This window comes from Winogradskya consettensis (assembly GCF_018332715.1).
In the GTDB taxonomy this organism is placed as follows: Bacteria; Actinomycetota; Actinomycetes; order Mycobacteriales; family Micromonosporaceae; genus Actinoplanes; species Actinoplanes consettensis.
Genome location: NZ_BOQP01000053.1, coordinates 1 through 88,258, shown reverse-complemented (window position 1 = coordinate 88,258; position 88,258 = coordinate 1). Strand labels below are relative to the sequence as shown.

Sequence of the window (88,258 nt, the reverse complement as noted above, 5' to 3'; positions counted from 1 at the left end):
GGCAGCGGGCAGCGGGCAGCGCTAGGCGGCGACGCGGTGGCCGGCGGCGGTGAGGGTGGCGATGGCTTCGCTGAGGCGGACCTGGGGGACCAGGATGTAGTCCGTGTCGTACGTCGAGAAGGCGACGATGTTGACTCGGGCGTTGGCCAGTGGGACGGCCAGCGAGGCGAGCACCCCGGTGAGGGCGAGGTCGAGCGGCCCGACCACCCGGAGGCACCGCCATGCTGCCTCGGCGATCGCGCCAGGGGGCACCCGATCGGTGGGGCAGATGATGGAGAGCTCGTCGGGGGCCCACGTTACCGAGATGACGGTTTTGTTGTTCGGCCCGCTGCTGAGGGAGGCGGGCAGGGCGGATCCGGCGGGTAGCCGGGACACCGCGTACTCCTCGGGTAGCAGATCTAGGTCGAGCATGATGGTGACACTACGGTCCGGACCCTCTTAACCCCAATGGGTGACCGGTGCGTTCATCGCCACATGGAGACATACGGAGACACCCGGAGGCAAACGAAAACACACGGAGGGCACGCGGAGGGCACGCAGAGAGGCCATGCGGAGGCCACACAAGGCCACCCGAAGGTCAGTAGCGGATCGCCGAGAAGAATGTGAGCGTGGCGATCACGCGCCCGTTCTCGAGGAGCGGGGTGGCGATCGCGTCCACGGTGACGTGACGCTCGTCTCCCAGGGGCTGGATGCGCATGAGGCCACGCGCCAGCCGCTCGGAGGAGAGGGCCAGTAAAGGCGGGATCTTCTCCCGCTCCTGGTCGCTCAGGTCGCCGCCGCCGGCGGTGAAGTCGATGAGCTGCAGTGCGCCCTCGCCGCCCAGTAGCGGCTTGCCCACGACCTCCGCGCCCTTGCCCAGCCCGAGCAGTTCGCTGCCCGAGGGGGAAACGGCCACGATGGTGGCGCCGACGTCAATGACCAGGCACGGCTCGACCGCCTGCCAGACCGTGGACGCCCACCGGTCGATGTTCGAGACGAACTCGGACTCGATCGGCGTACGCGCCTGGGGCACGAACGCTCCCGACAGCGAGAGCTCGACGTGCGCCACCCGCACCTCCCTGATCCCTGTTTGCCGCTGGACCGCACGAGACTCCGCGCCGGACCGATGGGCCGAGACGTGCAGTCTCGACCCTTCGAGTGTCCGGTCGGCGTCGCTCGCGTCGGCAAGCGGTGCACTGGGAGGAACGTTACCGGCGGGTCGCCCGCTTGTCAGCGGCCGTTTGGCCCCCTGGGTACCAGCGGTAGTCGCCCGCGGGTCGGTAGGGGGCATTTGCCCAGGTAGTGGGGTGTTGTGCCACGGCAGAAAGTTTGCTCGCCGTAGCGGGCGAGATTTTCGCCCCACCGGCGATCAGGAGCCGGTCGAGCTCCTTGTGGGTGGCGACGAGACAGTCCTTGGGCAGACCGTGGACGCTGATGACCCCGGAACCCACGAAGGCGAGCACGGGGGTGACGGGCACGGTGAGTCCGACGGCGGCGCTCATTGCCCGTCCGGCGCGCTTGGCGTCGCGGCGGGCCTCGGCTACGTACGCCGGGCGCTTCCCGTTGATCTGGACGACGTCTCCGGCGATGAGGACCCGGGCGCGGCCATGATCGGCAACGGTGACGGCGTACACGCCGCCGGGGCCGATCGCGAGGAAGCCTGCACGGTCGTCGCTCGGGTCGTGGTCGTACCCGAGTGAGTCGGTGCGGGGCCAGTCGACGATGTGCCAGGCGGGTCCGAGGCGGTCGAGACGGGTCAGCGCGCGGGTGCCCGCTGCCTCGAGTCGACGGGCGTCTCGTTCGGCGCGACGTCGGCGCGCCCACTCGACGGGGCTGGGTCGAACCGGCTCGAGTTCCGCGCCTGGGGCGCCTCGATGTGGTTCGAGTGTGGTTGACGGTGCGGAGCGGTGCGGGGCGGGCAGGGCTGGGCCTGCGGGGTAGACAGTCACTGCGACCTCCGGCAAAAGGTCCATCGGGCTCTCTTGTCACTACGGTACGTGTTTAACCCGGTACCCAAGCAAGACATTGGGCGGGAAAGAAAGCGGAATGACTGGGGATGAATGCCGCATTCACGCACAAGGTGTTTTTCCGTATGGTGCATCACGCGACCTAGGGCTCCCCTGGAATCCAAAACGTCCTCCGCCAAGTTGGCGTGCCCTTAGCGGTTACGCAGCCGTGTCTCGGATCTTGGCGCTACGTCACAGGACCGATGCGGACAGTAGGTGACAAAAGCCGGGAGCGCCAGGGCAGACCGCTGCCCAGACACGCTGAAAACACTCGATCGAGGCCTTAGGCTCGGCCACGTGCCTCCTTTTGTAGACAGTGAAGTGGGCCGCCTGGCCACGGTCATGCTGCACCGCCCGGGCGCCGAGCTGGCGCGTCTGACGCCGAGGAACAACGACTCGCTTCTGTTCGACGCCATCCCATGGGTTGGGAGGGCGCAGGAGGAGCACGACGCTTTCGCCCAGGCGTTGCGCGATCGCGGGGTCGAGGTTCTCTATCTGGGCGAGCTGCTCAAGGAGACGCTGGAGAAGCCCGCGGCCCGGGCGGCACTCACCGAGAGCGTCCTCGAGGATCCGCGGCTCGGCGACAACCTGCGGGGCCGGGTCAGTGCGCACCTGGCCGACCTCGACCCGCGTGACCTGGCCCAGGTGCTGATGGCCGGGCTGGCGCACGAGGAGCTCAAACCGGGGCCGGGCAAGCCGGGCGGTCTGGTCTACGAGCTGATGGACCGGCACGACTTCGTCATCGATCCGCTGCCCAACCTGCTCTTCACCCGAGATTCATCAGCATGGGTACGGAACCAGGTCGCCGTCACCAGCCTCGCGATGCCCGCCCGCAACCGCGAGACGACGCTGACCAAGGCCATCTACAAGCACCACCCCCGATTCGCCGGCACCGAGCTGCTCTACAACCCGGGACTGGAGAATGTGGAGGGTGGCGACATCCTGCTGCTCGCCCCGAACGTCCTGGCGATCGGCGTGGGCGAGCGCACCACCGCCGCGGGCGCCGAGCGGCTGGCGCGGCGGGTCTTCGCGGCCGGTCTCGCGCACACGATCCTGGTGGTGCCGATCGCGCAGGAACGCGCCACGATGCATCTCGACACCGTCTGCACGATGGTCGACGTGGATGCGGTGGTGATGTATCCGAACATCGCTGACGCGCTCCGGGCGTACCCGGTGACTGCGGGTTTTGATGGTGAACCGCAGGTGGGGGCGGCGCGGCCGTTCCTGGACGCGGCCGCCGAGGCGATGGGCATCGACCGGCTGCGCATCATCGACACCGGGCTCGACCCCGTGACGGCCGAGCGGGAGCAGTGGGACGACGGCAACAACACGCTGGCGATCGCGCCCCGCGTCTGTGTCGCGTACGAACGCAATGTCGAGACCAACGCCCAGCTCGAGCGGGCCGGCATCGAGGTCATCGCGATCAGCGGATCGGAGCTCGGCTCCGGACGCGGCGGCCCGCGCTGCATGTCCTGCCCGATCGAACGCACCCCGGGCTGACAGGGCCCGGCTGACGGAGCCGGCCTGACAGGGCCGGGCTGACGGAGCCGGGCTGACGGAACCGGGGACGCGCCCACTGTGGAGCGTCCCCGGCTGAAGTCAGCGCAGCGTCAGCTGTCGTCCCACGAGACCCTGCTTGGCACGCCGCGCGGCACCGTCGAGCGGGCCGGTCTCGGCGAGGGTGTCGGCGTAGCGCTTCGCGAAGTCCGCGAGGGCGGCCTCCCACTCGCCGGCCTCCGGCTCGCCCGGCACGTCCCAGACCGGGACCAGCAGGCCGTGCGCGCGGAACATGCCGGCGAACTTGGTGCCCTCGCCGAGCAGCAGATCACCCGCGGCGGAGAGGCGGGCCAGCGCGTCCAGCGCGGCGTCCTCCTGCTCCGGCAGGACCCAGCGCACGTGTGCCTTGTCGGGCACCCGGGTCCAGTACGCCGCATGCGCTGCGGCCATCCGCACGGTCGGATAGATCGAGGCGTTGGCTCGTTCGAGCGACGCCTTCACGTTCGGGTCCTCGGCCTGCTGCGCGTCGAGCCAGTATTCGAAGCCCTCGTGCATGGTGATGTCGAGCGGGCCGTCCGCGAGGATGTCCTGCAGGCGCACACCCGCGCCCGGCAGCGACGGCACGGAGACGGTCTCACCGGGCTCGGTCTGCAACGCGCGCAGGATCGCCACGGCGATGTCCCGGGACACGTCGCCGGACTGGACGTGACGCTGGAGGCCGACGAAGACGCGGCCGTCGGCGCGGGTCATCGCGGGCCACGCCATGGGCAGGACGGTGGAGAGGGTGACCTCGCGGTCGCCGTACTCCTCGATCACTTCGGGTTTGAGGGTCAGCGGCGCCGAGGCGGCCGGGACCAGCTCACGCATCGCGATCCACTCGGTCTCGTCGGCCAGGCCCTCGAACGGCCGGGCCACGAAGATGTCGCGGACCTTCTCGCGCTTGGGTGCCGCGTCGGCTGCGGCTCGGGGGTTCTTTCGACGCTTGCTCACGACGAACCACCCTATCGGTTCCGCCCCTACGCGCGGGGGAACCTCACTTCTGCGACGGTGCCGCCGCCCTCGCGGGGGCGCAGCGAGACCCAGCCGTGCTGGCGCTCCACGATGCGGCGGACGAGGTAGAGGCCGAGCCCGGCGCCGGGGTTGCGGCCGGTGCTGTCCGGGTCGCCCTGCCAGTAGCGCTCGAAGGCCAGCTCGACGTGCTCCGGCTCGACCCCGATGCCCCGGTCGGCGACCCGGAACGTCACGGTGGCGTCGTCGGCCTCGGCGGTGACGGTCACCTCGGTCTCGGCCGCGGAGTATTTGTCGGCGTTGGTGGAGAGCTCGGTGAGGATCGTGGAGAGCGACTCCCGGTCGCCGAACGCCTTGGGCAGCTCGGCGGGCAGGTCGTCCAGCACGAGCCGGCCGCGCAGGTTGCCGGGGAGCTCCGCGGCCCCCGCCCGGATGGCTTCCACCAGGTCGAACGGGCCGGGCGGTGAACCCGCCGCCTCGCCGTCGTCGCTGGTCGCGGCGAGCAGCCGGTCGACCAGGCGGGCCAGCTCCCCGGCCCGCGCGCCGATCACGCGGACCGCCTCGTGGCGCCCGTCCTCACCGAGGGAATCCCAGTGGTTGGTGAGCGTGTCCGCATAACCCTTGATGACCGTGACCGGGGTACGCAGCTCATGGCTGGTCACCGCGACGAAGAGGTCGCGGTCCTCCTGCCGGCGCTGGTTGGCGGCCGCGTCGCGGTGCAGCACCGCCGCTTTCGGGTCGTCGCCGCCGCGCGCGCCGTAGAGGTGGCCGACGTTCGCGGCGAGCATCTCCAGCACGGCGTGGAATTCCGGTCCGGGGCGGGGATCGTCGGCGGCGTAGTAGACGTGCAGGGAGCCGACGACGAGCCCGACCGTCTCGCAGCGGGCGCCCAGGACGTCGTGCAGGCCCGGCTCGTCGACGTTGCGGGAGAACTCGTCGTGCACGGAGTCGAGGGTGACGTGCCGGGCCCGGCGGTCGGGCAGCAGACCCGCGTCCTCGCGGTCCACCCGGCGGCCCAGGGCGCTCTCGCAGGCACCGCTCGCGGCGATGACACGGCCGTGGCCGGGCCGGTATTCGGCGAAGCCCGCACCGCGTGCGCGCAGGACCTGCTGGGCGAGCCGGACGATCTGATTGAGCACGGCCAGGCCGGTCTCGCCCGCGCTGATCCGATCGAGGAGCGTGATCTGCCCCCGCGTCAGAGCGGTGTAGTCGGGTCGATCCGGCATGTCTGCGAGTCTGCCTCGTATCCGGCCTTTTGGGCAGGGCGACACCTGTGGATCTTGACGATAATTCCGGTGGAAGTGGCGGTTGTCACACTGGCGGTGCGCTATTCAGCCGATCGATCACGAAGCGTGGTCGATCGCTGATGATCCCGTCGATGCCCTGGCTGAGCACAAGATCGAGATCCGGCTCTTCGTTCACCGTCCAGACATAGGTCTGATGGCCCGCCGCCTGAAAGTTCCGGATCAATGTGGGCCTCGAGCGGACCAGGGAGATCCCCGGGCCGGCGATCCGGGCGCCGAAGGGAAGCCGCCCACGGCTCACCCCGGGAGGCGGGATCTCGAGCAGATAGACGGTCGGCAGGGCCGGTGCCAGCGCGCGGATGCGGCGCAGAGCGAGGGCGGCGAACGACATCACCGTCACGTGCAGCGGGTCGCCCGTCACGGGCTCCGCGAGATCGAACTTGCGGAGCATCTCCACGAGCCGGCGCTCGACCTCGGCGCCGTACCGTGACGGATGTTTGGTCTCGATGAGTAACCGGACAGGACGGCCGTAATCGCGCAGAACGGTGAGTAACCGGTCGAGCGTCAACAGCCTGAGGTGATCCGGCGGCAGCTCCCCGGCCCCGGCGTGCCACGAGCCGAAGTCGAGCTCCTCCAGCTCGGCCAGGGTCTTCGTGCTGACTAGGCCGGTGCCGTTGGAGGTGCGGTTGAGCCGGCGGTCGTGCACGCAGACGAGATGCCCGTCGCGGGTCAGCCGCACGTCGCATTCCACACCGTCGGCACCGTCGTCGAGCGCGCGCAGGTATGCCGCGAGCGTGTGCTCCGGCAATGCGTCAGCCCCGCCACGGTGGGCGAAGACGAAAGGGCGCCCGGTGGTCACAGCACGCGGGCCGGCTGACCGTTCTCGCTGACCACGTCGCGCCCGGCGGCGGACCACGCCTGCATGCCGCCGTCGAGGTTGCGAACGTTGTCCCAGCCGTTGCCCATGAGATAGGAGACGACCTGACCGGAGCGCCCGCCGGAGCGGCACACCACCACGACCTCGGCGTCGGTCGGGATCTCGGCGATCCGGGCCGGCACCTCCATCATCGGCAGGTGGTGGGCGTCGGGCGCGTGACCCGCCGCCCATTCGTCGGGCTCGCGCACGTCGAGCAGATAGGCCGAGGACTCGACCTGAGCGGGTGTCACGCTGGGTACCTGAGGTCCGAACACGATTCCAGCCTAGAGCTACTTCTCGTTCGCCACGACGTCCGGGTTCGCCAGGATGAACTGGGAGAGTTTGTCCTGCTTGACGGCCTTGTACATTTCCATGCTCTTCGGCGTGATCGATTCACGCTGGTTCTCGTTGCCCGCGAACGTGCCGTTGTTGGTGCGCAGCAGCACCATGTCGTTGGCCGCGACGCCCTTGAGCCCGAACATGAAGTCGGTGACCTTGACGTCGCCGGTGTCGAGGACGAACGCGTCGCCCGCCGCCTTGATCAGGTTGTTGACCTTGACCGGGTTGGTGAGCACGCCGCTGTTCGCGGCCTTCTTGGCGATGGCCTTGATGAGCTGCTGCTGGTGCCGCTGCCGGTCGTAGTCGCCGTTCTTCAGGCCGTAACGCTGCCGGGCGTAGTCGAGCGCCTGCCAGCCCTCGAGGTCCTGGCAGCCCTTCTCGTACCAGATGTCCTTGTGCGTGCCGGCCGTCTTACGGGCGTCGGCGAGGTAGAGCGGCTTGCCGTCGACCAGCTGGATGTGGTGCGACTTGACCCGCTGGTCGACACACATGCGTACGCCGTCCAGCGCGTCGATGATGCTCTTGAACCCGTTGAAGTCGATGATCGCGGCGCCGTCGAACGTCATCCCGGTGTTGGCCTTGATGGTCTGCGCCATCAGCTGGGCGCCACCGGCCCACCCGCCGCCGTTCTGGGCGCCGTGGAAGAACACCTCGGTCGCCTTGGCGACGCCGCCGGCATATTTGGCCTTGGGGAACGCCGGAACCTGCATCTCGGTGTCCCGCGGGATCGACACGAGGTACGCCTGGTCGTGGCTGGCCGGGATGTGCAGCGCGATGATCGTGTCGGAGCGCAGGTCGTCGACGGCCCACCGCTTACGGGCGTCGACACCCATAAGCAGGATGTCGACCGCGCCCTTGATGTCGCCGCCGCCCTCGGCCCCGGTCTTCTGGTTGCCGCCGAGCAGGTTCTCCTGGGTGACGGCGTTGGTCGCGCTGCTGACGAGCCATTTCGTGCCAACGACGCCGGCGCCGCTGCTGACCATGAGGACCGCACCGAACATGACGGTCAGCTTGGCCCAGAGCGGATCCTTGCGCTTGCGGCCCTTCTTCGGCGACTTGGGCATCGGACCCGAAGGGTGATCGCGAGTGGGGTTCCCGTCCTTGTCCAACGCCGGTCGACGGCCGGTGGTGTGGACGGACATGCGCGCTCCAAGCTCTTCGGGGCAATGGCGGGTGTCACTGTACGTTCAACTGTCATCTCTGGCGAGGTCTTGCCGGTTTCAAGTCAATGACACGCATTGTTAATGCAAGGGTGCGGGTGGCGTTATCTGCCGACCCGCACCCTTTGGCTGTTTCTGGGACGTCAGCTCTTGTTCGCTGTCATCCATTCGGTCATCTTGTCGGAAGCGACCGCCTTGTAGAGGACGAGTGCCTTGTCCCGGTCCGCGACGACGACGCTCTGACCCGAGATCGTCTCGCTGCCCTTGTTGGGGCTCGTGATGAAGGTGAGGTTCTCGCCGCGCAGGCTGCGGAACTGCACCGCCATGTCGGTGAGCGAGAAGTCCTGGTCCGCCGTGACGGCCTTGGTGACCGACTTGAGGAAGTCGTTGAGCTTGCTGGGGTTGCTCAGCGTGCCGCCGCTGGCAGCCTTGTCCATCAGCGCCTTCAGGAACTCCTGCTGGTGACGCATCCGGTCGAAGTCGCCGCGGGGGAACTGCTTACGCTGACGGATCCAGTCCAGCGCCTGCTCGCCGTTCATGTGCATGGTGCCCTTGACGAACTTGCGGTGCGGCTTGTGGATCGACGTGATGCTCTGGTCCACCTTGAGGTCCACGCCGCCGAGCGCGTCGGTGACCTCCTTGAAGCCACCGAAGTCGATCGCCAGCACGTGGTCCAGGTGCACGTCGGTCATGCACTCGACCGTCCGCACCGCCCGGGGCAGCCCGCCGAAGGCGAACGCCGCGTTGATCTTGGCCCGGCTGCCGCTGTCACACGCCGCGTCGTTGGCCGACGGGATGTTGACCCACAGGTCGCGCGGGATCGAGATCAGCTGCGCGGACTTATGGTCCGCGGGGATGTGCATGAGGATCAGCGTGTCCGCGCGCCAGGCGTTCGTCGTGTCCTTGGCGGCGTCCGGGTCCCGCGAGTCGCTGCCGACCAGCAGGACGTTCAGCGCGCCGTCCACCGTCTTGGCCGGGCGGCCGTTGGTGATCTCGGAGAACGCGTCCGTGCGCTTGAGGTCGTCGTTGAGGCCGTTTGCGTACCCGTAGAGCGAAATGCCCGCGATGATGCCGGCCACGATCAGGACGGCGCCGACGACCAGGGCGATGCGGCCCCACTTCGGCTTGCGCTTGCCCTTGTAGGGCCGGCCTGCGGGAGGCGGGCCGCCAGGACCCCCGGGGCCACCGCCGCGCGGCGGCCAGTCCCCGTCACCGGAAGACCGGCTGGAAGGCGCGCCGTAAGAAGGACCACCGCTCGAAGAGCGACCGCTGCCGTACGCCGGCGCGGCTGAGCCGACCCGACCGGAGGAGCCGGGCACCGCGGAACGATCCATGGCGCCCGGAATACCCACCGAGCCCGGCACCGAAGCCCGGCCGGCCGGGCCACCCCAAGGGGACGAATTCGCAGACATGAGAACAGATTACGAGTACGGGACCAGCTGAACCCTTTATCGGCGCGGGGTGGCACGAAGGTGGGAGACAATTACTGTTCGTGCAACGTTCACTACCGTGCTGAATTACTCAGCAGCCGAAGATCCCGCGAAGAAGTCGATCGTGCGGCGCAGACCGTCCTCGGGACCGACCTGCGGCTCGTATCCGAGCAGGGTGCGCGCCAGCGTGAGATCGGGGCGGCGCTTCTCCGGGTCGTCGGAGGTGCGCTCGACCAGCTCGATCCGCGAGTCGCTGCCGGCGAGCTTCACGATCAGCTCGGCGAGCTCCAGCATCGTCAGCTCGTGCTCGGTACCGCAGTTGATCGGACCGGTCTCGCCCGAGTCGAGCAGCAGCAGGATGCCGCGGACCAGATCATCGACGTACGTGATCGACCGCGTCTGCGAGCCGGTGCCGTGCACGGTCAGCGGGGTGCCCCGCAGCGCCTGGCTGATGAACGTCGGGATGGCCCGCCCGTCATCCGGGCGCATCCGCGGACCGTACGTGTTGAAGATCCGCACGATGGCGGTATCGAGACCGTGGAACCGGTGGAACGCCATGGTTGCCGCCTCCGAGAACCGCTTCGCCTCGTCGTAGACGGCCCGCACGCCGATCGGGTTGACGTTGCCCCAGTAGCTCTCCGGCTGCGGGTGCACCGCCGGGTCGCCATACGCCTCGGAGGTCGACGCCATCAGGAACCGCGCCGAGTCGGCGACGGCCCGCTCGAGCAGCGCCAGCGTCCCGGCCGAACCCACCTTGAGGATCTCGACGGGCAGCTTCGCGAAGTCGGTGGGGCTGGCGGGCGACGCCATGTGCAGAATCGCGTCGAACCGCTCGGTCAGCGCCGGGTCGGCGGGCAGCCCCTCGGCGAGGTCCCCCTCGACGAGCGTGAATCGCGGCTCGGCGGCGAGGTGGGCGACGTTGTCGCGGCTGCCCGTGACGAAATTGTCGACGGCGACAACCGTGCAACCCCGCGCCAGCAGCGCATCGACGACGTGTGACGGCACGAAGCCGGCCCCGCCGCTGACCAGAATCCGATGTCCCTCGCCGAACCGCTGCTGCACTGACATGAGAGCAACCTTAGCGAGCGGGGCCGACGGGCGAGGTGCCCGTCGGCCCCTGCGCGAATTAGTGCGCTCCGTGTCCGGTCAGTGACCGAACTTCCAGCTCGGCGTACTTCTCCGGGTCGGTCTCCTTGGAGATGACCGTGCCGATCCAGCCGCAGAGGAAGCCGATCGGGATGGAGATGATGCCCGGGTTGTTGAGCGGGAAGAAGTGCCAGTCGCTGTCCGGGAACATCGCCGTGGGCGAGCCGGAGACGACGGGCGAGAAGAAGACCAGCACCACCGCGGCGATGAGACCGCCGTAGATCGACCACAGCGCCCCGGAGGTGTTGAACCGCCGCCAGAACAGGCTGTAGATGATCGCCGGGAGGTTCGCCGAGGCTGCCACCGCGAACGCGAGCGCCACCAGGAACGCGACGTTCAGGCTCTGGGCGAAGATCGACAGGACGATCGCGACCGCGCCGATGACGAATGCCGAGATCCGGGCGACCCGCACCTCGTCGCGTTCGCCGGCGTTGCCCCGCTTGATCACGCTGGCGTAGAAGTCGTGCGCCACGCTCGACGACGAGGCCAGGGTGAGCCCGGCCACCACCGCGAGGATCGTGGCGAACGCGACCGCTGCGATGATCGCCAGCAGCACCGCGCCGCCGGTGGCGCCGCCCAGGTAGTCGATGCCCAGGGCCTGGGCCAGCTGCGGCGCCGCCGTGTTGCCGGCCTTGTCCTGCGCCGTGATCGCCTTGCCGCCCACCAGGGCCGCCGCGCCGAAGCCCAGGGCCAGGGTGAACAGGTAGAACGTGCCGATGATGCCGATGGCCCAGAGCACGCTCTTGCGGGCGACCCGAGCCGTCGGGACGGTGTAGAAGCGGGTCAGGATGTGCGGCAGACCGGCCGTGCCCAGGACCAGCGCGATGCCCAGCGAGAGCAGGTCCATCTTGCTGTAGAAGGTGGCGGACCCGCTGGCTGACTCGACGCCGTACCGGAGCCCCGGTTCCAGGAACGCCTCCCCCTTGCCGGACTGCGCCGCGGCGTCGCCGAGCAGGGTGGAGAGGTTGAACTTGTAGTGCGCCAGCACCAGGATCGTCATCACCAGCGCGCCGGTCATCAGCAGGAACGCCTTGACGATCTGCACGTAGGTGGTGCCCTTCATGCCACCGACGACCACGTAGACGATCATCAGCGCGCCGACCAGGATGATCGTGGCGACCTTGGCGGTGTCGGCGTCCATGCCCAGGAACGTCGCACCGGGCTTGATACCGAGCAGCAGGGACACGAGCGCGCCGGCGCCGACCATCTGCGCGATCAGGTAGAAGATCGAAACCACGATCGTCGAGACCGAGGCAGCCGTACGCACCGGGCGCTGACGCATCCGGAACGCCAGCACGTCGGCCATCGTGTAACGGCCCGAGTTGCGCAGGAACTCCGCGACCAGCAGCAGCGCGACGAGCCACGCCACCAGGAAGCCGATCGAGTAGAGGAAGCCGTCGTACCCGTAGAGGGCGATGAGCCCGGCGATGCCCAGGAACGAGGCGGCCGACATGTAGTCGCCGCCGATCGCGAGGCCGTTCTGGAACCCGGTGAACTGGCGGCCGCCTGCGTAGAAGTCGGTGGCCGTCTTCGTCTGCCGGCTGGCCCAGATGGTGATCGCCAGCGTGATCGCGACGAAGATCAGGAAGAGCGTGATCGTGAGCGGACGGCTGGATGCGGATTCGGCCGCGACGATGTTCAGCATCAGTGGGCCGCCTCGTCGAGCTCAGCCTTGATCTTGTCGGCGGTCGGGTCCAGCTCCTTGGCGGCGTACCGCGAGTAGTACCAGGCGATCAGGAACGTCGTCACGAACTGCAGCAGGCCGAACAGCAGCGCGATGTTGATGTGGCCGACGATCTTGACCGACATGAACCCGCGGGCATATGCCGAGAGCAGGACGTAGAGCGCGTACCAGAGGAAGAACGCGATCGTCATCGGGAAGACGAAGTTGCGCAGTTTGCGGCGCAGGCCTGCGAATTCCGCGGAACGTTGTACCTCGAGATATTTCTCGCTGGATGTCGCTTCGGTTGTCACGTCGTCACCACCTTCGTGGGGCCAGATAAGGGGTATCACCGGCACCGTACGAAGGTGAGGAGGCCGTCACGGACCGTTGGTCAACGGCTGCGCCGAGCGGCGGACGGCTTGCGCTTACCGGTCGAGCGAGCGGTAACGCCCACGAAAGTGCAGAAGTGGTACGCCGGCCACGTCCCCGATCTCGACCCGCTCAACGGTCGCCTCGACGAGCAGCGCCCACCCGTACTCCCGCTCGGCATCGAGCCGGCACCCCGCCCAGCTCCCGGCATCGCGCGGCACCGGCCCGTACTCCGTCTCCACCCACTCCCCGGCTGCGAACAATCCGCCCGGCGCGGGCATCAACCCGGCAAATTTGTCGGCCAGTTGCTGGTCATCGGGCCCGAGCGGGGTCACCGCGAAACGCCGCGCGACCGAAACGGCGTCCCAGAAGTCGCTCTCCTCATCGACCAGCCCCAGCACCCGCCCCGGATCCCCGTCAGCGACGAGCATGGACGACACGGTGAGCCCGGCCGGCCCGGGCGCGGTCCACAGGGTGACGGGCGCGGCCAGCCGTCCCCGGAGCCGCCGCACGGCCGACTTGTCCTGCTCCGGAGTGGCGAACGGGTCAGTGGAGTGGATGTGCCCGCCGTTTTCAGGTTTCACGGGAAACATTCTGCCGCCGCAGCAGCACGAATGCGGCGGCGAGGGCGATCCACGCCGGTGCGATCGCCAGATCGACGGACCGCGCCGCCGATCGTGGCAAAGATCCAGCCGGGCCATTCGCCCTCGGCAAGCTCGTTCACGCCACTACCGATGATCCAGGAGCCCCAGACGGCGGCCAGAGAGATCCGGCCGATGCGGTCGTACTGCTCGGACCCGTCCGTCGCCATTGGACTCGGTTAACCGCCGGTCATGCCTGCCAAACCCGGGTAAGCTGGCCGACATGAGCGCGTGTGTGCAGAGCTGGCGTCCGTCCTAGGGACGGATACCAACCCGCGCGCTCGGGCCGTCCCATCGGACGGCCTTTTTCGTTTCTTCAGGGCCGTCCCCGGCCCTGGTTTCCCCAGGGCTGTCCACAACCCTGAAGGAGACACGATGAACTCGCTCGAAGACCGGATCGAAGCCGCACCGCAGGACTTCCGGGTGCTCACCGGGGACCGCCCGACCGGCCCGCTGCACCTCGGCCACTACTTCGGGACCCTGCGCAATCGGGTACGCCTGCAGCGCCGCGGCGTCGACATGTTCGTGATCGTGGCGGACTACCAGGTGCTGACCGACCGCGACGTGGCCGAGCGCCTCGGCGAAACCGTCGACGGGCTGCTGCTCGACTATCTCGCCGCGGGGCTGGATCCCGACGCGACGACCGTTTTCACGCACAGCGCCGTGCCTGCGCTCAACCAGCTGCTGCTGCCGTTCCTGAGCCTGGTCAGCGTCCCCGAGCTGCAGCGCAACCCGACGGTGAAGGACGAGATCCAGCACTCGCGGCAGAGCTCGGTGAGCGGGCTGATGTTCACCTACCCGGTGCATCAGGCAGCGGACATCCTGTTCTGCAAGGGCAACCTCGTGCCGGTCGGGCAGGACCAGATGCCGCACATCGAGGTGACGCGGACGGTGGCCCGGCGCTTCAACGAGCGTTACGGCCCGGTCTTCCCCGTGCCGGAAGGCCTGCTCAGCATCGCGCCGGTGCTGCCCGGCACGGACGGCAGGAAGATGAGCAAGAGCCGCGGCAACGCGATCGCGCTCTCCTCGACCCCCGACGAGACCGCCCGGCTGATCAAGAGCGCGACCACGGATGCCGACCGGACGATCAGCTACGACCCGGAACGCCGGCCGGGGGTGTCCGGGCTCGTGCAGCTTGCCGCGTTGTGCCTGGACAGGGAGCCGGACGACGTGGCGGCGGAGATCGGGGACGCGGGGTCGGCGGCGCTGAAGCGGACCGTGACCGAGGCGGTGAACGAGTTCCTGGCGCCGATGCGGGAGCGGCGGGCGGCGTACGCGCAGGATCTGGGTTTTGTCCGGGATTTGTTGCGTCGTGGGAACGCTCGCGCGAACGAGTTCGCGGATCAGACGCTGCAGGAGGTGCGCGTGGCGATGGGGACCGTTTACTGACTGCCCGCGCTGACCGTTGCCAGAAGCTCGGGCATGCGGTCGTCGAGCATCGGGGCGGCAATTCGCAGACCGAGGACAAAGGCGCCGGCACCGTACGCGATCCCGACCGGCAGCCCGATCCACAGCCACACGTCGCCGAGCAGCCACGCGCCGATCTGCAGCGGTGCGGTGGCGATCGTCGCGCCGATCAGGGCGGCAAAGCTGAGCAGGCCCTTCGCCGTGCCGCCGCCCGAGGACATGGCGAACGGGCTGGTGGAGTCGGGCAGGGCGTAGGCGGCGCGGACGGAGATCGGCATGGCTACCGCGAGGGCTACGCCGTACGCCGCGAGCACCGTCCCGATCAGGGCGGGAGCCGCCGCGCCCCGGCCCGGCACGACGCTCGCGACCACCGAGATCACCAGTAGGGGCGGGAGGACGTACACGGACAGGCCTGTTGCGCGGGCAGCCAGCTCGACCCGCCCCGGAACCCCGGCCACGACGTTGGCCGCGTAGGCGCTGCCCTCGAAGCCGAACTGGTTGGTCAGGCTGACCGCGGCGAGGGCGGCGACGAACACCAGCACCGCCCCGGAGGCGCCGGCGGGGCCACCGCTGACCGCGACCAGGACGGGCAGGAAGAGGGCGACGGCGACGAACGAGATGAGGGTCGCGCGCCGCCGGGTCTCACGCCACCAGTAGCGCATCTCGCGGCCCGCCAGGGCACCGAACCGGTTGCGTGGCAGCCAGCGCGGCACGAGCTGGTCGACGGGCGTGCGCTGGGACGCCGCCCGTTCCCGGGAGCCGCTCTTCGCCCCGAGCATCGCTTTCTCCAGCGAGCCCGACCACCACCACAGCAGCAGAGCGATGGTCGCGCCAACAACCACAATCTTGATGGGTACGGCCCACAGCCGGCCGGCCGCGACATCGAGGCCCATGCTGTACGGGGCACCGAGCGGCGTCCACGCGAGCACATCGACCACGTGCCCGATGCCCTGCCAGTCTGCCCGTTCGATCGCCGAACGCAGCCCGAGCTGCAGCGGGCCGAGCAGGGCAGCGCTGCCCGCGAGCGCGACGGTCGCCAGATCCCGGGACCGCCGGCTGCGCAACGCGGTTGCGAAGGCGCTGGTCACGGCGCGGCTCAGCGCGGCACAGAGCAGGATTCCCCCGGTCAGGCCGACGAGCTCGACCGTTGCCGCGAAGAATCCGCCCAGCGTCGCCGCGGCGTGGACCATGCCGAGCGTGGCCGCGAACGTGGCGATTGCGGGCACGCCGACCAGCGAGGCCGCGAACAGGCCCCGGACGAGCGTGACGTGGCGCAGGGGAAGCAGGGCGAACCGGGCGGGATCCAGCGACTCGTCCACCCCGAAAATGATCAACGGCAGGAAGAGCCAGCCCAGCACGATGGCGCTGCCCGTCAGCGGGAACACGACCTCGGCGGCCCGTTGCTCGCCGAGCACGCCGATGACGCTGAACAGGGCGTATCCGGAAACTGCGGCCGCGGCTGCCATCACGGCGCCGATCACGAAGAGAGTCACCCGCTGGGTGCGCCCGCGCAGGCCGTTGGCGAGGAGGCGGAGCTTGAGACGGACGAAGTAACGGGCGCTCACAGCCACGAAAGCTCCGAGCCGGTTGCCGTACGCCCACCGACCACCTCGACGAACACGTCCTCGAGCGAGCGGTCGCCGCGCACCTCGTCCAGCGTGCCCCGGACCCGGATCCGCCCGTCCGCCATGATCGCCACGTGGCTGCAGAGCCGCTCGACCACCGTCATCACGTGGCTGGAGAAGACGACGGTGCCGCCGCCGGTGACGTACCGCTGCAGGATCCCGCGGATCAGCGCCGCCGACACCGGGTCGACCGCCTCGAACGGCTCGTCCAGCACGAGCAGCCGCGGCGCGTGTAGCAGCGCGCAGGCCAGCCCGATCTTCTTCTTCATGCCGGCCGAGTAGTCGACCACGAGGGTCCGGTTGCCCGCACCCAGCTGCAGCACGTCCATCAACTCGACGCTGCGCCGGTCGACCACCGTCGGGTCCATACCGCGCAGCAGGCCCTGGTACGCGAGCAGCTCGGTGCCGGTCAGCCGGTCGAAGAGGCGTACGCCGTCGGGGAGCACGCCGATCCTCGACTTCGCGGCGATCGGGTCGGCCCAGACGTCGTACCCGAGGATCCGGGCCTGACCGAGATCGGGCCGCAGCAGGCCGACCGCCATGGAGAGAGTCGTGGTCTTGCCCGCGCCGTTCGGGCCGAGCAGGCCGAAGAACGAACCCGCGGGCACATCCAGATCTATTCCGGCAACCGCGACTTTTGCCTCGAATTGCTTGACCAGCCCACGCAGAGCGAGCGCCGCATCGGGGCTTCTGCGCTGTTCGGGGACGGTCATGCCCCCGAACCTAACGGTTGGTAACCCCGGTGGGATACCCCGTGACCTCGGTTTGTCTACTCAGCCGATCCGTTCGATCACAGCGCGTCGAATGAGGAATTTGCCTGATTCGCGAACTTGTTCGAAGGCGGCGTCATTGAGCAGCACGCAGCTTCCGGAGGGGGTGGCGACCTTCACGGTGATGCTCTTGTTGTTGTCCAGGTTGGTGACCCGCAGGGTGGTGCCGATCGGGAACGTGCCGCTGGACGCGGCCGGAGCGCCTGCTTCGCCGGAAAGCGTGACGGTGCTGCCCTTGCAGACGACGTCGCCCGTTCCTGCATTGCCGGCCGGCGCTTCCGTTGTCTTTGTCGGCGCTGGTGTCGTTTTCGTCGGTGCTTTCGTCGGGGCTTTAGTCGTCTTTGTGGGGGCCGCTGTCGGGGCTTTTACCGGCGGTGCCACCGCTTGGACGTCATCGGTGCAGCCCGCGACGACCCGGCGCTGGTTGATCAGGTCGACGACGGCCTGGCGATTGGCGATCCGGGCGTCGGAGAGCGCATCCGGATTCGCCTTCTGGTCGGCGATGAAACTCAGGTTGTTCTGCAGTGCGGTGTCCAGGCCGTTGCAGTTCTCGCCGGCACTGCTGACACCCGTGCTGATCGCGAACGCGCCACCCGCGAGCGCCGCGGCGGTAATACCGATCAGCACCTTACGGGTACGCCCGGAAGTCCTGCTCCAGCTGCTGGTCCTGCGTTTCATGCCGCCGCTCCTTCGCGCCTCGGGGTTCGCGCATTGGTACGGAGCGCGGGTATCGAGAGGTTCAGGAAACTAACCTTAAAGATATTTAACCTGGCAACCGCAGCGATTCCGGGGCATGCAACCGGAGCATCGTCGCGCCGATATCCGCGGGAATCCTGCGCTTGGTCAGCAGCGACCCGACCACCATCACCACGAATGCGAGCGGCACCGTCCACGCGGCAGGCTGCTCCACCAACTGGGCGAACCACCCGTGCAACGGCGGCCCCATAACCGTGACCAGCACTGCCGCCATCGCCGCGCCGCCCCCCGCGACAATTCCGGCCGCCGCTCCCACATCGGTCAGCCCCCGCCACCAGATCCCGAGCACCAGCAACGGGCAGAAACTCGACGCCGCCACCGCGAACGCGAGCCCCACCACGCGCGACACGTCCATGTTCGCCACGTACAACGACAGCGTCATCGGCACGATCGCGGCCAGCACGGTGGCGAGGCGGAAATCGCGGACCGTTTTCTGCGTCGAGTGCAGAACGTCCGTGAAGACCACCCCGGCAACGCTGGTGAGCAGCCCTGACGAGGTCGAGAGGAACGCCGCGAGCGCCCCGGCGGTCACCAGCGCACCGAGCAATTGCCCGAGATGCCCACTCCCGAGCGCGGCTTCCGGCAGCAGCAACACCACCGCATCGGTCTGCCCGGTCATCAGCAGCTGCGGCGTATAGACCCGCCCGAGCACGCCGTAAAGGGTCGGCAGCAGATAGAAAGCGCCCACCATGGCAAGTACAACAAGCGTCGTGCGGCGCGCGGAAGCCCCGTCCGGGTTCGTATAGAACCGGACCAGCACGTGCGGCAGCCCCATGGTCCCGAGAAACGTCGCCAGAATCAGCGAATACGTGGAGAACAGGCTGGCATTCCCACCCGGTAACAGCCAGCCCAGCCCATCATTGCGGTCCACAGAACTCACCTGCGGCACCCGATCCCCCGCCGCGAAAGTCAGCTCGTCCCCCTGGTGGACGGTTCTGTTGTCATCGAGGACCGCATCCTGCTGAATCACCACGGTGGTCGCGGAAGAGAACGCGGGGCCGGCAGGCGGGGTGACAGCCGGTCGCCCATCCGCCTGCCAGTGCAACAACAAGAAGACGACGGGTACGGCCAGAGCTGTCAACTTGAGCCAATACTGAAACGCCTGCACAAAAGTGATGGCCCGCATCCCGCCCAGCGCCACATTCGCCGTGACGACGAGACCGACGAGCAGCGCCCCCCACTCGTACCGCCCCCCGGTCACCGTGGTGAAGGTCAGGCCCGCCCCCTGCAACTGCGGCACGAGGTAGAGGCAGCCGATGAAAACCACAAAAACCGTGGCCAGCCGGCGCAGAAACCCGGACCGCAGCCGCACCTCACAGAAGTCGGGCAGCGTGAACGCCCCCGACCGTCGCAACGGCGCGGCCACAAAGAGCAGCAGAGCGAGATACCCCGCCGCGAACCCGACCGGATACCACAACACGTCCACGCCGTACCGCAGAACCAGCCCGGCCACCCCGAGAAACGAAGCCGCCGAAAGATACTCACCACTGATCGCCGCCGCATTCCAAGCCGGACTCACCGACCGCGAAGCCACCAGAAAATCCGACGTCGTCCGCGCGAACCGAAGCCCGTAAACCCCGATCCCCACGGTAATGAGCACCACGGCAACCAGCCCCGGCACCACGTACGGATTCACGCCTCGGGCCCGCGAATCACAGCGGTGAAATCCTGCTCGTTCCGCTCAGCCCACCGCACATAGGCCCACCCCACCAGCACGAGAAAGGGAAAGGCCAAGAACCCCAGCAGAATCCACGGCAAATTAACCCCCGCAACCTCCACCCGCCCCACAGCCGGCGCCACCGCGAACAACAACGGCAACGCCCCCAACCCCGCCACCACCACAAGACTCAACCGGACCGCCAGCGCCAACTGAGCCCGAACCAACCCCTTGACCAGCGCCTCACCAATATCGGTCTGCTCAGCAAGCTCCACCCGAGCACTATCCGCAACCGGCCGCCGCCCAGCAGCCTCCCCCAACACCACCCGGGTCCGAACCACCCGCCCCGACACATCACCCATGACCGGCAGTCTCGCCACCCACCCCCCAAAGTCAAGCCCCGAAGTCCCGGAAACTCACCCCCGGTCGAGAGCAGCCGCTCCCGGCCGACGCTGAAACGCTCGGAGTTGGCCGAGAACGGCGCCTCGCACTCACGGTTCCTCAGGAGTCTGCACCTGATCTGCACACCATCAGGTCTGCCGATCGCCTGGTCGCGGCCGACCGCAAAGACCGACGAACGCCAGGTCCTGATCGCCGCGAATCGGCAGTGTGCTCACGTCGGTCCCCCATCGGGGCGAGCGACACAACAGCTCCGGCCCGGTGGGTTCGTCCTCCCGCTGAACCGCATCCGCGATGTACCGGAGCCAATTCTCCGGTCCACCGAACCGCGCATGGAGTGCCTCGCGGGCCTACGCAGGGCGGTAGGAAACGGGTCGCATGCCGTCCCCCATGAGGACAGGCCGGCGCCAGTCAGCGACACTGCCGCGATTTGCACCGATCCAGCCGTCGTCGTTCGGTGAAGATCGGTGTCGGCGAGTTAGGTCATGACCTGAGCCCAGGTCCGATCGACCAGCGCGGCCCGCGCCATGTTGGCTTGGCGTGCAACGTCATTCGTTAGATCGACGCGGATGAAGTTGCTGGACACTGTCCCGATGCGTCAGGGCAGCTCACCAAGCCGTTGATCCCGGGCCAGGCAAGCTGCACGACGACAAGGGCTACGACTGTCCAATCTGCCGGTGTCTGCCGGCCCGGCGCGGTATCAAGTCCTGGATCGCCAGTAAGAGCGCCGAATCCTCCACGCGCCTCGGCAGGCACCGCCACGTCAACGAACGGTGCCTGCAGTGGGTCACCCGGGTTCCGGCGCCGGGCCCGCCGCTACGAAACCAGGAGTTCCCACTTCTCCGCAGCCGGGACAGCGCGGTCAGCGGTTGTAGAAGTCCGGGCACGGGGTGGTGGACCAGTTCGCCGGGTTTTCTGCGAGGAGGGTGCGGGCCTTCTGGCGGGCGAGGTTGAAGGTTCGCCAGTCGTCGGGGTTGTTCTGGAGGTCCTGGGCGATCGGGGTCAGGGCGCAGTCCCGGTCGGTGGGGGAGAGCCGGTTGAGGGCCGGGACGGCGTCGGGGGAGAGGGTGGAGAGGTAGTAGGTGTCGATGCGGTGGGTCTGTTCGTAGCGGGTGATGTTGCGGTCGGCGATGAGGTTGTCGGGGTTGGCGATGGCCAGGCCGAGGAGGGCGAGGACGCCGGCGGCGACGATGGCGTTGGGTAGCCAGGGGGCTTTGAGGCGGATGCCGGCGCCGAGGATGAGGAGGTAGACCACGCCGAGCCAGGCTTCGCAGAGGGGAACCAGCAGGCGCAGGCGGGTGAGGCCGTAGGTGTCCGCGTAGAGGTTCATGCGGTGCAGGGCGGAGCCGACGATGACGAGGCTGAGCAGGGCCAGGGCGCCGAGGATGACGCGGATCAGGATGCGGTCGGTGGGGGTGTCGCGGGGGGCCCAGCGGACTGCGGCTGCCAGGACGAGCAGGGTGAGGCCGGTGACGACGAGGAGTTGCCAGAAGCCACCGCGCGCGTAGTCGGCATAGGTGAGGTTGTCGGTTTCGAGGACGTGCTGGGAGTTTCCGAAGAGGACGGTCAGCTGGACGCCGACGAACATCGTGAAGAGCAGGACGAGCAGGGTCAGCGGGATCGCCCATTCGAGGCGGGCCACTCGGCGGGGGCCGGTGCTGTCCAGGCCGGTGAGGTCGGGGGGCGCGGCGCGCAGGTAGGCGGCGCCGCCCAGGATGAGGGCCGCCACGACGAAGAGGAAGATCCAGAGGAAGACCGTGCCCGCGTCGAGGTCGGGGATAGCGGCTTCGACGATGCCGGCGAAGGCCGCGTCGGCTGAGGCGAAGAGCGCGCCGAAGACCAGCACCAGGAGCACGGAGACGCCGATGGTGGCGGCGAGGCGGAGCTGGGTGCCGTTGCGCCGGGAGGCTTTCATGCCGTTGCGCAACCAGGGCACCGCGCGGAACCCGGCGAAGGGCGCCATGAACGCGGCGGTGGCCATGCCGCGGGCCGAGCGTCCACCGGCCACGGCCAGGGCGCCGGTCAGCAGCGCGGTGGCGAGGCAGAGCAGGAAGAGCCAGCCGGCGGAGCGGAACGTGCCCACCGCGAGCAGCGCCATGGTCGCAGCCGACCAGCCGAAACGCGCCTTGCCGAGACTGGGTGGGCGCCATGCGACGAGCGGGGACGGGCCCTCGGGGGAGATCCTGTCAGGCACCGCGCGGGCGATGATCAGCGCGATGACGCCGGCGATCGCGGTGATGAACCAGCCGATGCCCGCCTCGTTGAGCGGGATGCTGAGCGCCGCGACCGCGGCGGCAGCGAGGACCGCCCAAGTGGCAGCAGGGGACGCAGGCCGGCGTGGACCCTGCCAACGCCGACCCCAAAGTGAGAGGTCGGGCCAGGGGCCGTGCAAGGGGGCGACCGGCGAGAGGGGGGTCGAAAGTGGAGTCGGCCGGGAAAGCGGCGGTTGCGGAGCGGTAATGGGCATGGCTCATCTCCCCGTACGGTCAGGCGCTTCGAGGGGCAGGGTCACGTGGATGTGGCAGCCGGTGGCGAGGGCCGGTTCGACGACGGCGATCGTGCCGTGGTGCAGCTGGACCACCCAGTGCGCGATGGCGAGGCCGAGGCCGGTGCCGCCGTCGCGGGCCCGTTCGCCACGGGTGAAGCGTTCGAAGACCCGTTCGCGTTCGGCGGGCGGGATGCCGTCGCCCTCGTCGATGACGGCGATGAGCACGTGGTCGTCGTGGCGTTCGGCCCGGACGCGGACGGTGCCGCCGGGCGGGCTGTGCCGGGCCGCGTTGTTGAGGAGGTTGGCGAAGACCTGGCAGAGCCGCTCGCGGTCGGCGGTCAGGCGGATCTCGGGGGCGACCACCTCGAAGCGCACGTCGTGCCCGGCTCCCTCGGCCGTCACCTTGGCCTCGCTGACCGCGTCCTCGAGGAACCCGCGCACGTCGATCGCGGTCCTGGTCAGCGGGACGACGCCGGCGTCCAGGCGGGAGAGGTCGAGAAGCTCGGCGACGAGCCGCCCCAGGCGCTCGGTCTGTGCCAGCGCGACCCGCATCGTCTCGGGCTCGGCCTGCGAGACACCGTCGACGATGTTTTCGAGCACACCACGAAGGGCTGTGATGGGCGTACGCAACTCGTGCGACACGTTCGCGATCAGCTCGCGCCGCTGCCGGTCGGCGGCGGCCAGGTCGGCAGCCATCTGGTTGAACGCCTGGGCCAGCTCGCCGACCTCGTCCTTGGAGGTCGCGCGCACGCGGCGGGTGTAGTCGCCGCGGGCCATGGCCTTGGCGGCGATCGTCATCTCCCGCAGCGGCACGGTCGCCCCGTGCGCCATGACCTGCAGCGTCACCAGCCCGAGCGCGACCGCGACGGCGAACCACATCACGTCGATGCGGACCCAGTCGAGGCTCCACCAGAAGATGAGCAGACCGACCCCGCCGGCGAACCCGAGCGCGCCGGAGAGTTTCGCCTTGATCGAACGGACCGGGTCGAGCGGCCGCGGCAGCCAGCCGAACATCGGCGTGGCGACCCGGCGCACGAGCGCCATCATCGGGCGACCTCGAGGGCGTACCCCACGCCGTGGACCGTGCGGATCAGGTCGGCGCCGAGCTTGCGGCGCAGGCCCTTGATGTGGCTGTCGACCGTCCGCGTCCCGGACGCATCGGCCCACCCCCAGATCTCGGCGAGCAGCCGCTCCCGGGGCAGCACCGCGCGGGGATGCGCGGCCAGATGCGCGAGCAGGTCGAACTCGGTCGGCGTGAGGTGTGCCTCGACCCCGGCCCGCTGGACCCGCCGCTCGGTGAGGTTGATCTCCAGGTCGCCGAAGCGCAGCGGCGGCGGCCCTGCCGGTGCTGCGTTGCGGGTGACCCGGCGCAGCAACGCGTGCACCCGGGCGGTCAGCTCGCGCATCGAGAACGGCTTGGTCAGGTAGTCGTCGGCACCGACCGCGAGCCCGACGAGCAGGTCGGTCTCGTCGTCGCGGGCGGTCAGCATCAGGACCGGCACGGGACGCTCGGCCTGGACCCGGCGGCAGACCTCGAGCCCGTCGAAGCCGGGGAGCATCACGTCGAGAACGATCACGTCGGGCTGGATCCGCCGGGCCGCCTCGACCGCGCCGGGGCCGTCGACGGCCACCTCGACCACGAAGCCCTCGGCCCGCAGCCGGGCCACGACCGCGTCGGCGATCGCCCGCTCGTCCTCGACCACCAGCACCTTGTGCGCGTTCATCCCAACCCCCCAGCCTTGCCCGGCAGCATGCCGGGCTGCGGCAAGGCCGGTGTGCCCCCGTGGCGCGCCGACCCTGCTGCGGGGAGCAGCTTATTGAGTCGGCGTGCAGGAGGTGGGGCTGAGTTGTGGATAACTTGTGAAGATCGGCAGCCTGTGGATAACTCTGGGGACAACGCAATGTTTCTGTGGATAACGCTCCGTAAGTCAGCGACTCCAGTCGTTCTTCACGGCTCGGATCAGCTTGTCCTTGAGCTCCCGCGTATGCCGCCGGCTGACCGGCAACTCCGTGCCGTCGATGCTCACGACATACCCCGATTGAGTGAGGCGCAGCTCCCTGACCAGGCGTAACTGCACAAGATAGGACCTGTGGATACGTACGAAGCCCGCGTCGGCCCAGCGTTCGGCGAGAGTCGCCAGCGAGACGCGTACGAGATGGGAGGCATCGGAGGTGTGCAGCCGCGCATAATCACCCTGCGCTTCCACCCACCGAACCGATGATCGCGGCAGTAGCTTGGTGGTCCCGGCCAGCTCGACCGGAATGCTCGGCTCGTCCTCCCGGGCGACCTGCGCAGGAACCGCGGGCAGCTGCAGCCCCGCCACCCGGCGCAACGACTCGCCCAACCGCTCGGCTCGCACCGGCTTGCGCACATAATCGGTGACGCCCAGGTCGAAGGCGTCCACCGCTCCGTCGTCGTAGGCGGTGACGAACACGATCGCGGGAGGGCGCGCGAACCGGCGAAGGACCCGGGCGAGCTCCATGCCGTCGAGCCCGGGCATGCGGATGTCGAGGAAGACGGCGTCGACCTCGGTGTCACGCAGCACGCGCAGGGCTTCGGTGGCGTCTCCCGCCCGATGGACGTACGCCACCCGCTTGTCGGCGTTGAGAAGATACGCCAACTCGTCGAGGGCGGGCGGCTCGTCGTCCACAGCCAGCACTACCAGACTCACGCTCGGACTCCCGGGTGGAATTTGGGCACGCGCATGCTCACTTTCGTCCCCGCTCCGGGCGCTGTCTCCACAACCAGGCCGAAGCGTTCACCGAAGACCGTGCGCAGCCGCTCGTCCACGTTGGAGAGCCCGACATGGCGTCCGGCCTCGTCGTCGCGGCCGTTCGCAGCCTCCGCGATCCCCTCGGCCAGCGCCGCCGGGTCCATGCCTACTCCGTCGTCCTCGACCGTGATGTGGCATTCGGCACCCGCGTCCCGGGCCTCGATGCTCACCATACCGACGCCCGGCTTGGGGGACAGCCCGTGACGCACGGCGTTCTCCACGAGCGGCTGCAGACACAGGAACGGCAGGCCGACGGGGAGGACCTCGGGTGCGATCTGCAGGCGTACCTGCAGGCGGTCGCCGAACCGGGCCCGCTCGATGGTGAGATAGCGGTCGATGGAGCGAAGCTCCTCGGCCAGGGTGGTGAAGTCGCCGTGCGCGCGGAACGAGTAGCGGGTGAACTCAGCGAATTCCAGGATCAACTCCCGGGCCCGCTCCGGATCGGTACGCACGAACGAGGCGATCGCCGTCAGCGCGTTGTAGATGAAATGCGGGCTGATCTGGGCCCGCAGGGCGCGAACCTCGGCCCGGGCCAGCCGCTCGCGGGAGGAGTCCAGCTCGGCGAGCGCGAGCTGCGACCCGGCCCAGCGCGCGGTCTCCATGGTGGCCTGCACGAGTCCGGGCGCCGGATGATCGTCGGCGACCGCGACGAGGGCCCCGAGCGCCTGCCCGTCGGCACCGGTCAGCGGCGCGATCACGGCTCCCCGCACGATGCAGTCGACCCGGTCGCAGGGCAGGTCCCCGGCGCCCAGGACGATCGAGCGGTTGGTCGTGACGGCCCGGCGCGTCGCCACCACGAACTGGTCGCTGTGATGGCTGCCACGCCCGTCGAAGGCCAGGCAGCGGTCGGCGTCCGCCACGGAGAGACCGGGGGCGCCCACGAGCCGGCGCAGGTGACGTGCGGACTTTGCGGCCGAGGCGGCAGTCAATCCGGTACGCAACGGCTCCGCGGCGAGCGATGCGGAATGCAGCACGTCGTACGTCGCCCGCTGCCCCGCCGTGGCCACCCCGCGCCGGGCCCGCAGCCGGAGCACCGCGACGACGGCGCCGGCCAGCGCGGCGAGCACGGCAACAACCGCGAGCACACTTCCGACTTGTCCGGCCACGCAGAGATCCTGACTGGTGACGCGCCGAAACACCATGCCCGCCCGATTTTGTCGGACCCCGGTGGGAGCATCTCGGCATGCCCATCACCGATTACTTCACCGCCGCTGATGACCGGTCCGCGCTGGCCGGGCTCGCCGAGGGGCCGATCGCGGCCGGTATGCCGACGCTCGAGTCGAAGAACCTCGACCCGGTGGTCAATCTCGGCACGCTCGAATCCCTGCTCACCGGGATGTCCTACGACGAGGTGATCGAGGGTCCGCGACAGGGTGATCTGATCAGCGACCCGGAGGCGAGCCCCGAGTCACACATCGTCGCGGTCACCGACCGGTTGCGTGATGCCCTGGTCGCGGCGGACGACGCGCGTCTGGTGGAGACAGCTGCGCGCTGGTCGCGTACCGAGGAATTGGAAGGCACCGACCCCGACGGCCTGGCCGGCTTTCTCAGAGATCTCGCCGCACTGGCCCGAGAAGGCGGTGAGAGTCATCTCTACTGCTGGTGGGCCTTGTGAAAAGGCTCTAGTAGGCGCCCTTGCGCTTGAGGACGACCCAGATCGTGCGCCAGAGGATGCCCAGGTCGTAGGTGAGCGACCAGTTGTCGACGTAGTAGAGGTCGAGCCGCACCGACTCGTCCCAGGAGAGGTCCGAGCGGCCGGAGACCTGCCAGAGGCCGGTGATGCCGGGGCGCACGAGCAGCCGGCGCCGCACGTCACCCAGGTAGTCGCCGTCGTCGGCGGGCAGCGGGCGCGGGCCGACCAGGGACATCTCGCCCTTGAGCACGTTGATCAGCTGTGGGAGCTCGTCCAGGGACGTGCCCCGCAGCTTGTTGCCGAACTTGAAGATGCGGGGGTCGTCCTTCATCTTGAAGAGCATGCCGTCGGAGTCGTTGAGCTCCTCCAGGCTGGCCTTGCGCTCCTCGGCGTCGACATACATGGTCCGGAATTTCCACACCCGGAACGTGCGGCCCTCGTGGCCGACGCGGGGCTGGCGGAAGAAGACCGGGCCGGGGTCGGAGAGCCGGATGCCGATGGCGATCACGGCCAGCACCGGGCTCAGCGCGACCAGGCCGAAGAACGCGACGACCCGGTCGATCAGGTTCTTGGTGAGCCAGCCGGGGCCGGAGAGGGTCGGCTCCTCGACGTGCAGCAGCGGCAGGCCCTCGATCGGGCGGATGTGCACGCGCGGGCCGGCGATGTCGGTGAGCTGCGGCGCGACCACCAGGTCGACACCGGTGCCCTCGAGCTGCCAGGCCAGGCGGCGCAGCTCACCGGGTTCCGAGCTGGCCGAGCCGCAGACCGCGATCGTGTCGGCGCCGACCTCGCGGACCAGGCCGAGGACGTCGCGGCTCGCGTAGACGGGGACGGGGGTTTCGATGCCCCGGGCCGCGGCGTATCCGTCGGTGATGTGGATGGCGACCGGGATGAGACCGGCGGCCGGGCTGCGGGTGACAGCGGTGTAGACCTCGAGCGCCTCGGGCAGCGTGCCGACCAGAACCATCCGGTGCGCGCCGTGACCGGTCTTCTTACGGGCGACGTGCAGGACCTGGCGTGCCGAATACCGGCCGAAGAGGATGAAGACCAGAGCGGTGATCGAGACGTAGGCGATCGTGACCCGGGAGAGCTCGGTCTTGGTGCCGAACGCCAGCAGCGACACCACGGCCACGAGCGTCACGAACGCGCGGACGACCCGTTTGAACTCTTCGCTGCCCAGGCCCAGGTAACGGCGGTCGTAGGTGCCGTTGCCCCAGAGAATGATCAGCCACCCGAGCGGTACGCCGACGAAGGCGACCAGATAGAAGATCTTCTCGCTGTTCTGGAAACCCGAGTTGGACTTCTCGATCAGCGACACGGCGAGCCAGCTCGCGAACACCGTGGAGATGAGGTCGAGAATGATCAGGACCAGCGTGTAGGGGCGGTGCCAGGTGGACACGCGCTTGTGCGAGCGGGTCCACGCCGAACGCGGAACCCCGTTGCTCGGGGGTGGCTCCTGCTGCCACTCGAAGCTGTCGTACGGCATGCCGCTCCGGCTGTTGCTGGTACTGGACGCCGGACGATGGAGGCTTGTGGTCACCTCGCCTGTGTCCTCCCGCATCACGTACCGCCCACACCGAGAACATTACGCACTGCCACGACCCCCGGGTCTCCGGCGGGCCGCCGGCCCCTCGCGCGTCGCGGACGAAGTCGTGGGACCGGGCCACTATACCGATGGAACGACTTAGAAGAAGGTGACGTTGTGGTCGCATTCGGCCGAGCTTGGCGAATGTGTACGCAGCGTGATCGTCGCGGCGCGCTCGGATCACTCAGCGGATCAGTTTGGACAGGCGCCGGTCGGCCAGTGGCTTCCCGCCGGTCTGACAGGTCGGGCAGTACTGCAGGCTCTTGTCAGCGAACGACACCTCACGCACCGTATCGCCGCATACCGGACACGGCAGCCCCGTGCGGGCATGCACCCGCATCCCGGCCCGCTTCTCGCCCTTGAGCTCCGCGGCCTTCTGCCCGACCGACCGGGTCACGGCGTCCGTCTCGACCGACCGGGTCGCCTCGTAGAGCGTGGTGATCTGCTCGTCGGTGAGTTTCCCCGTGAGCGCGAACGGCGACATCCTGGCCACGTGCAGGATCTCATCGGAGTACGCGTTGCCGATGCCGGCCAGCACCTCCTGGTCGACGAGCACGCCCTTGATCTGGCCTTTACGACTCCGGATCCGCTCGGCGAACTCGTCGCGGCTGACCGCGAGCGCGTCCGGGCCGAGGCGTGCCACGCCGGGCACCTCCGCGGGGTCACGCACCAGATAGGCCGCCAGCGACTTCTGCGTGCCGGCCTCGGTCAGATCAAAACCGGACCCGTCATCGAGGCGTACGCGCACCGCGATCGGCCCGCTGCCCGGCTTCAACGGTGCCGGCGACTTGAACGCGTCGCGGTAATGCAGCCAACCGGCCCGCGCGAGATGCACGACGAGGTGCAGGTCGTCCCCGAGCATCACGTCGAGGAACTTCCCGTGCCGGCCGGCATTGGTGATCTTGAGACCCGCCACCGCGCTCGGCGCCGGGTCATACGTCTTCAGCGCGCTGAACGAGGACACCTCGAAGCGCTCCACGGTATGGCCGACAGCACGCTCCCGCAGGTACGCGGCGAGCGCCTCGACCTCGGGCAACTCAGGCACGCCCTCAACGGTAGCGTTTGTCGCCGTGAAGGTCGTCGTTGCGCACAATCGGTACCGGGAAGCGATCCCCTCCGGGGAGAACGTCATCGTCGACACCGAGATCGCCCAGCTCACCGCCGCGGGTGTCGAGGTGCTGCCGTTCCAGCGCGCCTCCGACTCGATCGGTGACCTGCCGCTCACGGAGAAGGCGCTGCTGCCGCTCTCCCCCATCTATGGCCGGTCCGCCCAGCGCGATCTCGGCGAGCTGCTGTCCCGCGAACGTCCGGATGTGTTTCACCTGCACAATCCGTACCCACTGTTGTCGCCCTGGGTTGTGAAAACGGCCCATAAGCACGGCGTGCCGGTCGTGCAGACCGTCCACAACTACCGCCAGGTCTGCTCCTCGGGGCTGTACTTCCGCGACGGTCACAACTGCTTCGACTGCCGGGGAAAGGCGCTCGGCTGGCCGGCGATCCAGCACAAGTGCTACCGCGGCTCGACGGCCCAGAGCGCGCTGATGGCGACCACCCTCGCCGTGCACCGGCCGACCTGGAAATCCGTGGACCGCTACATCGCCCTTACCGACCGGATCGCCGCGCACCTGACGGAATACGGCATCCCGGACGACCGGATCGTGGTCAAACCCAACGGCCTGCCGGACCCGGGTGAGCCTGCCCCGCTCGGAACAGGATTTCTGTACGCCGCCCGCCTGTCCCCGGAGAAGGGTCTCGACCTCCTTCTCAACGCCTGGCGCCGCCACCCGGACTCCTCGATCGGCCACCTGCGCATCGCCGGCGACGGCGAACTGCGCCCCCTCGCCGAGCAGGCCGCCGCCGAGCGCGCCGACGTCACGTACCTGGGCGCCCTGGACCGAGCCGGCATGACCGCCGCCCGCACCGCCGCCGCCGTGGTCGTAGCCGTCCCCACCTGGAACGACGTCCTCCCCACGGTGATCCTCGAAGCGATGTCGGCGGGCCGGCCCGTCCTCGGCACCGATGTCGGCGGCATCCCCTATCTCCTGGGCCTGGACTCACCCGCCACGGCCGCAGGCTGGGCCGTGCCCCCGGACGCCGCCGCCCTCGCCGCCGCCCTCCCGATTGCCGCCGCCGAAGCAGCCCGGTACGCCCCAGCCGCCCGCGACCGCTACCTGCGCGCCTTCCACCCCGACGTGCTCACCGCCCGCCTGATCGACATTTACACCGGCCTCCAAGCAAATTCCCACCCGGCACCCAGGTAGGCCCCTCATCGGCTGGGCAAGCTCGGTGGCATGACCTCACGCCGCAACGTCCTGCTGGGAGCCGGGGGCGCGGTCGTGCTGACTGTTGCCGGCGGTGGCGCGGGCTATGCCATCGCCAACACCGACGGCGCGAAGACCGGCACCACCGCACCGCAGGCCGCGCCGCCGAAATACCGCTCGCGTCCCGACCTGAGCGCGTTGCCCGACGTCACGATCACCACGCCCGCGACCGGCACGACGCCGGGCTGCATCTTCCTGAGCCCGGCGTCGGGAACGAGCCTGTGGGGCCCGCTGATGGTCGACGAGAAGGGCTCGCCGGTCTGGTTCCGCAAGGTGCCCGACCCGGCCACGGTCGCCATTGACTTCAAGACCCAGCAATATCTGAACAAGCCCGTGTTGACCTGGTGGGAGGGGACCATCGGCGGCACCGGCGGCCAGGGAGTGGGGCAGGGCGAGTTCGTGATCGCCGACAGCTCCTACCGGGAGATCACCCGGGTCCGGGCCTTCGGCAGCGAACAGGCCGACCAGCACGACTTCGTGATCACGCCGGCGGGCACGGCGCTCTTCTGGGTCTACAACCCGATCCCGTACGACCTGACGTCGCTGGGCGGTCCGGCCGACGGCGTGCTGCACGACGGTGTCATCCAGGAGATCGACATCAGAACCGGCAAACGGCTCTTCGAATGGCACGCGAGCGAGCACGTGGGCCTCGACGAGTCGTACGCACCGCTGCCGACAGGCGACTCGGCACACCTCCCGTACGACTACTTCCACGCGAACTCGGTCGGCCTCGACACGGACGGCAACATCATCATCTCGTCGCGGCACACGTGGACGGCGTACAAGATCAATCGCACCTCCGGCGACGTGATCTGGCGTATCGGCGGCAAGAAGTCGAGTTTCGCCGTCGACGAGCGAGCAGCTTTCGCCTGGCAGCACGACTTCCGCCGCCGCCGCGACGGCACCTACAGCGTCTTCGACAACGGCGCCGGCGTCACCACGGTGCACGAACAGTCTCGCGGCCTGGTCTTCAAGGTCGACGAACAGGCCAGGACGGTCACGTTCGCCCAGGAATTCCTGCACCCCCAGAAGCTGCTGGCACCCACCCAGGGCAGCTTCCGCGAGCTCCCCGACGGCGGCTCCTTCATCGGCTGGGGCCAGATGCCCTGGTTCACGGAGTACGCCCCCGACGGCACGGTCCGCCTCGACGGCCACATCCCCCTGAACAACCAGTCCTACCGGGCCTACAAAGCGGAGTGGACCGGCACCCCGCTGGACCAACCAGCCCTGGGCGTCCGCACGGAATCCGGCAACGTCCTCGTCAACGCCAGCTGGAACGGCGCCACCGCCGTCTCCCGCTGGCGAGCCCGCGGCGGCACCCAGCCCGGCGCCCTCAACCAGTCCGTCGAAACCCCCCGAACCGGCTTCGAAACCGAACTCACCCTCCCCGGCACCCCCGAATACGTCGCCGTCGACGCCCTCGACGCCACCGGCAAGGTCCTGGGCACCTCCTCAGCCGTGCCCGTTCGCGTCTGACCACCCCCGCAACGCCCGCAGAAGCTGCTCGTCGCGGCGAATGTCATCGGCACCGACCACCGTCGGATCCGCGTTGTGCCGGCGGCGCGCAGCCACCTCGACCTCCACCAACGGCCGAGCCGACGCCGCGCCCGTCCCCATCAACGCCCAGGTCTCGGCTACATACGGCCGGGCGCGCCGGTTCACCTGCCACGTCCGCTCGAGCACATCCAGGCCGCTCGCATCCCCGGCCACGAGCCACAACGCGCGGGCCGCACCAAGGTCATCCCACCGCGCCAGCAGACCCCGAAGCTTCTCAGCGCTGCCGGCGGCGTGTTCGCCCAGCTCACCCAGGCCTTCGGTGGCACGCCCCTGCCACACCGGATCGCCGAGATAGCGGTCATAAACGGCTTCGGTTTCGGCAGGGTCACCACCGAGCGCATGCGCCGCCCCGGCGGCGGCCATCGCTGTCGCCGGATCGGCCGAGGTCAGCGCACCCCGGACCATGGGCAGCGCTTCGGCAGCCGGCGATCCGATCGAGGCGAGCACCCGCAACGTGTCCTCCCGCATCGGCTCCACCAGGATCAACGGAATTGCCGCAGCCGGATCGATCCGGGCCAGCCCGTGCAGCAACTCACGCCTGTTCTTCCCGCGCAGCTCATCGAGCCGCCCGAGGACCACGGGAGCCAGATGCCGGGCCCGCTCCCCGAACGGACCCAGGAACTGCCCGACATCGCGCGCCAACTCGTCGTTGCGCAAAACCCACTCCAGCATTGCCAGCGCACGCTCATCGCCGGTGCCGGCAAGACAGGCGAGCGCCACCCCGACGGCAGGCTCCCCGGACGTCCACCGCCTGATCCAGACCACGCTCTCCTCAGCGTCGGGACTTTCCGCCACGCGCCGATCAGTGCCGATCAAAGCGACATGTACGCCGTCAGCAGCCGGACCAGCCCCCTCACCCAACCGCCGCAGCAGCCCCAGAGCCCGATTCCGAAGAAGCGGCCGCCCGTCGCTGAGCTGATCCCCGACCAGTCCGATCAGCTCGTCGTAGGACCCACGCCAACGCTGCACCAGATCGGCCGCCGGCCCCATGGCATCGAGTCGAGCCCTCGGCTCAGCCTCCCGCAGCAACCCGGTGAGCAACGTGACGCGCTCCGCGACCCGGTCCTCGAGCGCTTCGCTGACTGTGCGGACCACCGTCTCGAACTCCGCAGTCGCATCGCCGCGGTATCCCCCAACGAGCAGATCGCGAGCCAGGCGCACATCAACGGCGGGGGCCATCCCCGCCAACGCTGCCATCCGGACCCGCGGCTCGTCGTCCTCGAGGACGTCGGAGAGCCACTCCTGGGCGGTATCGGCGCCAACGCCGTGACGAGCCAGGCGCGCCACCGCCGCGACCAGGCTCGCCCGCACAAACGCCTCGGGCTCATCGGGGAACCGCCCCCGCAGCACAGCCGGCTCCGCGATGAGCGTGGCGGACTCCGCCCGTACCCAAGGATCGGGATCTGTCAGAAGGGCCGGCCACAACGGAAGCGCGCCCATGGCCGCATCGTGGGCACCGATGGAAGCGACCAGCGCAACCACCTCAGCCCTGCCAGGCCGCCCGACGTCACCGGCGATGCGCAGGAGGAAGGGGATCGCAGCACGGGTGCACGGGTAGACGTCACCCTGATGATGAACGGCGCCGTACATGCCGTCGAGCGCGGCGGCACGCACCGCCGGATCGCCATCCGCCAGCCCACGCAACAGCCCCGGCACGGCAGCCGCCGACCCGTACGCGTGGCGCATCCGCCCCCAGCGAACGTCATCCAACCCGGCAAAAATGTTCACAGGCAGGATGATGCTCCACCCCTGCGACACTTTCCGGAGCCCGACATTGTGGACAGCCATCGCTAGGGTGCACGTTTTGGGGAGGTCGGGTTGCGGCGTTGGGTGAGTTGGCGGCGGCTGGGTGTGGCGGCTGCGGTGGGCGTGGTGCTGGTGAGTGCGCCCTGGTTGTGGACGACGCTCGCTGCTCAGGGGCACCTTTACGACGAGGCTGACGCTCCGGTCGCTGACGTTGTCATCGTGCTGGGGACGCAGGTGGCGACGGATCGGCGTACGCCCGAGGCGAGGCTTGCCGGACGGCTGCAGACCGCGGCAGCCCTGGTGAAGGCCGGCAAGGCGCGCGTGATCCTGGTTTCCGGGGACGGCGGCGGCGATTCGGGCGACGAGCCCGCCGCGATGACGTCCTACCTCACCGACCAGCTCGGCATCGACAAGCAGCGCGTCGTCGCCGACCCGAGCGGCCTGGACACCTACGACAGTTGCGCGCGGGCGAAGGACGTCTACGGCCTGTCCAAGGCGCTGATCGTCACGCAGTCCTACCACCTGTCCCGCGCGGTGACCCTCTGCCGCCAGATCGGCCTCGACATCGACGGCGTCAACGCGAGGTGTGACGGCTGCGGCAAGGCCCTGCTCGCCGAGAAGTCCGTGCGCGACTACTTCGCCAGCGGCAAGGCGGCCTGGGATGCCATCCGGAGCCGACCGCCCGCGGTGACGACGAGCCCGAAGCCCGAAGTGCAGGAAGCCCTCACTCGCGTGGCGGGTTGAGGATCATCTGGGGGCCCTCGCCGCGGGAGGCGAGCTCGTCGTGGGGGTTTATCAAGCTGCACCGCTGCAGTGACAGGCAGCCGCACCCGATGCAGCCGGTGAGCTGATCCCGGAGCCGTTCCATCATCGTGATCCGCTCCTCCAGCTTGCGCTGCCACCGGGCCGACAGCCGTGCCCAGTCCGTCTTGGTGGGCGTCCTGTTCTCGGGGAGGGCGGCGAGCGCCGAACGGATTTCCTCCAAGGACACCCCGACCTGCTGGGCGATCCGGATGAACGCGATTCTCCGCAGCTCGTGCCGTTCGTAACGGCGCTGGTTGCCGCTGGTGCGGGTGGAGGTGATCAGGCCTTCCTTCTCGTAGAAGCGCAGCGCGGACTGGGCTACGCCGCTTCGGGCGGCCATGTCGCTGATCGTCAGGAGTTCCACCGCAGAAAAGTCCTTGAGTTGAAGTGAACTTTAACTTGCAGGGTCAGCGTATGACGATTGACGCCTTGAAGCGAGCAGACGCCAAGCACGCGCCCAGTGCGTACTCGACGCTTGATGTTCTGTGGGTGCTCTATGACCGCGTTCTGCGGGTGAGCCCGGAGACCGTTGACGATCCGGACCGGGATCGGTTCTTCCTGTCGAAGGGCCATGGGCCGCTGGCCTACTACTCGGTGCTCGCCGCCAAGGGATTCTTTCCCGAGGAATGGCTCGACGATGTCGGGAGCGCGACCAGCAGGCTCGGGCATCATCCCGACCGGGTGCTGGTGCCGGGTGTCGAGGTGGGCACCGGGTCGCTCGGGCACGGGCTCGGGCTGGCCGTCGGGACCGCGCTCGGATTGCGGGCGCAGGGATACGTGCAGACCAGGACGTTTGTGCTGCTGGGCGATGCGGAGCTGGACGAGGGATCCAACCATGAGGCCATCGCGTACGCCGCCGCGGTCGAACTGGACCTCACCGCGATCGTGATCGACAACCGGTCCGCGACGCACGGGTGGCCCGGTGGGATCGCCGCACGGTTCATCGGGTGGCGGGTATCGCATGTGGATGGGCGGGACCGGGACCAGATCGAGGCGGCGCTGACGCTGAAAGGCGGCCCCCGCGTGGTGATCGCCGCGGTCGAGAAGAAGGAGAGCTGATCATGCGGGATACCTTCGTCGCCACGACCACCGCGATTCTGGAGGAGGATCCCCGGACCGCGCTCGTGCTCGCTGACATCTCGGCCGATGCTTTCGCTCCCGCAATGCGCAGGCATCCCGATCGGGTGCTCAATGTCGGGATTCGGGAACAGTTGATGGCCGGGGTGGCGGGCGGGCTCGCGCTGACCGGGTTACGACCTTTCCTCCATTCGTACGCCCCCTTCGTCATCGATCGCGCGTACGAGCAGATCAAGCTGGACCTAGGGCACCAGAACGCCGGGGCGGTGATCGTGAGCATCGGGGGGTCTTACGACGCCTCCGCCGAGGGCTACACGCACCAGTCGCCCGGTGACGTCGCATTGCTGGACACTCTTGAGGAGTGGACCGTGCACGTTCCCGGGCATCCGGATGAGGTGCCGGGAATGCTGTGGGCCGCCGCCCGGCATGACGAACGTGTCTACATCCGGCTCTCGTCGCAGCAGAACGCGGCGGCCTATCCCGGCACTGATCTCAAGGTCGTCCGTCGGGGTCCACAGAATGGTGCCGTGGTGCTGGCGGTGGGGCCGATGCTCGATCCCGTGCTGCGGGCGGGACTGGATGTGACCGTTGCCTACACGAATACGCCACGACCGTTGGACGTGAATCGTCTGCGGGAGCTGGTTACCGACGAGATCGTGATGGTGGAGCCGTATCTCGCGGGGACTTCCAGCCGGGTGGTGTCGGCGGCGCTTTCTCGCGTACCCCATCGGGAATTGCATCTCGGGGTGAGCCGGGCCGAGCATCGTGGTTATGGGTCGCCGGCTGACCATGCTCAATGGCATGGCCTTGACCCGGCGGGGCTGCGCGCCTCGATCGAAGCTTTCTTACGAAAGGACTAGGCCACCACGGCGCTCGCGGAAGACCTGCTTGAGCAATGCGTCGAAATGCCAGACGCGGTCCGGTTCGCTGACCCGCAGCCGGAATCGTTCGCGGACCCCGTCCACCGCGGTGGCGGCCACGTCGACCGTGGATTCGCGCAGGTCCGGGCTCCAGGTGACGTCGCTGAGGTGGCGCAGGTTCGCGTTGAGGTGCAGTCGCAGGCGGTGCAGGATCCGGGTTTCCTGGGTGATGACGAGCCGGCGTCTGGTGAGCACCATCAGGAATTCGCCGGACATCGGGCGGTCGGTGCTGACGCAACGGGTGACCAGTACGGTCGCGTCATCCGAATCCACGCAGCGGCGAAAGATCGGCATGTGCCGGCTCAAGGTCGGAATGGGAACTCCGGCTTCGGCGGCGGCGGGAAGGAACGTACGGGAGAACACGTCCATGTGGCGTCTAACGGTGACGTCCGTGGTAAGGCTCGGCCGTGTCGAGATGAATATCGAATTACAGAAGCTCGACGATCGTGGCGTTGGCCATTCCGCCGCCTTCGCACATGGTCTGCAACCCGTAACGGATCCCGGTCTGTCGCATATGGTGCAGCATCGTCGTCATGATGCGTGCGCCTGAGGCACCGAGCGGGTGACCGAGCGCGATGGCGCCGCCCCGGGGATTGAGCCGGGCGGGGTCGGCACCGGTCTCGGCGAGCCACGCGAGGGGGACCGGCGCGAACGCCTCGTTCACCTCGTAGACGCCGATGTCGTCGATGCTGAGCCCGGCGCGCGCCAGCACCTTCGCGGTGGCCGGGATCGGTGCGGTCAGCATGATCACCGGGTCGTCGCCGGCCACCACCGCGGTGTGCACCCGCGCCAAGGGCCGCAGTCCGTGCGCCGACGCCCACTCCGACGTCGTGACGGCCAGCGCGGCGGCACCGTCGGAGATCTGCGACGCCGAACCCGCCGTGACGACGCCGTCCGCCTTGAACGGGGTCTTCAGTCCGGCCAGCTTCTCGATCGTGGTGTCGCGCCGGATGCCCTCGTCGCGGATGACCCCGACAATCTCGGCATCGAAATCCCCGGCGTCCTGAGCCTTGGCGGCTGCGGCGTGACTGCTCAGCGCGTACTCATCGAGTTGAGCCCTTGTGAGACCCCACCGCGCGGCGATCATCTCGGCGCCGACGCCCTGGTTGAAGGCGGCGTTGCCGTAACGCTCCCGGATCTTTGATCCGTAAGGGTCCTGGCCCACGGCGCTCGAACCCATCGGCACCCGGCTCATCGACTCGACGCCGCCGGCGACCACCAGGTCGGCCTGGCCGGACACGACCGTCGCGGCCGCCACGTGCAGTGCCTGCTGGCTCGATCCGCACTGCCGGTCCATGGTCGAGGCGGGCACCGACTCGGGCCAGCCGGCCGCGAGGACCGCGTTGCGCCCGATGTTCCACGACTGCTCACCCACCTGCGAGACGCAGCCCCACATCACGTCTTCGACGTCGGCAGGATCAAAACCGGTGCGTTCGCTCAGGGCCGTGAGCACTTCCGCAGAGAGATCCACCGGGTGTACGCCCGACAGCCCGCCGTTACGCCTTCCGACCGCGGTCCGCACCGCGCCGACGATCACCGCATCTCGCATACTTGCGACTGTATGCCGGGCTGCCATAGTGGTGGGCATGTCGCCTTTGTTATGGCGGGTGAAGCCCGTGCTGCCCGTGACGAAACTGCTCGGCGCGGTGGCGCTCGTGGTCCTGGTGGTGGCCTTCGGTGGCAACGATCCGGTCCAGTGGGTGCTGGCCCTGGCCGTCGCGGCGGGTCTCACCGGCTGGGCGCTGCGGGACCTGATCAGGCCGGTCCGGCTCGCCGCGGACCTGACGGGGATCACCGTGGTCACCGGGTACGCAGCCCGCCGCCAGCTGCCGTGGTCACAGATCGAGCAGATACGCGTGGACACCCGGGCCCGCCGTGGCATCCGCAGCAATCTCCTCGAGATCGACGCGGGCGACAGCCTGCACCTGCTCAGCGTGCACGAGCTGGGCACCGAGCCGGACGAGGTGGCCGAGGCCCTCGCCGAGCTTCGGGAAGCCGCCACTACGGCAGAGACATCGTCCTGACCACCGCGAGCACGACGAGCACCAGGAAGATCGCGCCGAGCCCGAGACCCTGGACGAGGTTGCGTTTGTCCCGCGGCGCATAGGCGATCGCGATCGCGGCCAGGAAGCCGGTGGCCAGCCCGCCGAGGTGGCCGGGGATCGAGATGTTGCTGACCGTCAACGTGAAGATGACATTGATCACGATCACCGGCAGGATCGGGGCGATGCTCAGGTTGAGCCGTTTGAGCAGCACCAGCATGGCCGCCATCAGGCCGAAGACCGCAGTCGACGCACCGGCGGTCGGCGTGTTGGGACCGGTGAAGAGATAGGCCGCCACGTTGCCGCCAAAGCCGGCCAGCAGGTAGAGGCCGGTGAAGCGCAGCGGGCCGAGTGTGCCCTCGATGTCCCGGCCGAGGATCCACAGCGCGTACATGTTCAGCAGTAGGTGGATGACGCCGTAGTGCAGGAACATCGCGGTGAACAGCCGCCACCACTCGCCGTTGCCGGAGATGCCCATCTCGCCGACCGTGGTGTAGCTCACGACCGAGCCCCAGTCGGTGAGCGGGGTGCTGCCGCCGAGCAGGCCACCGAGCCCACCGCCCGCGACCGCGTTGGCGCTGCCGGAGGAGAGGATCGAGATGACCATGACCAGCACGTTGACGCCGATCAGTGATTTGGTGGCGATCCCGGCGCGACCGGCCAGGCTGCCACCGAACGCGGTGCGGGCCGTCCGCTGAGTGCGCCGCCCCTGGGCGACGCACTCAGGGCACTGATGGCCGACCGAAGCCTCGTTCATGCAATCCGGGCAGATGGGCCGCTCGCAGCGGGTGCACCGGATGTAAGTCTCCTTGGACGGATGCCGATAGCAGACGGGCGCCGTCACCGGGGACTCACTCATGTCTCAAGGCTACCCGGAGGGTGAAAATCCCTTACGCGCGCTCGATCTCGACGCGCTCGATGACGACGTCCTCGCGGGGCTTGTCGCCGGGGCCGGTCGGGGTGGTCGCGATGGAGTCGACAACCTTGGAGGACTGCTCGTCGGCGACCTGGCCGAAGATCGTGTGCCGGCGGTTGAGGTGCGGGGTCGGGCCGACCGTGATGAAGAACTGCGAGCCGTTGGTGCCCGGCCCGGCGTTCGCCATCGCGAGCAGGTAGGGGCGGTCGAACTGGAGCTCCGGGTGGAACTCGTCGGCGAACTGGAAGCCCGGGCCGCCGCGGCCGGTGCCGGTCGGGTCGCCCATCTGGACCATGAAGTTCGCGATGACCCGGTGGGAGATGGTCCCGTCGTAGTACGGGCCGCTGCCCTTCTGGCCGGTCCGCGGGTCGACGTAGTCCTTGGTCCCCTCCGCGAGCTCCACGAAGTTGCGCACGGTCGCCGGCGCGTGGTCCGGGAAGAGCTGCAGCCGGATCGGTCCGTGGTTGGTGTGCAGGGTGGCGTAAAGCGTCTCAGCCACGGGTACTCCTATCGGTGTCGCGGTCGCCGGTTCGCGAGATTACGACCGGCGCAGGACAGTTCTTTGCAGTTCGGATCCTCCCCCATGTGTCTGAACCGGCTACGCGGGGGTACCCAAGAGGGCAGCATGGTCGTGGGAGATACCTCAGGAGGTGGGCACTGGTGTTCGCATCGATGCGACGGAAGAACCGCAACGCCAAGATGAAGAACGAGCTCGGACAGAGCGTTGACCACTTCAGGCGCGCGGCTTCGCTCGCCGCCCAGGAGACCAGCGCAACCGTCGGGCCGAAGATCTCCGCAGCTCGTGACCGGGTTCAGCCCGCGACCGACCGCGCGGTGGGCGCTGCCTCCAGCGGTTGGGGAAGCGCTGTAGCGACGCTGGCCCCGCTGGTCGCGGCGGCGAGCGAGAACGCCAAGCAGGTGGGTAAGAAGTCGGCCGTGACCAGCAAGAAGGCGGTCAAGGCCAACAAGAAGAACGCCAAGAAGCTCGAGAAGCGGGCCAACAAGGCGATCGGCCGCAAGCAGAGTGGTACGGGCCGCAAGCTCGTGGGTCTCGCGCTGGCCGGCGCCGCGGTTGGTGCGGCCGGTGCCTACTTCGTCCGCAAGCGTCGCAACGCGCAGTGGGACGAGTACGACCCCAGTGGCCCGGTGAACCCGGCCGAGGTCGGGGCGGACGACTCGGCGTTCGAGCCGGCCGATCTCGCGGGACCGTCGGGCTTCACGACGCCGGTCGGCAAGACCGAGCCGGTCATTCCTCCGGTCAACAAGATCTGACCAGCAGCGACCAAGCGGCGGCCGACCCTTTCGAGGGCCCGGCCGCTGCTTAGTTAGTGGGCTTGTCCTCGACGGTGGTGATCGCCTGCCGGGCCCGCTCCGGATCCAGGGCGGGGCCGACCGGCAGCAGCCCGACGAGCTGGGTCGGGATGGCCGCCGGCGTGACACCGGCGTAACCGAGGCGGGACAGCAGATCGCGGCTGGCGAGTGGATAGCTGCGACCGGTGTCGGTAATCACACTGACCGTGCCGATGGTCGCCGGGGCGGTCGGGGAGGCCGTGGAGACCACGAGCGCGCCCTTGCCGCGCGGCACCTTCACCTGATCGGCCTGTACGTCGCCCTGTGTCGTCGTGGAGCCGACGACAGCAGTGCCGACCGGCACGGTGGGGCCGATACGGATGCTGACAGCCCCGTTGTTGCTGGCGTTGTACGTGGCGCAGACGCTTTCCGGGCCGTTGAGCAACACCGGCACCGAGGGCGGCACCCCATCGGCGTTGGCCTGGGTGACCAGCTGCGTCTTCGACCGGGCCTTGTTGGCCAGGCTGCCGTACAGCGTGATGTCCAGTTCCTTCTGCCCGAGGAAGTCGGGCTCGGCACGCAGCAGCCGGGCCTGCACGTCGGTGAGGTCGGCGATGCCGTCCTTGAGCACGACGCCCCACTGGTCGGGCGAGCCGTTGTCACCCTTCACGAGCAGGACCTGGCCCACCTGGTAGCCGGGGGCCACCTCGGAGTCGTCGCCGAAGCCGTCGATCGAGGGTGCGGCGAGGTCGGGGCCGAGCGGAATCGCGTTCACCCAGGCCGGGGCGACCTTGAGGGGCTCCTGGTTCCACCCGAAACGCACCCGCGTCTGCTCCAGGCGGTTGGCCGGGATCAGGAAGCGTTTGTTGCCATAGACCAGGAACGTACGGTCGGATGGGTCGCTGACCAGCAGGCCGCGCAGCTCGGCGGCCGGGGTGTCGGCGCGCGGGACCGGCAGCAGCGTGCCGTCGCTGATCGACTCGCCGAGCGACACCACGCTCTTGGGCCCGGAACCGTCGGGGATCTGCGAGCACACCGTCCAGATCGCGGGCAGCAGCCCGTCCTTGGCCGCGGGCAGCGTGTCGGGCGCGTTCGGGATGCCGAGCGGGTCGCCCAGCGGCACCTCGGCGAGGCTGTTCCGGGAGGCGCTCTTCATCGAGGGCTCCTGGGCGTTCGCGATGAGCAGCGCCGACGTGTAGTTGAGCACCGGGTGCATCTTGTCGTCGGACTTCAGATAGACGTAGCGCGCGCCGGTGTCCTTCTCGAGGAAGACAACCGAGTCGTCCCGCGGCTTCACCGAGCTGTTGCCCGTGATCAGGCCGTAGACGGCGGCGCCACCGACCGCGAGCGCCGCGACGACGACGCTGACCAGCACGGTTGCCCCGGCCCGGCGCAGCGGTGAGCGGTGCGGGTCGGGATCGTGGGAAACCAGCGCAGCCACCACCCGCTGCTGCGAGTACTGGTACGAGTGCAGCTGATCCTGCCGAGACGGCACGCGACTTCCCTCCCCGGTTCGACAACCGCCACTGTAAAGGTCAGCGGCCCCGCGTGGGGGGCAGGGTTACAGCCACCCGTTGCGACGGAAAGCACGGTAGAGCAGCACGGACACTCCGACGATGACCGTGATCACCACCGGGTAGCCGTACTGCCACTGGGTTTCCGGCATGTGCAGGAAGTTCATGCCGTAGACCCCGGCGACCGCCGTCCACCAGGCCGAGATGCCGGCCCACGCGGCGATCTTGCGCATGTCGTTGTTCTGGTCGACGGTCACCTGCGCCAGGCGCGCCTGCAGGATCGAGTTCAGGAGGTCGTCGTACGACGAGACCTGCTCGACCGTACGCGTCAGATGGTCCTGCACGTCCCGGAAGTAACGCCGGATCTCCTTGGGCACGAGCCGGCTCTGCGGCGCGGTGATCGTGGCGAGCGGGCGCTGCAGCGGCACCACCGCGCGACGGAACTCCACGATCTCGCGCTTCATCTGGTAGATCGCCTGCACCGGGCTGCCCCGGTCCCGGGAGAACGCGCCCTCCTCGATGATGTCCAGATCCGCTTCGACCTGGTCGGCCACCTCGATGTACGCGTCCACGATCCGGTCGGTCACGGCGTACGCGACGGCCCACGGACCCTGCGCGAGCAGATCACCACGGGCTTCCATGTCGGCGCGGACCGGAGCGAGCTTCGTGGCATCGCCGTGCCGCACCGTGATCACGAACTGCTCGCCGACGAAGATCATCATCTGGCCGGTCTCGACGATCTGCGAGGTCTCGGTCAGCTCGCCGTGCGGCACGTAACGGGCTGTCCGCAGCACGAGGAAGTGCACCGTGCCGAACTGCTCCAGCTTGGGCCGCTGCTCCGCCTTCACGGAGTCCTCGACGGCCAGCTCGTGCAGGCCGTACGTGCGGGCGATCGAGGACATCTCCTCCTGGGTCGGCTCGTGCAGGCCGAGCCAGACGAACGCGTTGTCGCGGCTGCACGCCTCGGCCAGCGCCTCGTCGGGGCTGAACTCGCCGGGCTCGCGCTTGCCCTCGACGTACACACCGCAGTCGACAACCGAGCTGCCCTGGAATTTCTCGCCCGAGGCCGGGGCCGGGGGCTGGCCGTCCACCGTGCCGAGGAAGCGGTTCATCGCCCGGACGGGGGCGGTCCACGCTCGTGACAAGGACCTGTTGACGCCGGCCTGCCGGCTCCGGCGCACGCTGTCTTCGCTCATGACTGCCTCCCCCAGGGGTGCTGCGGTTCCGGCCGAGGTGGCGGGTCCCGCACGAGGTTACGCCCGCAATGTTGCCTGTGGACGGGCTGGCGGTCCGCTGCCGGTTGCGGGGGGGCGCCGGGCGGGCCGGCCGCATTTCGGGGGGTGAAGGGTGCGGGCACGGCCCACCCGGCGCCAGGGGGCGGGGTGGGTGTCAACGCGCCAATCCGCATGATCATGCAGCCTGACGCCGCAAGCATTGTGAGCTGTCCGCCGGTCCCGGGGGAAACCCGGAACCGGCGGGAAGCGCTGTCTGTCGGAAACCCGACAGACGGGCCGGTTACGCCTTGAGTTCGGCGATGGCTTCGGCGATCCGGCGGACACCCTCGTCGATCTGGTCGACGGTCACCGCGGAGAACGCGAGCCGCACCGAGCTCTGACCGCCCTCGAGCAGGAAGTCGGTGCCCTTGACGATCGCGACGCCCTTCTTCATGCCGGCGAGGAAGAGCTTGTCCACGTCGACGTCGTCGGGCAGGTCGACCCAGAGGAAGTAGCCGCCGTCGGGCTCCGTGAAGGTAGCGCCGGGGATGTGCTTGCGCAGAGACTCCGCCAGCACCCGCGCGCGCTCGCCCAGGGCCGCGCTCACGGTCTGGACCGAGCGGTCGATGTCACCGGAGACGCAGAACTGATGCACGATCGCCTCGGAGACCATGCCGGGCGAGATGTAGAGGTTGGTGGCCTTCTTGGCGACCGCGTCGATGAACGCCGCCGGACCGACCAGATAGCCGACCCGCACGCCGGGGCAGACCGTCTTGGTGAAGCTCGACGCGTGCACGACCAGGCTGTTCGTGTCCATCGAGAGCATGGAGGGCAGCGCCTCGCCCCGGAACCGGATGTCGACGTACGGGTCGTCCTCGAAGATCAGGAACTCGTACTCCGCGGCCAGCTCCAGCAGGGCCCGGCGCTTCTCCAGCGAGAGCGTGATGCCTGCGGGGTTCTGGTAGTTCGGGATGATGTGGGCGAACTTGGGGCGTACGCCGGACTTCAGGAGCCCGCGCAGCTCCTCGACATCGATGCCGTCGGACTCGAGCGTCACCTGGTGCACCTTGCCGTCGAGGTTCTGCAGGCTCAGCAGGGTGCGGTCGTAGGTGGGCTTCTCGACGATCACGTCATCGCCGGGCTTCACCAGGTGGTTGAAGAAGAAGGCATCCGCCTGCAGCGAGCCGTTCGTGACGATGACCTGGTCGGGCGAGACGCCGTGCTTGTCCGCGATCCACTTTCGCAGCGGCAGGTAGCCGACGGAGGTGCCGTAGGCCGTCATCCCGGCCGGATCGGCGTCGAAGGCCCGCGCGGCGGCGGCCTTCAGGCCGGCCACGTCGATGATGTCGAGCGACGGTGCGCCTCGTGCGAATGAGATCAGCTGCTCAGCGGTCATACCCTCAGCTTACGAGCAGGCTCTATATCATTTTAATCGTGTCCCAGGAACCGCTACGTGTCGCTGCCGCTCTCGTCGTAGGCGCGGACAACCGTATTTTCTTCCAGAAGCGATCGGCCCAACGGAAGCTTTTCCCGAATTCCTGGGATGTCGTGGGCGGCCACCTCGAACCGGGCGAAACGGTCGCCGAGGCGCTCGCCCGGGAGATCCACGAGGAGACCGGCTGGCATCTCGCCGAGGTGCTCGCCACCGTCGGTGACTACCGATACACCGGCGAGGACGGCTTCGAGCGCTGGGAAACAGACTTTTTGGTACGCGTGGACGGCGATCTCGCGCGCCCACAGCTCGAAGTGGGTAAACACACGGAGTTCCGCTGGCTCGCCGACAATGAACTCGACGTGCTGGACGAGAGCGCCCACATCAACGACGGCATGATCCGTCAGCTCGCGGAGGACGGCTTCGCGGTCCTGCACGGTCTCGGGACGTGAGAGCACCGACTATCCTCTGCTGGCACCCCCCTCGAACTTCGGAAGGAACCACCCCATGATCGGTCTGGTACTCGCCGCCGGCGCCGGACGCAGGCTGCGTCCCTACACCGACACGCTGCCGAAGGCGCTCGTCCCCGTGGACGGGGAGACCACGATCATGGACATCTCCCTGCGCAACCTGGCCGCCGCCGGGCTGACCGACGTGACGATCGTCGTCGGCTACTGCGCGAGCGCGGTCGAGGAGCGCAAGGACGCGTTCGAGCAGAAGTACGGCGTGAAGATCACCCTGGTCCACAACGACAAGGCCGAGGAGTGGAACAACGCCTACTCGCTCTGGCTCGCGCGTGACCGTTTCGCGCAGGGCGCGCTGCTGGTGAACGGTGACACCGTGCACCCCGTCAGTGTCGAGCAGACCCTCCTCGCCAGCCGTGGCCCGGGCATTCTTCTCGCTGTTGACAATGTGAAGAAGCTTGCTGACGAGGAGATGAAAACGATCTTCTCGGAAGATGGACGGCTCACGAAGATCACGAAGATCATGGATCCCGCGGACGCGTTCGGCGAGTACATCGGCGCCACGGTCATCGAGGCCGAAGCCGCCGCCGAGCTGGCCGACTGTCTCAAGGCCACCTGGGAGAAGAACCCCGACCTGTACTACGAAGACGGCTACCAGGAATTCGCCAACCGCGGCGGAGAGATCCGCGCCGCGACGATCGGCGACATCCCCTGGGTCGAGGTGGACAACCACGACGACCTCGCCAAGGCGCGGGAAATCGCATGCCGCTACTAGCCCGTAGCGTCCAGACGCCGCTGCACATCGACGTCCGCCGGGGCGCCGTCAGCGACCTGGGCGCGATCCTCGCCGACGGCCGGATCTCCGCCGGCGGCGACGTGGCCGTGGTCGTCGGCCCCGGCCAGGGCGAGAAGATCGCGGAGCTGATCCGCCCGTCACTCAAGTCCGCCGACGTCTACACGACCATCGGCGGCACCCTCGACGCGGCGATCGAACTGGGCGCGAAACTGCGCGCCCGCTCGTACGACGCGGTGGTGGCCATCGGTGGCGGCAAAACGGTCGACACCGCCAAGTACGCCGCCACCCGGTACGCGCTGCCCATGGTCTCGGTCGCCACGAGCCTGGCCAACGACGGCGTCGCGTCCCCGGTCGCGAGCCTGGTCAACGACGGCATCAAGGGGTCGTACGGCGTACACATCCCGATCGCCGTCATCGTCGACCTGGACTTCGTCGAGAACGGCCCGGAACGCATCAACCGCTCCGGCATCGGCGACGTGATCAGCAACATCAGCGCCCTCGCCGACTGGGAGCTCGCCCGCGAGGTCCGCGGCGAACCCGTCGACGGCCTCGCCGCGTCCCTGGCCCGGATGGGCGCTGAAGCGGTCCTCAACATGCCCGGTGACATGACCGACGACGCGTTCGTGACGGTGCTCGCCGAAGCCCTGATCTCCAGCGGCCTCGCCATGGCGGTCTGCGGCAGCAGCCGCCCCTCCAGCGGTGGCTGCCACGAGATCATGCACGCCACGGACTCGCTGTTCCCCGACACGGCCTCCCACGGCGAACTGGCCGGCATGGGCGCGCTGTTCTGCACCTTCCTGCGCGGCGACGAACGCCGCTTCGGCGAGATGTCGAACTGCCTCGCCCGCCACCAACTGCCCCGCACCCCGGCCGACGTCGGCCTGAACGTGGAGCAGTTCGTCCAGATCGTCGAGTTCGCCCCCCGCACCCGCCCGGACCGCTACACGATCCTCGAACACCTCGCGATGACCCCGGAAGAGATCCGCAGGAAGCTGGCCGACTATGTCGACGCCGTCGCCAAGCGCTGAGAATCCCCCCAACGCCACCACCGTCGCAGGCCCGCCGCCGGCCTCATCCGCACCCACCGCGGCCGACTACTACAAGGTGAACCGCGGAGGCGGCCTCTTCAGCGAGGCGATCAGCCAGCGCCTCGGCTCCCACATCGCCGTCTTCGCCCACAAATACCAACTGGCCCCCACGGTCCTCTCGGTCGCCAACCTCGGCCTGAGCTGCCTGGTGTCCTTCATCGTGGTCGCAGCGGCCGGCCCGGTCGCCGAAGGCCGCATCTGGGCCTGGCCCATCGGCCTGCTAGCCCTCGTCGGCTGGCAGTTCGCCTACGGCCTCGACTGCTCCGACGGCCAACTCGCCCGGGTAACGGGCCAGGCGAGCACCGCGGGCGGCCGCGTCGACGTCCTCTGCGACGTGGCAGCCCAGATCGCCCTGGTAGCGGCGTTGTGCGCAACGGCCTCCGCCCAGGTCCCGGCCACCCCGGCCTGGCTCCTGGCAGCCTTCGCCGGCACCTGGATGGTCAACCTGGTCACCTCGGTCATGCAGGGCGGCGACCAGGCCTCCAGCATGGTGACCAGCAGCGCCCTCCCGATCCGAGTGGTCAAACTGGTCCGCGACTACGGCGCGGTGATCGCCCTGGCCGGCGTGGTCCTCACCGTCGCCCCACAGTGGACAATCTGGGTAATCGGCGCCTTCACCCTCATCAACGGCGCATTCCTGGCAGCCAGCATCGCCTTCTCCGGCCGCCAAGCCCTACGTCTCTAGATTCTAAGCAGCGGTGGCCGCTCTACGCGGCCACCGCTTTCTCTTGCCCCCAAGTTGTCATTGACATCATTGTTGTCACCGCATACATTGTTGCCCGTGACAACTCCCCGCGAACCCCTGGCCGTCGTAACCGGAGCCTCCACCGGCATGGGCGCCGCCACTGCCGCCGAACTGGCTCGCCAGGGCTTCCACGTCCTGGCCGGCGTCCGCCGCGACACCGACGGAGACACCATCAGGGCTGACGGCGTCGAACCAGTCATCCTCGACATCACCGAGCCCGACCAGGTGGCCGCGCTGGCCGCCCGGGTCGCGGCAGATCACCGCCCGCTGGCCGCCCTCATCAACAACGCCGGCATCCAGGTGAACGGCCCGGTCGAGGCCCTGCCCATGGCGGAATGGCGCCGCACCTTCGAAGTCAACTTCTTCGGCCACATCGCGATGACCCAGGCGCTGCTACCGGCACTGCTGCGCAGCAAGGGCCGCGTCCTGAACATCAGCTCCATCGGGGGCAAGGTCGCCATGCCAACGTACGGTGCTTACGCGGGGGCGAAGTTCGCTTTGGAGGCGGTGAGCGACGCGCTTCGACGCGAGGTGGCACCTTTCGGCGTACACGTCATCGTTGTCGAACCCGGCGGCGTCCGCACTGAGATCGCCCACCGCGGGGTCGCAACAGCCAACCACCTGGCCGCGCAGATGACCCCCGACCAGGAGGGCCGCTACGGCGGCCTGGTCCACGCGATCAACACCCTGATGGAGACGGGCACGGCTTCAGGCCTGACCCCCGAGGCAGCCGCCCGAATCATCGCAAAGGCAGTAACCGCCCGCAGGCCCCGCACCCGCTACACGATCGGCCGCGACGCCGCGATGCTCATCGGCCTGGCCCGCTTCCTCCCAGACCGAACCCTCGACCGCGTAAGCGCCGCCAACCTCCGCCGCCACTACCCCAAGGCCGCAGCGGCCTGACCTGAAGCAGAACGACCGAAGGCCCAGCGATCAGCTGGGCCTTTCGATGTTTGAAGCGGAGGGCGTGGGATTCGAACCCACGGAGACGCGTAACGCCTCACCGGTTTTCAAGACCGGCGCCATCGGCCACTAGGCGAGCCCTCCCGGACTGTGGCGTACCTCAGTCTGCCAGATGGGGTTGCGGGGTGCTGAACGGACACGGGGCCTGGCCGGCGCGCCCCCGCGTCGGCCAGGCCCCTGTCTTGGGGATGGGTGGGTGGTCAGGGGAGGACGTAGTCGGTGGTGAGGACTGCCGTCGAGGGGGATTCGCGTTCGTCGTAGCCTCGGGCGTTGCATTGGCGGCCACCGTTGATGCAGGCCTTGACCAGGGCTTGGAGGGTGGCGGGGTCCCAGGCGTTCATGAAGTCGTAGTGGAAGGTGTAGCCGCGGCCGCTGGCGAAGTGGACGTCGGACATGTTGCCGTTGACGGGCCAGGCCATTTTGAATTCGAGCATCGGGAGGGCGACCGGGTGGTCGGCCGGGCAGGCGGCGCCGATCGGGTAGTCCTTGATGATCGGGTAGGCCATGTGGCTCTGGTGGTCGGGGGTGTCGAGGTGGATGCCGTCCCAGCAGCTCGGGGACTGGTAGCGGATGTTGAGCTGGGTGCTGGCCGTGGCGGGGCAGGTGGCGGGGATGTCGGCGTTCTTGTAGCTGTCGCCGCATTCGAAGCCTTCGACGGTGGCTTTCAGGAATGCGGCTGAGTCGGTGTTCTTAGCGTTGCCGACGACGAAGCGCAGGCCCTTGGGGAAGGGGCGGACCGAGGTGTAGTCGTTGACGCCGGCCTTGTAGTAGATGGTCTGTACGCCGACCGGGTTGACTGCCTTGTCGCCTTTGTAGAGCGTCGGCATCCAGTACGCGGACAGGTCGCCCTTCGCCAGGCATTTGGTGTCGCCGGCCGAGAGTGATGCCGGGGTGGTGTCGGCGTTGGTGGTCGTGTTGCCCATGAACGTGTGCGAGTGGGATGCGCCGGGGAGCTGGGGGAAGACGATCGGGTCGTCCGGCAGGTTGGTGCGACTGACCGCGCAGTTCGCCTGGAACTCGTGGAACATCTTGTGCTCGGGCACGAGATTCGACGGCGTCACATCCGTCACCGGCTCGGGCGCCATGACGTAGCCGTTCCCGGCAGCGGCCGAAACAGAAGCAGCGGCAGCGGCAGAAGCAGAAGCAGAAGCAGACGCGGAAGCGGAAGCGGAAGCGGAAGCGGATGCGGAACCAGTGGGGGACGCCGCGGCGGTGACAGCCGGAGCGATAGAAGCAGAGACGGACGGCCGCGCAGGCTTGTGGTGGCGCGGGCGGTCAGAAGCCGACGCGTACGTGAGCGACCCGGCAACCGTCACCGCCAGCGCCGCAGCGACGAATGCTGCCGGCGCGATGATGCGCCGCCTGCTGATCGGACGTCTGTGCTGCATGGCCGGGTTCCCTCCAGAGACTGCGACCAGTCTTGGAGCGCGCATACCCGCAGCTCAAGGCCGCTGAGAAAGCTCGGGCCACGTGGGGTGCATCAGCTGCCTCATCGGCTCTGATCGGCGAAGTTCTTGTTATGCACCCGAGCGGTCGCCGACAGTAGCTAAGCGAAACTTATATTAACTGTCTTAACAGGCCACTGAGCTGCGCAAACAGCAAACCTCAGCGCGAGATGCCTGGTTGACACAGCATAGATGGGCATGTTTATTGTTCAGAGCCTTACCTATTACGGCCAGGCCCCCACCTTCGGCCAAGGAGTCCCCACCGTGCCCATCCCCAGAAGAACCAGAGGAAAGAGAGCCCGGACCGCCCTGCTGACCGCTTCGGTTCTGGTCGGCGCCGGCACCGCGATGGTGCTCGCGCCCAGTGCCTTTGCGGCGAATGAGCAGGTCCAGGTCTATCTGACGACCACGAGTGACAGTGCCGGGCGGACCGTCACGCGTGGGCTGCAGCAGCAGACGCCGGTGAGTTTCGCGGCGAGCTCGGGCAGCGCCAACCAGACGATCACCGTCAATGAGAACACCACGTATCAGCAGTTCGAGGGCGCGGGTGCGTCGTTCACGGACACCGCCGCGTGGCTGATCAACGGCAGCGGTGCGCTGAGCGCGGCCACCAAGGCCGACGTCATGAACAAGCTTTTCAGCCCCACAGCGGGCATCGGCGTCAGCGCCGTCCGGAACGTCATCGGGTCCAGTGACCTTGCGAGAAGCAGCTATTCGTACGACGGGACGTGCTGCGACCTCAACGATTTCACGCTGACCCGTGATGTGGACGTGCTGGCGCTGACGAAGCAGGCGCGGAGCCTCAATCCCCAGCTCACGCTGTTTGCCTCGCCGTGGTCGGCGCCGTCCTGGATGAAGGACAACAACTCGTACGACCAGGGTTATCTCAAAGCGGAGTACTACAAGGCCTATGCCCAGTATTTCGTGAAGTACATCCAGGCGTACGAGGCCCAGGGCGTACACGTGAATTATGTGACCGAGCAGAACGAACCCGGTTGCTGTGCCGGCTATCCGTCCATGCAGTGGAGCGTTTCGGGGTTGCAGTCGTTCGCCAAGAACGACCTGCTGCCGGCGCTGCAAGCGGCCGGGCTGAGCACGAAACTGCTGGTGCACGACTGGAATTACAGCGACTACGACACGTGGGGTGCGCCCCTGGTCAACGACGCGGCGATCCGGAACCACCCCAATTATGGCGGCGTCGCCTGGCACGGTTACGGCGGCGATCCGAGCAAGGCTTCGACGGTACGCACTCAGTACCCCTCCATGAACCAGTACTTCACCGAGCATTCCGGTGGCACCTGGGTCGGCAATCAGCACGCCGAGGACATGAACAACCTCATCGACTACACCCGGAACTGGGCCCGTTCGTGGACCAAATGGAGCCTCGCGGTCGACCAGAACATGGGCCCGCACAACGGGGGTTGTGGCACCTGCACCGGCCTGGTGACCGTGCACAACGGGGACAGCCGCAGCGGGCAGGTCGATTACACCGTCGAGTACTACACGATGGGTCACCTGACGAAATTCGTGAAGCCGGGCGCCGTACGCGTCGACTCGACGGCCAACAGCACCGTCAAGAACGTGGCGTGGAAGAACCCCGACGGCTCCAAGGCTCTGATCGCTTACAACACCAGCGGTAGCACGCAGACCGTGAAGGTGAATTGGGGCGGCCAGTCCTTTGTCTACAGCCTGCCGACCCGCACGTCCGCGACTTTCACCTGGTCCGGAACGCAGTCCGGGGGCGGCGGCACGACTGGTGGCGCGATCACCAGCAACCTCGGCACCTGCCTCGACGTGACCGACGGATCGACGGCGAACGGTAATTCTCCGCAGATGTGGAGCTGCACCGCCGGGCCCAATCAGAGCTGGACGGTCGGTGCGGACGGAACGGTTCGCGCGCTCGGAAAGTGCCTGGACGTCAAGGACAACGCCACGGCGGACGGCTCGGCCGTGCAGCTGTGGGACTGCGCCGGTGGCGCCAATCAGCGGTGGACCTTCAACGCCGCCCATGACCTCGTGAACGTCGGTGCCGGCAAATGCCTGGACATCGTCGGGAACAGCTCCGCGAACGGCGCCAAACTGCAGATCTGGACCTGCACGGGCGCCGCCAACCAGAAGTGGAACGTGCCCGCATGAGACTTCGCTCGAAAATCCTCGCCCTGTCCACCTCGGCCCTCGCCGTCGGAACGCTCGGTCTGCTCGGCGTGACGAATGCGCTGGCCGCGACGACCGGCTCGATCTCCGGGCTCGGTGGCAAATGCCTCGACCTGACCGACGGGTCGACCACGAATGGCAACCTGCCGCAGATCTGGACGTGTGTGGCCGGTTCCTCCAACCAGACCTGGACGGCGGCGGACAACGGCTCGCTGCAGGTGAAGGGCAAGTGTCTCGACGTCGCCAACAATGCGACCACCGACGGTGCCGCGGTGCACGTCTGGGACTGCTACGACACGGTGGCGTCCCAGAAATGGCAGATCAGCAACGGCGCGATCATCAACACCGCGTCCGGCAAATGCCTCGACGTCAAGAACAACACCTCGACCGACGGCACCAAACTGCAGATCTGGACATGTACGGGAGCCGCGAACCAGAAATGGACAGTGGCCGGCTCAACGACGCCTCCCACGAGCCCCACCACCCCGCCGCCCAGCACCGGTGGCCCCGGGGCCAAGGCAGTAGCGCCGTACTACTACACCGGCTGGGGCAACCCGCCGAACCTCACCACGGTCAAGAACGCCACCGGCGTTACCTGGTACACGATGGCGTTCATCCTCAACAGCGGCACCTGTGACCCGAAATGGGACGGCAGTCGCGCGCTCACCGGCGGCGCTGACCAGACGGCGATCAACACCATTCGTGCCAACGGCGGCGACGTTGTGATCTCGTTCGGTGGCGCGGCCGGCCCATGGCTCGAGCACACCTGTTCCAGCGCTTCCGCGCTCGCTGCCGCGTACCAGAAGGTCATCAATGCCTATGGCCTGAAGGCAATTGACATCGACATCGAGGGCACGCCCTACAACTCTGCGACGGACCAGCAGAAGACGGTCGACGCCCTCAAGACGATCAAGGCCAACAACCCCGGCATCACCACGTACATCACGCTGGGCAGTCTGACGACCGGACCGGACAGCTCGCTGATCAACCGCGCGGCGGCCTCGGGTCTGCAGGTCGACGGCTGGGGCATCATGACGTTCGACTGGGGCAGCACCGGCAACAACCAGGGCGCCCTGACGATCCAGGCCGCGGACGGGCTCAAGAACAAGCTCAAGACGGCGTACGGCTACAGCGACGCGGACGCGTACAAGCACGTCGGCATCTCCTCGATGAACGGGATCACCGACGAGAACGCCGTCGTGACCCTGGCCGACATGCGCACCATCACCACGTACGCGCAGCAGCACCAGATCGCCCGGCTCACCTTCTGGTCGCTGAACCGCGACCGGCAGTGCTCCGGCGCGTACCCGAATGACGACACCTGCAGCGGCGTCACGCAGTCGGCGTACGAGTTCACCAAGATCATCGGTGCCTACAAGGGCTGAGATCTCCCGAATCGGAGCCTGCGGGTGGCGGTGGGTGCCGCCCGCAGGCTTCTTCGTTTTTTGTCGTACGCGTGGGGCAAGCTGAACCCATGCACGCGATCACGATCGACCAGCCCGGCGGCCCCGAAGCGCTCAAGTGGACCGAGGTCCCCGACCCGTCCCCGGCCCCGGGCGAGGTGATCGTCCAGGTCACCGCCACCGCGGTCAACCGCGCCGACACGATGCAGCGCCAGGGCTCCTACCCGCCGCCGCCCGGCGCCTCGCCCTACCTGGGCCTGGAATGCTCCGGCGTGATCGCCGCGGTCGGCGCCGACGTCACCGGCCACCACGTCGGCGAGCGGGTCTGCGCGCTGCTGGCCGGCGGCGGCTACGCCGAGCAGGTCGCGATCCCCGCCGGTCAGCTGCTCCCGATCCCGCAGGGGCTCTCGGTGCAGGAGGCCGCGGCGCTCCCCGAGGTTGCCTGCACGGTCTGGTCCAACGTCGTCGACATCGCCCGCCTGCGCCAGGGCCAGACCCTGCTCGTCCACGGCGGCGGCGGTGGCATCGGCACCTTCGCCGTCCAGCTCGGTAAAGCCCTCGGTGCCACGGTCATCGTGACCGCCCGCAAACAGAAACACGACCAGCTCAAAGCGCTCGGCGCCGACCTGGCCATCGACTACACCGACACCGACTTCGTCCAAGCGGTCAAAGACTTCACCAACGGACACGGCGCCGACGTCATCCTCGACATCATCGCCGCCAAATACCTCGCCCAGAACCTCGACGCGGTCGCCATCGACGGCCACATCGTCACCATCGGCATGCAGGGCGGCACCAAGGCCGAGCTCGACTTCCGCAAGCTCCTGTCCAAACGCGCCTCACTCTCGGCAACCTCCCTGCGCCCCCGCCCGATCCCTGACAAGGCCCGCATCGTCAAGGGCGTCCACCACCAGGTCTGGCCCCTCATCGACGCCGGCACCATCCGCCCCATCATCGACCGCACCTTCCCGATGTCCGCCGCCGCAGACGCCCACCGCCTCCTCGAAACCAGCGACCACCTAGGCAAAATCCTCCTCCTGGCGTAACCCTTCCTTGATCAACCGCCCGTAATCGTCATCGCCCAGCTCCCGCCGTTACGTGAGCCTCAGATGAGGTTCAGCGCATTTGGAGGAGTACATACACGAGCGGCCCCGATCTTGATGGACCGGGGCCCTTCCGTCCGAACACCCTCCGGATTGGGGTGATCGCGCCACGCCCTGAGGCTGGTAGCTCTAGAGCAGCTTGATCGAACTCACATAGAGTTGCGGCACGGTGGTCTCGCCACCGATCTGCGTCTCATACGAGTACGAGCCGGCCACGATCACCTTCGCTCTGAACTCGTCGTCCTGAACCAGGTCTGACAGTTGACCCTCATCGCCCACCAGCATGGTGTTCGTCGGGTAGTCGAACGACCATTCCTGATTGCTGGCGCCAACATCGGCGCGGAAAACGCTGCTTCCTGTCGCCGAGTCGAACTGAGTCACCGACCCGTATACGACCACCGTCTCACCGCTGTGCGCGTCTGGATCCTTCGCGATCTTCAGCCATTGCCGGGCCGTCAGCTTCTTGTACGACGTCTTCACCGGGGGTTTCCTCGCTGTCACGGGCTCCGGTGCGGCCGTCGGTGCTGTCGTCGTCGGGAGTGTCATTTTCGTGCCGTTTTGCTTCGCCGGCATCTGCGACTGCTGCTCGTCCGACGGACCGCGGCCCGTATTGAAGACGGCCACCGCGACGCCACCACAGCACAGCAGCACAAACCCGCCGACGATGCCGGCGATTAGCCTCGTCCTTCGAGGCTTCCTGTGTGACACCGTCTGGTAGTAGCCAGGCTGAGGTGCCGTGTAGGGCGGGGGAGGTTGCTGGTAGCTCATGGGCATGCTCCACGGACCGGGCGAGTGGTTTGGGAGTGCGGCCGGACCCGGTCTACGACACCAGCCGCGATGAGATCAACTCGTCATGTCCCACGGCCGGACCGGCACCAAAAGCCAGGCGTGCGCGTCAAGTAGCCAGCAGTGGGCTGATGAGCCCTTACGTCAGCCAGATACGGGGTGTTGCTCACTTCCTCGCCGACCAGCGGCGCGTCCTCTCGAGTCCTACGCCGCATGAAGCCCAACCGCCTCCTCGAAACCAGCGACCACCTAGGCAAAATCCTCCTCTTGGCGTAGCCCCTCCTTGATCAATCGCCCGTAATCGTCATCGCCCAGCTCGCCGATCCCGGCCCGCGCCAGCTCGAGATGCTCCCGCGCGCGGCCGGGATCGCCGAGCTTGCGGTAGCACGCACACAGGGTGAGATGCAGCGACGGATACAGCGCGGCCACCGACATCGCCACTCCCGCCTCCGACAACCGGGCGTCGGTCAGCCGATCGGCCGCCGCCAGCGCGCGCAGATCCCAGAGCAGCTCCTGCTGGGGGTTGTCCTGCACATCGGCCATGGCATGCGCGAGAACGCTGACGTGCAGCGGGTCTCCCCGCTCCCCGCCGATCTCGTCCCAGATCTGCGCGAACAGAAGGCGAGCAGCCTCGGGCTCGCCCCGGTTGTGGTGCAGATCCACCGCTTGGGCGATCCGGGAGAGCTCTTGACCACCAGCCATCGGCACTCCTTCTCTTGATGGCGAGCTAGTGTGCCGCGAGGTCTGTGGGTTCATGCGGTTGAGCGGATGCTGCGATGTCGACCTCTCGCTACCAGTCTGTGATCCGACATCAAAAAATTGTAGTTGCATCGACACTTATTGTGATCGGGCAAGTTCACGGGAACCCCCGCCGGGAGGTGCGAGTGGCCGCCGCCGTTGCAGCGGTATCCGATGTGCCTACCTCGCCCTGGTCGCTGACACAGGGGATTTCTTCCAGCGCGGCAGGTCGCTACCTTGCGTCGATGACCAGCGTTGCCTCCGTCGTCAAAGCCATAGACGTCAACCGGCCCGGCCTGTCCGTCACGAAGCGGAACCTGCTGTTGTTCTTCGCCCAGGGCCATTACCTGGCCCGCGGCGGCGGTGCTCTGTTCGCCGAAGCCCTCTACGCCACAGACGATGGTGTCGACCTCGACGATCTACCGCTACCCGATGCTGTCGAGCCACCGGGTAGCGGAGCGCTGAACACAATCAACACCGTCCTCATGCGATACGCCGATCTCTCGCCGACTGACCTGCGCACCCTCATCCGGGCATCGCAGCCGTGGCAGCTCGCGAGGAAGTCGTCCTCGAGCCCGCGTATCGAGTGGGCTTGGTTGACCGACTGGTTCACCCGCGCCGAGGAGATCGACGACCCCGACGACGGGCGACCGACCAGGACCCAGATCGCAGCGTGGGGAGCCGGTCGAGCCGGCTAGGCCGCATGCGCCACACCGCGCCAGGGAGGCTTGATGAGCAGCTCGGACGAACTGTGGGAGCTGAAAGGATTCCCGGAGGTGGTCGGGTGCCCAGGCGGCGACGACGACGGCGTCCAGGTGCAGCGGGCCTACGATGCGTGGAGGGAAACCCGCAAGATCCACCCGATGCGGGAAGCGACGGAGCTCGACCCTGATACCGACCGCTACACGGCTACGGTCAAGGGCGCTTACTACGTCGACGAGCATCTCGTTTTGCAGCAGTTCAAATGCGACTACCAGGTCAATCCTGGCCCCTGGGGTACGCCCGGCGAGGTGATCTACGTCTGGTCGGGGTTCGTTCCGTCGCTGGATCAACTGGACTGGTGAGCTACGGGAACGTGACGACGATCTTGCCCAGCGGGCTCTGACGTGCATAGTGGATCGCGGCTTCGGTGGCCTCGTCGATGGTGTAGCGGCGGGCGATCGGCACGGTCAGTGTCCCGGCAGCGGCGGCTTCGAGGAGTCCTTGGGTGCCGTCCATGTCGAAGATGAAGTGCAGGTCGATGTCGTCCCGGCCGGTCTGGGAAAGCTCCGGCGCGGGCCAGACGATCGAGACCAGGCGGCCTCCGGGTCGCAGGGCCCGGGCGGCGGTGGGCAGGCCGTCCGCGAAGAGCACCAGGTTGAGCACAACATCGACACCCGAGGGGTACGCGTCGTAGCCGACGACTCGATCCGCGCCGGCCTTGAGCAGAAAGTCAGTTCCCTCAGCCGTACGAGCGGTGGCGATGACCGTCGCGCCGGTGTCGGCCAGCAGCGGGATCACCGTGGCGCCCACGCCGCCGGTGGCGCCGATCACCAGGACCGACTCGCCGGGCTGCACCTTGGCGACGTTCATCAGCGCGAGGGCGGTTCCGCCGGAGATCGGCAGGACGGCGGCGACGTCGGCGAGCACGTTCGCCGGGCGGTGGGTGATCTTCGGGGTGGCGGCTTCGAAGACGGCGTACTCGGCCAGGGTTCCGGTGCTCAGCGACGGGTTCGGCGCGTCACCGACGGCCGCCCGCAGTGCATAGGGCAGAGCCTGACCAAACACTTCATCACCCTTTTGGTACGCCGTAACGCCCGCACCCAACGCGGTGACAGTTCCGGCGAACTCGGTCCCCAGCACGTACGGGAATTCCAAGGGAACCGGGAACAATCCTGCGACGGCTCGGATGTCGGTCGGGTTGATCGGCGCCGCGGCGATCCTCACCCGGATCTGCCCCGGGCCGGGCTCGGGCACTGGGAGATCGGCGATCGTGAGCTGTTCGGGTTGTCCGTAGCCAGTGGCGGCGAGTGCTTTCATGATTATCACCGTACGAAGCATGTAGTGCGACAGTCGATACTCATATGCGTCAACAAATTGATCCTATGCCTCACGGGCGGGGATAGGATCGCGGCATGGATCTGGTGACCGACGTGCTCGAGGTGTCCGGGGTCAGCAGCACCGTCGGCGCCCGCATCGAGGCCGGCGCCGGGTGGAGCCTGGCCCTCGACGACTACCCCGGGGCGGCATTGCACGCGGTCACCGGCGGCAGTGCGTGGCTGTCCCTGCCCGGCCGCGACCCGCTCGAACTGGTCACCGGCGACATCGCGCTGATCCCGGCGGTCGTCCCCCACCGGCTGAGCGACGCACCCGGCCCCACAGCGACGCCGTGCGCACAGATGCCCGCGAGCGGCGTGATCCAGGTCGGCACGCCGCCCGTACGCACCAGGATCGTCACCGTTCACTACGACTGTGACCACGAAGCGCGTACCCAGATCCTCGGCACCCTGCCCGACTTCCTGCTCATGCGCGCCGGCTCGGCAGCAGCAGGTCTCGACGACACCGTACGCATGATCGGCCGCGAGCTCACACACCCACAATTCGCCACGACGGCCCTGCTCAACAGCCTCGTCGACGTCATGCTGATCCAACTGCTGCGCGCCTGGATCCCGACCCGCCCGCCCGAACTGCGCGGCACCTGGCTGGGCGCCTTCGAGGACCCGATCGTCCAGCAGGCCCTCGAACACCTCCACGCGGACCCGGCCCGCCCGTGGACAACCGCAGCCCTCGCCGAAGCCATCGCGGTATCCCGGGCCACGCTGTCCCGGCGCTTCCCGGCCGCCATGGGCCAGAGCCCCGGCGCCTACCTCACCCAATGGCGCATGGACCTGGCCGCCAACCGCCTCCGCAAAACCCACGACTCCATCGAAACCATCGCCGCAGCAGTGGGCTACGGCTCAGCACCCGCGTTCGTCAGGGCATTCGCCCGCTCCCGAGGCAAGTCGCCGGCCCGCTACCGCCTCACCCGCTCGCTCTGAGTCAGAGGCCGGCTTTGTTCACTCCGTAGACCGCCTGGGAGTGGGTGTAGCCATCACCGGCGTCCGATTCCAGCTGCTGGATCAGCCCCTTCCTGGAGAACGACGTGAATTCGAGGTAGCTCTTTGCGGACTTGGCGGCCTGCTCATTGAAGTCGATGTGCAGGGAGTCGACCGCGTACGTCGCTGCCTTCCGCGAGTAACCGTCGCCGGCGTCCGAGGACAGCTGCTGGATCAGCCCCTTACGTGAGAAGGCGGTGAATTCGAGATAGCTCTTGGCCGCCCGCACGGCGTTCTCCTCCTCCGCCGAAAGCACCTTGGCGGTAGCCGGCTTCGCAGTGGTGGGCACGGCCGTGGGGGGAGCGGTGGCCGTCACCGTCGGCTGGGTGGTGGCTTCGATGACGGGCTGGATGCTCGGGCCGGTGGTCGCGACCGTGCTTGCGGGGACGACGGCTGTCGCGTTCACGGTCGTTGAGACGGCGGAGCCCAGTGCGACGAGCACGATGATGTTGATGATGAAGGCCACTACGCCGAGCGTGAGGCCGATGGCGGCCCTGGTCCTGCTCGCCACCTTGGCCAGCGCGATGGCTCCGATCGCGATCGCTGCCACGCCGAGGAGCAGGCCCAGGAGTGGCACCCAGGAGAGCACGAGTGCGGCGACGCCGATGCTGAGCGCCCAGAGGGAGAGCGGTTGCCGTGCGATGGGCGGAACTGGCGCGTAGGACGGCGGGAACGGCGGCTGGGACATGGCAGCGGGACCTCTCGGTGGACGGAGGCTTGATTGCCTCTACACCGATCCCTGGCGGACAGGATCTAGATCCGGACGCTGCTCACTTCCTCGCCCAACAACATCGCGCCGACCGTCTCGGTGACCTCGGGGGAGACCATGGCGTGCTGGGTGGCGACGTGGATGTCGCGAAAGTGGCGTTGCAGGGGGCTGGTGTCGTAGACGGCGTTGCCGCCGGCGGCCTTGTAGACCAGGTTGACCGCTTGGGCGGCGTTGGTAGTGGCGGTGGTGATGGCCAGGCGGAGGAGGGCTCGGCTGGCTGTGTCCGGGCCGGCTGCCGCGACGGCTTCCGATAGGTACGCGAACCCGGCGCCATGTAACGCCATGGCCTGCGCGACGGCGGTCTGAGCGGTGGGCCGGGACGCGAGAGGCTTGCCGGTGAGCGGGTTGATTTTGGACTTCGCGAGTTCGGTGAAGTCCTCGATCGCCGCGCGGGCGATGCCGAGGGACACCGCGCCGATGCCGAGCGCGAGTAGCGACAGGGCTGGGAAGGCGTACAGGGCGCCTGATTGGGTCGGGGGTTCGGCCAGGGAGAAGGTGCGGTCGTCGGGAACGAACACGTCGTCGGCCGCGAAGTCGTTGCTGCCGGTGCCGCGCAGGCCGGAGACATGCCAGGTGTCGTGGAAGGTGAGCGACGACGGCTCCATGACGAACAGCCTCGGGCCCGCCGGGGTGAGGGCGCCGCCGATGAGCCAGGTCGCGTGACGGCCGGCGCTGGCGAACGCCCAGCGGCCGGTGACGTGGTGGCCCCCTTCGACGGGGGTGGCGCGGCCGGTCGGGGCGGCGACCCCGGCGATCAGGAAGTGCGGATCCTCCAGCATGGACCGGGCGGTGGCGGGCGGAAGGTGCCCGAGGGCCATTCCGGTGGCGGCGGCGATCATCGCGGTCCAGCCGGTGGAGCCGTCGGCGCGGCCCAGCTCTTCGAAGACGCGGATCAGGATGACCGGGTCCGCTTCGAGGCCGCCGCAGTCCGCCGGGGCGGCCAGCCGGAAGACGCCCAGCGCCGCGAGCTGGTCGATGAGCGATGCCGGGATCTCGCGGTCCTGCTCGATCTGGGGCGCGAGTTTGCGGATCGTCGGCGCGAGCGCCCGGAGATCGTCAAGAAGTGACAGCGGCATAACGCTGAGTATTGCGGATGACGGGCGGATGGGGGCCGAGCATCCTGAACCCATCATGAGAGACACGTGGCCGCGCTCGTCTTCGCGATGACGACGGCGGGCTGCTGACGGAGGCGTACGAAACGACGTTCTTGACCGTGGCCGCGCTGAATTTACGGCTGTTTTCCCAGGTGGAGGGCGATAGCGTCGAGGATTTCGGCCTCTGGTGGCAGTGGAATACCCTGCTGGGCCGAGAGTTGCCGCAGCGAGGTCATCGCGACATCGTCGAGGCTGCAGGCGACGAAGGTGTCGAAAACCGACAGGTCCGGGTCGATGTTGAGGGCGAAACCGTGGCTGGTGACGCCGCCGCGGATGCGCATGCCGATCGAGACGAGCTTGCGGCCGTCCGGCGTCCACACGCCGACCAGGCTGGGTGATCCCTTCGGCGTGTCGCGGCGCACCGCCGTGAAGCCAAGATCGGCGAGTGCGGCGATCAGGCCGTTCTCCAGCCACCGGACGATGTCGCCGGGGCCGCGTTCGTGCAGGTCAAGCACCAGATAGCCGATCAGCTGCCCGGGACCGTGATAGGTCGCGTGGCCGCCGCGGTCAGCGAGCACGGCCGGGATGTCCGACAGCGATCCGGGCAGGTCGGTGACGGGCGTCGTGTGGCCGTACGTGATGACTGCGGGATGGCTGAGCAGGAAGAGACGATCGGGTGCCGTGCCGGCCCGCCGCTCCGCGACCCAGTCGGCCATGCGGCGCATGGCATCGTCGTAAGGCACTTCCCCGAGGTCGACGCGTTGCATCACCCCAGTCTGCTCCGCCTCAGCAGATATGCCCGCTCGGCCTCGTTCCCCGTGGCCCCCGCCGCCCGCTCGAACTCGGCGGTCGCCTCCTTGGCCCGGCCGAGCGCGGAGAGCAGTTCGGCGCGCACAGTGTGGAACACGTAGTAGCCGTCGAGCGGCAGCCTGTCGACGATTTCCAGTGCGGGAGCGGGACCGTGCACTTCCGCCAGCGCGACCGCTCGGTTCAAGGTGACCACGGCCGTCGGCGTCACCGCCATGAGCTGGTCATAGAGCGTCAGAATCGCGGCCCAGTCGGTGGCCGGGGCGGTCGGCGCGATGCTGTGGACCGCATTGACAGCCGCCTGGATCTGGTACGGGCCCGGCCGCGAAAGTTGCACGCAGGAGCGCACGATCGCCTGCCCCTCCTCGACAAGCGCTCTGTCCCACCTGGACCGATCCTGGTCACCGAGCCGAATCAGCGCACCATCCACTGTGGTTCGTGCGGGGCGGCGGGCGGCGATCAGCAGCATCAGCGCGAGCAGCCCCTGGACCTCCGGTTCGGCGGGCATCAGGCCGGCCAGCATCCTGGTCAGCCGGATGGCTTCCGTGCACAGATCGTCACGGGTCAGGGCCGGGCCGCTGCTGGCCGCGTACCCCTCATTGAAGATCAGGTAGAGGACGGCCAGGACCGGTTGCACCCGTTGTGCGAGCTCGTCGTCGCCGGGTACGCGATAGGGGATGCCCGCGTCCCGGATCTTCGCCTTGGCCCGGACGATGCGCTGGGCCATCGTCGGTTCCGGCACCAGGAAGGCGGCCGCGATCGCCGGGGTGCTCAGCCCGCCGAGCAGCCGCAGGGTGAGCGCGACCTGCGCCTCCTGCCGCAGCGCCGGATGGCAGCACGTGAAGATCAGTCGCAGCAGGTCCTCGTGGTCGCCGACGGGCTCGTCACCACGCATCCGCACGGCCTCCGCCTCCTTCTCGCCGCGCACGGCTTCGCGCCGGAGCCGGTCGACGGCCCGGTTCCGTGCGGTGGTGATGATCCAGCCGGCCGGGCTCGGTGGCAGTCCCTCGCGCGGCCAGCGCTCGGCTGCCACGGTGAACGCGTCCTGCACCGCCTCCTCGGCGAGGTCGAGGTCGCCGAGGTAGCGGGTCAGGACGGCCACCGCACGGCCGTATTCCGCGCGGTGGACGTCGCCGATGGGATCGGTCACTGCTGGAAGGGCCGGACTTCGATCGGGAGCGTGGTGACGGCGGCCATCCGCTCGCCCCACTTCAGTGCGGCGTCCAGGTCGGGTGCCTGGATCACCGTGAAGCCGCCCAGGTGTTCCTTGCCCTCGGTGAACGGACCATCGGTGACCAGGGCGCCGGTGGCGCCCGAGCGCACGACGGTGGCGGTGTCGGGCGGGCACAATCCGGCGCTGAAAACGAAGGCTCCGGCGTCCTGTAAATCCTTGGTCAGGGTCGCCAGACCACGCATGATCGGCTCGAGAACAGCGGCTTCCGGGGCCGGTCCATCGGGCTGGTAGATGCTCAGCAGGTAAGTCTTCATCGCAGGCTCCTCAATAATTTCTCCGACGTCCAGTACACGATCGGGCGTCACTCGTTTCGACTCCTGGCCAGGCTTATTTTTCTATTCCGCGGTTTGTGGACCCGTTTGTGTGTTGGCATGGTCGACGGAATTACCAAATGCCCGGGTTCCCATTGTCGCTGCTCAACGGGTGACAACCGGCGTGGCTGCAGGTTCGGTCGCGTACGAATGGGATTCGCGTGAGTGCCCCGGGCCGAGTTCGGAGGCTTCGCTGTCCCGTCCGTCCACCGGCCGTGTATTGGCCGCCGGCGCTCTCGCGCTGGCCGTCAGCACCCCGGCACTCGAACCCGTTGATGTCGCCGCGGAAATGCACAATTCCCCCATCGTTGCGACTGCCGCAGCCGCACCGTCACCGGCCCTGGAAAGCCGGCTCCTGGAGCAGCGAAAGGCCTCACGGGCCGCGGTCCGGCGCTCTGCCGCCCGTCCTGCCGCGAGCGCGCTGCGTGCGGCGCACCGCCAAGTTCGCGCCGTACGCCGGGAGCAGTCCCGCCGTGCCGCAGCCGAACGTGCCGCCGCGCAGCGCCGAGCGCTGAACGCCCGAAAAGCCGCCGCCGAGCGCAGGGCCGTGGCCAAGCGCCGCGCCGTAGCCAAGCGCGCGATGGCCCGCCGGGCGCCCGCGCGCAAGTTCGCGGCACAAAGCGCCCACCGAACCGTCCGGCAGCGGGCCAAGCGCGCGGCGACCCGGCGTACCCCGGCCGGAATGGCAGCGGTGCTGGCCTTTGCCCGGGCGCAGGTCGGAAAGCGATACGCGAGCGGCGGTGAGGGCCCGAACTCGTACGACTGCTCGGGATTCACCAAGAGCGCGTACGCCCGAGCCGGTTTGCGGCTCCCGCATTCCTCGGGTGCGCAAGCGGCTCGTGCGCACACCGTTTCCCGAGCGGCGGCGCGCCCCGGTGACCTCGTTGTCGGCAGCGGGCACGTGGGCGTCTACATGGGCGGCGGAATGATGATCGACGCCGGGAACTCGCGTACCGGGGTGGTGTATCGCAGGCTCTACAACGGGTTGCACATCGAGCGCTTCTGATCTCTGCCACAATGATCGCCATGATTGCGGAGCATTGGCCGATGTTCGGGCTGCGGCTGCGTACGCCGCGGCTCGAACTTCGCCAACCGGACCTGGCCGATCTCGCCGAGCTGGCGTCGCAGGCGGCCCGGGGCGTGCACGATCCGGCGATCATGCCGTTCGCCATGCCCTGGACCGACGCCGAGCCCGAGGAGCGTGCCCGCGCCACGATCAAGTGGCACTGGCAGGTGCTGTCCCGCTGGACGCCCGAGCACTGGGCGCTGCCGCTGGTGGCGGTCGCCGACGGCCGGGTGATCGGGACCCAGGAGATCGCCGGGAAGAATTTCGCGATCCTGCGCGAGGTGGAGACCGGGTCATGGCTCGGCCTGGAACATCAGGGGAAGGGGTACGGCACCGAGATGCGCGCCGCGGTGCTGGCGCTCGCGTTCGCCGGGCTGGGCGCCGAATACGCGACCACCGAGGCGTTCGCCACGAACCACGCGTCCTATCGGGTCTCCCAGAAGCTCGGCTACCTCGAAAACGGGATAAAACGCCATGTTGTACGCGGTGAGCCCGTCATCGGCCGCCGCATGGTTCTGGACCGGGCCGGGTGGGACTCCGCGCGTACGGTCGACGTCGAGATCTCCGGTCTTGAGCCCTGCCGGGCGATGTTCGGCCTGTCTTCTTGAATCGAGCGCTCCGCCGCCGATGAACGGGGCATGAGGAAGGCGTCCGACGCGGGCTTCACCTTGGTCGACGTCATCGTGTCGAGCACCGTGATGATGGTTGTCCTGACCATCTTCACCACGAGCATCTTGTCGATGTACCGGTCGGCCAACGCGATCGAGTCGAAGTCCGTCGCGCAGTCGCAGCTCGGGATAGCCCTGCAGCGACTGGACCGCGAAGTCCGGTATGCGCGGGGCATCAGCACCACCCCGGCGACCGGCGCGACGACGATCGACTTCCTCAGCGTGCAGAACCTCAAGGACGAATGCGTCCAGCTGCGGGTCCAGGGCGGGGTCCTCTCCCAGCGCACCTGGGCGTACGGCGTGACGACCTTCGCGCCCACCGCTTGGCAGCCGTTGGCCTCGGGGATCGTCTCGACGGCGCCGTTCACCTACGTCGGCCCCACCGAGCGGCTCGGCTACCAGCAGCTCGCGATCGACCTCAAGACGAACGCCGACCAGGAACAGGCCACCTTCACCGCCCTGAACACCAGCCGAAACAGCGGCAACGACTACTGCGCGGCCGGTCGTTAGGGTCCGGGCAGCGTAAGCCGGACGGTGGTGCCCAGGCCAGGCTCGCTGTCCAGGTGGATGCTGCCGTGGTGGGCGTCGATGATCGAGCGGACGATCGCCAGCCCGAGCCCCGGCCCCGGTGCGGCCATGGTGTCCGCGGCGGCGCTGCGGAAGAAGCGGTCGAAGACGTGCGGGAGTTCACCGGGTGGGATGCCGACGCCGGTGTCCGTGATGATCAGCTCCGGTTCGCCGCCGATGGAGCTGGTCACCGAGATCTCGCCGCCGGGTGCGGTGAACTTGATGGCGTTGACGATCAGGTGGTTGAGCGCCTGCTGCAGCCGTCGCGCGTCGCCGCGGGCGGGCAGGGGGCTCGCCGTGCGATCGCGCAGCTTGACCTCGCGGTGCTCGGCCAGGGGGCGGCACGACGAGGTGACCTGGTGGACGAGCTCGGCCAGGTCGACCTCGTTCAGGTCCAGCGCCAGGCCGTCGTCGCTGAGCCGCGCCACGGTGAGCAGGTCGTCGATGAGGCGCAGCAGCCGATCCGAGTTGCGCTGCATCACCGCGAGGAAACGCTGCGAGGTCTCCGCGTCGAAATCGTCCTCGAGCAGCATCTCCAGATAACCCCGGATCGAGGAGAGTGGCGTACGCAGCTCGTGGCTCACGTTCGCCAGGAACGAGTCCTTCATCCGGTCGAGTTGGCGCAGCCGGTCCGCGATGTTGCCGGCGTGCTTCGCATAGCGGCGCAGCTCCAGCTGGACCGAGGCGTGCCGGGCCAGGCTGCGCAGGGCGCGGCGTTGCTCGGCGGTCAGCTCCCGGGGCTCGTGGTCGATCACGCAGACCGTGCCGACCGAGTGGGTTCCGTCGAGCACGACGGGGGCGCCCGCGTAGAAGCGGAAATTGCGCTCCCCTGTCACCAGGGGGTTCTCGCTGAACCGGGAATCGATCCTGGCATCGGGGACCTCGAGCACCTCGTGGCCGCCGAGCGCGTGGGCGCAGAACGAGATGTCGCGTTGGGTCTCGTCGAGGTCCAGCCCGACCTTGGCCTTGAACCACTGCCGGTCCTCGTCGACGAGGCTGACCAGGCCCATCGGGGTGCCGCAGATCTCCGCCGCGAGCAGCGCGATGTCGTCGAAGTCCTCTTCCGGGAGGGTGTCGAGCACCTCCGCGTCGTGCAGCACCGCGAGACGGGCGATCTCGTCCTCCGGCAGCAGCGCTTTCACGTTCCGATCGTCTCACCGGGTCCGTGCCCGTCGGGCGGGTTTCGCCCGGTACGGCAGTCGGCACCCGCCCTGGGGCGGGTGCCGACTTGCTGGCCGTAACCCGCGAAGCGGGCGGACCGATCCCACCGAGCGCGGGGATCTCAGCCACACGCACCCGGTCGGATGTCTGACTCAACTATTGCCCCGCACAAGCCCTGGCACCCGGACCACCTGTGCGTTTCCCCCGAAGGCGTGTTCCAGCGGAAAGCTGTACGACACCTCACGTGGTTACTGTCGCAATCCTCAGGGCAAGCTCTCCCTGAACCACAAAAGTCGTTGAAGGGACAAAACAGCCATGAGCCTGGAACGGCCAGTAGCCCCGGACCCGTACGACATCCTGCCGCCCGTGCCGTCGTTCTCAGTGACCAGCACGGATGTGACCGACGGCCAGCGTCTCGACGAGTTGTACACGCACACCAGTGCCGGCGGTAAGAATCTCTCCCCGCAGCTCGCCTGGTCCGGTTTTCCCGCCGCGACCCGGGGCTTCGTGGTGACCTGCTTCGACCCGGACGCCCCGACCGGCAGTGGCTTCTGGCACTGGGTCGTGGTGAACCTGCCGGTCTCGGTGACCGAGCTTCCCCGCGGCGTTGACCCCCTGCCGGAGGGCGCCTTCACCATCCGCACCGACTTCGGTGAGAACGGCTACGGCGGTGCCGCCCCGCCGCCCGGGGATCGCCCGCACCGGTACGTCTTCGCGGTGCACGCCCTCGACGTCGACCGCCTGGAGGTGGGCGAGGACGCGACGCCCGCGTACGTCGGGTTCAACCTGGCGTTCCACACGCTGGCCCGCGCGACGATCCGGCCGGTCTACCAGAACAGGTCCTGAATACCCGCACACGACAAAGCCCGCCGGTCTCCTCGGCGGGCTTTGTGCTGTCGGCTCGTGCCGGGCTTACGGGAACGCGCCGATCGGCACGCCCTGCCTGCAATACGAAGCCCGCCAGGTCACCCGGCGGGCTTCGTTCCTACTGTGTTACCCCTCGCGAGTCACCGGCTGAACCGGTCGCTCGCTCCCCTCGCGGTGGCCGGCCGGAGCCGGCTACGCGTCTGTTGTCAGCCCGGGACCTTCGCGACGACGAAGACCGACTGGCCGAACGGCGGGCGCACGATGCTCTCGGCGGCCTTGGTCACCGGCAGGACGAGGCTGTCGTAGACCTTGATCATCGGGCCCTCTTTCGGGGCCAGCTTGAAGATGCTCGTCGCGCTGTAGTAGCCGATGAGGCCGAGCGCGTTCGCGTAGTGCAGCTTCTCGATGGTCAGGCCCGCCTCGGTCATGGCGGCGCGCATCGTCTTCTTGGTGTAGCGGCGGATGTGCCCGGTCGCGATGTCGACGTGGCTCATGGCGAACATGAACGCGGGGACGATCAGGATGACCCGGCCACCCGGGCGCACCAGCTCGGCCATGCTGCGCAGCGCGCCGACGTGGTCCTCGATGTGCTCGAGGACGTTGTAGGACACAGCCGCGCTGTATTCGCCGGCAGCGTCCGGCGCCGGGAGCAGCATCTGCCGCACATCGATGTTGGTGTGGTCGGCGAGGCGCTCCTTGAGCTGCACGAGCCGATCCGGGTCCGCCTCGGTGGCGGTGAAGTGCGGGACGTGATCTGCCCAGGCCAAGGCGTAGTCACCGAGACCGGAGCCGATCTCGATCGGGTTGTCTCCCAGGTACGGGAGGGCCAGCTCGACGAACCACTGGCGGTGGTTCACGGCCGTTGCGAGGCCTTCGAGCACTTCGGACTGGACCCTCTGGTCTCCAGTGATGTCTGCCATAAGTTGAGTTCCCTCGTCTTGCCGATCCGAGCTGACAGCGGGACCGGAAGAGTTAACCATCCGGCGCACGCAACCGAAAGTTGAGCGGCGGGTACCCGCTCATTTTTTTCCTGATTGAGACATTGGCCCCCGGGTACCCAGTCCCGTTACCCATCATGCACGACGCACGTCAAGCGAAGGTAAAACGTGCGTACATATCGGGTCGATCACGCCTAGCCCGGCCGTCACTGCTCTGTTACCTGCCTCGGTTAGGCTCGCCGATGCTATGACGATTACGGGTATTGACTCGACAGGCCAGTCGCCGGGCGGGAACCTTCTGCCTCCGGAACGGACTGCCGCCGCCGATGACCTGGATGCCGAGCTGCTGGCGTTCGAAAGCGATGTAGCCGCGGCACCGATCTCTGTCATACCTGTGGGCATACCCGCTGTTGAGGCGGTTGCCGAGGAGTTCGGGGAGCCGACGGCGCGCCCGCCCTGGTGGCGTTCTCTCACCTGGCGAGACGCCCTCGCGATTACCACCTTCATTGCGGTAGCACTCTTCATCACCGCTCCGTTGTGGCTCAATCTTGATCATGAGTTGCGCGATGATCCGCAGGACCAAGCATTTTTTGAGTGGATGCTGGCGCACGGTGCGCGCGTGCTCACGGATGGCGCTTATCCGTTCTTCTCGGATCGCATGAATTACCCCGATGGGGTGAACATGATGGCCAACACCTCAGTGCTGGCCGTTTCGCTGCCGATGACGCCCATCACTGTCCTCTTCGGGCCGCATGTGGCGTTCAACGCCTTTCTCACTTTGGCGTTGTCGTTCACCGGTATCTCATGGTATTTGGTTCTCTCGCGTCAGTTCGTCTCGTCGCGGCTGGCCGCCTGGGTCGGCGCTCTGTTCGCGACGTTCGCGCCGAGCATGATCTCGCACGCCGGTGGCCACCCGAACATCGTTTCCCAGTTCCTCGTGCCGCTGATCATCTGGCGCGTGCTCGAGCTGCGCCGTGCCGGTCGCGCCGTGCGGGGCGGGCTGATCCTCGCGGGCCTGCTCGTCTGGCAGGCGTTCATCAATCTCGAGATCCTCTTCATGACCGCCGTTGGCCTGGGCATCTTCTGTGCGGTGCTGGCCATCAGCAGGCGCCGTCGCGAGCCCGGTGAGATCAAGGCGTTCCTGCGCGGGCTCGGTGTCGCCGCGTCCGTCGCGCTGACGCTGCTGGCCTATCCGCTCTACGTGCAGTTCTTCGGGCCGCAGAGTTATCACGGGCTTCCCGAGTTCGTCCGGTACTTCGGGGCGGACCTCGGCGCCTTCACTGCGTACGCCCAGCGCTCGATCGCCGGAAACAGTGTGACCGCGAGTCGCCTCGCCCAGAATGCCGCCGAGGAGAATGCGTTCTTCGGCTGGGGACTGGTAATTCTGTTCTTCGGCCTGGTGGCCTGGATGCGTCGTAGTGTGGCCGTCGTCGCGCTGGCCTGCATTGCGTTGTTCTTCGGCGCGATGTCGCTCGGCCCGACAATCCGGGTCAACGGCGTCGACACCGGCGTCGCGGGCATCTGGTCGATGCTGCACAGCGTCCCGGTGCTCAACTCGGCCGTTCCCACCCGCTGGGCACTGGCAATCGCCCCGATGATCGCGATCGTGCTGGCGCTCGGCTGCCAGAAGGCCTCCGACCTGATGAAGGCCCAGCCGGCGGCACGCGGCCCGGTCCGGGTGGCGATGGTCACCGCGGTGGCGATGGCGCTCGTGCCGCTCGCGCCGACCCCGCTGCGGACCGTGCAGATGGACCCTGTGCCCGACTTCGTCACTTCAGGCGCCTGGCGGCAATACGCCGACGAGAACCACACTGTGGTCACGCTGCCGCTGCCGGACAGCTCCTACCCCGATCCGATGCGCTGGAGCGCGTACACAGGGCAGGACATGCGGATCGCCAGTGCGTACGCACTGCTGCCCAACCAGAACCCGCTCGACCCGACCGACAAGTCCGCGCTCTTCGCGCCGCCGTGGCGGCCGACGTCCGGTCTGATGACGTCGATCAAGCAGGGCAACCCGACGCCGGAGATCACCGACACCCGGCGCGAGATGACCCTCGCGGACCTGCGCTATTGGAAAGCCGGCGTCGTCGTGCTCACCCCGCAGGTGCGTGACATCGAGATGCTGCGGGCGATGACCGACCTGCTCGGGTTCCAGCCGACCTGGACCGGTGGCGCGTGGATCTGGGACGTGCGCAACCTGGTCGACGATCCCTCGGCAACGCTCAGCTAGAACGTGCCTTACTGCTTGATGCAGCAGCCGACGCACACCTTGGGCTTGGGCAGCGTGAAGGCCAGGCAGCACGTCTTGCGCTGCACTTCGAGCCGGCCGGTGCGGTTGGGGACCAGTTCGATCAGGTCCTCGATGTCCAGGGCGGTCAGCAGGGTCGTGATGTTCTCGGCAGACGATCCCGCCATCACGTCCGCCGACCGCAGCACCGCGTAGGCGACGCCCGAGGCCAGCGAGCCGAGCAGCGTGCGCTTGCCCAGCCGGACCCGGCCGTGGATCGCATCCAGGATCGGCGTCAGGTGCTCGTCGAGCAGTGAGCGGCGCAGCTCCTCCAGCAGGGCGGCCTCGTCGGCGACGACGCGCACCTGCGGCAGGCCGCTGCCGGCCAGCGTGTCCGACGGCAGCACCGCGACGGTGATGTCCGGGTGCATACCGAGGGTGATCAGCGGGCGCGGGTCGTTGAAGTGCATCAGCGCGCTCGTGCCGGTCAGCAGCGGCACCCGGCGGGCCGAGGCCCACCCCAGAACGGCCGGAAGCGCGAGCCAGTAGGTGTACGCCTTCCACGCCAGCGCGGCGGCGGCGTGCGGCTGTGCCTGCCAGCGCCGGCCCGAGGAAGCCAGCAGCGTGTCGAGCGAACCGGCGGCGAGATCGGCCGTCGGGATCCAACCGGTGGTGTTCCGCACCACAAGATCGGGTGCGAGGCCGGGCAGCTCGGTCGAGGTGCCGAACATGGCACGCAGGGTGGCGGTAACGGGCGCGAGAGGTTGTGTGGCATACGCGGAGTGATCGGCCAGCGCACGATCGAGCGCGATCGTCACTGATGATCACCAACCTCTCGCTGCTGGTATGCCCCACGCGGGACTGACCTGCGGGCTACCGCTGAGGTGACCCACCGTACTCCTCTAAGGCTAGCCTAACCATGCCCAGCGACGGAGTGTTTGCGGGGTGTTCGGAACAAATACCCCCAGCAAGGGTGACCTAACGGAGCGCTGCCTGCCGATCTGTTTCGTCAAGGGATCTGTCGGCAACGCGCTACAAGACCCATCCGGACACCCGAGGACATGGACACTGAGATTCCTGTCGCAAAGGGGACATCCGTGATGACCACCTCGCCCGTCGAGAGGGCCGCCGACCAGTTCGTGACGGCGCTCGCGCAGTGGCGGGTCGAGCGCGGAATGACGAAGAAGCAGCTCGCCGCCCGCATGGGTTTCGACCCCTCCTACGTCAGCCATGTCGAAGGGCGCAGGCACAAGCCGACCGAGGACTTCGCCCGGCGCGCGGAGGCCGTCCTGGCCGCCGGTGGCGTCATCTGGCAGAGATTCCAGGAGTACGACGAGCTGCGGCACGCCCGTGGCCCGGTGCTGCACCGTGACCCTCCGGTGCCGGTCCAGTGGATGCCACCGGGCACCGGTCTCATCGTCGAGCAGGAGATCGCCGAGCTCACCTATGTCAACGGCGCCTATCGCTGCCGGATCCGCCGGGCCCTCTACAACGCCGGCGTCGAACCGGTCACCCGTTACCTGGTCAAGATCGCGGTGGACCGTTACCCGCATGACCCGGCGGGCTCCAACCGGCATCACCGGCGGCACCCGCTCAGTTTCGAGGAGATGGACCTGAAGGCGGTCGCCGGCGAGGGCGACGCCGCGGAGCCGATGCAGTGGCGGCTCAAGCTCGACCGGGACGCCTCCAAGGAGGTCTGGCTGCTCTTCGCGAACGACCACGGGCAGTTCCCCCTCTACCCGGGGGAGCGGACGACCATCGACTACGCGTATTCGGTGGGCGAGGAGAAGTGGGGGCAGTGGTTCCAGCGTGCCGTGCGCCTCCCCACCCGCAACCTGACCGTCCGGCTCGACTTCCCCGTCGAGTTCGAGCCGCAGGTCTGGGGCGTCGAGACCTCGCTCGCCGCCGAGGTCCCCGTGCGTACGCCCCTCGAGCGCCACAACGACGATCACCGCGCGGTCTTCGAGTGGTCGACCGACGCCCCGCTGCTGAACGCCCGGTACCGCCTCGAGTGGCGGTTCCGCGGGCAGAACGCACCCCGCAGCGGCGACGAGGGAGCCCCCAAACCGGAGCTGAACGGCCACGACCACGACCACAACGACGGTCGCGAGCACGGTCCCGAGCATGGTCACGAGCACGGTCACGAGCTGAGAGCGAGTCAGCGGATGCGCGGAATCGGCATCGTGCAGCGCGGCGCGGACCTGCTGCGTCAACGCGCTCGTCACTTCCAGCTACCCCGCGAGGAGCTCGGCGCCCGGGACGCCGTCGCCGTCCTGCGCAGCACCCTGGACCGGCTGGAGGCCGTGCACGACTTCAGCAAGGGCGTCGGACTCTCCGCCCCGCAGATCGGCCTCGCGGTCGCCGCGGCAGTCGTGCGCCCGGCCGAACGAGGTGCCGAACCCGTCGTCCTGCTCAACCCCCGCATCGTCGACGAGTCGAGCGAGACCGACGAACAATACGAGGGCTGCCTGTCCTTCTTCGACTACCGCGGCCTGGTCCCACGACCGCTGCGGGTCGACGTGGAGCACGCCCGCTATGACGGCACCCGGATGATCACATCGTTCGAGTACGCCATGGCCCGCCTGGTCAGCCACGAGATCGACCACCTCGAGGGACGCCTCTACGTCGACCGCATGGCCCCGGACGCGGCACTGGTCCCGGTCGAGGAGTACGGCCAGACCGGCCGCCCCTGGAGCTATTAGGCCTGGTTGAACGCGTCATAGCGGATGCGGATCGAGGGGACCTGGAGCTCCGCGAGGGTCTTCAGGGTCGCCTTGACCATCCGGCCGGAGCCCGAGACGAAGAAGTCGTGCTCGTTCCACGGCCCGTAGCGGGCGACCACTTCGGAGATCTCGCCCTGCTCCCCGGAGAACGTCGGGTCGTCGCTGCACGCCGTGACCACCGACAACCACGGGTAGCGGGCGGCGAGGCGGTTGAGTTCCGCCAGGTCGTACAGGTCGTCGCGATTCTTGGCGCCGAAGAAGACATGCACCCAGCGCGTACGGTTGTAGCGCGTCAGCTCCTCCAACAGCGACTTGATCGGGGCGAGCCCGGTGCCGCCCGCCACGAAAACCGCGTCCCGGGTCGAGCGCCGATCCAGGTTCATCGAGCCCATCGGCGCCGCGAGGCGGATCATGTCCCCCACCTCCAGCCGCCGGACCAGCGCACTCGAGACCCAGCCGGCCCCGACCGCCCGCACGTGGAACTCCAGCGAGTTGTCCCGCCTCGGCGCGTTGGCCGGCGAGTAGGTACGCCACAGCCGCGGCTGGAAACGGGGGCACTCCATGCTCAGGTACTGCCCGGCGCGGTATTCGAGCGGCTGCATGGGCATCGCCGTGAAGACCGCGATGTCGTGGGCCCTGCGTTCGTGGGCGGTGACTTCGGCGTACCAATAGGGCGGATTGGTGTCTGCCTCGGCGCCCGCCATCATCTTCGCTGCGATCACCGCGTACGCGTCGGCCCACGCCTGGTCGTACTCGACGCCCCACTGCTCCCCGGCGTAATGCCGCATCGCCTCGATCAGGGCACCACCGATGAGCTCGTAATGCTCTGGTTCCACGTGAAACTTTCGATGATCACGACCGAGCCCCCGCAGGTAGCTGTCGAACCGCTCCGGGTCCTCCAGGGTCTGCACCGCCGTGACGATCGCCCCGAGCAGCCGAGAGCGCTGCACATCCATGTGGACCGGGAAGAGATCCCGCAGATCGGGATCCGACAGGAAGACGCGCGCATAGAAATACCCGGCGACCTTGTCCTGGTGCTCCTCGACGAGGCTCCAACTCTCCTTGAGCAAGCGCGCGAGGTCTCCCATGCCCCCTAGGGTGGTGAGCGCCAAAGGTTACGCATCGCACCGAACGTGCGACTCTCGTCGCACAATTGCTGACTACCGGCGCGTCGCTTGACCGACAGCGGGCGGCCTAAAGTTGTCGCGTGACGGTGACCCAAGATCGCCCAGTGGCAACCAGGCGCCAGCTCGGCTGGGAGATCGCCATCGTGCTGCTGCTCTCGCTCGGCCAATCGGCGGTCTACGCGGTCGTCTCCCTGGTGGCGAAACTGACCGCGGGCCGGCCCTTGTCGCAACAGACGGCAACGCTGAACCCCTCGCAGTCGGTGCGCCCCTACCTCGACCTGACGTACCAGCTGCTCGGCATCTTCTTCGCCCTTGTGCCCGTGCTCCTGGCCCTCTACCTGCTGACCCGCGACCGCCTCGAGCCAGGACGAACGCTCGGCATCGACTTCCGCAGACCCGGCTCCGATCTTGGCTGGGGCACGTCCCTCGCCGCCGGCATCGGCATCCCGGGCCTCTTACTCGTGTACGCGGCCGCGAAGCTGGGCCTCAACGCACAGATCATCCCCGCGGCACTGAACCCGGTCTGGTGGGCCATCCCGGTCCTGATCCTCTCCGCGATCCAGAACGCCGTCCTCGAAGAGGTCATCGTGGTCGGCTACCTGGTGACCCGTCTCAAGAACCTCGGCTGGCAGCTCTGGTGGATCGTCGCCGCCAGCGCGGTTCTACGCGGTTCCTACCATCTCTACCAGGGCTTCGGCGCCTTCGTCGGCAACGCGGTCATGGGCGTCATCTTCTCGCTCTTCTTCCTCAAGAAGGGCCGGGTGATGCCACTGATCGTCGCCCACAGCATCCTCGACATCGCCGCCTTCGTCGGCTACACCCTGCTCCCACCGAGCTGGCTCAACTGGCTGTAGCCCGGTAGAACTCCACCGCCCGCGCGGCACTCGTCCGCGCCGCAACCCGGCTGCTCAACGTCGCCGCCAGCAGACTCGTCCCCGGAAAGACCCGATTGACGACCCGCAACGCAGCCCACCCACCAGCCTGCGCACTGACCATCCGCCCGAGCCGCCACACCGCATCGGTGAGCCCGGTGCTCTCATACGTGTACTCCCGGGCCGCAGCCAGCGCGGCCACAGCATCCTCCCGGCTGGGATGCACCTTGCTGAGCAGCAACAGATCCACAGCCCGGTCCTCATCAGCGGGGTCCAGCCCGTAGGCAGCAGCCACGTGCAGGGAGAGCTCGGCATGAGTCAACGCCGAAGCACCCAGCAGAGCCAGCGGCGCATAGGACCCGGCAACCGCGGCAAAAACCCCGGTCACACTGCCAAACCTGGTGAACTGCCGCACAGCCAGCCGAGCAATCCCATCAGCCGTCGCAGTCGGATAAGCCCCCCGAACCTGCCGAGCCCAAGCCCCAGCCCGAGGCCCAATCGCCTGCACCGCCGCCAACGCCAGCAACTCCGGCGAATGCCCAGGATCAGCCAATATCCGAGCCCAAGCCTCAGTACGCTCCCCATCCCCGCCCAAACGCAAGGCGCCCCCGGGTGCGTCGGTCTCAGTTGAGACGACGTTCGGCACGTCGGTCTCGGCTTCGACCGCGACGGCTTCAACCGCGATGGCCTGCGGCGTGACGGTTCCAGGCGTGACGGTTCCAGGTGCGACGGTCTCGTGTGCGGCGGCGTTCGGCGCGGCGGCTTCGGATGCGAGGGTTTTGGATGCGGCGGCTTCGGGTGCGCCTGCCTCAGAGGCAACGGACTCGTGGGCCTTCCGCGTGGCGGTCTCGGGTGCGGGGCCTTCGGCCGCGACGGCTTTCAGCGCGACGGTCTCGGATGCGACGACCGTGGCGGGGGTGGCCTCGACGGGGGCGGACGGGGAGTCCGTCAGAGCGGGACCATCGGGCGGCAAGGTCGGTTCCACCACGGGGGAGACGGCCCCCGGCTCCACCGGGGCCGTGGCCGGGGGCCCGTCCAAGGCTGCCGCCCTGGGAGCCCGCGTCGCCCTCTTCGCGGGCTGGTCTTTCACGGGCTGGTTCCTGCCCGGCTGATTCTTGGCCGGCTGGCTCTTCCGCGGAGCGGAACTCGAACCGTTCGCCGCTGGTTTGGCCGGAGCCTTCGCAGGCGCCTGGACTTCTCCACCCTCAGCTGGCGGTGTCGCAGCGACCGGGGCAGCCTTCGCCGGAGCGACGGGAGCAGCCTTCTTCGCCGGCACGCGCTTCCGGGGCTTCGGCGTCACTGCCTCCGGGGCTGCAGGCACCCGTTCCGCAGGGCCAGTCGGCCGTCCCCGAGTTGCGGGTGACTGTCCTGGTGTGACGGGCGGCCGTTCCGTGCCGCCCGGCGACCCTTCCTGGCCGGTCGACGACTGTCCGGGGCCGGCAGGCTGCGATTCCTGGGCGGCGGGCGCGCGTTCGGGTGCGGCAGGCTGCGATTCCTGGGCGGCGGGCGCGCGTTCGGGTGCGGCAGGCTGCGATTCCTGGGCGGCGGGCGCGCGTTCGGGTGCGGCAGGCTGCGATTCCTGGGCGGCGGGCGCGCGTTCGGGGGTGGCGGGCGGCTGCTCCGGGGCGGCGTGCGGCCGTTTCGCGGCGGCGGGCGGGCGCGACTGCGTGGTGGGTTTCTGCGGAGTCTGTTCCGAGGGTGGCCGGAAGGTCACGACGGGTGCTGTCCGGGTCGGCGGCTCGGTAGATTCGGGCTGCTCAGGCGTGCTGAAGGACGGCTTCGGGGCGCGCGGCTGGCGAGGCGGCGGCGGGTTCTCCTCCATGCCGTGCGAGCCTAGCCCCTGAGTCCTGATTCCACCCGCCCGAGCGGATGCCGCGCTGCGGGGCCTACCAGTTTGAACCTCGGTCACCCGGTCCGGTATCCTTGACCCTCGGTGGCCTTCAAGCCGCTGGGGAGACTTCGCCTAGTCTGGTCTATGGCGCCGCACTGCTAATGCGGTTGGGGTTTTATAGCCCCTCCCGGGTTCGAATCCCGGAGTCTCCGCTCGTTCCGAAAGCTACATTCGCACTCCTGCGAATGTAGCTTTTGCCATTTCCGGGTGCGAGCGACGCGTTCGGTCCCCAGCGCGATCTCGACATCCGAGTGACCGTCAGCAAACCCGATCGCGTCGAGCCCCACGTGAGCGGGCGCAACACCCGCCGTGTCGAAAGCCGAAGCATCGACGTCGTCTGGTGTGGTGGCGGTGACCCGGTGCTTCCCATCGACCCTCAGAACCGGATCGCGTTGCGCCGCTTCGGCCATGAGCGCGTTGAGGCCACCGAGGTCGCCCGTCGGAACGTGCGAGCAGTGCCTGCTGATCTCCGGCTCACCGCGATGGGTGCAGCTTGACGTCGATGCGGGGGAAGAGCGTGACGCTGATGCCCGCGACGCCCCGCAGCCAGTCTCTGGCCGGCGGCACTTCCTTCGGCGATGCCGAACGCACGTTCAGCTGCCTCGGCAGACTTTGGTCAGGTGCCAGGGCGCGCTCATCGACGCACGCAGATCCCAGATGCGCCTCAGATGTGGCATGTCCGGAACGCCATTGACCGCGGCCTGTCATTGAGCATGGACGCGCGACGTGAGCCTTCCGGCAGCCGCTCACGCGCCGATGGCATCCGCATCAACTATGTGAGCCCCGCCCCAGCGTCCGCACACGAGGTTGCCGACGTCATCGTCCGACACCTCGGCCCGACTTTGCCCATGTCAACGGCACTATCCTCGACGTGTCCGGCATGCGGCTGCCAGGACCCCAACCGGCATGCGGCGCGCCTGCGACGACATGCTAGAGTCGTTTCTCGCAGGTCCGGGAAGGCCAAGCCGGGCAGGCAAAGATCGAAAGTAGTTCGGTAAGCGCCCGTAGCTCAATGGATAGAGCATCTGACTACGGATCAGAAGGTTAGGGGTTCGAGTCCCTTCGGGCGCACCACCAAAAAATGACCTCCACCAGTGGTGGGGGTCATTTTTATTGCCTCGCGATGCGCTCGGCTACTGGGAGCGGCGGCGTGCGGTCAGATCTTCCGCTGCGGTGGGCCACTCCGGGTGGTCGAAGCTGAACCCCGCGTCGATGAGCCGGCCCGGAACAACGCGTCGGCTTTTGAGGAGCAGCTCGGTGTCCGACCGGAGGGCGAACGCGCCGATCTCGGCCATGTGACGCGTAGCGGGTAGACCGACCGGCACCCGCCAGGCCGAACGTAGCTCCCGCATGAACTCTCGCTGCGGCAACGGCCCGGGTGCGGCCAGGTTGACGGCGCCGACGAGGTCGTCGCGCTCCATCAGAAAGCGGATGGCCCGGACGAAGTCGTCGTCGTGGATCCAGGAAACGTATTGCCGCCCGCCGGCGACCGGGCCGCCGAGGCCGAGGCAGGCGAGCCGGCTCAACACGTCGAAGACGCCGCCCCGGTCCGGGCTCATCACCATGGCCGCCCGCAGAGCGACCTTGCGGGTGTGGGGTGTTGCTGCTTGCTCCTGGGCAGCTTCCCAGTTCTTGGCGATCTTGACGCTGTAGGCCCAGTAGTCGGGTACGCCGTCCTCGTCGCCGCCGATCACGCCGTCGTGCTCGTCGTTGGCGGCGTCGAAGCGGTGCGCATAAATCGTTGCGGTGCTCATCTGCAGCCACACCTTGGGCGGCCGGGCAGCGGCGGCGATGGCCTCGCCGACGACACGCGCTGAATCCACGCGCGAGCTCATCATGGCTTCGAGGTTTTCCCTGGTGTACCTGCAGCTCACGCTGCGACCCGCCAGGTTGATGACGACGTCGCTGCCGTCGATCTCCGCCGCCCAGTCGCCCAGTGTCGACCCGTCCCAGCGGACCTGCCGCTTGTGCACAGGTGAGCGGGTCAGCACGACGACATCGTGGCCGTCCGCGGTCAGCGCGCGGTCCAGGATTGCGCCCACCTGCCCGGTTCCGCCGGGAATGACGATCTTCATAGCTGCCCCTCGCCGATGTTGAGCATCTGCTCAAACTCAGCGTACGACCTTTTGAGCGATCGCTCAACCAGGGATCAACACGACCTTGCCGACGATGGTGTGGGATTCGGCCACCTCGACCGCCTTGCGGATGTCGGTCAGGGGCAGGCGTGCCGCGATTTGCGGGCGTAGGACCCCGTCGCCGAGCAGGGTGAGAACGGCTGCCATGTCCTCCTGCAGCCGGCTGCGGAATCGTTCGGGCCGCAGGAGCTTGCCGCCCCAGACGTCGAAGAAGCCGGCTCGGCGACCGTTCGGCAGTGCGTTGAGCCAGGCGAGTTGACCGAGCAGGCCGATGAAGGCGGGGATCATCGGCCCGGAGTCCTTGAGCATGGCGTAGCTGACGAGGGTCCCGCCCCTGGCCAGCAGGGACCAGGAGCGGGCGATGCTCTTGCCGCCGATGTGGTCGAAGACGGCATCGACTCCGTCTGGCGCCAGATCGCGGACCCGGGTGGCCAGCTCGGGGTCGTTGTAGTCGACGGGCAGCACGCCGAGATCGCGCAGGGCGGCGTGGTGGCGGGGTGATGAGGTGCCGATGACCCGGGCGCCGGCGTGCAGGGCGAGTTGGGCCAGGGTGGTGCCCACGCCGCCGTTGACGCCGTGGATCAGGATCGTCTGGCCCGCGCGTACCTTCGCCCGGCGGTGCAGCATCTGGTAAGCCGTCAGGCCGCTGACCATTACGGTCTCCACCTCCCCGGCGTCCAGCCCGGCCGGAACGGGTACCAGGTCGACGGCATCGAGCAGGGCGTGGGTGGTCCAGCCGCCGGTTTTGGTCATGGCCGCGAACCGCCGGCCCACCAGGGTCGCATCCACCCCGGGGCCGGTCGCGGTCACCGTTGCGACCAGGTCATATCCGGGTACGAAGGGAAACTTGGGCTGTCCGGGATAGCGACCGAGTCGCATGGCGTGCTCGGCGAAGGAGATGCCGGTTGCGTCCACTGCCACCAGCACCTCGCCGCGGGCCGGGGCGGGCAGAACGCGCCGACGAAGTTCCAGCCCGTCGGGCTCCACCGGGCCGGGCATGACGACCTCGGTCACCTCGGTGCTCATGAGAAGAACTGCAGCTGGGTCATCAGGATGTGGATGTCGGTGTTGACCCAGTATTCGGCGATCAGCCCGTTGTCCGTACGCAGGATGTCGGTGCCGGTGAAATCGACCTTCGTGCCGACGGGGGCGTTCGCTCCTGGCATGCCGCCGGCGTAGCTGCCCTCGGCCCGCCAGCGCAGGGCGATCCGGTCGGCGTCGATGATCGGTCCGACCTCGATGGCAAAGGTGAGGTCGGGGAGGGCGGCGCGGGTCTGCGCGATCCAGGCAACCAGCGCCTCGGGGCTGTTGACAGCGCTGCCGTCTCCGCCATCCATCATCGCCGCGTGCACCCGGAACTCGGGAGCGATGAACTCCTCGACCCCTGCGTAGTCGCCGTTCCACAGGTGCAGCCAGGAGTTGACCAGGTTCGACATGAGATTCCCTTCGTCAAAATGTTGTGCTTACAGTCGTAACCATACATGCGAACCTTACGATCGTAAACATAGAACGAGAAGAAGCCCGCGGACTGGCGTACGGTCCGCGGGCAGGTAAAAAGGGAAGCGGTCAGCGAGTGAGGCGGAAGCTCTGCGCGGCAGTGCCGTTGCAGGCGTACTGGACCAGCTGGACGCTGTCCGCGAGGGAGGCGGCCGGCACGTCCAGGCACTTGCCGCTGTTGCGGTTGACGAAGTGGTAGTAGCCGGCGCCCTCGCTGACGGGTAGCCACTGCTGGTTGGTGCCGCCGCCGTAGGTCCAGGTCTGGATCGGGGCGTTGTCCGCTGTGGACACGTTGGTCACGTCGAGGGCCTGGGCGCTGTTGCCGCGGTTGTTGATGCGGACGTAACCGCTGCTGGTCGGGGCGAACTGGTACTGCTGCGCATTGCTGACGTTGCAGGCGTACTGCTGGATCGCTGTGCCGTTGGTTGTGCCTGCAGCCCGGGCGTCGAGGCACTTGCCGCTGTTCTTGTTGACGACCGGGTACCAGGCAGCGGGGTCGATGGGGGGCTGTTCGGAGCCTGACTCGCCGGCCAGCCACAGGATGCTGTTGATCAGCCACTGGTTCTGCTGCGCGCTTGCGAACGTGGACGACGTACGCGTATTGGTGTCGTAGTTCATGCCGTTGTGGCCGAAGTTCGTGTAGACCATCTTGTAGTTCCGGTTGGTCCAGATCAGCGGGTAGAAGCCGCTCGTCCACTGCTGGTTGGGGTCGGTGCCGACCGGGAAACTGGACGCGTCGATCGAGGCGAGGATGTCGATGTCCGGGTTCTGCCGCAGGTCCCGGCTCCACGAGTACCACTCGCTGACCGCCGACGGGATCGTGGCCGGCAGGCCCGCGGTGGTCGGGTGGCTACGGTCCTCGATCTTGAGCGTCTCGGCGGTCGGGCCCCACGTGTTGGTGGCGAAGTTCCCCGAGCCGAGAAACGTGTTGTAGTACCAGCTCCAGTCATTGGCGTTCGTGGTGAACGCGCTGACGTGGAAGCCCATCCAGGCGCCGCCGTTCTGCATGTACTGCTGGAAAGCGGCCCGGCGCTCGGCCGGCGGGGCATCGTCGAGAAACATGATGACCTTGTAGTCGGCGAGGCCGGAGGCGCTGAGTCGGCTCCAGTCGGTGGTGGCCTCCCATGTGAAGCCGTTCTGCGCGGCGGCCTGCGGGAACCACTCCTTCGCTTCCTTGTCGAAGTCGATATGGGCGGCGTCCCAGGTGCCGTTGTAGAACGCGAGCACCTTGAAAGGCGTGGCGGCGTGGGCGGGCACGGCGGCTGTCGCGACAGCGGTGACCAGGGCGACGGCCGCTATGAGGGTGCGTCTGAGCAGACTCATGGCAGGTACCTCGGGGATGAGAGCGGTTGGGGGCGGCGCCGCTGGCTTCATCCTGCAACATCGCTGTCCTTCGATACAAGGAATAGTTAATTCAATTTCCGATACCAGCCGGGGTGCTTCGGTGGCTGTCAGTGATAGTTGCCGCATCGGGTGGGGTGCGGGTCGGGTGTACGGAGGGTGCCGGATGGTTGCGGTCGCGTGGGAGATTGGCCCTGGCCTGCGGTTCTGTGGGTCCTTGCGGCCTGGGGAGGGTCAGTGGAGGAAGCTCTGTCGGCCTACGGCGATGGCCGGGTGGACGGTTTTGTGGGGCAGCGTGATCCGGCGCGGGCCGAGCATCCCGTGACAGGGGTCGACTACCGGCGTGGGTTCCTGGACGGCCGGGTCGAGGTGTTCCAGATGATGGCGGGCGTTCGCCGGTTGCTCGAAGCCGACGACTGAGGTCATCCATCGTGGACCGCATCCACCTTTGGGAGGAATGCGGTCCGGGTCCGGGTAGCGCAACCTGGGACCATGACGTCAGCTTTCGCCGAGGGTTGGCGGCCTGCGACCCTGCTCGGTCGACTCACCGAGCCCGACCGCACCGAGCTGCTGAGTCTCGGGATCGAGCACGACTATCCCGCCGGCGGCGTGCTGATGTTCCAGGACGACTCCCGGCGTGACGCGTTGTTGTTGCTCAGTGGCTACGCGAAGGTGACAGCCGCCGTGGAGGGGCACACGATGCTGCTGGCGATCCGGGCCCAGGGCGACGTCGTCGGCGAGCCGGCTGCGCCCACCCATGCGGCGACCATCATCGCGTGCACTCCGGTGGTGGCCCGCACCGTGCCGCTCACGGTCCTGACGGACTACCTGGTCCGCCGGCCGGCCGCCGGTGACCTGCTCAAAACGCTTGTCATGACCGAGTTGACCGGCGCCAACCAGCGGCGGGACGAGTTCGCGACGCTGACGGTCCGCGAGCGGCTGGCCCGGGTGACGGGCGAGCTCGCGGCGCTCTGCGGCTCGCCGGTACTGCCGGCCTGGATCACGGAGGCGGACCTGGCCGATCTGGTCGACGCGCCGGTTGCCTCGGTCCCGGCCGCACTACGCAGCCTCTAGTTCCTTTTTCCGTACGCAAGCCAGCAGCCCGATCGCGACAACCATGACAACCCCCGCGAACAACAGGGCGATCGCGCCGTCCTTGAAATGCCGGACGAGCAGCGCGGCGACCAGCGCGCCCACCCCCATCGCGAGAATCGCCCCGAGCCGCCGCGCCCACGACGTCCCCGGTCCTCCGGCAGCGCGGCTGTCCGTGGAGAGGTTCACCATCGTCATGGTGACCACCACGGTCGACAGATCGCGGATGCCGACATGCTTGACCGCCGCGGCCTGCGCGCCCAGCACCAGAGCCAGGATCGCGGTGATGACCACCAGCGTGTTGTCGCCCGGCTTCCCCACGATCGCCCAGGCCGCCCCGACGAGCAGCGTCACCGCACAGCCCGCGATCAGCACGATCAGGCTCTTGCGTGGCAGCGTGGCGTCGGAGGTCCCGCGGGTGAATCTGCCGCCGAGGACCGCGCCGAGCATGAACGCGAGCAGCGCGACCACGTTGTTGAGCACCGGCAGATCCGGCTCGCCGGCCAGACCGAAGCCGATGAACAGCACGTTGCCCGTCATGTTGCCGGTGAAGACCCGGTCGAGGGCCAGGTAGCTGACACCGTCGATCGCGCCGGTCGCCGCGGTGAGCACCAGCAGCGGCCCGTCATAGGACTTGATGATCAGGACCCGACCTCGTCGACCTGGGCGAACGGCTTATCCGCCTGCCACACCACATGCACGATAAAGCTGTGGTTGGTCTCGTTGAAGTACACCGCGAGGTTGTCGGCAGTGTTCTGCACGGTCGCCACCGAATAACCGTCCGCGGGGGTCGCGGTCACGAGCTTGATGACGCCGTCCGACGCGCGGATGACCGTTTGGCCGCCTTCGACGCGGAACGAGCGGACGTACGTGCGTACGCCATCCTCGTCCGTCGTGACGGTCCAGCCGTCCTCGGTCGTCGTGGTGGGGGCCTTGGTTGTCGGTTTGGTGGTCGCCGGTGCTTCCGACGTCGGGGTGCTCCTGGACGGCGACTTGGACCGGGACTTCGAGGACGACGGCGAAGCGTGCGAGGACGATTTGGGCGGCTTCGTCGTCACGATCGGAGCCGGGATCGGCCTCGGCGTCAACTCACCGGAGTCGCGGAGCTGGTCGACCGAGACAAGAGTGCCCTCATCGGCAGTGGCCGTGCGAAGAACGGGCAACATCGCCACCGAGGCGAGAGCGACGCTGGTCAGCGTGGCCGCGCACCAGCCCAGCACGGGGAACCAGCTCCGGGAAGATCGCACGCGGGTTATGTTCTCACTGCCTCTATGGTGTTCGCCATGGCGTTGATCCTGTTGGTCGAGGACGACCGCAACATCACGGCTGCGATGGTGCGGGCGCTCACCGACGCCGGCCATGTCGTGCGGCCGGTCGGGCAGGCGACCGAGGCGCTGAAGGTCGTCACCGAGGATCAGCCCGACCTTGTGATTCTCGACCTCGGGCTACCCGACATCGATGGCACCGACGCGCTGCGGATGATGCGGTCAGTCTCGGCTGTGCCGGTCATCGTGGCGACCGCCCGGCGCTCGGAAGCCGACATCATCGCGCTGCTCAGCGCGGGTGCCGATGACTACGTGACCAAGCCTTTCTCCAGCGGGCACATTCTGGCGCGCATCAATGCCGTGCTTCGGCGTACGCAAGCAGCAGTTGCCCAGGCACCAACAGTGATCGTCGTCGGCGACCTGGAGATCAACCCCAGGCAGCGCCGCGTCGCCCTCGGCGGCCAGGCCCTGCAACTGACCCGCCGCGAATTCGACGTGCTCACCTATCTCGCCGAGCGCGTGGGGCAGGTGATCAGCCGGCGGGAACTGCTCACCGAGGTCTGGAACCAGTCCCGGATCGGTGAGGAACAGACGATCGACGTCCACATCAGCTGGCTGCGGCGCAAACTGGGCGAAACGGCGGCGGCGCCGAGATATCTGCATACCGTACGCGGGGTGGGCGTGATGATGGTCGATCCACGGTGAGATGGGAGCTGAACCGGCTCGCGCTCGCGATCACCTCCATGGTGGCCATCGCGTTCCTCGTGCCGCTGATCTACGCGACCGGGAAGATCGCGCATGACCGCGCCCTCAGCGACGCCCGCCAGCAGGCAGCGGCGATCGTGGCGGCGCTCGCCGTCGACGCCGATCCGGGACTGCTGAACAACGCGGTGGCCAGCACGATCGCCGGCAGCACGGGCCGGCTCGCAGTTCATCTCCCCGGCATCGACACCGTCGGCACCACCCACGTGGGCGACACCGAGATCGAGCAGGCCAACCAGTACCGGCGCTCGGTGACCGCGGATGTGCCGGGCGGGCTCGCGTACCTGCAACCCAGCGTGCTCAGCGACGGCCGGTCAGCGGTCATCGAGGTCTTCGTCCCCGACGAGGAGATGCGCCGCGGCGTCTGGCCGGCCTGGCTCGCCCTGGTCGCGCTGGCGTTCGTGCTGGTCGCGGGTTCGGTGCTCTTCGCCGACCGGCTCGGCAGCCGCCTCGTCAGAGCAACCCGCGAATTGGCCGGTTCCAGCAGACGTCTCGGTTCAGGCGATCTGAGGGTACGCGTGGAGCCCAGCGGTCCCCGCGAACTCCAGGACGCCGCTCACGCGTTCAACTCGATGGCCGCCGACCTGCGCCGACTTCTCGACGCGGAGCGTGAACTCGCCGCGGACCTGTCGCATCGCCTGCGTACCCCGCTGACGGCCCTGCGCCTCGACGCCGAGACCATGCCACCCGGCCTGATCGCCGACCGCATGCGCCAGGCCTGCGACATGCTCGACGAAGAACTCGAAGCGATCATCGCGGGCGCCCGCCTCGGCGTCGAAGCCCGCGGCAACGAGCAATCCGACCTGATCGAGGTCCTCGCCGACCGGCTCGCGTTCTGGTCGGCGCTCGCCGAGGACCAGCAGCGCCCCTGGGAAGTCATCGGCGGCCAGACCCCCGTGCCGGTCCCGCTCCCGCGCAGCGAGCTGATCCTGGCCGTGGACTCCCTGCTCGGCAACGTCTTCGCGCACACCCCCGAAGGCGTCGCGTTCCGCGTCACCGTCTCCCCGGCGGGCCTGCTCGTCGACGACGCGGGCCCCGGCATCGCCGACCCGGAAACGGCCGTCCAGCGCGGGGTCAGCGGCGCGGGCTCCTCGGGCCTGGGGCTGGACATCGTGCGTCGCGTCGCCGAAGCGGCCGGCGGGCACATGGAGATCAGCCGGGGGCCGTTGGGCGGGGCCCGGATCGGGCTGCTGTTGGGCGTACCCCAATCCGCACCATCGGCACCACCCACCGAGATCGGCCGCCGCCGCCGGGGCCGAGCCGCTTCATAAGTCCTTCCGCTCTCTTTAAGGCTCCTTTATGGAAACCGCGGATACGGTCCTCCCGTCACGTGGTTCCGTCTTGGAGGATTCAAATGCGCAGGTCGTCGCCTATCCGCTGGTAGCCCTGGGAGCAATCGGCTCAACGCTGGCGGTCGCCTCACCCGCACTGGCCCACGGCTACGTCTCGGCACCCCCGAGCCGCCAAGCCCTCTGCGCCTCAGGAGCCGTCAAGGACTGCGGCCAGATCCAATTCGAGCCCCAGAGCGTCGAAGGCATCAAAGGTCTGAAATCGTGCGACGGCGGCGTATCCCAGTTCTCGGTCCTCGCCGACGAGAGCCGCAACTGGCCGGCCAAATCAGTAGGCACCAACGTCACCTTCACCTGGGTGATGACGGCCCGCCACCGGACAGTTGACTGGCAATACTTCATCGACGGCAAAAAGGTAGCCACCGTCAACGGCGGCAATGAGCAGCCGGACGGAACGTGTCAAGGAATTGA

General features: G+C 68.1%; 89 protein-coding genes, 3 tRNA genes and 1 pseudogene. 37 read left to right on the top strand and 56 right to left on the bottom strand.

Annotated elements, in window-relative coordinates; all coding sequences use genetic code 11:
* Positions 1-21: 21 nt before the first annotated feature.
* From Aco04nite_RS42960 to Aco04nite_RS42950, 3 genes are all read right to left on the bottom strand, one after another.
* The gene (locus tag Aco04nite_RS42960; protein ID WP_213002937.1) at positions 22-411 is read right to left on the bottom strand and encodes an ACT domain-containing protein; all 390 of its coding nucleotides are present in this window, start codon (positions 409-411) and stop codon (positions 22-24) included.
* 166 nt (positions 412-577) lie between these two features.
* Positions 578-1,048 carry a hypothetical protein gene (locus tag Aco04nite_RS42955; RefSeq protein WP_203837359.1) on the bottom strand — a complete coding sequence of 157 codons (471 nt, stop codon included), beginning with the start codon at positions 1,046-1,048 and terminating at the stop codon, positions 578-580.
* Between the two features lie 139 nt (positions 1,049-1,187).
* A complete protein-coding gene (locus Aco04nite_RS42950) occupies positions 1,188-1,928 on the bottom strand; it encodes a hypothetical protein (RefSeq protein WP_213002944.1) in 741 nt (246 codons plus the stop codon).
* Between the two features lie 354 nt (positions 1,929-2,282).
* On the opposite strand from Aco04nite_RS42950, the gene Aco04nite_RS42945 reads away from it, so the two are divergent.
* Positions 2,283-3,485 (top strand): arginine deiminase, encoded by a 1,203-nt coding sequence (locus Aco04nite_RS42945; RefSeq protein WP_213002936.1) that lies wholly within the window; start codon positions 2,283-2,285, stop codon positions 3,483-3,485.
* A gap of 99 nt (positions 3,486-3,584) precedes the next feature.
* Here the strand turns inward: Aco04nite_RS42945 and Aco04nite_RS42940 are convergent, their stop codons facing one another.
* The 11 genes from Aco04nite_RS42940 to Aco04nite_RS42890 all read right to left on the bottom strand — a co-directional run bounded on the left by Aco04nite_RS42940 (position 3,585) and on the right by Aco04nite_RS42890 (position 13,568).
* A complete protein-coding gene (locus Aco04nite_RS42940) occupies positions 3,585-4,472 on the bottom strand; it encodes a DUF5926 family protein (protein ID WP_213002935.1) in 888 nt (295 codons plus the stop codon).
* 26 nt (positions 4,473-4,498) lie between these two features.
* Positions 4,499-5,716: a sensor histidine kinase gene (locus tag Aco04nite_RS42935; RefSeq protein ID WP_213002934.1), complete on the bottom strand. Its 1,218-nt coding sequence runs from the start codon at positions 5,714-5,716 to the stop codon at positions 4,499-4,501.
* An 85-nt stretch (positions 5,717-5,801) separates the two neighbouring features.
* Positions 5,802-6,593 (bottom strand): glycerophosphodiester phosphodiesterase, encoded by a 792-nt coding sequence (locus Aco04nite_RS42930; RefSeq protein ID WP_213002933.1) that lies wholly within the window; start codon positions 6,591-6,593, stop codon positions 5,802-5,804.
* Positions 6,590-6,925 (bottom strand): rhodanese-like domain-containing protein, encoded by a 336-nt coding sequence (locus Aco04nite_RS42925; protein WP_213002932.1) that lies wholly within the window; start codon positions 6,923-6,925, stop codon positions 6,590-6,592. Before Aco04nite_RS42925 ends, Aco04nite_RS42930 begins: the two co-directional genes overlap by 4 nt.
* 15 nt (positions 6,926-6,940) lie before the next feature.
* Positions 6,941-8,053 (bottom strand): LCP family protein, encoded by a 1,113-nt coding sequence (locus Aco04nite_RS42920; protein WP_244876706.1) that lies wholly within the window; start codon positions 8,051-8,053, stop codon positions 6,941-6,943.
* A 239-nt stretch (positions 8,054-8,292) separates the two neighbouring features.
* Positions 8,293-9,561, bottom strand: a complete 1,269-nt coding sequence (locus Aco04nite_RS42915) for an LCP family protein (RefSeq protein WP_434062841.1) — start codon at positions 9,559-9,561, stop codon at positions 8,293-8,295.
* 105 nt (positions 9,562-9,666) lie between these two features.
* Positions 9,667-10,647 (bottom strand): NAD-dependent epimerase/dehydratase family protein, encoded by a 981-nt coding sequence (locus tag Aco04nite_RS42910; protein WP_213002929.1) that lies wholly within the window; start codon positions 10,645-10,647, stop codon positions 9,667-9,669.
* Between the two features lie 58 nt (positions 10,648-10,705).
* Positions 10,706-12,370 (bottom strand): monocarboxylic acid transporter, encoded by a 1,665-nt coding sequence (locus Aco04nite_RS42905; protein WP_213002928.1) that lies wholly within the window; start codon positions 12,368-12,370, stop codon positions 10,706-10,708.
* On the bottom strand, positions 12,370-12,699 hold the full coding sequence (locus tag Aco04nite_RS42900; RefSeq protein WP_213002927.1) for a DUF485 domain-containing protein: 330 nt from the start codon (positions 12,697-12,699) through the stop codon (positions 12,370-12,372). The genes Aco04nite_RS42905 and Aco04nite_RS42900 overlap by 1 nt, the downstream gene beginning before the upstream one ends.
* Positions 12,700-12,813: 114 nt before the next feature.
* Complete coding sequence (locus Aco04nite_RS42895; RefSeq protein WP_213002926.1) at positions 12,814-13,350, bottom strand: flavin reductase family protein; 537 nt, start codon at positions 13,348-13,350, stop codon at positions 12,814-12,816.
* Complete coding sequence (locus Aco04nite_RS42890) at positions 13,338-13,568, bottom strand: hypothetical protein (protein ID WP_213002925.1); 231 nt, start codon at positions 13,566-13,568, stop codon at positions 13,338-13,340. The genes Aco04nite_RS42895 and Aco04nite_RS42890 overlap by 13 nt, the downstream gene beginning before the upstream one ends.
* Before the next feature lie 205 nt (positions 13,569-13,773).
* Between Aco04nite_RS42890 and trpS the strand changes: the two genes are divergently transcribed.
* Positions 13,774-14,787: a tryptophan--tRNA ligase gene (gene trpS, locus Aco04nite_RS42885; protein WP_213002924.1), complete on the top strand. Its 1,014-nt coding sequence runs from the start codon at positions 13,774-13,776 to the stop codon at positions 14,785-14,787.
* Here the strand turns inward: trpS and Aco04nite_RS42880 are convergent.
* From Aco04nite_RS42880 to Aco04nite_RS42860, 5 genes are all read right to left on the bottom strand, one after another.
* Positions 14,781-16,370, bottom strand: coding sequence for an ABC transporter permease (locus Aco04nite_RS42880; protein WP_213002943.1), 1,590 nt, complete (start codon positions 16,368-16,370; stop codon positions 14,781-14,783). The genes trpS and Aco04nite_RS42880 overlap by 7 nt on opposite strands.
* A complete protein-coding gene (locus tag Aco04nite_RS42875) occupies positions 16,367-17,143 on the bottom strand; it encodes an ABC transporter ATP-binding protein (RefSeq protein WP_213002923.1) in 777 nt (258 codons plus the stop codon). Before Aco04nite_RS42875 ends, Aco04nite_RS42880 begins: the two co-directional genes overlap by 4 nt.
* Positions 17,144-17,203: 60 nt before the next feature.
* The gene (locus tag Aco04nite_RS42870; RefSeq protein ID WP_213002922.1) at positions 17,204-17,878 is read right to left on the bottom strand and encodes an SCO2207 family protein; all 675 of its coding nucleotides are present in this window, start codon (positions 17,876-17,878) and stop codon (positions 17,204-17,206) included.
* An 85-nt stretch (positions 17,879-17,963) separates the two neighbouring features.
* Positions 17,964-19,592: a sodium/solute symporter gene (locus Aco04nite_RS42865; protein WP_213002921.1), complete on the bottom strand. Its 1,629-nt coding sequence runs from the start codon at positions 19,590-19,592 to the stop codon at positions 17,964-17,966.
* Complete coding sequence (locus Aco04nite_RS42860; RefSeq protein WP_213002920.1) at positions 19,589-19,975, bottom strand: DUF485 domain-containing protein; 387 nt, start codon at positions 19,973-19,975, stop codon at positions 19,589-19,591. Before Aco04nite_RS42860 ends, Aco04nite_RS42865 begins: the two co-directional genes overlap by 4 nt.
* Positions 19,976-20,026: 51 nt before the next feature.
* Between Aco04nite_RS42860 and Aco04nite_RS50315 the strand changes: the two are divergent.
* Positions 20,027-20,209 (top strand): annotated as a pseudogene (locus tag Aco04nite_RS50315) (IS982 family transposase); the annotation flags it as partial.
* Positions 20,210-20,874: 665 nt separating this feature from the next.
* Here Aco04nite_RS50315 and Aco04nite_RS42855 read toward each other — a convergent pair.
* From Aco04nite_RS42855 to Aco04nite_RS42835, 5 genes are all read right to left on the bottom strand, one after another.
* A complete protein-coding gene (locus tag Aco04nite_RS42855) occupies positions 20,875-22,404 on the bottom strand; it encodes a DUF4153 domain-containing protein (RefSeq protein ID WP_244876705.1) in 1,530 nt (509 codons plus the stop codon).
* Between the two features lie 78 nt (positions 22,405-22,482).
* On the bottom strand, positions 22,483-23,544 hold the full coding sequence (locus Aco04nite_RS42850; RefSeq protein WP_213002942.1) for a sensor histidine kinase: 1,062 nt from the start codon (positions 23,542-23,544) through the stop codon (positions 22,483-22,485).
* Positions 23,544-24,224, bottom strand: a complete 681-nt coding sequence (locus tag Aco04nite_RS42845; RefSeq protein ID WP_213002918.1) for a response regulator transcription factor — start codon at positions 24,222-24,224, stop codon at positions 23,544-23,546. The genes Aco04nite_RS42850 and Aco04nite_RS42845 overlap by 1 nt, the downstream gene beginning before the upstream one ends.
* 204 nt (positions 24,225-24,428) lie before the next feature.
* Positions 24,429-25,172 carry a LytR/AlgR family response regulator transcription factor gene (locus tag Aco04nite_RS42840; protein WP_213002917.1) on the bottom strand — a complete coding sequence of 248 codons (744 nt, stop codon included), beginning with the start codon at positions 25,170-25,172 and terminating at the stop codon, positions 24,429-24,431.
* The gene (locus Aco04nite_RS42835; protein ID WP_438874994.1) at positions 25,169-26,416 is read right to left on the bottom strand and encodes a sensor histidine kinase; all 1,248 of its coding nucleotides are present in this window, start codon (positions 26,414-26,416) and stop codon (positions 25,169-25,171) included. Before Aco04nite_RS42835 ends, Aco04nite_RS42840 begins: the two co-directional genes overlap by 4 nt.
* A gap of 41 nt (positions 26,417-26,457) precedes the next feature.
* Here Aco04nite_RS42835 and Aco04nite_RS42830 point away from each other — a divergent pair, with 41 nt between their 5' ends.
* On the top strand, positions 26,458-26,889 hold the full coding sequence (locus Aco04nite_RS42830) for a hypothetical protein (RefSeq protein WP_213002915.1): 432 nt from the start codon (positions 26,458-26,460) through the stop codon (positions 26,887-26,889).
* Between the two features lie 7 nt (positions 26,890-26,896).
* Here Aco04nite_RS42830 and Aco04nite_RS42825 read toward each other — a convergent pair whose 3' ends face one another.
* Positions 26,897-28,393 carry a sugar transferase gene (locus Aco04nite_RS42825; RefSeq protein WP_213002914.1) on the bottom strand — a complete coding sequence of 499 codons (1,497 nt, stop codon included), beginning with the start codon at positions 28,391-28,393 and terminating at the stop codon, positions 26,897-26,899.
* 283 nt (positions 28,394-28,676) lie between these two features.
* Positions 28,677-29,537: an Fpg/Nei family DNA glycosylase gene (locus Aco04nite_RS42820; protein ID WP_213002913.1), complete on the bottom strand. Its 861-nt coding sequence runs from the start codon at positions 29,535-29,537 to the stop codon at positions 28,677-28,679.
* A gap of 25 nt (positions 29,538-29,562) precedes the next feature.
* Here Aco04nite_RS42820 and Aco04nite_RS42815 point away from each other — a divergent pair, with 25 nt between their 5' ends.
* Together Aco04nite_RS42815 and Aco04nite_RS49845 are read left to right on the top strand one after the other, a co-directional pair.
* Complete coding sequence (locus tag Aco04nite_RS42815) at positions 29,563-30,753, top strand: glycosyltransferase family 4 protein (RefSeq protein WP_213002912.1); 1,191 nt, start codon at positions 29,563-29,565, stop codon at positions 30,751-30,753.
* Between the two features lie 30 nt (positions 30,754-30,783).
* Positions 30,784-32,289, top strand: a complete 1,506-nt coding sequence (locus Aco04nite_RS49845) for an arylsulfotransferase family protein (RefSeq protein WP_213002911.1) — start codon at positions 30,784-30,786, stop codon at positions 32,287-32,289.
* Here the strand turns inward: Aco04nite_RS49845 and Aco04nite_RS42805 are convergent.
* On the bottom strand, positions 32,266-34,080 hold the full coding sequence (locus tag Aco04nite_RS42805; protein WP_213002910.1) for a hypothetical protein: 1,815 nt from the start codon (positions 34,078-34,080) through the stop codon (positions 32,266-32,268). The two genes, Aco04nite_RS49845 and Aco04nite_RS42805, sit on opposite strands and share 24 nt — an antisense overlap.
* Before the next feature lie 108 nt (positions 34,081-34,188).
* Here Aco04nite_RS42805 and Aco04nite_RS42800 point away from each other — a divergent pair, with 108 nt between their 5' ends.
* Entirely contained in the window at positions 34,189-34,860 is a 672-nt protein-coding gene (locus Aco04nite_RS42800; protein ID WP_213002909.1) for a SanA/YdcF family protein, read from the top strand.
* Here Aco04nite_RS42800 and soxR read toward each other — a convergent pair.
* Positions 34,841-35,284 (bottom strand): redox-sensitive transcriptional activator SoxR, encoded by a 444-nt coding sequence (soxR, locus tag Aco04nite_RS42795; RefSeq protein ID WP_239158893.1) that lies wholly within the window; start codon positions 35,282-35,284, stop codon positions 34,841-34,843. The two genes, Aco04nite_RS42800 and soxR, sit on opposite strands and share 20 nt — an antisense overlap.
* A 50-nt stretch (positions 35,285-35,334) precedes the next feature.
* On the opposite strand from soxR, the gene Aco04nite_RS42790 reads away from it, so the two are divergent.
* Positions 35,335-35,979: a thiamine pyrophosphate-binding protein gene (locus tag Aco04nite_RS42790; protein WP_213002908.1), complete on the top strand. Its 645-nt coding sequence runs from the start codon at positions 35,335-35,337 to the stop codon at positions 35,977-35,979.
* A gap of 2 nt (positions 35,980-35,981) precedes the next feature.
* Positions 35,982-36,857, top strand: coding sequence for a transketolase family protein (locus Aco04nite_RS42785; RefSeq protein WP_213002907.1), 876 nt, complete (start codon positions 35,982-35,984; stop codon positions 36,855-36,857).
* Here Aco04nite_RS42785 and Aco04nite_RS42780 read toward each other — a convergent pair.
* Together Aco04nite_RS42780 and Aco04nite_RS42775 are read right to left on the bottom strand one after the other, a co-directional pair.
* On the bottom strand, positions 36,843-37,286 hold the full coding sequence (locus Aco04nite_RS42780) for a hypothetical protein (RefSeq protein WP_203837391.1): 444 nt from the start codon (positions 37,284-37,286) through the stop codon (positions 36,843-36,845). The genes Aco04nite_RS42785 and Aco04nite_RS42780 overlap by 15 nt on opposite strands.
* A gap of 58 nt (positions 37,287-37,344) precedes the next feature.
* On the bottom strand, positions 37,345-38,466 hold the full coding sequence (locus Aco04nite_RS42775; RefSeq protein WP_213002906.1) for an acetyl-CoA C-acyltransferase: 1,122 nt from the start codon (positions 38,464-38,466) through the stop codon (positions 37,345-37,347).
* Between the two features lie 37 nt (positions 38,467-38,503).
* Here Aco04nite_RS42775 and Aco04nite_RS42770 point away from each other — a divergent pair, with 37 nt between their 5' ends.
* Entirely contained in the window at positions 38,504-38,941 is a 438-nt protein-coding gene (locus tag Aco04nite_RS42770) for a PH domain-containing protein (protein WP_213002905.1), read from the top strand.
* Here Aco04nite_RS42770 and Aco04nite_RS42765 read toward each other — a convergent pair.
* Positions 38,919-39,818 (bottom strand): rhomboid family intramembrane serine protease, encoded by a 900-nt coding sequence (locus Aco04nite_RS42765; protein WP_213002904.1) that lies wholly within the window; start codon positions 39,816-39,818, stop codon positions 38,919-38,921. The genes Aco04nite_RS42770 and Aco04nite_RS42765 overlap by 23 nt on opposite strands.
* Positions 39,819-39,849: 31 nt before the next feature.
* Entirely contained in the window at positions 39,850-40,374 is a 525-nt protein-coding gene (locus tag Aco04nite_RS42760; protein ID WP_203837395.1) for a peptidylprolyl isomerase, read from the bottom strand.
* Between the two features lie 173 nt (positions 40,375-40,547).
* Between Aco04nite_RS42760 and Aco04nite_RS42755 the strand changes: the two genes are divergently transcribed.
* Complete coding sequence (locus tag Aco04nite_RS42755; protein WP_244876704.1) at positions 40,548-41,147, top strand: hypothetical protein; 600 nt, start codon at positions 40,548-40,550, stop codon at positions 41,145-41,147.
* Positions 41,148-41,196: 49 nt separating this feature from the next.
* Here the strand turns inward: Aco04nite_RS42755 and eccB are convergent, their stop codons facing one another.
* From eccB to Aco04nite_RS42740, 3 genes are all read right to left on the bottom strand, one after another.
* Entirely contained in the window at positions 41,197-42,660 is a 1,464-nt protein-coding gene (eccB, locus tag Aco04nite_RS42750; RefSeq protein ID WP_213002902.1) for a type VII secretion protein EccB, read from the bottom strand.
* Positions 42,661-42,726: 66 nt separating this feature from the next.
* On the bottom strand, positions 42,727-43,875 hold the full coding sequence (locus Aco04nite_RS42745; protein WP_213002901.1) for a magnesium and cobalt transport protein CorA: 1,149 nt from the start codon (positions 43,873-43,875) through the stop codon (positions 42,727-42,729).
* A 319-nt stretch (positions 43,876-44,194) separates the two neighbouring features.
* A complete protein-coding gene (locus Aco04nite_RS42740) occupies positions 44,195-45,289 on the bottom strand; it encodes an aminotransferase-like domain-containing protein (protein ID WP_213002900.1) in 1,095 nt (364 codons plus the stop codon).
* A 38-nt stretch (positions 45,290-45,327) separates the two neighbouring features.
* Here Aco04nite_RS42740 and Aco04nite_RS42735 point away from each other — a divergent pair, with 38 nt between their 5' ends.
* From Aco04nite_RS42735 to Aco04nite_RS42715, 5 genes are all read left to right on the top strand, one after another.
* Complete coding sequence (locus tag Aco04nite_RS42735) at positions 45,328-45,777, top strand: NUDIX hydrolase (protein WP_244876703.1); 450 nt, start codon at positions 45,328-45,330, stop codon at positions 45,775-45,777.
* Between the two features lie 55 nt (positions 45,778-45,832).
* Entirely contained in the window at positions 45,833-46,564 is a 732-nt protein-coding gene (locus tag Aco04nite_RS42730) for a phosphocholine cytidylyltransferase family protein (protein WP_213002899.1), read from the top strand.
* The gene (locus Aco04nite_RS42725) at positions 46,552-47,613 is read left to right on the top strand and encodes an iron-containing alcohol dehydrogenase family protein (RefSeq protein ID WP_213002898.1); all 1,062 of its coding nucleotides are present in this window, start codon (positions 46,552-46,554) and stop codon (positions 47,611-47,613) included. Before Aco04nite_RS42730 ends, Aco04nite_RS42725 begins: the two co-directional genes overlap by 13 nt.
* Positions 47,588-48,358, top strand: coding sequence for a CDP-alcohol phosphatidyltransferase family protein (locus Aco04nite_RS42720; RefSeq protein WP_213002897.1), 771 nt, complete (start codon positions 47,588-47,590; stop codon positions 48,356-48,358). The genes Aco04nite_RS42725 and Aco04nite_RS42720 overlap by 26 nt, the downstream gene beginning before the upstream one ends.
* A gap of 96 nt (positions 48,359-48,454) precedes the next feature.
* The gene (locus tag Aco04nite_RS42715; protein ID WP_213002896.1) at positions 48,455-49,321 is read left to right on the top strand and encodes an SDR family oxidoreductase; all 867 of its coding nucleotides are present in this window, start codon (positions 48,455-48,457) and stop codon (positions 49,319-49,321) included.
* Between the two features lie 56 nt (positions 49,322-49,377).
* Here the strand turns inward: Aco04nite_RS42715 and Aco04nite_RS42710 are convergent.
* Together Aco04nite_RS42710 and Aco04nite_RS42705 are read right to left on the bottom strand one after the other, a co-directional pair.
* Positions 49,378-49,465 (bottom strand) — tRNA-Ser (locus Aco04nite_RS42710).
* A gap of 116 nt (positions 49,466-49,581) precedes the next feature.
* Positions 49,582-50,769, bottom strand: a complete 1,188-nt coding sequence (locus Aco04nite_RS42705) for a DUF1996 domain-containing protein (RefSeq protein ID WP_244876702.1) — start codon at positions 50,767-50,769, stop codon at positions 49,582-49,584.
* Positions 50,770-51,090: 321 nt separating this feature from the next.
* On the opposite strand from Aco04nite_RS42705, the gene Aco04nite_RS42700 reads away from it, so the two are divergent.
* The 3 genes from Aco04nite_RS42700 (at position 51,091) to Aco04nite_RS42690 (ending at position 55,429) form a co-directional block, all read left to right on the top strand.
* The gene (locus Aco04nite_RS42700) at positions 51,091-52,962 is read left to right on the top strand and encodes a ricin-type beta-trefoil lectin domain protein (protein ID WP_308161723.1); all 1,872 of its coding nucleotides are present in this window, start codon (positions 51,091-51,093) and stop codon (positions 52,960-52,962) included.
* Positions 52,959-54,365, top strand: coding sequence for a ricin-type beta-trefoil lectin domain protein (locus Aco04nite_RS42695; protein ID WP_213002894.1), 1,407 nt, complete (start codon positions 52,959-52,961; stop codon positions 54,363-54,365). Before Aco04nite_RS42700 ends, Aco04nite_RS42695 begins: the two co-directional genes overlap by 4 nt.
* Positions 54,366-54,454: 89 nt before the next feature.
* Complete coding sequence (locus Aco04nite_RS42690) at positions 54,455-55,429, top strand: NAD(P)H-quinone oxidoreductase (RefSeq protein ID WP_213002893.1); 975 nt, start codon at positions 54,455-54,457, stop codon at positions 55,427-55,429.
* Positions 55,430-55,615: 186 nt separating this feature from the next.
* Here Aco04nite_RS42690 and Aco04nite_RS42685 read toward each other — a convergent pair whose 3' ends face one another.
* Both Aco04nite_RS42685 and Aco04nite_RS42680 read right to left on the bottom strand, forming a co-directional pair.
* Entirely contained in the window at positions 55,616-56,254 is a 639-nt protein-coding gene (locus Aco04nite_RS42685) for a hypothetical protein (RefSeq protein ID WP_213002892.1), read from the bottom strand.
* A 267-nt stretch (positions 56,255-56,521) separates the two neighbouring features.
* Positions 56,522-56,974 (bottom strand): hypothetical protein, encoded by a 453-nt coding sequence (locus tag Aco04nite_RS42680; protein WP_213002891.1) that lies wholly within the window; start codon positions 56,972-56,974, stop codon positions 56,522-56,524.
* A gap of 281 nt (positions 56,975-57,255) precedes the next feature.
* On the opposite strand from Aco04nite_RS42680, the gene Aco04nite_RS42675 reads away from it, so the two are divergent.
* Both Aco04nite_RS42675 and Aco04nite_RS42670 read left to right on the top strand, forming a co-directional pair.
* On the top strand, positions 57,256-57,708 hold the full coding sequence (locus Aco04nite_RS42675) for a hypothetical protein (RefSeq protein ID WP_213002890.1): 453 nt from the start codon (positions 57,256-57,258) through the stop codon (positions 57,706-57,708).
* Between the two features lie 33 nt (positions 57,709-57,741).
* The gene (locus Aco04nite_RS42670) at positions 57,742-58,074 is read left to right on the top strand and encodes a hypothetical protein (RefSeq protein WP_213002889.1); all 333 of its coding nucleotides are present in this window, start codon (positions 57,742-57,744) and stop codon (positions 58,072-58,074) included.
* Position 58,075: 1 nt separating this feature from the next.
* Here the strand turns inward: Aco04nite_RS42670 and Aco04nite_RS42665 are convergent, their stop codons facing one another.
* Positions 58,076-59,029 carry a quinone oxidoreductase family protein gene (locus Aco04nite_RS42665; protein WP_213002888.1) on the bottom strand — a complete coding sequence of 318 codons (954 nt, stop codon included), beginning with the start codon at positions 59,027-59,029 and terminating at the stop codon, positions 58,076-58,078.
* 95 nt (positions 59,030-59,124) lie between these two features.
* On the opposite strand from Aco04nite_RS42665, the gene Aco04nite_RS42660 reads away from it, so the two are divergent.
* A complete protein-coding gene (locus tag Aco04nite_RS42660; RefSeq protein WP_213002887.1) occupies positions 59,125-60,027 on the top strand; it encodes an AraC family transcriptional regulator in 903 nt (300 codons plus the stop codon).
* Position 60,028: 1 nt separating this feature from the next.
* Here Aco04nite_RS42660 and Aco04nite_RS42655 read toward each other — a convergent pair whose 3' ends face one another.
* The 5 genes from Aco04nite_RS42655 to Aco04nite_RS42635 all read right to left on the bottom strand — a co-directional run bounded on the left by Aco04nite_RS42655 (position 60,029) and on the right by Aco04nite_RS42635 (position 64,242).
* On the bottom strand, positions 60,029-60,772 hold the full coding sequence (locus tag Aco04nite_RS42655) for an Ltp family lipoprotein (RefSeq protein ID WP_213002886.1): 744 nt from the start codon (positions 60,770-60,772) through the stop codon (positions 60,029-60,031).
* Positions 60,773-60,837: 65 nt separating this feature from the next.
* Positions 60,838-61,929 (bottom strand): acyl-CoA dehydrogenase family protein, encoded by a 1,092-nt coding sequence (locus tag Aco04nite_RS42650; RefSeq protein ID WP_213002885.1) that lies wholly within the window; start codon positions 61,927-61,929, stop codon positions 60,838-60,840.
* 152 nt (positions 61,930-62,081) lie between these two features.
* Positions 62,082-62,714, bottom strand: a complete 633-nt coding sequence (gene lipB / locus Aco04nite_RS42645) for a lipoyl(octanoyl) transferase LipB (protein WP_213002884.1) — start codon at positions 62,712-62,714, stop codon at positions 62,082-62,084.
* Positions 62,714-63,904 (bottom strand): RNA polymerase sigma factor, encoded by a 1,191-nt coding sequence (locus tag Aco04nite_RS42640; RefSeq protein WP_213002883.1) that lies wholly within the window; start codon positions 63,902-63,904, stop codon positions 62,714-62,716. The genes lipB and Aco04nite_RS42640 overlap by 1 nt, the downstream gene beginning before the upstream one ends.
* Entirely contained in the window at positions 63,901-64,242 is a 342-nt protein-coding gene (locus tag Aco04nite_RS42635) for a YciI family protein (protein WP_213002882.1), read from the bottom strand. Before Aco04nite_RS42635 ends, Aco04nite_RS42640 begins: the two co-directional genes overlap by 4 nt.
* Positions 64,243-64,423: 181 nt before the next feature.
* Here Aco04nite_RS42635 and Aco04nite_RS49345 point away from each other — a divergent pair, with 181 nt between their 5' ends.
* Genes Aco04nite_RS49345 through Aco04nite_RS42620 form a run of 3 tightly spaced genes read left to right on the top strand, consistent with a single transcriptional unit; the run spans position 64,424 to position 66,543 of the window.
* Positions 64,424-65,305 (top strand): C40 family peptidase, encoded by an 882-nt coding sequence (locus Aco04nite_RS49345; RefSeq protein WP_244876701.1) that lies wholly within the window; start codon positions 64,424-64,426, stop codon positions 65,303-65,305.
* A gap of 20 nt (positions 65,306-65,325) precedes the next feature.
* Positions 65,326-65,973: a GNAT family N-acetyltransferase gene (locus Aco04nite_RS42625; protein WP_213002881.1), complete on the top strand. Its 648-nt coding sequence runs from the start codon at positions 65,326-65,328 to the stop codon at positions 65,971-65,973.
* A 30-nt stretch (positions 65,974-66,003) separates the two neighbouring features.
* Positions 66,004-66,543, top strand: coding sequence for a PilW family protein (locus Aco04nite_RS42620; RefSeq protein WP_213002880.1), 540 nt, complete (start codon positions 66,004-66,006; stop codon positions 66,541-66,543).
* On the opposite strand, the gene Aco04nite_RS42615 is transcribed toward Aco04nite_RS42620, so the two are convergent.
* The gene (locus Aco04nite_RS42615; protein ID WP_213002879.1) at positions 66,540-67,742 is read right to left on the bottom strand and encodes a GAF domain-containing sensor histidine kinase; all 1,203 of its coding nucleotides are present in this window, start codon (positions 67,740-67,742) and stop codon (positions 66,540-66,542) included. The genes Aco04nite_RS42620 and Aco04nite_RS42615 overlap by 4 nt on opposite strands.
* Before the next feature lie 334 nt (positions 67,743-68,076).
* Here Aco04nite_RS42615 and Aco04nite_RS42610 point away from each other — a divergent pair, with 334 nt between their 5' ends.
* On the top strand, positions 68,077-68,607 hold the full coding sequence (locus Aco04nite_RS42610) for a YbhB/YbcL family Raf kinase inhibitor-like protein (protein ID WP_213002878.1): 531 nt from the start codon (positions 68,077-68,079) through the stop codon (positions 68,605-68,607).
* A 227-nt stretch (positions 68,608-68,834) separates the two neighbouring features.
* On the opposite strand, the gene Aco04nite_RS42605 is transcribed toward Aco04nite_RS42610, so the two are convergent.
* Positions 68,835-69,548, bottom strand: a complete 714-nt coding sequence (locus tag Aco04nite_RS42605; protein WP_203837419.1) for a class I SAM-dependent methyltransferase — start codon at positions 69,546-69,548, stop codon at positions 68,835-68,837.
* A gap of 265 nt (positions 69,549-69,813) precedes the next feature.
* Between Aco04nite_RS42605 and Aco04nite_RS42600 the strand changes: the two genes are divergently transcribed.
* Positions 69,814-71,796, top strand: a complete 1,983-nt coding sequence (locus tag Aco04nite_RS42600) for a DUF6311 domain-containing protein (RefSeq protein ID WP_213002877.1) — start codon at positions 69,814-69,816, stop codon at positions 71,794-71,796.
* A gap of 8 nt (positions 71,797-71,804) precedes the next feature.
* Here the strand turns inward: Aco04nite_RS42600 and Aco04nite_RS42595 are convergent, their stop codons facing one another.
* A complete protein-coding gene (locus tag Aco04nite_RS42595) occupies positions 71,805-72,524 on the bottom strand; it encodes a hypothetical protein (protein WP_213002938.1) in 720 nt (239 codons plus the stop codon).
* 369 nt (positions 72,525-72,893) lie between these two features.
* Here Aco04nite_RS42595 and Aco04nite_RS42590 point away from each other — a divergent pair, with 369 nt between their 5' ends.
* Positions 72,894-74,495: a peptide deformylase gene (locus Aco04nite_RS42590; protein WP_213002876.1), complete on the top strand. Its 1,602-nt coding sequence runs from the start codon at positions 72,894-72,896 to the stop codon at positions 74,493-74,495.
* On the opposite strand, the gene Aco04nite_RS42585 is transcribed toward Aco04nite_RS42590, so the two are convergent.
* Positions 74,492-75,604: a globin domain-containing protein gene (locus Aco04nite_RS42585; protein ID WP_213002875.1), complete on the bottom strand. Its 1,113-nt coding sequence runs from the start codon at positions 75,602-75,604 to the stop codon at positions 74,492-74,494. The genes Aco04nite_RS42590 and Aco04nite_RS42585 overlap by 4 nt on opposite strands.
* A gap of 119 nt (positions 75,605-75,723) precedes the next feature.
* Here Aco04nite_RS42585 and Aco04nite_RS42580 point away from each other — a divergent pair, with 119 nt between their 5' ends.
* Positions 75,724-76,497, top strand: coding sequence for a CPBP family intramembrane glutamic endopeptidase (locus Aco04nite_RS42580; RefSeq protein WP_213002874.1), 774 nt, complete (start codon positions 75,724-75,726; stop codon positions 76,495-76,497).
* Here Aco04nite_RS42580 and Aco04nite_RS42575 read toward each other — a convergent pair.
* Complete coding sequence (locus Aco04nite_RS42575) at positions 76,484-76,903, bottom strand: hypothetical protein (protein ID WP_213002873.1); 420 nt, start codon at positions 76,901-76,903, stop codon at positions 76,484-76,486. The genes Aco04nite_RS42580 and Aco04nite_RS42575 overlap by 14 nt on opposite strands.
* Positions 76,904-77,225: 322 nt before the next feature.
* On the opposite strand from Aco04nite_RS42575, the gene Aco04nite_RS42570 reads away from it, so the two are divergent.
* The 3 genes from Aco04nite_RS42570 (at position 77,226) to Aco04nite_RS42560 (ending at position 79,480) form a co-directional block, all read left to right on the top strand.
* Complete coding sequence (locus Aco04nite_RS42570) at positions 77,226-77,627, top strand: hypothetical protein (protein ID WP_213002872.1); 402 nt, start codon at positions 77,226-77,228, stop codon at positions 77,625-77,627.
* Between the two features lie 840 nt (positions 77,628-78,467).
* Positions 78,468-78,558: transfer RNA gene (locus Aco04nite_RS42565), tRNA-Ser, on the top strand.
* Between the two features lie 846 nt (positions 78,559-79,404).
* Positions 79,405-79,480 (top strand) — tRNA-Arg (locus Aco04nite_RS42560).
* A 59-nt stretch (positions 79,481-79,539) separates the two neighbouring features.
* Here the strand turns inward: Aco04nite_RS42560 and Aco04nite_RS42555 are convergent.
* The 4 genes from Aco04nite_RS42555 to Aco04nite_RS42540 form a co-directional block, all read right to left on the bottom strand.
* A complete protein-coding gene (locus tag Aco04nite_RS42555) occupies positions 79,540-80,481 on the bottom strand; it encodes a TIGR01777 family oxidoreductase (protein WP_213002871.1) in 942 nt (313 codons plus the stop codon).
* 63 nt (positions 80,482-80,544) lie between these two features.
* Entirely contained in the window at positions 80,545-81,567 is a 1,023-nt protein-coding gene (locus Aco04nite_RS42550; RefSeq protein WP_213002870.1) for a medium chain dehydrogenase/reductase family protein, read from the bottom strand.
* Positions 81,564-81,977, bottom strand: a complete 414-nt coding sequence (locus tag Aco04nite_RS42545; protein ID WP_213002869.1) for an ester cyclase — start codon at positions 81,975-81,977, stop codon at positions 81,564-81,566. Before Aco04nite_RS42545 ends, Aco04nite_RS42550 begins: the two co-directional genes overlap by 4 nt.
* A gap of 130 nt (positions 81,978-82,107) precedes the next feature.
* Positions 82,108-83,361, bottom strand: a complete 1,254-nt coding sequence (locus Aco04nite_RS42540) for a ThuA domain-containing protein (protein ID WP_213002868.1) — start codon at positions 83,359-83,361, stop codon at positions 82,108-82,110.
* Between the two features lie 255 nt (positions 83,362-83,616).
* On the opposite strand from Aco04nite_RS42540, the gene Aco04nite_RS42535 reads away from it, so the two are divergent.
* Both Aco04nite_RS42535 and Aco04nite_RS42530 read left to right on the top strand, forming a co-directional pair.
* Positions 83,617-83,799, top strand: a complete 183-nt coding sequence (locus Aco04nite_RS42535) for a hypothetical protein (RefSeq protein ID WP_213002867.1) — start codon at positions 83,617-83,619, stop codon at positions 83,797-83,799.
* A 72-nt stretch (positions 83,800-83,871) separates the two neighbouring features.
* On the top strand, positions 83,872-84,453 hold the full coding sequence (locus Aco04nite_RS42530; protein ID WP_213002866.1) for a Crp/Fnr family transcriptional regulator: 582 nt from the start codon (positions 83,872-83,874) through the stop codon (positions 84,451-84,453).
* On the opposite strand, the gene Aco04nite_RS42525 is transcribed toward Aco04nite_RS42530, so the two are convergent.
* Both Aco04nite_RS42525 and Aco04nite_RS42520 read right to left on the bottom strand, forming a co-directional pair.
* Positions 84,439-85,083, bottom strand: a complete 645-nt coding sequence (locus Aco04nite_RS42525; protein ID WP_213002865.1) for a YoaK family protein — start codon at positions 85,081-85,083, stop codon at positions 84,439-84,441. The two genes, Aco04nite_RS42530 and Aco04nite_RS42525, sit on opposite strands and share 15 nt — an antisense overlap.
* Before the next feature lie 29 nt (positions 85,084-85,112).
* Entirely contained in the window at positions 85,113-85,718 is a 606-nt protein-coding gene (locus Aco04nite_RS42520) for a DNA mismatch repair protein MutL (protein WP_213002864.1), read from the bottom strand.
* 36 nt (positions 85,719-85,754) lie between these two features.
* On the opposite strand from Aco04nite_RS42520, the gene Aco04nite_RS42515 reads away from it, so the two are divergent.
* The 3 genes from Aco04nite_RS42515 to Aco04nite_RS42505 all read left to right on the top strand — a co-directional run.
* The gene (locus tag Aco04nite_RS42515; protein WP_213002863.1) at positions 85,755-86,441 is read left to right on the top strand and encodes a response regulator transcription factor; all 687 of its coding nucleotides are present in this window, start codon (positions 85,755-85,757) and stop codon (positions 86,439-86,441) included.
* Positions 86,438-87,769: a sensor histidine kinase gene (locus Aco04nite_RS42510; protein ID WP_213002862.1), complete on the top strand. Its 1,332-nt coding sequence runs from the start codon at positions 86,438-86,440 to the stop codon at positions 87,767-87,769. The genes Aco04nite_RS42515 and Aco04nite_RS42510 overlap by 4 nt, the downstream gene beginning before the upstream one ends.
* A gap of 28 nt (positions 87,770-87,797) precedes the next feature.
* Positions 87,798-88,258 (top strand): lytic polysaccharide monooxygenase (locus Aco04nite_RS42505; RefSeq protein WP_213002861.1); only part of this gene is annotated, 461 nt, incomplete at its 3' end.

Coding starts and splice junctions, on each gene's coding strand:
- Aco04nite_RS42960 (WP_213002937.1), bottom strand. CDS start 411: ATGCTCGACCTAGATCTGCTACCCGAGGAGTACGCGGTGTCCCGGCTA.
- Aco04nite_RS42935 (WP_213002934.1), bottom strand. CDS start 5,716: ATGCCGGATCGACCCGACTACACCGCTCTGACGCGGGGGCAGATCACG.
- Aco04nite_RS42920 (WP_244876706.1), bottom strand. CDS start 8,053: ATGCCCAAGTCGCCGAAGAAGGGCCGCAAGCGCAAGGATCCGCTCTGG.
- Aco04nite_RS42915 (WP_434062841.1), bottom strand. CDS start 9,561: ATGTCTGCGAATTCGTCCCCTTGGGGTGGCCCGGCCGGCCGGGCTTCG.
- Aco04nite_RS42910 (WP_213002929.1), bottom strand. CDS start 10,647: ATGTCAGTGCAGCAGCGGTTCGGCGAGGGACATCGGATTCTGGTCAGC.
- Aco04nite_RS42905 (WP_213002928.1), bottom strand. CDS start 12,370: ATGCTGAACATCGTCGCGGCCGAATCCGCATCCAGCCGTCCGCTCACG.
- Aco04nite_RS42895 (WP_213002926.1), bottom strand. CDS start 13,350: ATGTTTCCCGTGAAACCTGAAAACGGCGGGCACATCCACTCCACTGAC.
- Aco04nite_RS42890 (WP_213002925.1), bottom strand. CDS start 13,568: ATGGCGACGGACGGGTCCGAGCAGTACGACCGCATCGGCCGGATCTCT.
- trpS (WP_213002924.1), top strand. CDS start 13,774: ATGAACTCGCTCGAAGACCGGATCGAAGCCGCACCGCAGGACTTCCGG.
- Aco04nite_RS42875 (WP_213002923.1), bottom strand. CDS start 17,143: ATGACCGTCCCCGAACAGCGCAGAAGCCCCGATGCGGCGCTCGCTCTG.
- Aco04nite_RS42870 (WP_213002922.1), bottom strand. CDS start 17,878: ATGAAACGCAGGACCAGCAGCTGGAGCAGGACTTCCGGGCGTACCCGT.
- Aco04nite_RS42860 (WP_213002920.1), bottom strand. CDS start 19,975: ATGGGTGATGTGTCGGGGCGGGTGGTTCGGACCCGGGTGGTGTTGGGG.
- Aco04nite_RS42850 (WP_213002942.1), bottom strand. CDS start 23,544: ATGGCGCTCGTGCGCCGGGTCGCCACGCCGATGTTCGGCTGGCTGCCG.
- Aco04nite_RS42845 (WP_213002918.1), bottom strand. CDS start 24,224: ATGAACGCGCACAAGGTGCTGGTGGTCGAGGACGAGCGGGCGATCGCC.
- Aco04nite_RS42835 (WP_438874994.1), bottom strand. CDS start 26,416: ATGGTGTTTCGGCGCGTCACCAGTCAGGATCTCTGCGTGGCCGGACAA.
- Aco04nite_RS42830 (WP_213002915.1), top strand. CDS start 26,458: ATGCCCATCACCGATTACTTCACCGCCGCTGATGACCGGTCCGCGCTG.
- Aco04nite_RS42825 (WP_213002914.1), bottom strand. CDS start 28,393: ATGCCGTACGACAGCTTCGAGTGGCAGCAGGAGCCACCCCCGAGCAAC.
- Aco04nite_RS49845 (WP_213002911.1), top strand. CDS start 30,784: ATGACCTCACGCCGCAACGTCCTGCTGGGAGCCGGGGGCGCGGTCGTG.
- Aco04nite_RS42790 (WP_213002908.1), top strand. CDS start 35,335: ATGACGATTGACGCCTTGAAGCGAGCAGACGCCAAGCACGCGCCCAGT.
- Aco04nite_RS42785 (WP_213002907.1), top strand. CDS start 35,982: ATGCGGGATACCTTCGTCGCCACGACCACCGCGATTCTGGAGGAGGAT.
- Aco04nite_RS42780 (WP_203837391.1), bottom strand. CDS start 37,286: ATGGACGTGTTCTCCCGTACGTTCCTTCCCGCCGCCGCCGAAGCCGGA.
- Aco04nite_RS42775 (WP_213002906.1), bottom strand. CDS start 38,466: ATGCGAGATGCGGTGATCGTCGGCGCGGTGCGGACCGCGGTCGGAAGG.
- Aco04nite_RS42770 (WP_213002905.1), top strand. CDS start 38,504: ATGTCGCCTTTGTTATGGCGGGTGAAGCCCGTGCTGCCCGTGACGAAA.
- Aco04nite_RS42765 (WP_213002904.1), bottom strand. CDS start 39,818: ATGAGTGAGTCCCCGGTGACGGCGCCCGTCTGCTATCGGCATCCGTCC.
- Aco04nite_RS42755 (WP_244876704.1), top strand. CDS start 40,548: ATGCGACGGAAGAACCGCAACGCCAAGATGAAGAACGAGCTCGGACAG.
- Aco04nite_RS42745 (WP_213002901.1), bottom strand. CDS start 43,875: ATGAGCGAAGACAGCGTGCGCCGGAGCCGGCAGGCCGGCGTCAACAGG.
- Aco04nite_RS42740 (WP_213002900.1), bottom strand. CDS start 45,289: ATGACCGCTGAGCAGCTGATCTCATTCGCACGAGGCGCACCGTCGCTC.
- Aco04nite_RS42730 (WP_213002899.1), top strand. CDS start 45,833: ATGATCGGTCTGGTACTCGCCGCCGGCGCCGGACGCAGGCTGCGTCCC.
- Aco04nite_RS42725 (WP_213002898.1), top strand. CDS start 46,552: ATGCCGCTACTAGCCCGTAGCGTCCAGACGCCGCTGCACATCGACGTC.
- Aco04nite_RS42720 (WP_213002897.1), top strand. CDS start 47,588: ATGTCGACGCCGTCGCCAAGCGCTGAGAATCCCCCCAACGCCACCACC.
- Aco04nite_RS42705 (WP_244876702.1), bottom strand. CDS start 50,769: ATGCAGCACAGACGTCCGATCAGCAGGCGGCGCATCATCGCGCCGGCA.
- Aco04nite_RS42695 (WP_213002894.1), top strand. CDS start 52,959: ATGAGACTTCGCTCGAAAATCCTCGCCCTGTCCACCTCGGCCCTCGCC.
- Aco04nite_RS42690 (WP_213002893.1), top strand. CDS start 54,455: ATGCACGCGATCACGATCGACCAGCCCGGCGGCCCCGAAGCGCTCAAG.
- Aco04nite_RS42685 (WP_213002892.1), bottom strand. CDS start 56,254: ATGAGCTACCAGCAACCTCCCCCGCCCTACACGGCACCTCAGCCTGGC.
- Aco04nite_RS42680 (WP_213002891.1), bottom strand. CDS start 56,974: ATGGCTGGTGGTCAAGAGCTCTCCCGGATCGCCCAAGCGGTGGATCTG.
- Aco04nite_RS42675 (WP_213002890.1), top strand. CDS start 57,256: ATGACCAGCGTTGCCTCCGTCGTCAAAGCCATAGACGTCAACCGGCCC.
- Aco04nite_RS42670 (WP_213002889.1), top strand. CDS start 57,742: ATGAGCAGCTCGGACGAACTGTGGGAGCTGAAAGGATTCCCGGAGGTG.
- Aco04nite_RS42665 (WP_213002888.1), bottom strand. CDS start 59,029: ATGAAAGCACTCGCCGCCACTGGCTACGGACAACCCGAACAGCTCACG.
- Aco04nite_RS42660 (WP_213002887.1), top strand. CDS start 59,125: ATGGATCTGGTGACCGACGTGCTCGAGGTGTCCGGGGTCAGCAGCACC.
- Aco04nite_RS42655 (WP_213002886.1), bottom strand. CDS start 60,772: ATGTCCCAGCCGCCGTTCCCGCCGTCCTACGCGCCAGTTCCGCCCATC.
- Aco04nite_RS42650 (WP_213002885.1), bottom strand. CDS start 61,929: ATGCCGCTGTCACTTCTTGACGATCTCCGGGCGCTCGCGCCGACGATC.
- lipB (WP_213002884.1), bottom strand. CDS start 62,714: ATGCAACGCGTCGACCTCGGGGAAGTGCCTTACGACGATGCCATGCGC.
- Aco04nite_RS42635 (WP_213002882.1), bottom strand. CDS start 64,242: ATGAAGACTTACCTGCTGAGCATCTACCAGCCCGATGGACCGGCCCCG.
- Aco04nite_RS42625 (WP_213002881.1), top strand. CDS start 65,326: ATGATTGCGGAGCATTGGCCGATGTTCGGGCTGCGGCTGCGTACGCCG.
- Aco04nite_RS42620 (WP_213002880.1), top strand. CDS start 66,004: ATGAGGAAGGCGTCCGACGCGGGCTTCACCTTGGTCGACGTCATCGTG.
- Aco04nite_RS42610 (WP_213002878.1), top strand. CDS start 68,077: ATGAGCCTGGAACGGCCAGTAGCCCCGGACCCGTACGACATCCTGCCG.
- Aco04nite_RS42605 (WP_203837419.1), bottom strand. CDS start 69,548: ATGGCAGACATCACTGGAGACCAGAGGGTCCAGTCCGAAGTGCTCGAA.
- Aco04nite_RS42600 (WP_213002877.1), top strand. CDS start 69,814: ATGACGATTACGGGTATTGACTCGACAGGCCAGTCGCCGGGCGGGAAC.
- Aco04nite_RS42595 (WP_213002938.1), bottom strand. CDS start 72,524: ATGTTCGGCACCTCGACCGAGCTGCCCGGCCTCGCACCCGATCTTGTG.
- Aco04nite_RS42590 (WP_213002876.1), top strand. CDS start 72,894: ATGACCACCTCGCCCGTCGAGAGGGCCGCCGACCAGTTCGTGACGGCG.
- Aco04nite_RS42585 (WP_213002875.1), bottom strand. CDS start 75,604: ATGGGAGACCTCGCGCGCTTGCTCAAGGAGAGTTGGAGCCTCGTCGAG.
- Aco04nite_RS42555 (WP_213002871.1), bottom strand. CDS start 80,481: ATGAAGATCGTCATTCCCGGCGGAACCGGGCAGGTGGGCGCAATCCTG.
- Aco04nite_RS42550 (WP_213002870.1), bottom strand. CDS start 81,567: ATGAGCACCGAGGTGACCGAGGTCGTCATGCCCGGCCCGGTGGAGCCC.
- Aco04nite_RS42545 (WP_213002869.1), bottom strand. CDS start 81,977: ATGTCGAACCTGGTCAACTCCTGGCTGCACCTGTGGAACGGCGACTAC.
- Aco04nite_RS42540 (WP_213002868.1), bottom strand. CDS start 83,361: ATGAGTCTGCTCAGACGCACCCTCATAGCGGCCGTCGCCCTGGTCACC.
- Aco04nite_RS42530 (WP_213002866.1), top strand. CDS start 83,872: ATGACGTCAGCTTTCGCCGAGGGTTGGCGGCCTGCGACCCTGCTCGGT.
- Aco04nite_RS42515 (WP_213002863.1), top strand. CDS start 85,755: ATGGCGTTGATCCTGTTGGTCGAGGACGACCGCAACATCACGGCTGCG.